The organism is Puia sp. (assembly GCF_035546395.1).
In the GTDB taxonomy this organism is placed as follows: Bacteria; Bacteroidota; Bacteroidia; order Chitinophagales; family Chitinophagaceae; genus Puia.
In genome coordinates, this window is the sequence record NZ_DASZXR010000002.1 from 115,343 (window position 1) to 230,685 (window position 115,343).

103 protein-coding genes, 1 tRNA gene and 1 riboswitch (2 of these 105 running past the window's edge) are annotated in these 115,343 nt (G+C 55.4%); of the genes, 66 read left to right on the forward strand and 38 right to left on the reverse strand.

Annotation, left to right across the window (positions count from 1 at the left end; all coding sequences use genetic code 11):
* Positions 1–357, forward strand: partial view of an alpha-ketoacid dehydrogenase subunit alpha/beta gene (locus VHE34_RS01540; protein ID WP_325583843.1) — the 3' end only. 2,037 nt of this gene lie to the left of the window's left edge; 357 of the gene's 2,394 nt are visible here — the last part of the coding sequence; its start codon lies off the left edge, out of view; the stop codon is at positions 355–357.
* A gap of 30 nt (positions 358–387) precedes the next feature.
* Here the strand turns inward: VHE34_RS01540 and VHE34_RS01545 are convergent, their stop codons facing one another.
* Both VHE34_RS01545 and VHE34_RS01550 read right to left on the reverse strand, forming a co-directional pair.
* The gene (locus VHE34_RS01545; RefSeq protein ID WP_325583845.1) at positions 388–1,110 is read right to left on the reverse strand and encodes a YebC/PmpR family DNA-binding transcriptional regulator; all 723 of its coding nucleotides are present in this window, start codon (positions 1,108–1,110) and stop codon (positions 388–390) included.
* 67 nt (positions 1,111–1,177) lie between these two features.
* A complete protein-coding gene (locus VHE34_RS01550; protein WP_325583847.1) occupies positions 1,178–2,671 on the reverse strand; it encodes an amino acid permease in 1,494 nt (497 codons plus the stop codon).
* Between the two features lie 177 nt (positions 2,672–2,848).
* Here VHE34_RS01550 and VHE34_RS01555 point away from each other — a divergent pair, with 177 nt between their 5' ends.
* From VHE34_RS01555 to VHE34_RS01575, 5 genes are read left to right on the forward strand one after another with little or no spacing between them, the layout of a single operon-like run.
* A complete protein-coding gene (locus VHE34_RS01555; protein WP_325583849.1) occupies positions 2,849–4,093 on the forward strand; it encodes a dicarboxylate/amino acid:cation symporter in 1,245 nt (414 codons plus the stop codon).
* A gap of 4 nt (positions 4,094–4,097) precedes the next feature.
* Positions 4,098–4,799, forward strand: coding sequence for a DedA family protein (locus tag VHE34_RS01560; RefSeq protein WP_325583851.1), 702 nt, complete (start codon positions 4,098–4,100; stop codon positions 4,797–4,799).
* A 6-nt stretch (positions 4,800–4,805) separates the two neighbouring features.
* Positions 4,806–6,038, forward strand: a complete 1,233-nt coding sequence (locus VHE34_RS01565) for an MFS transporter (RefSeq protein WP_325583853.1) — start codon at positions 4,806–4,808, stop codon at positions 6,036–6,038.
* A 13-nt stretch (positions 6,039–6,051) separates the two neighbouring features.
* Positions 6,052–7,056: a glycosyltransferase family 9 protein gene (locus VHE34_RS01570; RefSeq protein ID WP_325583855.1), complete on the forward strand. Its 1,005-nt coding sequence runs from the start codon at positions 6,052–6,054 to the stop codon at positions 7,054–7,056.
* Between the two features lie 12 nt (positions 7,057–7,068).
* The gene (locus VHE34_RS01575; protein WP_325583857.1) at positions 7,069–8,016 is read left to right on the forward strand and encodes a DUF3667 domain-containing protein; all 948 of its coding nucleotides are present in this window, start codon (positions 7,069–7,071) and stop codon (positions 8,014–8,016) included.
* A gap of 49 nt (positions 8,017–8,065) precedes the next feature.
* Here the strand turns inward: VHE34_RS01575 and mdh are convergent, their stop codons facing one another.
* Both mdh and VHE34_RS01585 read right to left on the reverse strand, forming a co-directional pair.
* Positions 8,066–8,995 carry a malate dehydrogenase gene (gene mdh, locus VHE34_RS01580; protein ID WP_325583859.1) on the reverse strand — a complete coding sequence of 310 codons (930 nt, stop codon included), beginning with the start codon at positions 8,993–8,995 and terminating at the stop codon, positions 8,066–8,068.
* A gap of 33 nt (positions 8,996–9,028) precedes the next feature.
* Positions 9,029–9,565 (reverse strand): TlpA family protein disulfide reductase, encoded by a 537-nt coding sequence (locus VHE34_RS01585; protein WP_325583861.1) that lies wholly within the window; start codon positions 9,563–9,565, stop codon positions 9,029–9,031.
* 89 nt (positions 9,566–9,654) lie between these two features.
* Here VHE34_RS01585 and VHE34_RS01590 point away from each other — a divergent pair, with 89 nt between their 5' ends.
* The 5 genes from VHE34_RS01590 (at position 9,655) to accC (ending at position 15,024) form a co-directional block, all read left to right on the forward strand.
* Positions 9,655–10,020, forward strand: a complete 366-nt coding sequence (locus tag VHE34_RS01590) for a BlaI/MecI/CopY family transcriptional regulator (RefSeq protein WP_325583863.1) — start codon at positions 9,655–9,657, stop codon at positions 10,018–10,020.
* Between the two features lie 23 nt (positions 10,021–10,043).
* On the forward strand, positions 10,044–12,299 hold the full coding sequence (locus VHE34_RS01595; protein WP_325583865.1) for a M56 family metallopeptidase: 2,256 nt from the start codon (positions 10,044–10,046) through the stop codon (positions 12,297–12,299).
* Positions 12,300–12,361: 62 nt separating this feature from the next.
* Positions 12,362–12,925, forward strand: coding sequence for an elongation factor P (efp, locus tag VHE34_RS01600; protein WP_325583867.1), 564 nt, complete (start codon positions 12,362–12,364; stop codon positions 12,923–12,925).
* Between the two features lie 224 nt (positions 12,926–13,149).
* Positions 13,150–13,638, forward strand: coding sequence for an acetyl-CoA carboxylase biotin carboxyl carrier protein (gene accB / locus VHE34_RS01605; protein ID WP_325583869.1), 489 nt, complete (start codon positions 13,150–13,152; stop codon positions 13,636–13,638).
* A 48-nt stretch (positions 13,639–13,686) separates the two neighbouring features.
* Positions 13,687–15,024, forward strand: a complete 1,338-nt coding sequence (gene accC, locus VHE34_RS01610) for an acetyl-CoA carboxylase biotin carboxylase subunit (protein WP_325583871.1) — start codon at positions 13,687–13,689, stop codon at positions 15,022–15,024.
* On the opposite strand, the gene VHE34_RS01615 is transcribed toward accC, so the two are convergent.
* Positions 15,011–16,237 (reverse strand): 4-hydroxy-3-methylbut-2-enyl diphosphate reductase, encoded by a 1,227-nt coding sequence (locus VHE34_RS01615; RefSeq protein WP_325583873.1) that lies wholly within the window; start codon positions 16,235–16,237, stop codon positions 15,011–15,013. The genes accC and VHE34_RS01615 overlap by 14 nt on opposite strands.
* Before the next feature lie 156 nt (positions 16,238–16,393).
* On the opposite strand from VHE34_RS01615, the gene VHE34_RS01620 reads away from it, so the two are divergent.
* Positions 16,394–17,677 (forward strand): alpha-amylase family glycosyl hydrolase, encoded by a 1,284-nt coding sequence (locus tag VHE34_RS01620; protein ID WP_325583875.1) that lies wholly within the window; start codon positions 16,394–16,396, stop codon positions 17,675–17,677.
* Here VHE34_RS01620 and VHE34_RS01625 read toward each other — a convergent pair.
* The 3 genes from VHE34_RS01625 to VHE34_RS01635 form a co-directional block, all read right to left on the reverse strand.
* Positions 17,667–18,437 (reverse strand): S1C family serine protease, encoded by a 771-nt coding sequence (locus VHE34_RS01625; RefSeq protein WP_325583877.1) that lies wholly within the window; start codon positions 18,435–18,437, stop codon positions 17,667–17,669. The genes VHE34_RS01620 and VHE34_RS01625 overlap by 11 nt on opposite strands.
* A 71-nt stretch (positions 18,438–18,508) precedes the next feature.
* Positions 18,509–20,041, reverse strand: coding sequence for a trypsin-like peptidase domain-containing protein (locus VHE34_RS01630; RefSeq protein ID WP_325583879.1), 1,533 nt, complete (start codon positions 20,039–20,041; stop codon positions 18,509–18,511).
* A 152-nt stretch (positions 20,042–20,193) separates the two neighbouring features.
* Positions 20,194–21,186, reverse strand: a complete 993-nt coding sequence (locus tag VHE34_RS01635; RefSeq protein ID WP_325583881.1) for an acyl-CoA reductase — start codon at positions 21,184–21,186, stop codon at positions 20,194–20,196.
* A gap of 111 nt (positions 21,187–21,297) precedes the next feature.
* Here VHE34_RS01635 and VHE34_RS01640 point away from each other — a divergent pair, with 111 nt between their 5' ends.
* The 4 genes from VHE34_RS01640 (at position 21,298) to VHE34_RS01655 (ending at position 24,146) form a co-directional block, all read left to right on the forward strand.
* On the forward strand, positions 21,298–21,645 hold the full coding sequence (locus VHE34_RS01640) for a 4Fe-4S dicluster domain-containing protein (RefSeq protein ID WP_325583883.1): 348 nt from the start codon (positions 21,298–21,300) through the stop codon (positions 21,643–21,645).
* A 277-nt stretch (positions 21,646–21,922) separates the two neighbouring features.
* Entirely contained in the window at positions 21,923–22,924 is a 1,002-nt protein-coding gene (locus VHE34_RS01645) for a D-alanine--D-alanine ligase (protein ID WP_325583885.1), read from the forward strand.
* Between the two features lie 84 nt (positions 22,925–23,008).
* A complete protein-coding gene (locus tag VHE34_RS01650; RefSeq protein WP_325583887.1) occupies positions 23,009–23,827 on the forward strand; it encodes a PASTA domain-containing protein in 819 nt (272 codons plus the stop codon).
* Positions 23,828–23,840: 13 nt separating this feature from the next.
* Positions 23,841–24,146: a rhodanese-like domain-containing protein gene (locus tag VHE34_RS01655; protein ID WP_325583889.1), complete on the forward strand. Its 306-nt coding sequence runs from the start codon at positions 23,841–23,843 to the stop codon at positions 24,144–24,146.
* A gap of 120 nt (positions 24,147–24,266) precedes the next feature.
* Here VHE34_RS01655 and VHE34_RS01660 read toward each other — a convergent pair whose 3' ends face one another.
* Positions 24,267–26,255 carry a S9 family peptidase gene (locus tag VHE34_RS01660; RefSeq protein ID WP_325583891.1) on the reverse strand — a complete coding sequence of 663 codons (1,989 nt, stop codon included), beginning with the start codon at positions 26,253–26,255 and terminating at the stop codon, positions 24,267–24,269.
* 8 nt (positions 26,256–26,263) lie between these two features.
* Entirely contained in the window at positions 26,264–28,522 is a 2,259-nt protein-coding gene (locus VHE34_RS01665; protein ID WP_325583893.1) for a TonB-dependent receptor, read from the reverse strand.
* Positions 28,523–28,577: 55 nt separating this feature from the next.
* Positions 28,578–28,681: riboswitch (TPP riboswitch) on the reverse strand.
* Between the two features lie 162 nt (positions 28,682–28,843).
* On the opposite strand from VHE34_RS01665, the gene VHE34_RS01670 reads away from it, so the two are divergent.
* From VHE34_RS01670 to VHE34_RS01695, 6 genes are all read left to right on the forward strand, one after another.
* Positions 28,844–29,563: a head GIN domain-containing protein gene (locus VHE34_RS01670; RefSeq protein ID WP_325583895.1), complete on the forward strand. Its 720-nt coding sequence runs from the start codon at positions 28,844–28,846 to the stop codon at positions 29,561–29,563.
* A gap of 38 nt (positions 29,564–29,601) precedes the next feature.
* Positions 29,602–30,318 carry a head GIN domain-containing protein gene (locus VHE34_RS01675; protein ID WP_325583897.1) on the forward strand — a complete coding sequence of 239 codons (717 nt, stop codon included), beginning with the start codon at positions 29,602–29,604 and terminating at the stop codon, positions 30,316–30,318.
* Positions 30,319–30,371: 53 nt separating this feature from the next.
* Positions 30,372–30,443: transfer RNA gene (locus tag VHE34_RS01680), tRNA-Met, on the forward strand.
* 182 nt (positions 30,444–30,625) lie between these two features.
* Positions 30,626–31,498 carry a GTPase Era gene (gene era, locus VHE34_RS01685; protein WP_325583898.1) on the forward strand — a complete coding sequence of 291 codons (873 nt, stop codon included), beginning with the start codon at positions 30,626–30,628 and terminating at the stop codon, positions 31,496–31,498.
* A gap of 91 nt (positions 31,499–31,589) precedes the next feature.
* A complete protein-coding gene (gene der / locus VHE34_RS01690) occupies positions 31,590–32,900 on the forward strand; it encodes a ribosome biogenesis GTPase Der (RefSeq protein ID WP_325583900.1) in 1,311 nt (436 codons plus the stop codon).
* 53 nt (positions 32,901–32,953) lie between these two features.
* On the forward strand, positions 32,954–33,133 hold the full coding sequence (locus VHE34_RS01695) for a hypothetical protein (protein ID WP_325583902.1): 180 nt from the start codon (positions 32,954–32,956) through the stop codon (positions 33,131–33,133).
* Positions 33,134–33,146: 13 nt separating this feature from the next.
* Here VHE34_RS01695 and VHE34_RS01700 read toward each other — a convergent pair whose 3' ends face one another.
* The 4 genes from VHE34_RS01700 to mgtE all read right to left on the reverse strand — a co-directional run bounded on the left by VHE34_RS01700 (position 33,147) and on the right by mgtE (position 39,742).
* On the reverse strand, positions 33,147–35,360 hold the full coding sequence (locus VHE34_RS01700; protein WP_325583904.1) for a DUF4954 family protein: 2,214 nt from the start codon (positions 35,358–35,360) through the stop codon (positions 33,147–33,149).
* Between the two features lie 17 nt (positions 35,361–35,377).
* A complete protein-coding gene (gene glmS, locus VHE34_RS01705; RefSeq protein ID WP_325583906.1) occupies positions 35,378–37,252 on the reverse strand; it encodes a glutamine--fructose-6-phosphate transaminase (isomerizing) in 1,875 nt (624 codons plus the stop codon).
* Between the two features lie 75 nt (positions 37,253–37,327).
* Entirely contained in the window at positions 37,328–38,236 is a 909-nt protein-coding gene (locus tag VHE34_RS01710; protein WP_325583908.1) for a hypothetical protein, read from the reverse strand.
* 117 nt (positions 38,237–38,353) lie between these two features.
* On the reverse strand, positions 38,354–39,742 hold the full coding sequence (gene mgtE, locus VHE34_RS01715) for a magnesium transporter (protein WP_325583910.1): 1,389 nt from the start codon (positions 39,740–39,742) through the stop codon (positions 38,354–38,356).
* A gap of 55 nt (positions 39,743–39,797) precedes the next feature.
* Here mgtE and VHE34_RS01720 point away from each other — a divergent pair, with 55 nt between their 5' ends.
* Positions 39,798–40,184: an SET domain-containing protein gene (locus VHE34_RS01720; RefSeq protein WP_325583912.1), complete on the forward strand. Its 387-nt coding sequence runs from the start codon at positions 39,798–39,800 to the stop codon at positions 40,182–40,184.
* Here VHE34_RS01720 and VHE34_RS01725 read toward each other — a convergent pair.
* The 4 genes from VHE34_RS01725 to VHE34_RS01740 all read right to left on the reverse strand — a co-directional run bounded on the left by VHE34_RS01725 (position 40,181) and on the right by VHE34_RS01740 (position 44,949).
* Positions 40,181–41,695 (reverse strand): hypothetical protein, encoded by a 1,515-nt coding sequence (locus tag VHE34_RS01725; protein ID WP_325583914.1) that lies wholly within the window; start codon positions 41,693–41,695, stop codon positions 40,181–40,183. The two genes, VHE34_RS01720 and VHE34_RS01725, sit on opposite strands and share 4 nt — an antisense overlap.
* Positions 41,676–42,269 (reverse strand): sigma-70 family RNA polymerase sigma factor, encoded by a 594-nt coding sequence (locus tag VHE34_RS01730; RefSeq protein ID WP_325583916.1) that lies wholly within the window; start codon positions 42,267–42,269, stop codon positions 41,676–41,678. Before VHE34_RS01730 ends, VHE34_RS01725 begins: the two co-directional genes overlap by 20 nt.
* Before the next feature lie 169 nt (positions 42,270–42,438).
* Positions 42,439–43,845: a DUF4403 family protein gene (locus VHE34_RS01735; protein WP_325583918.1), complete on the reverse strand. Its 1,407-nt coding sequence runs from the start codon at positions 43,843–43,845 to the stop codon at positions 42,439–42,441.
* Between the two features lie 9 nt (positions 43,846–43,854).
* A complete protein-coding gene (locus tag VHE34_RS01740; RefSeq protein ID WP_325583920.1) occupies positions 43,855–44,949 on the reverse strand; it encodes a glycoside hydrolase family 18 protein in 1,095 nt (364 codons plus the stop codon).
* A 54-nt stretch (positions 44,950–45,003) separates the two neighbouring features.
* On the opposite strand from VHE34_RS01740, the gene VHE34_RS01745 reads away from it, so the two are divergent.
* Positions 45,004–45,882, forward strand: coding sequence for a Nif3-like dinuclear metal center hexameric protein (locus VHE34_RS01745; protein WP_325583922.1), 879 nt, complete (start codon positions 45,004–45,006; stop codon positions 45,880–45,882).
* A 20-nt stretch (positions 45,883–45,902) separates the two neighbouring features.
* Here the strand turns inward: VHE34_RS01745 and VHE34_RS01750 are convergent, their stop codons facing one another.
* A complete protein-coding gene (locus tag VHE34_RS01750; protein WP_325583924.1) occupies positions 45,903–48,170 on the reverse strand; it encodes an aconitate hydratase in 2,268 nt (755 codons plus the stop codon).
* A 98-nt stretch (positions 48,171–48,268) separates the two neighbouring features.
* Between VHE34_RS01750 and VHE34_RS01755 the strand changes: the two genes are divergently transcribed.
* Positions 48,269–48,490, forward strand: a complete 222-nt coding sequence (locus VHE34_RS01755; RefSeq protein WP_325583926.1) for a PspC domain-containing protein — start codon at positions 48,269–48,271, stop codon at positions 48,488–48,490.
* A gap of 20 nt (positions 48,491–48,510) precedes the next feature.
* Positions 48,511–49,503 carry an AraC family transcriptional regulator gene (locus VHE34_RS01760; protein WP_325583928.1) on the forward strand — a complete coding sequence of 331 codons (993 nt, stop codon included), beginning with the start codon at positions 48,511–48,513 and terminating at the stop codon, positions 49,501–49,503.
* A gap of 100 nt (positions 49,504–49,603) precedes the next feature.
* On the opposite strand, the gene kdsA is transcribed toward VHE34_RS01760, so the two are convergent.
* Positions 49,604–50,428, reverse strand: a complete 825-nt coding sequence (gene kdsA / locus VHE34_RS01765) for a 3-deoxy-8-phosphooctulonate synthase (RefSeq protein WP_325583930.1) — start codon at positions 50,426–50,428, stop codon at positions 49,604–49,606.
* A gap of 76 nt (positions 50,429–50,504) precedes the next feature.
* Here kdsA and VHE34_RS01770 point away from each other — a divergent pair, with 76 nt between their 5' ends.
* A complete protein-coding gene (locus VHE34_RS01770) occupies positions 50,505–51,452 on the forward strand; it encodes an NAD-dependent epimerase/dehydratase family protein (protein ID WP_325583934.1) in 948 nt (315 codons plus the stop codon).
* 21 nt (positions 51,453–51,473) lie between these two features.
* Positions 51,474–52,730: a TlpA disulfide reductase family protein gene (locus VHE34_RS01775; protein WP_325583936.1), complete on the forward strand. Its 1,257-nt coding sequence runs from the start codon at positions 51,474–51,476 to the stop codon at positions 52,728–52,730.
* Here the strand turns inward: VHE34_RS01775 and lepB are convergent, their stop codons facing one another.
* Positions 52,731–53,360 carry a signal peptidase I gene (lepB, locus tag VHE34_RS01780; protein ID WP_325583938.1) on the reverse strand — a complete coding sequence of 210 codons (630 nt, stop codon included), beginning with the start codon at positions 53,358–53,360 and terminating at the stop codon, positions 52,731–52,733.
* 47 nt (positions 53,361–53,407) lie between these two features.
* On the opposite strand from lepB, the gene VHE34_RS01785 reads away from it, so the two are divergent.
* From VHE34_RS01785 to VHE34_RS01805, 5 genes are read left to right on the forward strand one after another with little or no spacing between them, the layout of a single operon-like run.
* A complete protein-coding gene (locus VHE34_RS01785) occupies positions 53,408–54,217 on the forward strand; it encodes a thymidylate synthase (RefSeq protein ID WP_325583940.1) in 810 nt (269 codons plus the stop codon).
* Positions 54,214–54,717: a dihydrofolate reductase gene (locus VHE34_RS01790; protein WP_325583942.1), complete on the forward strand. Its 504-nt coding sequence runs from the start codon at positions 54,214–54,216 to the stop codon at positions 54,715–54,717. Before VHE34_RS01785 ends, VHE34_RS01790 begins: the two co-directional genes overlap by 4 nt.
* Positions 54,718–54,721: 4 nt before the next feature.
* A complete protein-coding gene (locus VHE34_RS01795; protein ID WP_325583944.1) occupies positions 54,722–55,519 on the forward strand; it encodes a class I SAM-dependent methyltransferase in 798 nt (265 codons plus the stop codon).
* Between the two features lie 17 nt (positions 55,520–55,536).
* Positions 55,537–56,901, forward strand: coding sequence for a methyltransferase RsmF C-terminal domain-like protein (locus VHE34_RS01800; protein ID WP_325583946.1), 1,365 nt, complete (start codon positions 55,537–55,539; stop codon positions 56,899–56,901).
* 39 nt (positions 56,902–56,940) lie between these two features.
* Positions 56,941–57,954, forward strand: coding sequence for a LysM peptidoglycan-binding domain-containing protein (locus VHE34_RS01805; protein WP_325583948.1), 1,014 nt, complete (start codon positions 56,941–56,943; stop codon positions 57,952–57,954).
* On the opposite strand, the gene fmt is transcribed toward VHE34_RS01805, so the two are convergent.
* Positions 57,932–58,870, reverse strand: a complete 939-nt coding sequence (fmt, locus tag VHE34_RS01810) for a methionyl-tRNA formyltransferase (RefSeq protein ID WP_325583950.1) — start codon at positions 58,868–58,870, stop codon at positions 57,932–57,934. The genes VHE34_RS01805 and fmt overlap by 23 nt on opposite strands.
* Positions 58,871–58,936: 66 nt before the next feature.
* On the opposite strand from fmt, the gene VHE34_RS01815 reads away from it, so the two are divergent.
* Positions 58,937–59,392: a peptidylprolyl isomerase gene (locus VHE34_RS01815; protein WP_325583952.1), complete on the forward strand. Its 456-nt coding sequence runs from the start codon at positions 58,937–58,939 to the stop codon at positions 59,390–59,392.
* A 12-nt stretch (positions 59,393–59,404) separates the two neighbouring features.
* Here VHE34_RS01815 and VHE34_RS01820 read toward each other — a convergent pair whose 3' ends face one another.
* Positions 59,405–60,316 (reverse strand): CPBP family intramembrane glutamic endopeptidase, encoded by a 912-nt coding sequence (locus tag VHE34_RS01820; protein WP_325583954.1) that lies wholly within the window; start codon positions 60,314–60,316, stop codon positions 59,405–59,407.
* Positions 60,317–60,349: 33 nt separating this feature from the next.
* Between VHE34_RS01820 and pepT the strand changes: the two genes are divergently transcribed.
* Positions 60,350–61,597 carry a peptidase T gene (pepT, locus tag VHE34_RS01825; protein ID WP_325583956.1) on the forward strand — a complete coding sequence of 416 codons (1,248 nt, stop codon included), beginning with the start codon at positions 60,350–60,352 and terminating at the stop codon, positions 61,595–61,597.
* Positions 61,598–61,611: 14 nt separating this feature from the next.
* Here pepT and VHE34_RS01830 read toward each other — a convergent pair whose 3' ends face one another.
* Positions 61,612–62,580, reverse strand: a complete 969-nt coding sequence (locus VHE34_RS01830) for a YpdA family putative bacillithiol disulfide reductase (RefSeq protein WP_325583958.1) — start codon at positions 62,578–62,580, stop codon at positions 61,612–61,614.
* A gap of 39 nt (positions 62,581–62,619) precedes the next feature.
* Here VHE34_RS01830 and VHE34_RS01835 point away from each other — a divergent pair, with 39 nt between their 5' ends.
* The 3 genes from VHE34_RS01835 to VHE34_RS01845 all read left to right on the forward strand — a co-directional run bounded on the left by VHE34_RS01835 (position 62,620) and on the right by VHE34_RS01845 (position 64,793).
* Positions 62,620–63,561, forward strand: a complete 942-nt coding sequence (locus VHE34_RS01835; RefSeq protein ID WP_325583960.1) for an SPFH domain-containing protein — start codon at positions 62,620–62,622, stop codon at positions 63,559–63,561.
* Positions 63,562–63,650: 89 nt separating this feature from the next.
* On the forward strand, positions 63,651–64,355 hold the full coding sequence (locus VHE34_RS01840) for a MotA/TolQ/ExbB proton channel family protein (RefSeq protein WP_325583962.1): 705 nt from the start codon (positions 63,651–63,653) through the stop codon (positions 64,353–64,355).
* A gap of 27 nt (positions 64,356–64,382) precedes the next feature.
* On the forward strand, positions 64,383–64,793 hold the full coding sequence (locus VHE34_RS01845; RefSeq protein WP_325583964.1) for a biopolymer transporter ExbD: 411 nt from the start codon (positions 64,383–64,385) through the stop codon (positions 64,791–64,793).
* Positions 64,794–64,854: 61 nt separating this feature from the next.
* Here the strand turns inward: VHE34_RS01845 and VHE34_RS01850 are convergent, their stop codons facing one another.
* Together VHE34_RS01850 and prmC are read right to left on the reverse strand one after the other, a co-directional pair.
* On the reverse strand, positions 64,855–66,135 hold the full coding sequence (locus tag VHE34_RS01850; RefSeq protein WP_325583966.1) for a carbohydrate porin: 1,281 nt from the start codon (positions 66,133–66,135) through the stop codon (positions 64,855–64,857).
* A 138-nt stretch (positions 66,136–66,273) separates the two neighbouring features.
* Positions 66,274–67,113, reverse strand: coding sequence for a peptide chain release factor N(5)-glutamine methyltransferase (gene prmC / locus VHE34_RS01855; protein WP_325583968.1), 840 nt, complete (start codon positions 67,111–67,113; stop codon positions 66,274–66,276).
* A 61-nt stretch (positions 67,114–67,174) separates the two neighbouring features.
* Here prmC and ribD point away from each other — a divergent pair, with 61 nt between their 5' ends.
* From ribD to VHE34_RS01870, 3 genes are all read left to right on the forward strand, one after another.
* Complete coding sequence (gene ribD, locus VHE34_RS01860; RefSeq protein ID WP_325583971.1) at positions 67,175–68,248, forward strand: bifunctional diaminohydroxyphosphoribosylaminopyrimidine deaminase/5-amino-6-(5-phosphoribosylamino)uracil reductase RibD; 1,074 nt, start codon at positions 67,175–67,177, stop codon at positions 68,246–68,248.
* Entirely contained in the window at positions 68,241–68,852 is a 612-nt protein-coding gene (locus VHE34_RS01865) for a YigZ family protein (protein ID WP_325583973.1), read from the forward strand. Before ribD ends, VHE34_RS01865 begins: the two co-directional genes overlap by 8 nt.
* 73 nt (positions 68,853–68,925) lie before the next feature.
* On the forward strand, positions 68,926–70,323 hold the full coding sequence (locus tag VHE34_RS01870) for a carboxypeptidase-like regulatory domain-containing protein (protein WP_325583975.1): 1,398 nt from the start codon (positions 68,926–68,928) through the stop codon (positions 70,321–70,323).
* A 13-nt stretch (positions 70,324–70,336) separates the two neighbouring features.
* On the opposite strand, the gene VHE34_RS01875 is transcribed toward VHE34_RS01870, so the two are convergent.
* Together VHE34_RS01875 and VHE34_RS01880 are read right to left on the reverse strand one after the other, a co-directional pair.
* Entirely contained in the window at positions 70,337–71,224 is an 888-nt protein-coding gene (locus VHE34_RS01875; protein ID WP_325583977.1) for a 3-hydroxyacyl-CoA dehydrogenase family protein, read from the reverse strand.
* A gap of 9 nt (positions 71,225–71,233) precedes the next feature.
* Positions 71,234–71,863: a carboxypeptidase-like regulatory domain-containing protein gene (locus VHE34_RS01880; protein ID WP_325583979.1), complete on the reverse strand. Its 630-nt coding sequence runs from the start codon at positions 71,861–71,863 to the stop codon at positions 71,234–71,236.
* A 148-nt stretch (positions 71,864–72,011) separates the two neighbouring features.
* Here VHE34_RS01880 and VHE34_RS01885 point away from each other — a divergent pair, with 148 nt between their 5' ends.
* Entirely contained in the window at positions 72,012–73,136 is a 1,125-nt protein-coding gene (locus VHE34_RS01885; protein ID WP_325583982.1) for an Mrp/NBP35 family ATP-binding protein, read from the forward strand.
* Positions 73,137–73,218: 82 nt separating this feature from the next.
* Here VHE34_RS01885 and VHE34_RS01890 read toward each other — a convergent pair whose 3' ends face one another.
* On the reverse strand, positions 73,219–73,716 hold the full coding sequence (locus VHE34_RS01890; RefSeq protein WP_325583984.1) for a hypothetical protein: 498 nt from the start codon (positions 73,714–73,716) through the stop codon (positions 73,219–73,221).
* A 48-nt stretch (positions 73,717–73,764) separates the two neighbouring features.
* Here VHE34_RS01890 and VHE34_RS01895 point away from each other — a divergent pair, with 48 nt between their 5' ends.
* Positions 73,765–74,379: an FMN-binding negative transcriptional regulator gene (locus VHE34_RS01895; RefSeq protein ID WP_325583986.1), complete on the forward strand. Its 615-nt coding sequence runs from the start codon at positions 73,765–73,767 to the stop codon at positions 74,377–74,379.
* A gap of 12 nt (positions 74,380–74,391) precedes the next feature.
* Complete coding sequence (gene pyrF / locus VHE34_RS01900) at positions 74,392–75,213, forward strand: orotidine-5'-phosphate decarboxylase (RefSeq protein WP_325583988.1); 822 nt, start codon at positions 74,392–74,394, stop codon at positions 75,211–75,213.
* On the opposite strand, the gene VHE34_RS01905 is transcribed toward pyrF, so the two are convergent.
* Genes VHE34_RS01905 through VHE34_RS01925 form a run of 5 tightly spaced genes read right to left on the reverse strand, consistent with a single transcriptional unit; the run spans position 75,183 to position 80,021 of the window.
* On the reverse strand, positions 75,183–76,370 hold the full coding sequence (locus VHE34_RS01905) for a cation:dicarboxylate symporter family transporter (RefSeq protein ID WP_325583990.1): 1,188 nt from the start codon (positions 76,368–76,370) through the stop codon (positions 75,183–75,185). The two genes, pyrF and VHE34_RS01905, sit on opposite strands and share 31 nt — an antisense overlap.
* An 8-nt stretch (positions 76,371–76,378) precedes the next feature.
* Positions 76,379–77,653: a kynureninase gene (gene kynU / locus VHE34_RS01910; protein WP_325583992.1), complete on the reverse strand. Its 1,275-nt coding sequence runs from the start codon at positions 77,651–77,653 to the stop codon at positions 76,379–76,381.
* A 52-nt stretch (positions 77,654–77,705) separates the two neighbouring features.
* On the reverse strand, positions 77,706–78,782 hold the full coding sequence (locus VHE34_RS01915; protein ID WP_325583994.1) for a hypothetical protein: 1,077 nt from the start codon (positions 78,780–78,782) through the stop codon (positions 77,706–77,708).
* Complete coding sequence (locus VHE34_RS01920; protein WP_325583996.1) at positions 78,757–79,470, reverse strand: hypothetical protein; 714 nt, start codon at positions 79,468–79,470, stop codon at positions 78,757–78,759. Before VHE34_RS01920 ends, VHE34_RS01915 begins: the two co-directional genes overlap by 26 nt.
* Positions 79,467–80,021, reverse strand: coding sequence for an RNA polymerase sigma factor (locus VHE34_RS01925; protein WP_325583998.1), 555 nt, complete (start codon positions 80,019–80,021; stop codon positions 79,467–79,469). The genes VHE34_RS01920 and VHE34_RS01925 overlap by 4 nt, the downstream gene beginning before the upstream one ends.
* A gap of 206 nt (positions 80,022–80,227) precedes the next feature.
* On the opposite strand from VHE34_RS01925, the gene VHE34_RS01930 reads away from it, so the two are divergent.
* The 3 genes from VHE34_RS01930 to VHE34_RS01940 are packed head-to-tail and all read left to right on the forward strand — an operon-like array spanning position 80,228 to position 82,343.
* Entirely contained in the window at positions 80,228–81,418 is a 1,191-nt protein-coding gene (locus VHE34_RS01930) for an acyl-CoA dehydrogenase family protein (RefSeq protein ID WP_325584000.1), read from the forward strand.
* A complete protein-coding gene (locus VHE34_RS01935) occupies positions 81,415–81,951 on the forward strand; it encodes a shikimate kinase (protein WP_325584002.1) in 537 nt (178 codons plus the stop codon). Before VHE34_RS01930 ends, VHE34_RS01935 begins: the two co-directional genes overlap by 4 nt.
* Positions 81,948–82,343 (forward strand): DUF423 domain-containing protein, encoded by a 396-nt coding sequence (locus VHE34_RS01940; RefSeq protein ID WP_325584004.1) that lies wholly within the window; start codon positions 81,948–81,950, stop codon positions 82,341–82,343. The genes VHE34_RS01935 and VHE34_RS01940 overlap by 4 nt, the downstream gene beginning before the upstream one ends.
* Here VHE34_RS01940 and VHE34_RS01945 read toward each other — a convergent pair.
* Complete coding sequence (locus tag VHE34_RS01945) at positions 82,340–84,241, reverse strand: sensor histidine kinase (RefSeq protein WP_325584006.1); 1,902 nt, start codon at positions 84,239–84,241, stop codon at positions 82,340–82,342. The genes VHE34_RS01940 and VHE34_RS01945 overlap by 4 nt on opposite strands.
* A 50-nt stretch (positions 84,242–84,291) precedes the next feature.
* Here VHE34_RS01945 and VHE34_RS01950 point away from each other — a divergent pair, with 50 nt between their 5' ends.
* The gene (locus tag VHE34_RS01950; protein ID WP_325584008.1) at positions 84,292–86,862 is read left to right on the forward strand and encodes an FtsK/SpoIIIE family DNA translocase; all 2,571 of its coding nucleotides are present in this window, start codon (positions 84,292–84,294) and stop codon (positions 86,860–86,862) included.
* Between the two features lie 59 nt (positions 86,863–86,921).
* Entirely contained in the window at positions 86,922–87,593 is a 672-nt protein-coding gene (locus VHE34_RS01955) for an outer membrane lipoprotein carrier protein LolA (protein ID WP_325584010.1), read from the forward strand.
* Between the two features lie 5 nt (positions 87,594–87,598).
* Here VHE34_RS01955 and VHE34_RS01960 read toward each other — a convergent pair whose 3' ends face one another.
* A complete protein-coding gene (locus VHE34_RS01960) occupies positions 87,599–88,156 on the reverse strand; it encodes a UbiX family flavin prenyltransferase (protein WP_325584012.1) in 558 nt (185 codons plus the stop codon).
* A gap of 38 nt (positions 88,157–88,194) precedes the next feature.
* Between VHE34_RS01960 and VHE34_RS01965 the strand changes: the two genes are divergently transcribed.
* On the forward strand, positions 88,195–88,713 hold the full coding sequence (locus tag VHE34_RS01965) for a thioredoxin family protein (RefSeq protein ID WP_325584014.1): 519 nt from the start codon (positions 88,195–88,197) through the stop codon (positions 88,711–88,713).
* A 278-nt stretch (positions 88,714–88,991) separates the two neighbouring features.
* Here VHE34_RS01965 and VHE34_RS01970 read toward each other — a convergent pair whose 3' ends face one another.
* Positions 88,992–90,248 carry an aminotransferase class I/II-fold pyridoxal phosphate-dependent enzyme gene (locus VHE34_RS01970; protein ID WP_325584016.1) on the reverse strand — a complete coding sequence of 419 codons (1,257 nt, stop codon included), beginning with the start codon at positions 90,246–90,248 and terminating at the stop codon, positions 88,992–88,994.
* Positions 90,249–90,327: 79 nt separating this feature from the next.
* Between VHE34_RS01970 and pafA the strand changes: the two genes are divergently transcribed.
* From pafA to VHE34_RS02010, 8 genes are all read left to right on the forward strand, one after another.
* Positions 90,328–91,977: an alkaline phosphatase PafA gene (pafA, locus tag VHE34_RS01975; RefSeq protein WP_325584018.1), complete on the forward strand. Its 1,650-nt coding sequence runs from the start codon at positions 90,328–90,330 to the stop codon at positions 91,975–91,977.
* A gap of 201 nt (positions 91,978–92,178) precedes the next feature.
* A complete protein-coding gene (locus VHE34_RS01980) occupies positions 92,179–92,505 on the forward strand; it encodes an iron-sulfur cluster assembly accessory protein (protein ID WP_325584020.1) in 327 nt (108 codons plus the stop codon).
* 99 nt (positions 92,506–92,604) lie between these two features.
* Entirely contained in the window at positions 92,605–94,047 is a 1,443-nt protein-coding gene (gene sufB / locus VHE34_RS01985; protein ID WP_325584022.1) for a Fe-S cluster assembly protein SufB, read from the forward strand.
* Between the two features lie 15 nt (positions 94,048–94,062).
* Entirely contained in the window at positions 94,063–94,827 is a 765-nt protein-coding gene (gene sufC / locus VHE34_RS01990; RefSeq protein ID WP_325584024.1) for a Fe-S cluster assembly ATPase SufC, read from the forward strand.
* 6 nt (positions 94,828–94,833) lie between these two features.
* Complete coding sequence (sufD, locus tag VHE34_RS01995) at positions 94,834–96,147, forward strand: Fe-S cluster assembly protein SufD (protein ID WP_325584027.1); 1,314 nt, start codon at positions 94,834–94,836, stop codon at positions 96,145–96,147.
* A complete protein-coding gene (locus VHE34_RS02000; protein ID WP_325584029.1) occupies positions 96,137–97,390 on the forward strand; it encodes a SufS family cysteine desulfurase in 1,254 nt (417 codons plus the stop codon). The genes sufD and VHE34_RS02000 overlap by 11 nt, the downstream gene beginning before the upstream one ends.
* Positions 97,387–97,818 (forward strand): SufE family protein, encoded by a 432-nt coding sequence (locus VHE34_RS02005; RefSeq protein WP_325584031.1) that lies wholly within the window; start codon positions 97,387–97,389, stop codon positions 97,816–97,818. The genes VHE34_RS02000 and VHE34_RS02005 overlap by 4 nt, the downstream gene beginning before the upstream one ends.
* Complete coding sequence (locus VHE34_RS02010; RefSeq protein ID WP_325584033.1) at positions 97,815–98,129, forward strand: iron-sulfur cluster assembly protein; 315 nt, start codon at positions 97,815–97,817, stop codon at positions 98,127–98,129. Before VHE34_RS02005 ends, VHE34_RS02010 begins: the two co-directional genes overlap by 4 nt.
* A 1-nt stretch (position 98,130) precedes the next feature.
* On the opposite strand, the gene VHE34_RS02015 is transcribed toward VHE34_RS02010, so the two are convergent.
* The gene (locus VHE34_RS02015; RefSeq protein ID WP_325584035.1) at positions 98,131–98,535 is read right to left on the reverse strand and encodes a hypothetical protein; all 405 of its coding nucleotides are present in this window, start codon (positions 98,533–98,535) and stop codon (positions 98,131–98,133) included.
* Positions 98,536–98,874: 339 nt separating this feature from the next.
* Between VHE34_RS02015 and VHE34_RS02020 the strand changes: the two genes are divergently transcribed.
* From VHE34_RS02020 to fucP, 8 genes are all read left to right on the forward strand, one after another.
* Positions 98,875–102,165, forward strand: a complete 3,291-nt coding sequence (locus VHE34_RS02020; protein ID WP_325584037.1) for a TonB-dependent receptor — start codon at positions 98,875–98,877, stop codon at positions 102,163–102,165.
* An 18-nt stretch (positions 102,166–102,183) separates the two neighbouring features.
* Complete coding sequence (locus VHE34_RS02025; protein ID WP_325584040.1) at positions 102,184–103,728, forward strand: RagB/SusD family nutrient uptake outer membrane protein; 1,545 nt, start codon at positions 102,184–102,186, stop codon at positions 103,726–103,728.
* 85 nt (positions 103,729–103,813) lie between these two features.
* Complete coding sequence (locus tag VHE34_RS02030; RefSeq protein ID WP_325584042.1) at positions 103,814–104,998, forward strand: oligogalacturonate lyase family protein; 1,185 nt, start codon at positions 103,814–103,816, stop codon at positions 104,996–104,998.
* 12 nt (positions 104,999–105,010) lie between these two features.
* Positions 105,011–108,961: a glycosyl hydrolase gene (locus VHE34_RS02035; protein WP_325584044.1), complete on the forward strand. Its 3,951-nt coding sequence runs from the start codon at positions 105,011–105,013 to the stop codon at positions 108,959–108,961.
* A complete protein-coding gene (locus VHE34_RS02040; RefSeq protein ID WP_325584046.1) occupies positions 108,958–109,713 on the forward strand; it encodes a rhamnogalacturonan acetylesterase in 756 nt (251 codons plus the stop codon). Before VHE34_RS02035 ends, VHE34_RS02040 begins: the two co-directional genes overlap by 4 nt.
* Before the next feature lie 8 nt (positions 109,714–109,721).
* Positions 109,722–111,812 carry a hypothetical protein gene (locus VHE34_RS02045; protein WP_325584048.1) on the forward strand — a complete coding sequence of 697 codons (2,091 nt, stop codon included), beginning with the start codon at positions 109,722–109,724 and terminating at the stop codon, positions 111,810–111,812.
* Between the two features lie 11 nt (positions 111,813–111,823).
* A complete protein-coding gene (locus tag VHE34_RS02050) occupies positions 111,824–114,031 on the forward strand; it encodes a glycoside hydrolase family 88 protein (RefSeq protein ID WP_325584050.1) in 2,208 nt (735 codons plus the stop codon).
* Between the two features lie 321 nt (positions 114,032–114,352).
* Positions 114,353–115,343, forward strand: the 5' portion of a protein-coding gene (fucP, locus tag VHE34_RS02055; RefSeq protein WP_325584052.1) for an L-fucose:H+ symporter permease. Its footprint extends 284 nt past the window's final position; only the first 991 of its 1,275 coding nucleotides appear in the window; it begins with the start codon at positions 114,353–114,355; its stop codon lies beyond the right edge, outside the window.

Sequence of the window (115,343 nt, forward strand, 5' to 3'; positions counted from 1 at the left end):
GGCGCAACCTTGCGCATCGTGCAGCAGGCCGCCGGTGTCCTCGAAACTCTGGGAATCAGCTGTGAAATCATCGACATCCAAACCCTCCTTCCTTTCGATATTCATCATCGAATCCTCGAATCCCTGAAGAAGACCAGCCGCCTCCTCATCGTCGACGAAGACGTCCCGGGCGGCGCCGCAGGATTCATCTTCAATAAAGTAATGGAAGAACAGGGCGGCTACCGCTGGCTGGACACGGCCCCCCGCACCATCACCGGCCAGGCCCACCGGCCGGCCTATTCCAGCGACGGAGATTATTTCAGCAAACCCAATGCAGAAGATATCATCGACGCCATTCGCGCAATGGTCGCCGAATAACAAAAAAAAGAGGGCCTCGGCCCTCTTTTTCTATTTCAAATTGTGAAAGACCTTTTGTACATCCTCATCCTGCTCCAGCCGGTCCACCAGCTTCAGCACATCCTGTGCCTGCTCTTCCGATAACTCGACCGTACTGGTCGGGATCCACTCGATCTCCGAACTGATCGGCGTGATCCCCTTCTCTTCAAGCGCCTTTTGCATGTTGCCAAAATCCGGGAACATCACCCGCAGGACGATCACCGGCTCATCATGCTCCCCCGTACCTTCACCCATCTCCTCCAGCCCATGATCGATCAGCTCCAGCTCGAGATCATCCATGTTCAACCCCTCGGGTTTCAGCTTGAATACCCCCATCTTCTTGAACTGGAAGCTCACGCTGCCATTGTTGCCCAGCGTCCCATGCCCTTTCGTAAAATGGGATTTGACGTTGGCCACCGTACGCACATGATTGTCCGTCGCCGTCTCTACCAGCACGGCAACCCCATGCGGGGCATATCCCTCATAGAGGATCTCTTCATAATTCTCCATCTCCTTACCCTGCGCCCGCTTGATCGCAGCTTCCACCCGATCCTTGGGCATGTTCACGCTCTTCGCATTCTGAAAACAACGACGCAGCGCCGGGTTGGTCGCAGGGTCGGGCCCTCCGGCCTTCACGGCAATGGCGATCTCCTTTCCGATACGGGTGAACTGCTTCGCCATCCGGTCCCACCGGGCAAACATGGCGTGCTTTCTTACTTCAAAAATACGACCCATAAAAAACTATAACTTTTTGATTGTGCTGTCCTTATGAGCCGCGACGGCGGCTCTGGCGGCTGCAAAGTTACGCTTTTAGCTTACTATTATTTTTACTATATCCAAAATAGATCAACAATCCGATCAACATCCACACCAATGCGGTGAGCTGGGTGGCGGTATCCAGCCCGATGATCATCGCCGCACAAACCAGCACGCCAAGGATCGGTACGATAGGCACCAGTGGGGTCCTGAACGGCCGTTGACGGTTGGGATCCGCCTTTCGCAGGATAATTACCCCGATGCTCACGAGGATAAAGGCGAACAGGGTACCGATGCTGGTCAGGTTGCCGGCTACGCTTTCCGGGATGAAACCGGCGAACACGCCTACAAAGAGAAACAGGATCATATTCGACTTGTAAGGCGTGCGCCACTTGGGATGCAGCTCGCAAAACACCTTCGGTAACAGACCATCGGTCGCCATCGTATAAAAGACCCGGCTCTGACCCAGCAACATCACCAGGATCACGGACGAGAATCCGGCCAGGATCGCAACGGTGACCAGGGTCGACAACCAATGATAACCATGCATGTAGGTATCGATGGCATACGCAACCGAAGCTTCCTTTCCCGACTTGACGAAGTCCGTATATGGCGCTACGCCGGTGAGTACCCAGGAGAATAATACATAAAGGATCGTACAGATCGCCAGGGAACCGAGGATACCGCGGGGCATGTCCCGGGCGGGGTTCTTGGCTTCCTGTGCGGCCGTCGATACGGCGTCGAAACCGATAAAGGCAAAGAACACGATACCCGCTCCGGAAAGAATACCGCCCCAGCCATGCCGGAAGAAATTGCTATACGAATAAAGCGTGCCGTCTCGCATCTGGGCCGGAGGCGCATCGGCCGGAATGACATAGGGAGTATGGTTGGCCGGGTTGATATACTGCCAGCCGATGGCGATGAACACCAACACGATAGACACTTTTACAACAACGATGACCGAGTTGACGGTGGCCGATTCCTCCGTGCCCTTCATCAGCAACAACGACAGCAGCGCAAGAATGATCAGCGCGGGAATATTGATGATCCCGTGATGCATGACCCCGGCGGCGTCCAACGTTCTTTCAAAAGGGGAATGAGACCACTCAAAAGGGACTTTCGTCCCGAAAACGGCCAATAGCTTATTGAGGTATTCACTCCACGAAATGGAGACCGTAGCGGCTCCAAGCGCGTACTCCAGCACCAACGCCCAGCCGATGATCCAGGCCACCAGCTCACCCATCGTGGTATAAGCATAGGTATAGGCGCTACCCGCGATAGGGATCATCGAGGCGAACTCGGCATAGCAAAGACCAGCAAAACAGCAACCGAGCGCGGCTACAATAAATGAAATAGTTACGGCCGAGCCGGCGTGCTCCCCCGCGGCGGCGGCTGTCCGGACGAACAATCCCGCGCCGATAATGGCGCCGATACCCAGGGCGATCAGGCTCCAGGCCCCCAGCGTACGCTTGAGACCCTTCTCCGTATCCGCTGCCTGCGCCATCAGGGCATCCAGGGATTTCTTTCGGAATAAACTCATAATAAGCTTGTTTTGACGATAGTACTTTAATAAGATTACATGTGTGGACTAGGGCCGAAAATAAACAAATATTTAATACTCAAACACCAATTCTTTAGCCGAAAACTTTGTCAAATCAATAATTTTCGATTGTTTGCAGGGTCGTTCGCCGCCCCCCGGCCGGCGGACTATGCATTTATGCCCAAAATCAGCCTTACAGGATGGATCATGATCGCGATGGTGACGGGAACGTTGCTGGGGCTGGCTGTGCATTATAATAGCAGCCCGACGACGATCGAAAACTTCACTTCCATCCTCGGCGTCGTCACCGACGCCTTTCTGCGGCTGATCAAAATGATCATCGCCCCCCTGGTCTTCTCCACCCTCGTCGTCGGTATCGCAAAGCTGGGCGATATCAAGGCCGTGGGCCGCATCGGCGGCAAGACCCTGCTCTGGTTCCTCTGCGCTTCCTTCCTGTCCCTGCTGCTGGGCCTGATCATCATGAACAGCCTCGACCTCGGCACCGAACTGAACCTGCCCATGCCCGCGGCCGGCGCACCGACCGGCATCGACGCCAGCACCATCACCTTTAAAGGATTCGTCACCCATATCTTTCCCCGCAGCATCTTCGAATCCCTGGCCAACAACGAGATCCTGCAGATCGTCGTCTTCTCGGTCTTCTTCGGCATCGCTACCGCATCCATCGGCGAACAGGGCAAGATCGTCATCAAAGCCCTGGACGCCGTCGCACATATCATTCTCCGGGTCACAGGCTACGTGATGTACCTGGCGCCGATCGCCGCCATGGCGGCCATCGCTTCCATCATGGCTATAAAGGGACCTGAACTGCTCGTCACTTATGGCAAGTTCATCCTTAGCTTTTATTTAGCCATCCTCGGCCTCTGGCTCATCCTCCTGCTCATCGCCTCGTTTTTTATCGGCCGCCGCGTGATCGACCTGGCCCTGAATATAAAGGACATGATCCTGCTGGCCTTCAGCACGGCCTCCTCGGAAGCCGCCTTCCCCCGGCTCATCGTCGAGCTCGAGAACTTTGGCTGCTCTCCCCGTATCGTAAGCTTCGTACTGCCCCTGGGGTATTCCTTCAACCTCGACGGCAGCATGCTCTATATGACCTTCGCCTCCCTGTTCATCGCCCAGGCCTATGGCGTGCCTCTGACCCTCGGCCAGGAATTCTCCATGCTATTGGTGTTGATGTTGACGAGCAAGGGCATCGCGGGTGTTCCGCGGGCGGCCCTGGTCGTGATAGCCGGAACGCTTTCACTATATAATATACCGCAGCAGGGCCTGTTACTTTTGCTGGGCATCGACCAGATCCTCGACATGGCCCGCAGCGCCACCAATGTATTAGGGAACAGCATCGCCGCAGCACTGGTCAGCAAATGGGAAGGGGAATTGGAAGAAACCGCCGTCAATATAAAATAACACTATGATTCAGCTCCTGACCGTTACCTGGAAAGATCTTCTAAACCCCGACTTCTATATCAACAACGGCGGCCTATGGGTCCTCCTGTTCATCGTCTTTGCAGAGACCGGCCTCATGGTCGGCTTCTTCCTGCCCGGTGACAGCCTGCTCTTCGTCGCAGGCATCTATAGCCAGAAGCTGGTCGGCAGCATGATCGCCAATGGCACCGGCACCGATTTTTTCGACCTGCTCCTCCTCTGGATCCTCGTCTCCATCGCCGGCATCATCGGCAACTACCTCGGCTACTGGTTCGGCAATAAGAGCGGTCCCTTTCTCTATCATCGGAAGGACAGCCTGCTCTTTAAAAAGAAATACCTTTTCCAGGCCAAGGAATTCTATGATAAACACGGGGGCGAGGCCATCGTCTTTGCCCGCTTCCTGCCCATCGTCCGAACCTTCGCCCCCATCATCGCGGGCATCGTGGCCATGGACAGGAAGAAATTCGTCCTCTATAATATCATCGGATGCCTGGCCTGGGTTTTCGCCATGCTCTTCGCCGGTCACTACCTCGACAAACTCTTCATGACGAAATTCAACTTCGATCTTAAGAAACACCTCGAAGTGATCGTCATCGGTATCGTCGTGATCACAACGGCTCCCGTCCTGTATAAGCTCTTTTTCGGCAAAAAATCGGCTCCCGCCGAAGACCCGTATAAAAACTCTTAATTGCAAATGCAGAAAAAATCACCTTCTCTTTTTAACCTGGCGGTCATCGTCGGCGCACTGGGTTATTTTGTTGATGTATACGATCTTTTGTTGTTCAGCATCGTCCGTATTCCGTCTCTCAAATCGCTCGGCATCAGCCAGGAGGAGATCGACAAAACGGATATCCTCAATATCCAGATGATCGGCCTGCTCATCGGCGGGATCATCTGGGGCATCCTCGGTGACAAGAAAGGCCGTCTCCGCGTCCTCTTCGCCTCGATCATCCTCTATTCCTTGGGCAGTATCGCCAATGGTTTCGTGCACACCGTCGGCCAGTATGCGGTAGTCCGCTTTATCACCGGTCTCGGCCTGGCCGGGGAACTGGGGGCGGGGATTACCCTGGTCAGCGAGATCATGCCCAGGGAAAAACGGGGTCTGGCGACCTCCCTCGTCGCCGGTATCGGCCTTAGCGGCGCCGTATTCGCCTATTTTATCAACGTGGCCTTCCGCAGCAATCCCGAAGGCTGGCGCACCTGCTACTTCATCGGCGGTGGCCTCGGTTTCCTGCTGCTCCTGCTCCGTGTCGGTATCCTCGAGTCGGGAATGTATAAGAGCATCGAACAAAGCGCCGTCCGTAAGGGCGATTTCCACCTCCTCTTTACCAATGGCCGCCGGCTCAAAAAATACCTCACTGCGATCCTCATCGCTCTTCCCAACTGGTACGTCATCGGCATCCTCATCACCTTCTCGAATAAATTTGCCAGCATCATGAAGGTGCAGGACCCCGTCGACCCCGGAAAAGGGATCATGGTCGCCTATGCGGCGATCTCGATAGGGGATGTCCTGATCGGCTTTATCAGTCAGTGGGTCAAAAGCCGGAAAATATCCCTGTGGATCTTTCATATCATTGCCGTCATCGGTGTTATCTGGTTTTTCCTGCTGCAAGGCGCGACATCCACTACCGTCTATTGGGTCTGCGTCGTATTGGGATTCGGGACGGGATTCTGGGCCATGTTCGTGACCATGGCCGCCGAACAGTTCGGCACCAATATCCGGGCTACCGTTGCCACCACGGTCCCCAATATGGCCCGGGGGTCACTGGCGCTGGTTGCCCTGTTGTTCAAATCCCTGATCCCGTCACAAGGGTATTTCAAGGCCGGTTGGATCACCGGGATCATCGTCTTCGCCATCGCCTTCGTTTCCCTGGCGATCACCGAAGAGACCTATGGAAAAGAGTTGAACTATATCGAGCCACTGTAGTTATTAGAGATAGATGAAGTTTTTGATCATTCGTTTCAGCTCCATCGGCGACATCGTCCTCACGACGCCGGTGCCCCGCTGTTTGAAAAAACAAGTGGCGACGGCCGAGGTACACTATCTCACCAAGCAAGCTTTCCGCCCCATCCTCGCAGCAAACCCCTATATCGACAAGATCCACTGCCTGGATAAACATCTCGATGCCACCATCGAAGCCCTGAAGGCCGAAGACTATGACTATGTCATCGATCTCCACCATAACCTTCGAACCCTGAAAGTAAAGCGCGCCCTCAAAAAGCAGGCTTTCTCCTTCGACAAGCTCAACATCCAAAAATGGCTGCTCACGAATTTTAAGATGAACAAACTCCCTGCGGTCCATATCGTCGACCGCTACCTGGAGACGCTCAAATCTTTTGGGATCAACAACGACGGAGCAGGACTCGATTACTTTATTCCAAAAGAAGAAGAACTGAAACCCGGGGATATTCCTACTTCGCACCAGGCAGGATATATCGGCCTGGTCATCGGCGCCGCGCTCGCGACCAAACGGCTGCCCTTCCACAAGTTGGAAACCATTTGCAAGCAGACCCAACACCCGATCATCCTGCTCGGTGGACCGGAAGACGCAGAAACGGCCAAAAAGCTGGCCACCATCGACCCGGTAAAGATCTACAACGCCTGCGGACTTTTCAACCTGAACGAATCGGCCGCCCTCGTTCGCCAGGCCAAACTCATCATCACCCACGATACGGGGCTGATGCACATCGCCGCAGCCTTCAAACGCCCCATCATCTCCATCTGGGGCAACACCGTCCCGGAATTCGGGATGACCCCTTATTATGGCGAAAACTTCCTGTATCATTACCAGGGCGGTCTACTCGGTGAACAACCCGGCCTGACCCTCGAAGTAAAGGGCCTGTCCTGCCGGCCTTGCTCGAAGATCGGCTACAACAAATGCCCGAAAGGCCATTTTAAATGTATGGAAGAACAGGACATACAACGGATTTTTCAATATTTTTAAAGAAAATCCCAAGTGAGCCGCCACCAACTTCGACATGAGAAAAACTGCCTCAACTGCGGACACCTCGTCGAAGAGCGATATTGCACCCGCTGCGGCCAGGAAAACCTCGAGCCGACTGAAAGCTTCAGCCACATCGTCGGGCATTTTTTCGCCGACATCACCCACTTCGATTCCAAATTCTTCGTTACCGTAAAAGACCTGCTTCTCCGCCCCGGCTTCCTCACCCGCGAATACGTCGCCGGCCGCCGGATGACCTATCTGAACCCGATCCGGATGTATATCTTCATCTCGGCCCTTTTCTTCCTCGCTCTCTTCACCGGCCGCAAGGAATATACGCCGCCTCCCGCGGAGACCGCAAAACAATCGAAACATAAGGATGAATCCGTATTCCTCAGAATGGGCGACGGCGTCGTGATCATCGACATGACGGAGAACAAATACAACACCGTCCGCGAGTTCGATTCCCTTCAGGCCGCCCTTCCCGATAGTGCAAAGGAAAAAGGTATTATGCACTGGGTCCTGCGCCACAACGTCGGGGAAAAGGAAAAGCGTGGCACCTCAAAGATCCATATCGAGGTCGATATCAGCCACGACGTCCCCAAGCTGATGTTCCTTCTTCTGCCCCTGTTCGCTTTATATGTAGGCTGGTTTTACAGCCGCAAGAGATATTTCTATGTCAACCACGCGATCTTTTCCGTTCATTTCCATTCTTTCGTCTTCCTGCTGATGCTGTTCTTCATCCTGCTAAGCAAGCTCATCCCCGGTGACTGGATCGATATCTTTCTCGGCTTGACGGCGATAGTCCTGTCGTTCATCTACCTGGTGGCCGCCCTGCACGGGATGTATGGCCAATCCTTTTGGCAGGGTCTGTTCAAGGGTATCGGCATCAGCCTCCTCTATGTGCTCACCCTCGGGATCGCCTCCACGATACTGATGATCGGCGCCTATGTCTTCCTATAAACAAAAAGACCACCCGCAAGAGGTGGCCCGGTATTCTCAAAAAAAGATATTACAAAGTCTTCAGCACGTCGTTCATGCTGCGAACGGCTTCAGCACTCTTGTTGAACAGCGCCTGCTCATCCGCGTTCAGCCCAAAGTCGAGTATCTTCTCCCATCCGTTGCGGCCGATGACGACGGGTACGCCCAGGCAGATATCCTTCTGGCCATACTCCCCATTCAACGACACACAACAGGTGAACAGCTTCTTCTCATCCCGCAGGATCGATTTCACCAGCGCACAACCCGCTGCTCCCGGCGCGTACCAGGCGGAGGTACCGATCAGCTTGGTCAGCGTAGCGCCGCCAACCATCGTATCGGCAACGATCGCCTTCTGTTGCTCGGCGCTGAGGAATTTCGTGACGGGTACACTGTTCCAGGTCGCCAGGCGGATCAGGGGGATCATCGTCGTATCGCCATGACCGCCCACGACCACCGCATTCAGATCGGCCGGACTGCAACCCAGGTGCTGGGAAAGCTGGTATTTGAAGCGGGCGCTGTCGAGCGTGCCGCCCATCCCGATGATCCGGTTCTTCGGCAGACCCGTGGCCGTCAACGCCAGGTAGGTCATCGTATCCATCGGGTTGCTGATGATAATGATGATCGCATTGGGAGAATGTTTCAGGATATTCTCGGTGACGCCTTTCACGATCCCGGCATTGGTACCGATCAGCTCCTCACGCGTCATACCGGGCTTACGGGGGAGACCCGATGTGATCACGACCACATCGCTGCCCGCCGTTTTACCGTAATCATTCGTGCTCCCTGTGATCCGGGTGTCGAAACCCAACAAAGCCGCTGTCTGCATCATGTCCTGTGCCTTACCTTCGGCTAATCCTTCCTTAATGTCCAGCAGCACCAATTCTTCCGCCAATGCTGCACGGGCGATATTATCGGCACAGGTAGCGCCAACAGCGCCGGCGCCTACAACCGTAACTTTCATCTGTTAAAATATTTGAGTGATAAAATGTGATGACTAATTTTTTTGCTCAAAAGCCTCCATGATCGTCTCTACCTTTTGGGTTCCTTCAAAAGTAGTGATCAGTTTGCCTTTCTTGTCATAGAGGGCGAGGTAAGGCAGATTGCGAATTTTGTAAAAAGGCGGCAGGAAGAACTTCTCGTCCCTCCCGATCAGGATATTGGGATGTTGATAGATCTTATAGTGCTCGTTGAATTCCTTCATTTCAGAGAACGGTTGATATGTCGCCATCACGATCTCCATATCCTTGAATTTATCCCAGCTGCCCAGGAAATTCTCGATCTCGTGTTTGCAATGCTCGCAGTCGGGGCTGAAATACATCACGATCGTCTTGCGGTTCTTTTTCACATCGTCCTTTGTAAGATAAGTGGAACTGTCCAGCTTCAGCAAATGAAAAGGCGGGAGGGTAGGGAATCGCATAAAGGGGGCCTGGGCATTGGCAGAATCGGTCGCCGGTTGGTTCGGCTTGGTGGGCTGAGCATAAAGGATACGACAACAGGCGAAGGTCAGGACGACCAGAAAAGCTTTTTTCATGCTGTAAAAATACTTCATAAACGAAAAAGGGGATTTTTTATTTGTAATTTACGAAAAGTTCGTAGATTTACGAAAATTTCGTAATTAACATGGAGAAACTCAGCCGCCAGGAAGAACAGGCCATGCAGGCCGTCTGGAAGACAGGCGAAGGCAATATCAAGCTCTTCCTCGAGAACCTGCCCACAGGGGCTATGCCATACACCACTTTGGCCTCAACGATCAAGAACCTGGAGAAAAAAGGTTTTCTCTCCAGCCGCCTCCTCGGCAACGCCTATCTCTACAAACCCCTGATCACGGAGGACGAATACAAAAAGAAATTCATGAATGGTTTTGTAAAAGACTATTTCGCGGACTCCTATAAACAACTGGTCAGCTTCTTCATCGAAGAGAAAAAGCTCAGTGCAAAAGAGCTGAAGGACCTCATCGAGCTGATCGAAAGGCCGGGCTCAAAATAAACATCGCCGCAAAACGCCAAACAATGCCTAACCTGTTCGTCTACCTCCTCAAACTCACGATCAGCCTGTCTATCGCCTGGCTCTTCTATCGTTTCGTATTACGCGGCCTCACCTTCTATCGCCTCAACCGATGGTACCTGCTTGGCTATACGCTGCTTTCCTTTTTTATCCCCTTTATCGATATCGGCCCCATCGCCGCCGATGCGAATCAGTCGCACCAGCCGGTATATATCCAGCTGATCCCCGTCGTCGGCAATTATACTCCGGCGGCAGCAGGCATCCACCCCGCCAACGCCGGCCTTTCCCCCTGGGCTCTTGCCGGGTTCGTCATGGTCATTGGAATGGCCCTGCTGCTGATACAAATGGTCTTAAGGATGTATTCTCTCTCCCGGATCAAAAAGCAGGCCCGGCTGCTCACCAGCGACGGCGGCGTTCGCATCTACCGGGTCGACCGGCCCATCACTCCCTTTTCCTTCGGCAATGCCATCTTCATCAATCCACGCCTGCACACCGAAAAGGAATGGGAAGAGATCATCCTGCATGAGTATGTCCACATCCGTCAACGTCATACCCTCGACATCCTGCTGGCCGAGGCCGTCTGTATCCTCAACTGGTACAACCCCTTCGCCTGGGCTCTCCGGTTTTCCATCCGCCAGAATCTCGAATTCATCGCCGACCGGCAGGTACTCGACTGCGGAATGGACAAAAAAGAATACCAGTATCACCTGCTCACGGTCATGGGTCATCCCCGTTACCGGCTCGGCAATAATTTCAATTTCTCATCCCTGAAAAGACGCATCATCATGATGAACAAGATTCGGAGTGCACGGCTCCACCTCCTCCGTTTTCTCTTTGTATTGCCATTGCTGGCCGTTGTCTTCTTAGCCTTTAGGGGCCGCTACCCAAAACCCGGCCGCCAAAACGGCCCCGTCTTTATCAACGCCGCCGGCATCGTCATCGGCTTGCCTGAAGAAATGCCCCTGGAGGGCGTAACGGTCCGCGACAAAGGAACCGGCTTGGAAACAACCACCGACGGCAAGGGCTTTTTCAAGTTTCGTATCCCGGTAATTTCGGATTCAGCCCGCATCCATCTCGACTTTACCAGGCCTGGATTTGAAGCTGCTATGAGCGAGAACTTCTGGCCCAATATCAAAACCACGAGCGGTCTCATTACCGTGCAGGCCATGCCTGTATCGGCGCCGCATATGTCCAGCATGTTCATCATTTCTCCGGGTTTCAAAAAGTCGCCGGCGAACCCGGAATACAACGACGCGCTCGATGAACTGAACCGGATCCTTACAGAGAACAGCCAGCTAAAAAATTGGCGCGAACAGCGAACAGAGCATCCCGAAGTCGCCCTGTTCTATGCCACCGAAGACAAACAACGGCGCCTTGTGGTCCACACCGACGGCACGGTCGAGCGCTACGGCTATCCCGGCACGCCCCCGCCGGCCGCAATGGACCGGAAATATGGCGTCCTGCCGTGGATGGGACCCCAGGGCGCGAATACGAATCGCGGCTATCTCGATCGCTGGGCCGACATCTCCGCACAGGCCGAAAAGGAGTTTCATCCGGCCGGCGGAACTCCCAAGGCCATTATCTTCCCCGGCGATAGCCGCGTTATCGCAGTGGATGCTGCCGGCAAAGCAACCATCTATGACATGGACAACACGGCGGACCCCAGGGAACGCCTTGGATTCGAAAGGCTCTACGGCAAACTACCCCCCTGCGTACCCGAAAAAGGGGATGCGGCGCCCGTCGTCCCTCCCAATGCCCAAACACCCGCTTGGACACTCCGGGATACGGTCCCTGACAAACATGCCCATCTGGACAGCGTCCTCTGGATCGTCGACGGTGTTCAGAAAGAGCACTGGACAAGAGATTCCCTGATGCCCGTTGACCAGATCGCCAGCATCGATATCCTGAAGCCGGACGAAGCCTACAGGTTATTTGGCGACAAGGGCCGCAAAGGGGTCGTCTCGGTACTGACAAAAGCATATGACAACGGCAAAACGCCAGCCGCATCCGCCGATACCATACCAAAAGTATCCATGCGTCACGGCCACCGGCCCGCCTTCATACTAAATGCAAACCCGATCTACTTCATCGACGGAATCCGGATGCCCGACAGCACAAACACCTTGCAACACGTCAACCCCGACGCAATCGAATCCATCACCGTTCTGAAAAGCGAGGCCGCCACCGCCCAATACGGCCCCGAAGCCTCGTCCCGCGGCGTCCTGCTCATAACCCTCAAAAAACCGCAAAAACAGCCTTAGTTTGTCACAAAGGGGAATTTGCCGTAAATTTGCTCCCTAACGCAAAAAATACTACCGCTTTTATGGCAAATACGGCAGATATCAGTCGTGGCATGATTATCAAATTAGATGGCAGTTTGTACACCGTTGTTGAGTTCGGCGAGAACAAGACCGCCCGGGCCGCAGCAAAAGTTTGGGCCAAGCTGAAAGGCGTGGACAACTCCCGCTCCATCGAAAAGACCTGGAACAGCGGCGACACCATCTACCCCGTTCGTGTAGAAAGAAAAGCCTATCAATATCTATACAAGGATGACACCGGCTATAATTTCATGGACAACGAGTCCTTCGAACAGATAGCCCTTCAGGAACACCTGATCGATGCCCCTCAATTCCTCAAGGAAGGCCAGGAAGTCTCCGTACTGATCAATACCGAGACCGAACAGCCGATGAGCGTTGAATTACCCGACAAGATCGTTGTTGCCGTTACGTATTCCGAGCCCGGCCTGAAAGGAGATACGGCTACCCGTACCCTCAAGCCCGCCACGGTCGAAACCGGCGCTACCGTCAACGTCCCCCTATTCGTCAACGAAGGAGAGTTGATCCGCGTCAATACCAAGACCGGCGAATACGTCGAACGGGTAAAGTAAATGTTGAAGAAACGAATTTTGACACCTTCGGTCACCGGCTGAAGGTGTAATTTGTATACCAAAACGCCGGCGGCGTTTCGTCCGAAGGACATACTTTTAGCGCCTTGCTGAAAATGCGCTATCTTGCTTCAGGCACATTTTCAGCAATTTAAACCGCTGTTTTTGGGTATTTTTAGCTTTAATCCCTATTTTAGCCGCCCAATTAAACTGTAAATTCATCCAATATGGATTTTAAACAGATCCAAGAGTTGATCAAAATGATCAACAAATCGAACATCGGCGAAGTAAGCATCGAGGAGAAAGGATTTAAGTTGACGATCAAACAAAAAGAAGAACCGGTCCAACAGGTGATCGCGGCTCCCGTGCACACGCAACCGATAGCTGCCCTTCCCGCCGCACCGGTCGCCGCGCCCCAGGCCGCCGCTGCTCCACCCGCGGAAAAGCCCGCCAAAGCCGCAGAAGCGCCCGCCGGCAATACCATCACGATAAAAAGCCCGATGATCGGTACGTTCTACCGAAGCCCTTCACCGGACAAACCCTCCTTCGTCAACGTCGGCGACGAAGTCGCCCCCGGCAAAGTGGTTTGCATCATCGAAGCCATGAAGCTCTTCAACGAGATAGAAAGCGAAATATCCGGAAAAATTGTAAAAGTGCTGGTGGAAGATGCCTCCCCCGTCGAGTACGACCAGCCCCTGTTCCTGGTCGAGCCGTAACCGCACGAAGTCCGGTTGGGGCATTAGATTTTACCATAATATCAATAAATGTTTAAAAAGATCCTGATCGCCAATAGAGGAGAGATTGCCCTCCGCGTCATTCGTACCTGTCGCGAAATGGGTATCAAGACCGTAGCAGTCTACTCTACGGCGGACAAAGAAAGCCTGCACGTCAAGTTCGCGGATGAAGCCGTGTGTATCGGAAAACCGGCAAGCTTTGATTCTTACCTCAATATCCCTCATATCATGGCCGCCGCCGAGATCACCAACGCCGACGCCATCCACCCGGGATATGGATTCCTCGCAGAAAATGCCCGCTTCGCCGAGATCTGCGGCGAGCACGAAATAAAATTTATCGGACCTACCCCCGCCATGATCAACTCCATGGGAGACAAGATCACCGCAAAAGAGACCATGATCAAGGCCGGCGTCCCGGTAGTGCCCGGTGGCGAAGGCCTGCTGGAAAGCCTCGACGAGGCCAAAGGCATGGCCAAAGAGGTCGGCTATCCCATTATCCTCAAAGCAACAGCCGGCGGCGGGGGGAAAGGGATGCGCGTCGTTTGGGAAGAGGCCGACATGGAAAGGGCCTATAATACCGCAAAAGCCGAAGCCGGCGCCGCATTCAAGAATGACGGTATCTATATGGAGAAATTTGTCGAAGAGCCCCGTCATATCGAGATCCAGGTGGCCGGCGATCAGTATGGCAAGGTCTGCCATCTGAGCGAACGCGACTGCTCCATCCAACGCCGTCACCAAAAGCTGGTCGAGGAATCACCCTCCCCCTTCATGACACCCGAACTACGCCAGCGTATGGGCGAGGCCGCCATAAAAGCCGCTTCCGCCATCAACTACGAAAGCGTCGGAACCATCGAATTCCTTGTCGACAAACATCGCAACTTCTACTTCATGGAAATGAACACCCGCATCCAGGTAGAACATTGCGTCACCGAAGAAGTCGTCAACTTCGATCTGATCAAGGAACAGATCAAAATTGCGGCAGGCGACAGCATCAGCGGCATTAATTACGAACCGGTGGGGCATGCCATCGAATGCCGTATCAACGCCGAAGATCCCTACAACGATTTCCGACCATCACCCGGCCGGATAACGGTACTCCACCAACCCGGCGGCCACGGCATCCGAGTCGACTCGCACGCCTATGCCGGCTATACCATCCCTCCATACTACGACTCCATGATCGCCAAGATCATCGCCGTAGCCCGCACCCGGGAAGAGGCGATCAACACCATGCACAGGGCCCTCAGCGAATACGTCATCGAAGGGATCAAAACCACCATTCCCTTCCATCTTCAGCTCATGAAGGACGAACGCTTCCGCGCCGGCGATTTCAACACCAAGTTCCTGGAAACTTTTAAAATGCAGTAAACTCGCCCACCAGCGTCTCTACCGTAGCTGCCGCATCGAAATACCCGGCAATCTTCCGGATCACGGCCTCGACCAACGCGTCAGGACAGGAGGCCCCGCTGCTGATCAATACCCGCACCGGCCGCCGCTCAGGCAGCCAGCCGGCCTGCCGCCTCTCAGTCTTCGTGTGAACGTCGTAATGCAGGATCTCGTCAAAAGAAAAGATCTTCTCGTCCGATGAGATAAAATAAGTGGGCAGCTTATCCTCACACAATTCCACGAGGTGCGAGGTATTGGAAGAATTGTAACCCCCAACGACAATGGCCAGGTCGGCCTCCACTCCCAACAAACCCTTTACCGCCGTCTGGTTGTCCAGCGTCGCATAACAAAGCGTGTCCCGCGTGTCCGCAAAATGCTTTTCGATCTCCGCCTCGCCCCAGGTCTCCACCATGGTCTGCCGCAGATAATCGGCGATCGCTTGGGTGTCGCTGGCCAGCATCGTCGTCTGGTTGACCACCCCGATGCGCCCCAGATCACGCGCGACATCAAAGCCGTCACTGTACTGTCCCTTGAATCGTTCATAAAAGCTCTCCGCCTGCAACTCGCCCTTGATGTATTTCGCCAGCACAAACGTCTCGCTCATATCCTTTACCACCACGGTCGGCGTCTCCGCAGCCGCATGCGAAAAAGTGGCCCGGGTCTCTTCATGCCCCGGCTTGCCATGCACGACGATGGTATAATCCTTCTTCGCGATCTGGCTGCTCCGGTTCCAGACCTTCTCTACAAATGGACAAGTCGTATTGTATCTCTCCGTCCGGATACCGATGTCCCGCAACCGCTGCTCGATCTCGAGCGTCGTCCCAAAGGCCGGTATAATGACGATATCCTCGGCCGTCAGCTCCTCGAAAGGCATCAGCTGCCGCCCATGCGTATCCTGCAGGAACCGGACCCCCCTGGACTGAAGATCGGCGTTGACCTGCGGATTATGAATCATCTCGCTCAGCAGGAAGATACGCTTGCCGGGATTCTCTTCAATGGTCCGAAAGGAGATCTCGATGGCATTCTCAACGCCATAACAAAACCCGAAATGCCTCGCCAGGTATATCTGCAACCTGCCAAGGTCCAGCAGGGTAGGGGTGAAATCCTTCTTCATCTTGTCCTGCTGTTTGCGTTTGTTCTTGATGGCGGAGATCAGCGGACTGCGATAGATAATGGGTATCGTAAAGCTCTTCATGGCGAACAAAGGTACAAATATGTGCCGGGAATGCACTTTCATTGGAATTTGTGCATTCCCGGCAAAGCGCATATGTCTGTCCTTCGGACAAAACGCGGGACGCGTTTTTTGCCGTTTTAAGCATACCTTAGAACGCATAAACACCGTTAATCAGCTATGAGTGAGTCTTTTCGCCCTGTAGACTGGATCTATTCATCCAATATCTATGAAGTAAATCTCCGCCAATACACCCCCGAAGGCACCATCCGCGCCTTCGCCCGGGAACTTCCCCGTCTCCGCGATATGGGCATCGATGTCCTCTGGTTCATGCCCATCACCCCTATCGGCCACGAAAAGCGCATCGGCTCCCTCGGGAGTTACTATGCCTGCTCCGACTATACCAGCATCAATCCCGAATTCGGAACGCTGGAGGACTTCGTCGCCCTGGTAAATCAGGCACACGCCCTCGGGTTCCGGGTCCTCATCGATATCGTAGCCAATCATACCGCCTGGGACCATCACTGGACACGCAAACATCCCGAATATTACCGCCTTAACGAGCACGGCCAGTTCTTCGATCCCCACGGCTGGACAGACGTCATCGATCTCAACTACGATAACCCCGAACTCCGCAAAGCCATGATCGATATGATGCGCTGGTGGATCCAAACAGCCGATGTCGACGGCTTCCGCTGCGACATGGCCATGCTGGTGCCCCTCGATTTCTGGAAACAGGCCCGGGAGACGCTGGACCCATTAAAACCGCTGTTCTGGCTCGCGGAATGCGAAGAGATCGCCTATCATGAGGTGTTCGACGCTACCTATACCTGGAAATTCCTGCATAAGATGGAGTCGGTTTGGCGCGGGGATTCGCCCGTAGGCGGCCTCGATGAAGTGCTGGACTATTATGACACGATGTTCCCCTCCAATGGCCTCCGCGTGTACTGCACCACCAATCACGACGAGAACTCCCATAGCGGAAGCGAATACGAACGCATGGGCGATATGGCAAAAGCCTTCGCCGTGCTCTGCTGCACCTGGAACGGCCTCCCCCTGATCTACAGCGGTCAGGAACTGCCAAACAAAAAAAGATTGAAATTCTTTGACAAGGATCAGATCGATTGGACCGGCAGCTACGGGCTGCACGGGTTCTTCCGCACCTTGTTACTATTGCGCAAGCGAAATCCCGCATTGCGTTCGGGCGATCCTGCCATCACCATTCACCGGCTGAATAATGCCCTCGACGATCGTTGCTTCACCTTTGCGCGCCGCGCCGGTGACGACCAGGTGCTGGTCCTGCTGAACCTCACCGGAGAAGAATTGGTGCTTCCCGTTTCGGAATTACTGATCCAGGGAACCTGGCGCGAAGTCTTCATGGGCAACTGGACCGATTTTTCAAAAGCCACCCATTTCGTCCTTCCTGCCTGGGGCTATGCCGTCTACGAAAAGATCAATGGCTAAGGGTACCCCAGCCGGGGACAAACTTAACGGCTGACGAACGGCCCGCCCCGCCGAGTAATCTGTTACACACCCGCTTCACGATATGGGCCGGGATTGCAAAGGAATACCCGACATAAGCACCCGTAGAGGTAGTAAGGGCCGCATTGATCCCAACCAGCCTTCCTTCCCGGTCGACCAGCGGACCGCCGCTGCTCCCCAGGTTCACCGCCGCGTCCGTTTGGATAAAGGACGCTCCCTTGGCGCTTATGATCCCGGCGGTAACCGTCGATTGCAACCCCAATGGATAACCGATCGCCAGCACCCACTGCCCGGCCTTCACCGCGTCGGAATTCCCATAAGAAAAGTAGGGCAGGCCATGCCCGTCGATCTTCAGCACCGCAATATCCGCCGTAACATCGACCCCAATGACTTTCGCGCCTAACGACCGGTGATCGTTCAGCGTGACCGTAACCCCTTCGGTCCCCCTTATTACATGATAGTTGGTGACGATCGTGCCATCTTCACTGAGGATCGCTCCCGACCCCGCCGACACGCCCGGCTTCCCCCATTCATCCCGCAGCTTCGACGAAACCTGGACCGTCGCCTCCACCGCCGCTCGGGCGACCTCCGTAAAATCCGCCACACCGGCCCCCTTGGTCTCATCATAACGGGCAGGATAGACAAGCATTCGCGTAATCGGCACTTCCGCCATATTCTTTCGAGTCCCCGCCAGACCCAGCGCAACCGCCGCACTGATGACCATCACTAGTAAATATTTCATACGTAAAGTTTCGTAGATGAAAAGCAAAAAAAAGCTGGTCGGAACAAATAGCGTCCGACCAGCCCAAAAATTTAGTTCCCTGACGAAAGTCTCAGCGGATAGGTATATACGCCCTCATATCCGGGGAACACTCCTTCCAGTTTCACGGTCCCACTGCTCACCTTGCCGATGATGCGTTGGAAATCTTCGAGGTTCTTCACTTCCTCACCGTTGGCCTTCAGGATGATAAATCCCTCCTGGATCCGGCTCTTGTCCATGAGCCCGTTCTCGGTCACCGATTTGACCACGACGCCGCCCTTCACATCCAGGTTGGCCGCTTCCTTCTTGCCAAGGGTCTCCAGCTGCGCGCCTAATTTGTCCAGTGCGGAGGTTTTGATGATGGCCGTCGACGTACTTCCGGAATTATTGCTCAGCGTCACGGGGATGGTGTATTCCTTTCCATCGCGCTTATACGTTACCTTGATCTTGTCGCCGGGGCTGTAGGTGGCGATCTTACCGATCATCTCGGCGCCGGTCAAAACCTCTTCGCCATTCAGCTTCGTGATGATGTCTCCCTGTTTCAGCCCCGCATGTGCCGCAGGTCCGTCGGGCGTAACGGTCCATACATAGACGCCGTCCCCATCCTTGATGCCGTTCTCTTTCTTCTGATCATCGCTCATATCATCCCGGGGATAAGAGATACCCAGGTAGGCCCGCTGCGGAGTCCCGAACTTCATGATATCGTTGACCACCTTCTTCACGATATTCACCGGGATCGTGAACGAATACCCGGCATAAGAACCCGTCGGCGAAGCGATCGCAGAGTTGATCCCGATCAGTTGCCCTTGAGGATTGATCAGAGGACCGCCACTATTGCCGGGATTAACGGCCGCATCGGTTTGGATAAAGGACTCGACAGGCGACTGGCTCTGCCGGCGGTTAATATCCAGCGTCCGCCCCTTTGCGCTCACGATACCGGCCGTAACCGTGGTCTCCAGCGTCAGCGGATAGCCGACGGCAAGCACCCATTGGCCGATCTTTACGTCATCGGAATTGCCATATAACAGGAAGGGCAGGTTCTGCGCATCGACCTTCACTACCGCCAGGTCGCTGGCCGGATCGGTGCCGATCACCTTTGCCTTGAATGACTTACGGTTGCTGAGGGTAACGGTGACTTCATCGGCGCCATCCACTACGTGGTTGTTGGTAACGATATAACCGTCATTGCTGATGATCACCCCGGAACCCGAAGCCATCTCCGGCAGACTGCGCATTCCGCCGCCGCCATTGCCAAAGAAATCGTCGGGATCGATCCCGAACAGATCGGAGAAGGGATTATGCTTGGGCAGGTTGTTGCTTACCGTCCGGACCGTCTTCGTCTTTATATGAACGGTAGCAGGGATCGCCGCCGACGCCGCATCCGTGAAATCTCCCGGAGGGGCCGCATTGCCGCGCCCTTCAAAGAATTTCGCATAGTTGGCGGGAACCTTACCCGAATCCTTGCCCGATTCCCTGGTGGAATAATAGTACGTCTTACTGCCGTTAAAGTGATTATAGCCCCACATCGTAGCCAGTGCCGTCGAAGCACTGAGGAGGACAACCGCTACTACTTGTTTTGCTCTCATTTGTAAATTTTTATCTGATATCTTTAACAAATTAACACAACGGACCCATCAAACTCAATACCGATCTACCAGTTTAACAAATGTTTTACTAAGACTTTCGTACATGGCAGGATCTTGATGTAAATCTACGAATTAAACGGCAATTTTTTCAGTTACAACCCCTTCAAAAAGGTCATTGTGTCAACCCCGTCGGCATAGTCGGCCAGACCCGGCTGCTGCGCGCGGCCAAATGGAACAAACCCCCGGCCTACAATACATTGGATCTCGCCGGCCGATTCGGGCAACGGGGTATCCCCCGGCCTGTAGTAGACATAATGCAGCACGCTGATGGGGCTGAAAGGCGATGGGTCTTCCGTAAGCAGGATCGACCCATTGGTCATATAGTACTTCTTATTCAGAATCAATAGAGTCAGTTGATAATCGTAATTGTGCTTGTACCTGGTCAGGTCGGCCAGGAAATAGTACTTTTTGAAGGTCTCCAGTAAAGGAAGGAAATCGTACCCCTCCGGAACGGCAATCTGCGTGACATTGCGGCATCCGAGGCCAAAATACAGGTTGACATCGTCGGCCAGCGCCGCCAGCTCTTCCTGGGTCTCCTCGCCGGTCAGGATCGCCACCGAAGTCCGGTTGCGCCGGATCAGGCTCGGATACTTCCCAAAATAATAGTCGAAATAGCGCGCCGAGTTATTGCTTCCGGTGGCGATATAGGCATCACATCCATTCAGCCGGTCGGCAAACGCGATAAAGCTGCCGACCCTTTCATCTATTTCGATGAGTTGATCCACCAGGTGCCGGACCAACACCTCATCCCGGCTGGACGGCTTGATCAGTTGCCGGTGACCCGATACGAAAATGGTCAGCAGATCATGAAACCCGACCAACGGGATATTTCCCGCCATGATCAACCCTACCGTCTTTGGCGCCGCCAGTTCCTCCGGCAACCCATAGCTCCCCGCCCAGGCCTCCAATTTATCCCGATGTAGATATTGGGTGGCGACCTGCCGTACCGCCTCGTCGATGAATTCCGGGATGAACCAGCCGTTTTGCGCATGTGCCCGGCGTTTGGCGGCCTCCCAGGCCGGCGCCGCGGAAAGGCAGTATTCCCCCAGCCTTACCAATAAATCTATTCGTTGTTTGAAATACATAAATCCACATTATATTTGCCCCGTGGGCAAGGCAATACCCAATTGGCCCCGCCCGCGTCAAAAAGGTAAAAACTGCAAAGATAACTTTAATCATTCCCTAATTCTCAAAAAATGGCTATTAAGATAACGGAAGAATGTATCAACTGCGGAGCCTGCGAGCCCGAGTGCCCCAATAACGCCATCTACGAAGGCGGCGTGGAGTGGGCCATCGCCGACGGTAGCAGCGTTAAGGGATCCTTTACCCTGCTGGACGGCTCCTCCATCGACGCCAACCAGCGCAATGCGCCCATCAGCGTCGACACCTATTATATCGTTCCCAACAAGTGCACCGAATGCCAGGGCTTCCACGAAGAGCCTCAATGCGCTGCGGTTTGTCCCGTCGATTGCTGCGTTCCCGATGAGATGTATCGCGAAACGGTGGAAGAATTGTTAGCAAAAAAAGAGCGGCTGCATATTTAAAAAAAGTTGTTTAGATCCGCAGGAAACGCTAACTTAGGATTGAGTAATTCGTGTTTGTTAAAGTAGTCCTCGTACTACTTAAAAATAGGCGGGTGATATTTCCCGTCGTAAAAGGGTGAAGGAGACGGAACTGTCCTTCACCTTTCTTATTTTTTGCTCGGGGCTCCCTCCTGCAAAAAGTGCCACCCCTCGGTACTCCCCCTCCATAATCTTCTTCTGACGACACTGCAATTGCCCGCCGGAAAAACCGTTACTTTGCAAAAATTTATTGCAAAGCATGAAGCCCAACATCGCCTTCGTAACCGGTGGCTACTCCGGTGAAGCGGAAATTTCATATAAAAGCGCCATCACCATCCAGAACAACCTCGATTACGATCGCTATACCGTCCACCGGATCGACATCACCCCCGAAGGCTGGTTTCATCCAACCCCCGATGGCAAAAAGATCGACGTCGACAAGGACGACTTCTCCATCACCATCGCCGGAAAAAAGATCAACTTCGATGCGGTCCTCATCGGTATTCACGGTACACCCGGCGAAGACGGCAAACTACAAGGCTATTTCGATCTTCTCAACCTCCCTTACACCAGCTGTAACGCCGCCGTCTCCGCACTGACCTTCAACAAACGATTCACCGTCGCCGTCGCCGCCTTCAACGGCATCAATGTCGCCCGCTCGGTATTGCTGATCAAGGGCCGGATCGAAAGCCCCGATGAAGCCACCAGCCACCTGCAATTCCCCGTTTTCGTAAAACCCAACAACGGCGGAAGCAGCATCGGTATGTCCAAGGTCAATGATGCCTCCGAAGAACTGGGACCCGCCATCGAAAGAGCCTTCCGCGAAGATGACCAGGTGCTGATCGAGGAATTCATCCCCGGCCGCGAGTTCACCATCGGGGTATTCCGCTCCAAAGGCGAGATCATCACCCTGCCCTTCACCGAGGTCAAAAGCAAAAAAGAGTTCTTCGACTTCGAAGCAAAATATACCGCCGGCCTAAACGAAGAGACCACCCCGGCCCAGGTCGACGAAACCGTCGCCGCCAAGGTCCGGGCCGCCGCCAAAAAGATTTACCAGGTGTTCAACTGTTCGGGAATCATCCGGATCGACTTTATCTACAATGAAGCCAAAGGCGAACCTTATATGTTGGAGATCAATACCGTCCCCGGCCAAAGCGAGGCCAGCATCGTACCTCAGCAACTAAGGGCGTACGGCTGGACACTAAAGGATTTCTATTCCGCGTTGATTGAAGAAGCCTTAAACCGACCAAACCGGCGGTAGCCGGTTCAAATCATTAGTGCCGTCGGCTCCAAATCATTAGCGTCTGGCACGCAAATAGCTTAAAATAGCGTATTTTAGAAAACCATGTTCAAATTCATTACTTCGAAACCACTGTGGGTCAACGTATTAGTCGGCATCGGGCTACTTCTGCTTCTCTTGCTCGTCTTCCTTGGTTCCCTGGCCCTCCTGACCCAGCATGGCAAAACAATGAAGATCCCCTCCGTTACCGGCCTATCCTTCGAAGACGCCAAAAAGAACCTCCAGTCCCAGGGGTTCGACGTCCAGATCCAGGACTCCTCGACCTATTATGATACCATGCGGCCCCTGCAGGTCGTAAAACAATTCCCCGAAGCCGATAACCTGGTGAAGATCAACCGCACCATCTATCTGACGATCAACCGTTCCCAGGCCCCCTTCATCCAGATGCCCAACCTGGTGAGCATGAGCTTCCGGAATGCCGAAATGTACCTCCGCCAATATGGCCTCAAACTGGGCGACACCATCTTCAAACCCGACTTCGCCCGTAACTCCGTGCTCGAACAACAATATAAAGGAGAGGTCATCAAACCCGGCGCACAGATTCGCCAGGGTAGCCTGATCACCCTCGTGCTGGGAAGCGGCATCGGCGCCGGCCAGGGAGTCATTGTCCCTGATCTCTTCGGCCTCACTTACCTGCAGGCTAAATCCCGGCTCGACTCGATGGGACTCTCCTTCGGCGCAGTCGTCCGAAGCAAGGGTATCAGCGACTCCACCGAAGCGTTCATTTTCTGGCAGGATCCGCCCCAGACCGGCATCGATGGCATGCCCAATCGCATCCATCCCGGTCAAAGCATTGACATAAAATTACAGGCGCAGCGCCCGTCCCGGGATACCCTCCCCAACAGCGGCGGTCAACCATATTAACAAAGGAAATTACATGCAAACCATCTCTGTAGAAGAAGTAAAGGCCCGGCTCGACGCCGGCGAATCCCTCCACCTCGTAGACGTCCGCGAACCCGCCGAACACGCTGAATTCAACATCGGCGGTATCCTCCTCCCCCTCGGCCGCGTCCGCATGATGGACACCGACGACATCGATCAGTGGAAAGATCAGGAAGTAATTTGTTATTGCCGCAGCGGCAACCGCAGCGGGCAAGCCTGCATGATCCTCGAGACCGCAGGCTTTACCAATGTCAAGAATCTTACTGGCGGCATGCTGACCTGGATGGAAAGAGGCCTGTAAGAGGCCTATCCTCGGCCCTGCCAGATGGCCCACAGGGCCATCGGCCGAAGGCCTATCCTTGGCCCTGCTAGGTGCCGCAGGCACCGGTACCCAACAGCCAAACTACACCAGCAAACCCTGTTACAGCAGATACTTCTTATACCACGCCAGCCATCTCTCCAATCGATCCCGCTGATAGCTCGGCGCTGTGATCCCATGAAAGCTATTGGGATAAATTATCAGCTGCGTCGGCACCCCCAGCGTCCGCAACGCCTGGTACATCTGCTCGCTACCTGCCGTCGGCACATTGAAATCCTTTTCCCCACTCATAAACAGGGTAGGGGTCTTGATCCGGTCCGCCTTCAGCAAGGGATAGGAGATCTTCAGATACCGGTCGATCGCCTTCCAGGGCGCACCGATCTCATTCATGTACTGGTTCACATACTGATCCACGCCATACAGCGACAGCGTAAAACCCGTCCCCGCGCCGCTGCTCGCCGCCTTGAAGCGGTTGTCCGACGCGATCAGGTAATCCGTCAAAATTCCCCCATACGACCATCCGCCCACACCCAGATGAGCGGAATCCGCAATGCCCTGCTTCACTAGGTAATCTACTGCCCCGTGCAGGTCGATCACCTCCTTATTTCCCCAGTCCGCCGAGATGATCTTCGAATAGGCCACCCCGCGACCATTGCTGCCCCGGTAATTCACCGCCGCCACCGCAAATCCTCCTGCCGCAAGCATCTGCCGCGTCAGATCAAAATCAAAAGCATCCTGGCTCACAGGACCGCCGTGAATGTATAAGATCAATGGTAGCCTGGTCGTTACACCCACCGGCCGGTACAAGATCCCCGACACCATCGTCCCGTCCGAACTCTTCGACTGAAATCCCTCCACCGTCGCCAACGCCAGCGGAGCCAGGAACGAATCGGTATGATGCGTCAGTCGGCGCGGGGTACTCCCCTCAACCACATACACCTCCGAAGGCGTCTGCGGCTCGCTCATCATCGCCAGCCAATCGTCCCCCGCCCGATCCAAAAAAGTAAACGCCCGATGCCCGCCCACTACCTTGCTGACCTTCCCATCCGCCACCGAAAACGAAGCCACATACTGCTCCCGATCATCCGCCACCAGGGCATAGATCGCCGCCCCATCCTTCGTCCATCGAGGACTCATCACCGGACGGTCCAACTCCCGGCTCAGCAAGCGCGGTGCCCCGCCAGCCGCCGCAACAACGCAAAGCACCGGCTCATCATACATATGATAATTCTCATCGGAAACCGACCGGGTATACGCGATCCACTTCCCATCCGGACTCCAGCGCGGCCCGTTATCGCTACCCTTCCAGTCGGTCAGCCGCCGCATCGTTGCGCCCGGATGCGATTCGATAATATAGATATCGCTGTTCTCGTTCTGATCCGGATCAGCCGTCCGGTTGGACACAAAGGCGATCGCCGACCCATCCGGACTCCACACCGCTGATCCCTCATCATAGTTGCCCCGGGTAAGCGTGTCCAGCTTCCTGGACCCGACATCGAACAGGTACAAATGCGTGTGCGCCTTCTTATAACGGTATCCCTCCACATCTTCCTTGTATTGATACCGGTCGATCACATATGGTTTCGTCGTCTTGATCTTGCTGCTGTCGTCCGCGTCAGGATCAGTCAGCGTCAAGAGCAACTTCTTCGAATCCGGACTCCAGGCATAGTCGGCAACTCCGCCTTTGATCTCCGTCAACCGCTTGCCCTCTCCGCCCCGCCGGTCCATCAGCCACACCTGCGACCCCTTTACCTCGGCCCCGCCGCCCACCCGCGAAGACAAAAAGGAAAGCCATTTCCCGTCCGGACTCCATCGCGCCCTCGACTCGCCTTCAGGGCCACTGGTCAGCTGGATATCCTGGCCGCCGTCCCAGCTCACCATCCAGACATCCGCATTGCGGCTATCCTTCAATGAATCGATCGTCGACACCGTATACGAAACCCATTTTCCGTCAGGCGAAACCTGGGGATCACTGACCGAAGGAAGACGATAAATATCAGCAGGCCGGATCGGCCGTTTGACAGGGGATTGGGCGCACAACGTCATCCCGACGCTCAGTACACCCGTGGCGAACAGCAGGGATCTTAGCATCCTTGAATTTACAATTTAATATTCACCGCAAACATAAAATTCGTCCCCGCCATCGGGAAAACGAAGTTCTCGGTGATCAACTGACCACCATAGACATAGCTATAGGAATAACCATTAGGCGTATACCGTTTGTCAAATAGATTATTCAATTGGAAGATGAAGTCGGTCTGCCGGCCGATCTTGCCCATCAGCGAATATACCGCGCGCAAATTCTGCACATAGTAGCCTGGCAGCCTGCGGTTTCCCTGCTGGGCGTTGTCCAGGTAAACCTCGCTGACATATTTTGCCGGCAAGCTGAAGGTCAGATGTGACAGTGGCAAGAAACTGACGGTCGCGGCGCCCACCACCGACGGTGAGAACGCGAGGTTCGTCGTCTTGTAGGCATGACTCACCTGCCCGCCGTTATCATAGTCGTCGTCATATTCGACATAGTCGAGGGCCTTGTTTCGGCTGAGCGCCAGGTTGGCATCTGCCGAGAACCAGTTCACCGGCTTCACGCTCCCCTGCAGCTCTATTCCCAGCCGGTAACTCCGCGCAATATTGCTCCGGGTGTAGTCCCCGACATCGTTGATCTTACCCGTTAGCACCAGCTGGTTGTGATAGAGCATATAGTACCCCGTAATACCCCAGGAATAGTTGAGTCCCTTCTGCTGCAGCCCCAACTCGAAATCATGCAGCCGCTCCGCCCTGGGCTGGTCGTTGAGGCCGGCTTCGAAATCATCCCGGTTGGGTTCATGTCCGGACATGGCATACGAGAAATAGGCCTGCCAGTTGTAGTGCGTATAGGTGAAACCTGCCTTCGGGTTGACAAAATTGTACGTCGGGTGGACCAGGATCGAAGGGTTGTCGTCAAACCCATCCAGCTCGTAGTCGAGATGACGGTATTGAAGGTCCAGGAACCCCGTCCACCGTTGACCCAGCTGCTGCTGCCATTTGGCATAAACATTATAATCGATCTTGATAGCCGGCTCCCGGTAGTACTGGTAATTTTCCGGGAATCCGCCGTCGGCGGCCCACACGACGTTTCCGTAATGCTTCCCGTCGTAGCGATCCCAGCCGCCGCCAAGAAAAAGCTGTGTGGTATTGCTCTTGTATTGCAGCGATGCCACCATCCCATAAAAATAATTGTCCAGCCACCGCTGCCGTACCAGGCTCGTGCTTTGCAGCGTATCGCTGCCCAGGACAACGGGCGGCAGACCATAGGCCGCATAGCTGGCGTTCGAAAGATCCCCCTGGTCATGATACTCCTGGTAATACCCATACCCGCGGGTCAGAAAGAGGGCATTGTTGAACGATAGCCGGTTGCTGAACTGGTGGTTGAAGAATAATTGATAATGGTTCTGCCAATAGTTGTCCGACTGATCCCGGTAGGTGAAATAGTTGTAGGTTCGGTTACTGCTGCGGAACAGGTTGACGGAATCCTGCGGCGTAAAATACAGCGAGCCGATATTGTTCTCGTAATGCTTTTGCAGCGCCGGGAGATCGCCGTCCCACTTGGCCTGCGGAATGCCGTTCCAGGCCTGGTAGGTCTTTTCTTTTCCCTGCAGGATGTTGAATCGGATCGAAGAGTTCTTGTCATACCAGGCCGCGGAGAAATAAAGGGACCGGAGATCGCTCGTGGCCCGGTCGATATAACCACTGCTGGCGATCCGCGAAAGCCGCATATCGATCGTGAAATGTCCGTCGATGAGCCCCGAGCCGGCCTTCAGGGTGTTCTTCCAGGTATTGTAGCTCCCGTAACTGTTATTCAACTCCGCATAAGGCTTCTCGTTGAACTCGTTGGTCGAGAAATTGATCGTCGCCCCAAAAGCCCCGGCGCCGTTCGAAGAAGTTCCCACCCCCCGTTGTATCTGGATACTGTTGGTGGAAGACGCAAAATCAGGCAGGTCGACAAAGAAGAGGGCCTGCTCTTCCGCATCGTTATAAGGGATTCCGTTCAGCGTCATATTGATCCGCGAATCGTCCGTTCCCCGGATATAGATGCCCGTATAGCCGACCCCGTTGCCGGCATCGGAATTGATCACCACGGAAGGGGTCTGGTTGAGCAGGAAGGGCAGGTCCTGCCCGACATTCGTCGTTTCGATCTCTCTTTTGCTGATATCCGTCTTTGTGAAGGGAGCTTTTTCACCGGCCCGAAGGGCATGTACTTCAACGGGTTGTAAGAATAGCTTCAGGGAGTCCCTCTTTCCGCCCGGTTGGGCAGGATTCTGGGCATAGGCGGTCGCGGCGGCAGCCAAAAGGCTGGACAGAGCAAAAATCTTCTTCATAATGCATTAAGTTTAATGCCAAAGCAACGCCGCGAAAGAAAGGAGGGAAATAGCAAATAGAGGAGATCACCTTCCCTGCGCAGGCATTACCCTGATCAGGTTCTGCGGGTATTTTCTCAGCCATCGCCGGTTAGGCGGATAGCACCCCGAGGAACTGACCACAAAGGTAGGTAAAAAAAAGCCGCAAATGTAACTTTCCGGCCCCTCTACCCGTCCTACCAAAGCGAACCACGGGTTCGCTGGCCGAAGGCCCATCATAAACCGTGCGCCGGGATGGGTTATTTTTCGGGTAACCCGAAAACCGGCGCACAAATGCAGATTATGAAAAATACCATACTACTCGCTCTTTTCACCGGGTCCACCCTCTTCTCCGTTGCCCAGAATCCAAAGATGATCGATGACAGAAATGCCCAGAAACGCAACGTCCAGGGCTTCCACGCCATCGAAATATCCTCGGGCATCGATCTCTACCTGAGCCAGGGCGGCGAAGAGGCGGTCGCCGTAAGCGCTTCCGATATCGACACCCGTGATCGCATCATCACCGAAGTTACCGGTGGCACGTTGCGTATCTACGTGGAAAACCATGGCTTCAATTGGAGCTGGCATAATAGACACATGAAGGCCTATGTCTCCTGCCGGCAACTGGATCAGCTGACGGCTTCCGGGGGCAGCGACGTCTATATCCAGGACGCGATCCAGGCCGAGAGCCTCAAAATGCATCTCTCCGGCGGCAGCGACTTCCGCGGAAAGCTGAACATCGGCGAGCTGAACGTCAGCCAATCGGGCGGCTCCGACTCGTATGTCAGCGGCTCGGCCCGTATCCTCCACGTTCATACCAGCGGTGGCAGCGATTACCATGGTTATGACCTGGCCGCCGACAATTGCGAGGTCGAAGCCAGCGGGGGCAGCGACGCCTATGTCACCGTCAACAAAGAAATGACCGCCCACGCCAGCGGGGGCAGCGATATCCATTACAAAGGCGCCGGCGTTCTCCGGGACTCGCGCGCCAGCGGCTCGGGCAGCATCTCCCGCCGCGATTAAAATTGACTTATATTCGTACCCAAACTGTTATAACCCCCATGTGCAGAAGGCTTTTCATATTGTTGACAGGGAGTCTATTGATGTTGGCGGCCCATGCGCAGAAGACCATCATCAACGATCCGAATGCCGAACTACGGCCCGTAAAAGGTTTTCATGGCATCGAAGTCTCCAGCGCCATCAACCTTTACCTGAGCCAGGGTGAACAGGAAACGGTGGTCGTCAGCGCCAACGATCTGCGGTGGCGGGAATACATCCGAACCGAAGTGGACAACGGCATCCTCAAGATCTGGCTCGATACCCGCAAATGGTCCCGCGGAAATGTGAAGATAAAGGCCTATGTCAGCTTTACCACACTCGACAGGCTCAGCGCATCCGGCGCCAGCGACGTCTTCGTCGACGGCGTTATCACCGGCGAGAACCTATTTGTCGACCTCAACGGGGCCAGCGATTTCAAAGGCGCCATCAATGTAAAGAATCTCCGGTTGGAACAAAGCGGCGCCTCGGATGCCCACGTCACCGGGGTAGTTTCGGGCGTGGCGGAGATCCATTCTTCGGGCGCCAGCGACGTAAAAGGCTATGACCTGACCATCCAGAACTGTAATGTCCACGCCTCCGGCGCCTCCGATATCCGGGTCACCGTCCGCAACGAGCTTACCGCCGATCTCTCCGGGGCCAGCACCGTCTTCTACAAGGGCGAAGCCGTCGTCAGGGACGTAAAGTCAAGCGGGGCCAGCGCGGTCAAAAAAAGCTCCTAAAACCATATTTATTTTTCTGGGAATCAAAAAGCTCGTACCTTTGCCCTCCACATCGCGAAGTAGAGCAGCGGTAGCTCGTCGGGCTCATAACCCGAAGGTCGGTGGTTCGATCCCACCCTTCGCAACACGGCGGGGACCTCGGCATGAGGTCCCCGCTCTTATTAGCGAGCTGCCGCCGAGGTCCCCCGTGTTGCGGGCCCCCGAAGGGGGCAATCATCGGCCCCGCCAGGCGCCTCGGCGCCGGTACCTCTCAGCTACCCTGAGATCGCTCAGCCACCCAAAAACAATATCTTTGCACCACTAAAAAATGAAATCCGGCTTCGTCTCCATCTTCGGCAAACCCAACGCAGGCAAAAGCACCCTGCTCAACGCCCTCATGCGCGAGAAACTCGCCATTGTCTCCCCCAAAGTGCAGACGACCCGCCACCGCATCAAAGGCATTCTGACAGAAAAAGACTATCAGATAATAATAAGCGACACCCCCGGCATCATCGAACCCCGCTACAAACTCCATGAGAAGATGATGCAGGCCGTCCGCAGCTCCCTCGAAGACGCCGATCTCGCCCTCCTGCTCGTGGATATCCGCGATAACTGGGAAGAGAACGACACGCTTTTTACCACCCTAAAGCTCAAGGCCCCAAGCCTGGTGATCCTCAATAAGACAGACGACGTCACAAAAGAAAAGCTCGCCGAAGCAAAGGAATACTTCAGCAACAAACCCTATTGCAAAGGCATCATCGCCATCTCTGCGCTGAAAAAAACGAACCTCGACGAGCTGCTCAAAGCCATCCTCGAAAGACTCCCCGAAGGCCAGCCCTTCTTCGAAGGCGACGACCTCACCGACCTGCCGACCAAATTCTTCGTCGGTGAACTCATCCGTGAAAAGATATTCGGCCTGTACGGCGACGAGATTCCCTATCAAACGACCGTACTGGTCCAGGAGTTCTCGGAGAAATCCACCCTGACCAAGATCCGGGCGGATATCATCGTCCAACGCGAATCCCAGAAAGGCATCATCCTCGGCGAAGGCGGCAAATCCATCCGCCAACTCGGGTCCGAAGCCCGCAAAGATATCGAAGCCTTCATCGACCGGAAGGTCTTCCTCGAACTGTTCGTAAAAGTGCGGCCCAAATGGCGTGACACCGAAAATTTCTTAAAAGAGTACGGATACAACGGATGAATTCGAACGCTTCCCATATAAAAATGTCGCGCCCGAAGGAGGGCCCTTCGGGACAACCCCAAAAGGAACAACAATAAATTAGATTCAGAAAATGAGCGGATTTACAGTGGCAATCGTGGGCCGGCCCAATGTCGGAAAAAGTACCTTCTTCAATCGTCTCCTCGAACAGCGAAAAGCAATCGTCGACGACGTCAGCGGCGTCACACGCGACCGCCAATACGGCGTTGCCGAATGGACCGGCAAAAGCTTTAACCTCATCGACACCGGTGGTTTCGTCCCCGAAAGCGAGGACGTGTTCGAACGCGAGATCAAAAAGCAGGTCCTCATCGCCCTCGAAGAAGCCAACGCCCTGATCTTCATGGTCGACGCCGCCACCGGCATTACCGACCTCGACGAGTCGATGGCCGATGTGCTCAGGCGCACCACCAAGCCCGTTTTCCTCGCAGTCAACAAGGTCGACAACAGCGACCGCCTCCTCGAAGCCGCCGAATTCTATAGCCTCGGGTTCGAAGAAATTTATTTCCTCTCTTCCATGACCGGTAGCGGTACGGGCGAACTCCTCGATGCGGTCACAAAACTGATCCAGGACGAACAAACGGAGCCGGAAGACGCCAACATCCCAAAATTCGCCATCATCGGCCAGCCCAATGTCGGCAAGTCCTCTCTTCTCAACGCCCTCATCGGCCAGGAACGCACCATCGTCAGCGATATCGCCGGCACCACCCGCGACACCATCCACACCCGCTATAACTTATTCAAAAAGGATTTTGTCCTCATCGACACCGCCGGTATCCGCCGCAAGACCAAGGTCCATGAAGACCTGGAATTCTATTCGGTCATCCGCGCCATCAAGGCGATGGACGAGGCCGACGTCTGCCTGCTAATGATCGACGCACCCAAAGGCATCACCGCACAGGATCTGAATATCTTTAGCCTCGCCGTAAAAAAAGGCAAAGGCATCGTCCTGCTGGTCAATAAATGGGACCTCGTCGAGAAAGAGACCAATACCGCAAAGGATTATGAGAAGGAATTGAAGCAGCGGCTCGCACCCTTCACCGATGTCCCCGTACTCTTCATCTCCGTCATCGACAAGACCCGCATCTTCCGCGCCGTCGAAACGGCCCTCGAGGTGTATGACAACCGCCAGCGCCGTATCCCGACAAATGAGCTCAACGAGGTGATGCTAAAAGCCATCGAGGCCTACCACCCACCTGTCGTCAGGGGCAATCCGCTGAAGATAAAATACATCACCCAGCTGCCCACCCACGTCCCCTCCTTCGCCTTCTTCTGTAACTTCCCGGACGACGTCAAGCAACCTTATAAGAACTATCTCGAGAACCAGCTCCGGGATCATTTTAATTTCAAAGGAGTGCCCGTCCGGCTTTTCTTTAGGAAAAAATAGTAGTTTCGCGCCCGCGCGGCCGAAAGCCGCGTATAAACCTTTAAATAAAAAACATGAAACAACTGTTGGCCGTCCTCGTCGTAGCTGCTGCTATGACCACTTCCTGCAACAACAGTGGCGTTGAAGCCGCTGCAGCTCCTAAAGCTGACTCGACCGTTAAAACCGCCGATTCCGCTGCCAAGATGGCCCCGGACACGCTGAAGGCCGCTCCCGCTGATTCGACAAAGAAGTAAAAAATTCCCGCCGTCAGGCGGGAATCTTTTTCAACACCTCTTCCACTTCCCTGCGATATTTCTTCAGCGCCTCCTTCTCCTGCCGGATAAACCCATTGTCCTGCAACCGCCCTACCACCGCATTCATCTCCTCCACAGATTCATACACCATCTTCCGAAAGGGATTGGTATAATCCTTCGCCCGCGACGTATATATCTCTCCCGTAAGCTTCTCTTTTATCCCAACACTCTCTTTCAGTAACCTATGCAGCCCCCCCGGGCCGCCACGCCGCAGCGAAAAGCCCGTCACCGCCTTCAACGCCGCCAGCGCATGCACCAGCTTGTCAAAAAGATATTGCTCGCCCTGCCGCAGATACCAGAGATGCACCTGCTCCCAACTCTTGATCTTACCGTTATGGATCTGCGTATTCAGCTGCCCCAACTGTGACTCGCGGATCAACTGCCCGCCCACATTGACCCAACCCTGCAAAGGCAGGCTCGACGGGATCAGTTGGACGAGGTCCTCAAAGCTGTCCACACTTTCTTCCCGGATGAGTCGCAAAAGCTGGTTGGCGGCGTGATACGCGATCAGCCCCCGATACATCGCCCAGGCGGGCGCAACCTTTACCAGGCGGACCTTCCGGTCGCTGTTCTCCCAGCCCTCGGCAAGGATCTCCAGCGAATCCACTTTCGAGGGCTCATCCCGCAAAAGGGCCGCACCGATCGCCACCAGGTCCTCTTCAGAATGTTTGCCCCTTCGCCCCTCTGCCTTCACCAAAGCAAGCCCGGTATATCGCTCCAACAGGGTCAGCGCCGTCACCATCTCGCCGATCGTGTCAGGCGCCAGGTAATCATATTCCAGCAGCTGCGTCCGGTCTATCCGCTTGTCGCGGTCGACATATTTCCAGGAATTGCGCGCAATGGCGTACATATTGTGAAGAAACCAGTAGGCCGGCATTACGACCAGCTCGTCGGTGCTGACATCGTTACTGATCAGCGCAAAAGGAACCGGGATATCCAGTTCGGCCGGGTAATCTCCCTTGGCAAGTATGGCATAGGAGGCAAATCGGCTATTGTGTTTGAGACTGACGCAAAGCCCCGGCCAGAAACCCCGGCCGGCCACGATCTCCCCATCGGGGCTACGGGAATTGTGATTGCTGCCGATCGTGGCGCCCGCCGCCATATTGCTCTGCCCCATCACCAGCGCCGCACAAAGGAAGGAGTTGTTATGGTGTTGCTCATGCGCAGGAAAGATCAACGAGTTCAACACCTCGCAACAGGAGATCGTCGCATTATTGCCCAAATAGGAGTTGATCAGCCGCGCTCCGTATTTCAATTGGGAGTGCGAGGCCATTACAAACCGGACGGCCTTTACCCCATAGAAGATGCGGCAGCCAAAACCGACGATCCCGTTCACCAGCTCGCAACCCTCACCCACCTGGGACATCGCTTCTGCCGAAGAGTTGATCGTGAGATTCTTCAATTTATTGGCGCCCTTCAGGTAGGCGTCGCTGCCGATCCAGACATCCTTGATGATCTTACAGTTCTTGATCACGGTCCGATCCCCCACCTTTCCATAATAGCCCCGCCGGTTGTCGAAAGCTGTTTCGGTAAAGGTCTTGAACTTCTCCTGCAAAACCTTGTCGTCCCGGTGCCGGGTCCAAAGCCAGGCATCCCCCGGCAGCATTCCGTTAAAGGGGATAATGCTTCGACCGCCGTTCTCATTGCACACCTCCAGCCAGATGCGGATGGACTCCTCTTCCCCCTCCTTCAAAACCCCATTGCCGAATTTAGCGTGATCCGTGGTGGCCATTTCATTCGTATTGACGATCATCACGTCATTACCGATGATATAATGGGAGAGATAGTTGGTATTGTCGATACAGACATTGTCCCCCAGGTCGCAGCTGATGATCGTGCTGTTATACAACCCCACCGGCCGGCGGAGGTTATGGAACTCGAGATAGTAGGGTTCCAGCTTGCCGATCCGTACCAGTCCGAAGAACTTACAGTTCTGCACCAGTTCGGCCGTGAACGCATCAGAAACAAGAATATCGTTCCAGTTCGCCGAAGTATTCCGGTTCCGCACCAGCACCTCGATCTCATACGCCGTCAGCTGCCTATAGCTGATGCCGCTGCGGTTCTGCACATTCCGAAGATAATATTCGTCCTTTCCTTTTGGAAGATAGCGGCTATCGATGAACTGGTAGCCAAGCGAGTTGATCGGGCTTTTCTTGATGTCATTCATATATTGGATGCTAAACGTTATTCAACCGTTACACTCTTGGCCAGGTTCCTGGGCTTGTCCACATCATATCCCTTCGCGACCCCGATATAGTAAGCAAGCAATTGCAACGGGATCACACTCAGGATCGGGGCGATCAACTCATCGGCCTCCGGAATGCGCATCACATCCTCCGCCATATTTTCAATGATCGCGTCGCCCTGGCTGATCACCGCAATCACCCTGCCTTTCCGGGCCTTGATCTCCTGGATATTGCTGACGATCTTCTCATGATAGGAATCCCGCGTCGCAACAAACACCACCGGTAGCTGCTCGTCGACCAACGCGATCGGACCGTGTTTCATCTCCGCGGCAGGATAACCTTCGGCGTGGATATAAGAGATCTCCTTCAGCTTCAAAGCGCCTTCCAACGCCACCGCGAAATTATAACCCCGGCCCAGGTACAGCGCATCCTTCGCATCCTTGTATTTCCCTGCCAACCGGCGGATATCATCATTCAGCTGCAGCACCTCCCGCACCTTTTCAGGAACGGAATGCAGCTCGCTCAGCAACTGCATATAACGCGTCGCATCGATCGTTCCCATTTCCCGGGCGATCTTCAGCGCGATCATCGTCAGCACCGTCAGCTGGGCAGTAAATGCCTTGGTCGAGGCGACGCCGATCTCCGGACCCGCGTGGGTATAGGCGCCGGCGTGGGAAATGCGGGCTATGGAACTGCCAACGACATTCACAACCCCAAGGATGATCGCCCCGCTCTCCTTCGCCTTCTCGATCGCCACGATCGTGTCTGCCGTTTCCCCGCTTTGCGAGATCGCAATGATCACATCCCCCTGATGGATCACGGGATTCCGATATCTAAACTCCGACGCATACTCTACCTCCACCGGGATACGGCACAACTCTTCAAAGACATATTCCGCCACCAACCCCGCATGCCAGCTCGTTCCACAGGCGATCATGATGATCCGTTTCGCCTCAGTTAATCTATTAATGTTCTGTTGGATCCCGGCCATCGTGATCGTTCCTTTCACCGCATCGAGCCGCCCCCTTAAACAGTCGAAGATGGTATCGGGCTGCTCGAAAATTTCCTTTAACATGAAATGATCGTATCCCCCCTTTTCGATGGCCGCCATCTCCAGGTCCAGCTTCTGAATGAAAGGAGTGATCTTCTCGTTCCCGAGATTCTTCAGGACCAGCTCGTCAGCCTTCAATATCGCCAGCTCGTAGTCGTTGACATAAACGACCTCCTTCGTGTATTCGATGATCGGCGATGCATCCGAGGCCAGGAAATGCTCTCCCTTGCCAATGCCGATCACCAGCGGACTGCCCTTTCGCGCCGCGATGACCGTATCGGGGTTATCCCTATCCAGCAGCACGATCACATAGGCGCCGACCACCCGTTTAAGGGCGATCCGGACCGCCTCTTCCAGCCCGCACTGGTTGTTCTCCTGGATGTCTTCGATAAAATTCAACAGCACTTCAGTGTCGGTATCGCTGTGGAAATGATACCCTTTCCGCACCAGTTCCTGCTTCAGCTGGGTAAAATTCTCGATGATGCCGTTGTGGATCATCGCCAGCCGCCCGCTGGCCGACAGATGAGGATGCGCATTCCGGTCACTAGGCTCGCCGTGCGTTGCCCAGCGCGTATGACCAATCCCCGCATGTGCATGCAGATCCTTGCCGACCAGGCTGTCTTCCAGCTCGGCAACTTTGCCTTTCTTCTTATACACCCGTAAACTTTCCGAAAGGGCCAGGGGCCCTTTGGCCGAAGGCCCGTTATTATTCAACAGAGCAACACCGCTACTGTCATAGCCCCGGTATTCAAGGCGTTTTAAACCTTTCAGAATGATTGGATAAGCCTCTCGTGGACCGATATAAGCAACAATGCCGCACATAGTTTGCAAAATTTTAGCAATACTACTTAAAAAAAGAACCCCGTCCAAAGGACGGGGTTCCTGACCCAGGGAGAATCATTTTTGTTTCCAATATCCCTCGATCCAAACCCAATTATCATTCACATACTTCCAGTGCGCCTTTACCCAAACCTTTTCACCCGGGGCCGAAGCCGTCGAACTATTCTCATACGAAGAAGGGTGATTATTGGTGCCCGGCCGATTCTGCAAGGAATCGGGATGGGGATAATTGTATTGGTTGTCGTTGTAATTGTCGCTGTTCTTCTCCGGCTCCTGCTGCCGTTGGGGCGTCCCCAGGTCCGATCCGTCGCCATAAGGATCCTCGGGCGCATCATCCGGATCATAATAATATCCGGGCGGCGCATAGCTCGGTGAATAGAAATAAGGATTGTAAGGATAACCGTAGTAGCCATAGGGATAACCGTAACCGTAATAAGGCCAGCCCCATCCAAGTCCGATGCCAAGGCCAAGACCCCAGCCCCAGCCACCACCCCAGCCATAATAACCCCGGTATCCGCCATAATAGCCGCGATAACCGCCATAGTGTCCGCGACCACCGTAATACCCATGTCCTCCGTAATAACCCCGGCCGCCATAATTACCGCCGCGATAGCCAACGCTTCCACGATAGCCGGCGCCGCCATAGCCGCCCCGGACCCCGCCATATCCACGGACACCCGCCGCACCGACACCCGGCCGTGAAAAGCCACTTACACCCCGGGCGCCAACACCCGAAAAACTCCTCGCGCCACCGCCGGAAAAGCCCCGCGAAAATCCACCGGAGAAGCTTCGGCCACCACCACCGGAAAAGCTTCGGCCACCACCGCCGGAAAAGCTTCGGCCACCGCCGCCGGAGAAGCTGCGGCCTCCCCCGCCAAAGCCCCGGCCGCCCCCACGCTGCGAATAACCGGGCAACCCGGCCACGAGGAGGAGCGCTGCAAGAATGAGTATTTTTACCTGTTTCATAAACTACGTTTGATCCTGCTTTAGACGCCAAAGCAGATGCATAGTTTAATTTACGACAAAAAAACAGGCAGAAAAAATCCGTTAAGCAATGCGCGCATATCATTAACAAACAAGCGCTTACAAAAGTATCCCCCGCATGATCACAAAAGCGACCGAAAAGTAGATCACCAGCCCCGTCACATCCACCAGCGTAGCCACGAACGGCGCCGAAGACGTCGCCGGGTCAGCCCCGAATTTCTTCAGGACTATCGGCAGCATACTACCCGCAATCGTTCCCCATAACACCACCCCGACAAGGGAAAATCCAACCGTACTGGCGATCAGGAAGGAGTGTTCGCCGTAGGTATGGAATATCTGGTTCCAAAGCATGACCCGGGTGAATCCGATGACGCCCAACACGGCGCCCAGCATCATCCCCGACAACAACTCCCGCCTGATCACCCGCCACCAATCGGTGATCGATATCTCTCCCAACGCCATCGCCTGGATGATCAGGGTCGAGGCCTGGCTTCCACTATTGCCCCCACTGGAAATAATCAGCGGCACGAATAGCGCCAGCACCACCGCTTTCGCGATCTCGTCCTCGAAATAACCCATCGCTGTGGCGGTAAGCATCTCGCTCAAAAAAAGCACCACCAACCAGACGACCCGCTTCTTGAAAAGCTTTACCAGCGGGATCTCCAGGTAGGGCTCATCCAACGCTTCGGTACCCCCGATCTTGGTAATATCCTCGGCGGATTCCTCCTGCGTGATCCACAGCACATCGTCGATGGTCACGATCCCCAGCAGGAGATGGTTATTGTCCAGCACGGGCAGCGCCACCCGGTTGTTCATCTTGAAGGCCTCGCTTGCTGTCTCCTGCGGATCGTTGACATTCAAGGCGATATAACGATTGTCAATAACGTCTCTGATCTCTTTCTCGGGGTTGGCCAGGATGATCTCCCGGATCCGGATATCGTCGATGAATACCCCCTTGTCATCCACCACGTAGATGACGTCGATGGTCTCACTATCCTTGCCCACTTCCCGGATATGATCGATCACCTCCCGCACCGTCCAATCCTCCTGCACCGCGATATAATCCGGAGTCATCAACCGGCCCACGCTGCCCTCCGGGTAACCCAGCAGCGATAGGGTGATCCTGCGTTCCTCCGGATCGAGGGTCTTGATCAGTTCCTTCACCACCCCGCTCGGCAGCTCTTCCAGGAAAGAGGTTCGGTCATCCGCCGAAAGATCGTTCAACAGTTCGGCGGTTTTAAAGGCCGGCAGATCCTGGATGATCCGCTTCTGCGTCGGCACATCCAGGATCTTGAAAACACTGGAAGCCCGGTGAATGCTCAAATGACCGATGATCTGGCTCTCATAATCGGGAAACTCATAGATCAGATCGGCCACCTCGCTGATGTTCTGATTGTTCAGGAAATCCTTTATACGAAGCACGTCCTCCGAGTGGATCACCTCCGTGAATTGGTCCTTTAGATCAATATTTTCCGCTTCCGTCGACATGGCTCCAAACCTACGTCAAAAATGTTAAATTGCCCGCCAAAATCAGGTTGCCCCGATGATCTTACCATCGCTGTTCATTGCTCCGACATCGGAAATGGGAAGAGGGGTCTTTACGTCCATAGATATCGCAAAGGACACTGTGCTCGAAGTGTCCCCCGTTATCGTTATGACCGGGGAAGAACGCCGGCTCCTGGACCAGACCCTTTTGCATGACTATATCTTCGAATGGGGCAATCGCCGCGAAGGCTGCTGCATGGCGCTCGGCTATGTGCCCCTCTACAATCACTCCTACAAGTCCAACTGTGAATACGAAATGGATTTTGATCAGCAGTTGATCACCATAAAGGCGGTCCGCTTCATCAAGGCAGGCGAAGAGATCTTTATCAACTACAACGGCGATTGGAATAATAAGACGCCCGTTTGGTTTGACAGGAACGCCTAGCGCCGCCTGCGGCCCGTGATCGGCGCCCATTTCAAAGTGAAGTCGATCCCGACACTGTTCATATCCACCTGCCCAAGCCCCAGTTTCTTCGTCGGCAGCTTCATATAAGGCGCGACCAGCAACGAAAAACTATTGCTGAGCCCCGTCTCGACACCCGCGGAAAGATTCACCGTCGAGAATAGGTTGGTGCCATGGGTCGGCAGATGGTCCAGCGAGCTGCATACATCCCGCGAAAGATGACGCCAGTACATATTCGCATTCTCCGTCGTCATCAGGTAGGACGAAGAACCGGCGCTGATAAAGAATAAAGTATTACCTGCGACACTGAAATCGTACCGGAGGTTGAGCGGGATCTCCATCATATAGAAAGATCCCTTGACGATCGTCACGCTGCTGCTGTAGATATTGTATTGTTGGTAAAAACCCTGCGGCGCATGATAGTCCTGGTTGCGCGCTGCATAATTCCTCCTCGTAGCCAGGATGCCGGTGTTCAGATACCAGTGCGGCGCAAACATATAATCCACGGTCAGCCCGATGCTGCTGCCCGCCTTGTCACCGGCCAGTGAATTGACCGAAGCAAAGTCCGGCGCCAACGTCAACCCGAATTGCCATTTGCGATTGATCTCGTAAATTCCTTTTCTCTTGATCAGGGTCGGAGCGCCCGATTTCGCATTGAACGCCCTCAGCGCCGAATCACCGATCACCGGCCGCTTCGCCAGGCTTCGCGGCCGCTGCACATAAGCCAGGCTCAGCTCCGTCTCCGCCCTCGTCGGAGTCGTCGTACCCGAATTCACCGTAGAAGCCGCGCCGGCAGACACCCCATTCGCACCGGTTGCATCGGAACCGCTCAAATCCTTCGGATCTGCCGCTCTCAAACCCTTCCCATCCGAACCCTTCCCATCCCGCCGGCCCATTCCTCGCCCTCCGCTGCCCACAACCGCGCTTGATGCCCCGGTGGGCGCAACCCCACCGGCTGCTGCCCTGTTCCCCCGTGCCCGATCAACCGGCGCCCCGCCGGGGGCAACCGAAGCCGCGCTCGCCCCGCCAGGGACGGCCGTAGCTGCATTCGCCCCGCCAGGGGCGGCAGAAGTCGCAGGCGCAGTCCCACCCCCCTGAGGTGCGGACGATGAAGAAGAAGTAGCAGGTGTAGAAGTAGCCTTATCGGTATTCGCAGATTTTTGAGCTTGAACAGACGTTGTCGTTTCAGATGTCGTCGCTTTGGCAGGTACAGTACGGCCAGCCGCCGACGTCGCACCCGGACTGCTACCGGAAGAAACCCCCGGCCGCATCAGGTAATACCCGACGCCAAGCAACAACAGCAGGGCAGGGGCATAGTAGAAGGGAAAGCGACGGATATGACGGATCGGATTCCAGCCCGGACGGCCGAACTCCTGCGTCATCCGCACTTCCAGCCTCTCCCAGGAACGCGGACCCAGCACATCGCCGGGCTCATATTCCTGGGCTGCCTCCTGGCTGAAGCGGTCCAGCTCCTTATCGGATAGGTTCAACATAAGCTTTATGGTCAGTTTTTTTTGTTAGGATCTTTCGTAGGTTCTCTCTTGCTTTCGATAGATTGGATTTGGACGAGCCAACGGATATATCGAGATGCTGCGCGATCTCCTCATGCGTCAAACCCTCGATAACAAATAGATTGAAAACGGTGCGATAGGCGGGCGACAGCTGCCGGATCGCTTCAATGATCTCCTTATAGGATAAAATATCGATCCCCGTCTCCTGCTTGTCGGCAATATTCTCCGCATCCTCCGACAGCATCTGCCCATTGATATAAGATGCATTCTTGCGGTAATGATCGATACACGTATTGACAAGGATCCGCTTGAACCAACCCTTCAGCGATGCCAACACATCCGCATGACGGGACTCCTCGAATTGATGAATGTTTTTGAAAAGCTTTATAAATCCTTCATTCATGATCTCTTCCACTTGTTCAAGGCTATTTTGATAACGATAACAGATTTTAACAGCATAATCCTTGAGCAGACAGTAAAGTTCTTTCTGGCTTGCACGGTCGTTCGAACGGCAACCGGCAATTAAAGCGTGTATTTGCGTGTTTCCTGCAATCAATTCGGATGTGCGGTATTTAAAGTGGTAGATAAATTAAGAACGCACAACTTAGTTTTCCTAATTGGCATTATACGTAAAAGAAATGTTAATGGTTGCTTTTTTGCGGCCAAATCCACAAATTGGCCGGTGAACCCTTACCCGCCACAGTAGACCTTTGATAAACAATATTTTATCTTGGCAGCCCAGTACAAGTTACCGCAAGATCCGCCTGCAGATACAGCTGCGCCTGGATATTTTTTTCGCCCGCCAGCAACCCGATCAGCTTCAGCTGTCGCAGCTCTCCCGTAGTATAAAGATTGGGCATGACCATACGGTTCAGCTGCATATTCAGCGACGGCATATTCGTCTTCAGCAGCGCCGCCAGGTCCAGTACGCTGTTGCCCTGCAGGTTCCGCCGGATCTTACCCCGTAGCAACGTCCTGGCCATCTTCACAAGGAGATCGTGGGTCTCCAGCGAATAGGAGATGTCCGGTACGCTCAACGTCTGACGCGCAGTATCCAGCACGGGCGTTCCCCGCAAAAAGATACGCCCCGTATAGCTCCCGCCAAAGTCGATCCGCAGCTCGATCTTATGCCGCTCGATCCCCTTCACCGCCACCTCCTTGACAACCACCGTCCGCCCCTTGTACTCAAAGGTCTTGTCATGCAGCGAGTCATTCAGCAGCTTGCTGATAAAGGAATACTCATAGTTGGCCGGGAGATAGAGCGCAACCCCGCTTCGATTGGCGCCGGGATGCAGCGAGGGTAGGGGCGGAGGCGCCATGCTCCTGGGATCGGAGCTCAGTTCCGGCCGGCAGGAGATGCCAAGGCTCACGGCAAACGTATCGCGGACATAATTCAACGTTCCGACCCGCACGGCGACCGGGTTGATGATAAGATATCCATAAGGGCCGATCGGTGTTTTCTGCCAGGCCCTGGCCGCCGTCTGCCGGAGAAATTTCGCCACATCCGTCTGCCCCGCCGTTACGTCAAAGCCCCGGGTGAAGTAGAGAACGCTGCTTCGGATGCTGTCCATGATCTCCTGGGTCATATCCACCGAAAAGATCGACATATTGCAGGGATCCAGGGCCTTTACCTGGTCGACTACCGAAGCGGTGCGAATATGGTAGTCGGGTTGAAAGCCCAGCTGAGAACTGAACGCAATATCCACGCGCCGCATCGGCTCGCGGTCAAAACCACAATATCCCATCACCCAGGGACTCACGGGTTTGCCCAGCGCGCAAAGACATTTGCCGCCCGCCACCTGGTAATTGCCTTGCATGGCGATACTGATGCGGTTGTTGATACAACGCAGGATGAACCCGCTCCGCACAAATCGATATTTATAGCGGAGATCACAGGAAGGCTGTAAATAGTCGGGCCAGCCGGGCGAAACGAATTCCCTGGGGAACATCGAATCGGCTGCCAACAGCAACGGCCGACCGGCGATCTTGATCGGCAGATCGATCTCCGAGGAAGGCAACGCCGGCAGACTGTCGCTCACTAGCACCGTTTCCGCCGGCGCAGTCAGCTTTTTTGAAGGCCCACAACCGGTAACTCCCACTATCGCTATAAGGAATACAAAAAAATGGCGCATCGCCCTAAATTACTTTTTTCTCGCGTTCTTCGTCTTGTCAATTACGTCCACAAGCCCGCCCGAAAAGAAATTGTCCTCCGTCAGCTGCCAGAACATTACCCCGCCCAGCTTCTTGCGCATCGCATATTCGGTCTTCAGCCGGATCGACGTCGTATCGTCAAAGCTCGCAAACAACTGCTCCTTCGCATTGTACTTATAAGGCGCCTGTGCCACCGGGTCCCAATGGTAGACCCAGCCGCTGTCCGCGGAAAGCCGCGTGGCCTGGTCCCGCCAGGGCATCCCCCGATAGAAATGACAAGGCCGGTAAAGCCCGTTGTTGACGCTGTCAACTCCCTGGAAGATCCGCGCATAAAAGGCCATTCCGATCACCACCTTCCTCAGCGGCACGCCCGCTGAATCCAGCCAGCGGACCGCATGATCCACCGACTCGACCTGCTGCGGCGTGGAATAAAGCCCCGTATGATGCCCCGTCATCGTACTGTAGCCGTTTACCAGGTCATAGGACATCACGTTGATATAATCGACCAGCGGCGCGACCGACTTCCAATCGATCGAAGTCTGCAGATAGCTGGTAAAGCCGCCCGCCGCAAAGCTGATCTCCGCCTTCCGTCCCAACGTCTTGCGCAGCAACCGCACCACCGCCGTAAAATTGTCCTTGTCTTCCGGCTTGTATGGATAATCCGGAACATTCGTCAGCGCCGGGTATTCCCAGTCCAGGTCGATGCCGTCGGTGTGGAAATAATCGCTCATCTCCCTGGCGCTTTTGGCAAACTCCCGCCGCCCGCTGTCCGTGGAAAAGACATCCGTACAGGTCTTGCAACCACCCCAGCCTCCAAGCGACAGAATAACCCTCAGCCGGGGATGCTTTTCCTTCAGCGCAACCAGCTTTTGGATCGTCGTAGTATCCCGGGCATTGTTGGCGTCAAGCCGGTTGCCCCTCAAATGACAGAAGCTAAAGATGATGTGCGTCAGTTTTTCAGTCGGAAAGCTGTCGATGCCCGTGGGCCGCCCCGCATAATAGCCGATCACGGCCGGCCGTTGCGCTTCGACGGTAATGCCCGCGATCACCAATAAAAAAGCAAGTAACAGGAGTCTTGGGGTCATAGTCATATTTTGCGAGCCGAATGTAATATATTTAACGGGCTAAACAACTACTAAATGGACCGCCGTCAATTTCTCTCCACAAGCGCAGCAGCGCTCGCCGCAACGTCTCTCCCGTTCACCCCTGCCGCCTCCATGTCCCTGCCCGCTATGACAGCCCAACAGATCATCAATGCACTCGTCGCCGATATCCCTGGCGCCCCATTTCCCAACACGGTGGATACCATAAAAGCCGGCGATCCCAACACGCCGGTAAAAGGCATCGTCACCACCATGTTCGCCACCAATGAGGTCATCGGCAAGACGATCAGCCTCGGCGCCAACTTCATCATTGCTCACGAACCTACCTTCTATAACCATGCCGATGAAACCGCCTGGTTGGGCGACGACCCCGCACTAAACAACAAGCAGGCTTTGCTAAGACAACATGGGATTGTCGTGTGGCGATTTCATGACGGCATCCACGCCCACAAACCCGACGGCATCCGCATGGGCGTTCTACAGGCCCTCAGCTGGGACAAATACTATAACCCCGACCAGCCATCCATCACCAACTTACCCAAACCGATACCCCTTTCCGATCTCATCGTGCACTGCAAAAAAAGCCTGAAGATTGGTAAACTCAAATTCATCGGCGATCTTACCCAATCCTGCAAAAAGATCGCTCTCGCGCCCGGCGCAAGCGGTGGGCGAAAGCAGATCGGCCTGATCCAGCAATATCAGCCCGATGTTTTGATCTGCGGGGAGCTCAATGAATGGGAAACCAGCGAATACGTTCGCGACCTCAACTACAGTAAAAAGATATCCCTCATCGTCCTCGGCCACTCCGTCAGCGAAGAACCCGGCATGGAATGGCTCGTTCCCGTCCTGAAACAAAAAGCCCCCGGAATTCCAGTTACTCACCTTCCTTCCGGGGACCCCCACAGTTTCATGTGACTCCTACTATCTAAGAATTACTATTTCTTCGCGGCTTCGGCTCGGATCACATTCAACGCGCCACCCGCCTTGAACCAGCCGATCTGCTGTTCATTATAGGTGTGGTTCAGCGTGACCTCATCCTTGCTGCCATTCTTATGGTTCAGCACCATCGTCAGCGCCTTGCCGGGAGCAAAGCTCGTCAGCCCGGCGATATCGATGCTGTCGTCCTCCTGCACCTTATCATAGTCTTCCTTATTCGCAAAGGTCAGCGCCAGCATCCCCTGCTTTTTCAGGTTCGTCTCGTGGATCCGGGCAAAGCTCCGGACAACGATAGCGCGAACGCCCAGGTGGCGGGGCTCCATCGCCGCATGCTCGCGGGACGACCCTTCACCATAGTTCTCGTCACCGACGACAACGCTGCCAATGCCGGCGGCCTTATATGCGCGGGCCGTAGCAGGCACCGCCCCATATTCGCCGGTCAGCTCGTTCTTCACAGAATCCGTCTTGTCGTTGTAGAAGTTCACCGCACCGATCAGCATATTATTGGAGATGTTGTCGAGGTGACCACGGAATTTCAGCCAGGGACCGGCCATCGAAATATGGTCCGTCGTACACTTGCCCTTGGCCTTGATCAGCAGCTTCAGACCCTTCAGATCGGTGCCTTCCCAGGCAGCGAACGGTTCCAGCAATTGCAAACGCTGGCTGTCGGGCTTCACGACGACCTGTACGCTCTTCCCGTCCTCGGCAGGCGCCTGGTAACCGGCATCTTCCACCGAAAACCCCTTGGGAGGTAATTCCACACCCTTGGGCTCGTCCAGCATCACTTCTTCACCCTTCTCATTTTTCAGTTTATCCTTCAGCGGGTTGAAGGAGAGATCACCGGCGATCGCAAAGGCCGTTACGATCTCGGGGCTGGCGACAAACGCATGCGTGCTGGCCAGACCGTCGTTACGCTTGGCAAAATTACGGTTGAAGGAGGTGATGATCGAGTTCTTCCGGTTCGGATCATCGATATGCCGGGCCCACTGACCGATACAGGGACCGCAGGCGTTGGCCAGCACCACACCGCCGATGCTGTCAAAGGTCTTCAGGAAACCATCCTTCTCGATCGTATAGCGCACTTGTTCAGAACCCGGCGTAATCGTAAATTCTGCTTTGGTCTTCAGCTTCTTGTCGATCGCCTGTTGCGCCAGCGACGCGCTTCGGCTGATGTCTTCGTAAGAAGAGTTGGTACAGCTTCCGATCAGGGCTACCTCCAGTTTCTCGGGCCAGTTGTTGTCCTTAACCGCCTTGGCGAATTCGCTGATCGGCCATGCGAGATCGGGCGTGAACGGGCCGTTCACATAAGGCTCCAGCGTATTCAGATCGATCTCGATCACCTGGTCGTAATATTTTTTCGGATCAGCATAGATTTCCTTGTCCGGCCGGAGCGTATCGCGAATTCCGTCGGCCAGCGCAGCCACTTCTTCCCGGCCGGTAGCCTTCAGGTAAGCAGCCATCTTTTCGTCGTAGGCAAACAGCGAACACGTTGCCCCGATCTCCGCACCCATATTACAGATCGTACCCTTGCCGGTGGCGCTCAGGCTATCGGCTCCTTCGCCGAAATATTCCACGATCGCACCCGTACCGCCTTTTACCGTCAGGATACCCGCCACTTTAAGGATAATGTCCTTGGCGCTGGTCCAGCCGCTCATCTTCCCGGTAAGCTTCACGCCGATCAGTTTGGGCATCTTCAATTCCCAGGGAAGACCCGCCATCACGTCTACGGCATCCGCACCGCCGACGCCGATGGCCACCATCCCAAGTCCACCCGCATTCGGGGTATGGGAATCCGTTCCAATCATCATCCCGCCGGGGAAAGCGTAATTCTCCAACACAACCTGGTGGATGATCCCCGCACCGGGTTTCCAAAAACCGATGCCGTACTTATTGGAAATGGAGGCGAGAAAATCATAGACCTCCTTATTGACGTCTTTCGCCGTGGCCAGGTCGGCAGCCGCGCCGGTCTTGGCCTGGATCAGGTGGTCGCAATGCACCGTAGAGGGAACAGCAACCTTTTCGCGGCCGCAGGTCATGAATTGCAACAGGGCCATCTGCGCCGTGGCATCCTGCATCGCAACGCGGTCCGGCGCAAAGTCTACATAATCCTTGCCCCGTTCGTAGGCACGTTTCGGGGTTTCAAAAAGGTGGGAATAAAGGATTTTTTCAGCCAGGGTCAGCGGTTTGCCTACCAGCTTCCGCGCAGCGTCCACTTTAGCAGGCATCGCGCCGTACAGCTTCTTAATTAAGTCTAAATCAAAGACCATGATAAATGTTTTTAATATGACGGACCCACGGGGCCGCCGCCCGCAAATTTAACCCAAAAATGCTTCTCAACCCGGTCGATTTTTTATAAATTAGCCTTATGAACAGACTGAAACACTTCATCGAGTGGCAAGTGTTCGGGGTGTGCACAGCAATTGGTGAAAGAATGGGTATCGCCACTTCCCGTATCCGGACCTGGTTCATCTATATTTCCTTCCTCACCATGGGCTCACCTCTCATTGTCTATTTCATCCTTGCCTTCTGGATGAATATCAAGCGGTATATCCTTTCGGCCAGACGGAATCCACTCAAATATCTGTGATCAGCCGCTAAAATGTTTCTTTGTTCCAATTCGATTTCTCATATACAGACTATGAGCAATTGATGAACGACCTGGCGCAACGGCTGAACGTGCCGGTAGTCAATCACCAACTCATCTTCCCTGAGTCAGTCGCCTCCGGCAGCCTTACGTTTGTCCGCCTGCCCAACGGCATCCACGTCAACATCGTCAATTGTAAATTCAACCAGGACTGGCTGCTCTGCCGCCGCAAGATGCGCGAACAGTTCTATACCCTTCGCTTTCATGAGCTGACCATCCCCAACACCCTCGAGATCCGCATCGGCGACGAACGGCTGAGGGAATCCAATACCACCCGCGCCATCGCCTATCTCACCAACACCCTCTCCGACTGGGCCTACCTGGGCGCAAAAGGAACCGTATATAAGGGCATCGACGTGCTGTTCAGCCCGAAATGGCTGGCCGACTACCTGGGATTGAATGAGATAGATGACGTCCTCACGGCCTACCTGTCCCTGCAGGTCGAGAATGTCCACCGCGAACCCCTCGACAGCGAATACCGCCGCCTCATGCAGGAGATCGTCGAGGTCGAGGAGAACAACCCGATGCGGCTGGCGATCATCCAGAACAGGATCATGCTGCTGATCGAACGGTTTTTCCTTCGCATCTACCAGCGCCGCAAGAACCCCTTCTTTGACCTCCCCCTGTCAAAAGCCGATATCGACCGCGTCATGCAGGTCGAAGCAACCCTCACAAAGGACATTTTCGAACCCGCGCCGACCATCAGCCAGCTGGCGCGGATGGTCTCGATCAGCGAATCCAAACTAAAAAAAGACTTCAAGCTGCTTTACGGCGTTCCCGTCTACGAATACTTTCAAAAGGTTAGAATGCAGGCAGCCAAGGATAAGCTGCTCGCCGGGGGCCACACAGTGAAGGAAGTGGCGATGGAATTGGGCTATTCCAACCTTAGTAACTTTACCATCGCCTTTAAAAAAGAATTTGGGCTCCTGCCCAGTAAATTGTTAACCCCATATTAAATCCGCGCAAAATGCGCGAAAAATACCCACTTATCGGTATCTTTATGGCATCCCGTTTTTAATTCCTCTTATACCGGAAAGACCAGGCCGATCCACCACTCTATAATTGGGAAACTACTCTGCGTATTTGTACCAGCTGTTCCAGTAATCCCTGTAAAAGATCCAGTCGCAGCATGTTGGCTCCATCGCTCTTGGCGATGGAAGGATTCGGATGTGTTTCTATGAATAGGCCCTCGGCGCCGGTGGCAATTGCAGCCTTCGCGATCGTACTGATCAGTTGCGGGTTGCCACCGGTGACCCCGCTGGTCTGATTGGGCTGTTGCAGCGAATGTGTACAATCCATCACCACCGGAGCCCCATGCTCCTGCATCCACGGAATATTCCGATAGTCCACGACCAGATCCTGGTATCCAAAAGTGGTTCCCCGCTCGGTCAGCACGATCTTCTCATTCCCCGCCTTCCGGATCTTCTCCACCGCGAACTTCATCGCCGGCCCGCTCAGGAACTGCCCCTTCTTCACATTGACCACCTTCCCCGTTTCCGCTGCCGCTAACAGCAGATCCGTCTGCCGGCACAGAAACGCCGGGATCTGCAGGATGTCCACATACCGGGCCGCCGGCGCCGCCTCGTCATGCGCATGGATATCCGAAGTCGTCGGCACCCTGTATTTCTCACCCACCTTTTTGATCAGTGAAAGCCCGTTGTCATCCCCGATCCCGGTAAAGCTCCCCGCGCTGGTCCGGTTAGCCTTCCGGTAAGACGCCTTGAAAACATAGGGGATCCCCAGGTTCCGGCAAATTCCCGATACCTTGTCGGCCACCTCCATCACCAGCTCTTCACTCTCGACTACGCAGGGCCCCGCGATCAAAAAGAAATTCTTCTTATCGTAAGATTGATCCTGGAACAGATCATATAGAAATTGCATGGTGCAAACCTAATACAAAAATCCAACTTTGGCCTCTTTGGCAAAATCCTTACGTTTGCACCCCAAAACCCCCGACATGGTTAAAGAAAAAGTCCTCGTCATAGGAGCCAGCGGTCAGATCGGCGTCGAACTTACCCTCGCCCTCCGGCGCATCTACGGCAACGCCAACGTCGTTGCCTCCGATCTTCGGGAAGAGAACGAGCTGCTCAAAGGCTCCGGCCCCTATGTCTCCCTCGACGTCATGAACAAGGAAATGCTCCATGTCCAGGTCATCCGGCAGAACATCACCCAGATCTACCTCCTCGCGGCCATCCTCTCGGCCACCGGCGAAAAGAACCCCAATCTCGCCTGGCATCTCAACATGCAGGGGCTCCTCAACGTCCTCGACATCGCCCGCGAAGAAAAGCTTCATAAGGTCTATTGGCCCAGCAGCATCGCCGTGTTCGGCCCCACCTCGCCCCGTCAGGAATGCCCCCAGCGGACGATCATCGAACCCAGCACCGTCTACGGCATCAGCAAATACGCCGGGGAATTCTGGTGCAATTATTTCTTCGAACGCTATGGCGTAGACGTGCGCAGCATCCGCTACCCCGGCCTTATCAGCTACAAATCCGCACCCGGCGGCGGTACCACCGATTACGCCGTTGAGATATTCCACGAAGCGCTCGATGAAAACAACTACACCTGCTTCCTGAAAGAGGATACCTACCTTCCCATGATGTACATGCCGGACGCCATCCGCGCCACCATCCAGCTGATGGAAGCACCCGCGAAGAACCTCACCGTCCGCACCTCTTATAATGTATCGGCCCTGAGCTTCTCCCCCAAAGAGATCGCCGCAGAGATCAAAAAGCATATCCCGGAATTTACTATCCGCTACCAGCCCGACTATCGCCAGCATATCGCCGACAGCTGGCCGCAAAGCATCGACGACTCCGTCGCCCGGGAAGACTGGGGCTGGAAACCGGAATACGATCTGTCCCGGATGACCGCTGATATGCTGCAAAACCTACCTAAACAATAGACTTTTTCATTAAATTGCAGGATGAACCGCTTTAGACTCATCCTGCCTCTGCTTTTCGCCGCCCAAACCGTTGCCGCGGCGCCAATTACAGCCCCTGCCCCGACCTTTCGCAATGGCCAGTGGCGTGCCGTTCTTCTCAGAAAGGATGGCAACAATATCCCCTTCAACTTCGAAGTAAAAGACAGCGCGGGCAAACAGGTGCTCTATCTTCGCAACGCCGGCGAACATATCCTCGTTGACGATATCACCCGGGACGGCGACTCCCTGTTTATAAAATTCCCCTTTTATGAATCGCAGCTTCGTGCCCGCGTAACACCCGAAGGCAACCTCGAAGGGGTCTGGCTTCGCCATCTCGCAGACAGCTGGCTGGCAGTGCCATTTACGGCATCCTATGGAGAGCCCTTCCGCTTCCGCCCTGACCTCCATCTCGATTACCTTTCCGCCGCCGGTCGTTGGGCCGCCGTCTTTCGCTCGACCACGAACCCTACCGACACCACCTTCCGCGTCGGCGAATTCAAACAGACCGGCGACAAGATCACCGGCACCTTCCTCGACGCCGGAGGTGACCTCCGTTACCTCGAAGGCGCAGTCATCGGCGACTCGCTAAAACTCTCCACCTTCGACGGGACCCACGCCTACTATTTCAGCGCAAAGATCGGCAATGACGAACTCACCGGCGGCTACTACTACGCAGGCCCCACCGCCGTCTCCACCTGGACCGCCCATAAAGACGCCAACGCCCACCTCGAAGACCAGTTCGCGATGACGAAATGGAACCCGAACGTCCCCTTCACCTTCACCTTTAAAGATCTCGCCGGGAACAACGTCTCTCTCTCAGACCCAAGATACAAGAACAAGGTCGTGATCATCCAGATCATGGGCTCCTGGTGCCCGAACTGTATGGATGAGACCCGCTTTCTCAGCGGATTCTATAAGGAATATCACAACAAAGGAGTGGAGGTCATCGCCCTCGCCTACGAACGCAGCACCGACTTCGCCCGTAGCCAGGCCAGCGTCCGCACCTTCCAGCAACGCTTCGATGTCACTTACCCGATGTTGATCACCGGCGCAGCCGTCGGCGATCCCGACCGCGCGAAAAAGACCCTCCCGCAGATCGAGGCGATCGTCAATTTCCCGACCACCATCTTCGTCGGCAAGAGCGGGAAGATCGAGAAGATCCATACCGGCTTCAGCGGCCCCGGCACGGGTCAGCATTATGAAGATCAAAAACAGGAATTCTATACCCTCGTCAACGATCTCCTCGCGGCTAAACCGTAGCTATTTCCATAAGATCGTACCCATTATTTTATCTTCATCGATCAACCCGAGCGTGCGTGAGTCCAGCGCCTTCCCGCGGTTATCCCCCAACACAAAGAATTTGCCGGTGGGCACCCGCAACGGACCGAAATTGTCCTGGTTCCAGCTCTTCTGATAGACCCGGTAGACATCTTCGTCCCGAAGTCCCGCCGGCAGGACATATCTCGTACTCGGTACCCGTTCTTTCTTCACGACCCGGTCTTCCAGCGGGATATACAGCGTGTCGGTATAGGGCGGGATCGTATAAGCCTCGTCCTCCTGGTACACGAAGGAACCGGCATACTGCTGATCGATCTTATAAATATGCTTTAGCCGCAATCCCCCATCGGCTTCATTGCCGTTGACGAACAACGTCCCCGCTCTCAGCTCGACGATGTCCCCGCCGACGCCGCAAATGCGATTGATCAGCAACCGTTGTCCCTGCGCCGGCACCACCGCCCGGTAGGCGATCAACCGGAAACGCTTCGGCGACTTCAACCTGGTGATGAAATATACACCGCCACCTATTTTCAATACCCGGAAAAACTGGGTCGCCCGGCCTGTAAGCCATAGGCAAAAAAGGAGGCCGCAGAAAAGCGCGGTCAGGATCATGGGGTTCAAAGGGGTTTATTCACCCCTAAAATACGTAAATTGCACCCATGCAGCAATACCTTGATCTTCTTCAACATATCCTCGACACCGGGGCCGTGAAGACCGACCGTACCGGCACCGGGACGATCAGTTGCTTTGGCTACCAGCTGCGCTTCGATCTCTCCAAAGGCTTTCCGCTGGTGACAACCAAGAAATTACATCTGAAAAGTATCATATATGAGCTGCTTTGGTTTCTCCGCGGCGATACCAACATTAAATACCTGAAAGATCATGGCGTCAGCATCTGGGACGAATGGGCGGATGCCGATGGTGAGCTCGGTCCTGTGTACGGCAAACAATGGCGCAGCTGGGAAGGCGCCGGCGGCAAGACGGTCGATCAGATCTCCCAGCTGATCGAACAGATCAAAAAGAATCCCGACAGCCGCCGCCTGATCGTAAGCGCCTGGAATGTCGCCGATCTCCCCGATATGGCCCTCATGCCCTGTCACGCGTTGTTCCAGTTCTATGTCGCCGCTGACAAAAACGGCGTCCAACGCCTCAGCTGTCAACTATACCAGCGCAGCGCCGATGTATTCCTCGGCGTTCCATTCAATATCGCGTCGTACGCGCTGCTCACCCTCATGGTAGCGCAGGTCTGCGGATTCGAACCCGGTGAATTCATTCATACCTTCGGGGATGTGCACCTCTACAGCAACCATCTCGGGCAGGCAAAGCTTCAGCTGACCCGTTCACCTTATGCCCTGCCGGTAATGAAACTCAACCCGGCCGTGAAAGATATCTTCGGATTCCAATTCGAAGACTTCACCCTCGAGAACTATCAATCCCATCCTGCCATCAAAGCCCCGGTAGCAGTATGATCATCTCCCTCATCGTCGCCGCATCCGAAAACAACGCGATCGGCAAGGATAACCAATTGCTCTGGCATCTGCCCAACGATATGAAATTCTTCAAGAACACCACCTGGGGAATGCCGGTGATCATGGGGCGTAAAACATACGACGCGCTGGCCGGCGAGCCCTTACCCGGCCGCTTCAATTTCGTCATCACCCGCCAAAAGGACTGGCAGCCCCGCAATAAAAAGGTGACGGTGACTCCCAGCCTGGGGCTGGCGCTAAAAGGCGCCGAAACGACGGACTGCAAAGAGACTTTCGTCATCGGCGGCGGCGAGATCTACAGGGAGGCAATGCCGATCGCCGACCGCATCTATATGACAAGGGTCCATACTAAACTGGATGGGGACACGTATTTCCCGCCTATCGATGAAAGTCAGTGGCAGCTCACCGGCAATCTTGATTTTCCCGCCGACGAAAAGCACGCCTACGCCTATAGCTTTCAGGTGTGGGATCGGAAAAAATAAACCCATGTATTCGCCGTTCCGGCTTGCCCAGAAATATCTCCGGTATTATCTCACCGCCGCTAATGGCCGCGGACATGGCACTCATTCGCCCTTTGTCTTCGAGTTCATCACAAAGGTGCTCAACGACCGGCAGCCCTGTCCGGCTTACGACACCGTCGAACAGCTTCGCCGTCAGCTGCTCGCCGACTCCACCCTCCTTGAAATAAAGGACATGGGCGCCGGCTCGGCCTATACCACAGACACCCATACCCGAACCATCGCAGACATCGCCAAAAAGGCGGCGAAACCTCCCCGCCTCGGCAAACTGCTCCACCGTTTCGCCCGTCATTACCAACCCTCCACCATCCTCGAGCTGGGCACTTCCATGGGTCTTTCTACCGCGTACCTCGCCACCGGTGCCCCCAACGCAGCTGTATATACCATCGAAGGCGCCCCACAAGTCGCTGCCGCCGCAGAACACAATCTCCGATCGCTTCACCTCACCCCAACAGTGCTCACCGGCTCCTTCGACGAGCAACTACCCGCATTGCTCCCCCGCATCCCGCCGGTCGACCTTGCTTTCATCGACGGCAACCACCGCCTCGAGCCCACCCTCCGCTATTTCAATAGGCTCCTCCCACACCTGTCTCCGACATCAGCCCTGATCTTCGACGACATCCATTGGAGCGCCGAAATGGAAGCCGCCTGGACGGCCATAAAGGCCGACTCCCGGGCGATGCTTACGATTGATATTTTCTTTCTCGGTTTCGTTATCTTCAGGGAAGAATTCAAGGTAAAACAGGACTTTGTCATTCGCTTTTGATTAATTTTACAGCGATCGTGCCGCCCCTCTTACCAAATCAACTCCTGTTCTCCCTCGAAGGACTCCCCGGTTTCGACGCCGCGGCCTTCGCCGCCGTCCACGCCTCAGGCGCCGCCCCGACCTCCATTCGAATCAACCCCGCGAAGCCACCGGCAACCCCGCCCGGCAAAATAACCCCCATACCCTGGTCCACGTTCGGCTACTATCTCGACCAACGCCCCAGCTTTACCCTCGACCCGCACTTTCACGCCGGAACGTATTACGTGCAGGAGGCCTCGAGCATGTTCCTCGAACAGGCGCTTCGCCAAACGATCGATTTGTCAAAGCCCCAAAAGGTCCTCGACTGCTGTGCAGCCCCGGGCGGTAAATCCACACTGATCCAGTCTCTTCTCTCCCCCGACAGCCTGCTCGTCAGCAATGAAGTGATAAAAAGCCGCGTATCGATCCTGCAGGAGAATATGATCAAATGGGGCGCGGCCAACACCGTCGTCACCAACAACGATCCGCGCGACTTTCAACGGCTGGAAAATTATTTTGACATCATCGTCGTGGACGCCCCCTGCAGCGGCAGCGGTCTCTTCCGCCGGGAACCCGATGCCATCGATGAATGGAGCGCCGCCAACGTCGGACTCTGCTGGCAACGCCAGCAACGCATCCTGGCCGATTGCTGGCCCGCCCTCCGGCAAGACGGCATCCTGATCTATTCCACCTGCTCCTACTCTCGCGAAGAAGACGAAGACATATTGGATTGGCTGATGACGGAATTCGATGCCGCCTCCTGCCGGCTGGATCTGCAACCCGGGTGGAATATCGTCGAAACAACGGGGAAAAAAGGCGGCGATGGGTACCGGTTCTATCCGCACCGGTTAGAAGGAGAAGGCTTTTTTATCGCGGCTGTTCGTAAGCAGGATGGCGCCACATTCTCTACACCACGCCGGCTTAACCAGCCCGAAAAACCGGGAAAAAAAGAACAGGAGATGATCCGCAGCTGGATAAGCCCCGCAAATCCATCCGGTTTCTTTGTCCATCAGGAGCAGATCCACGCCCTCCCCGAGTCCCGGCTGACCGATTTGGCCATCCTGCAATCCACGCTTTATCTGAAAGAAGCGGGCATAACCCTGGGTCAGGCTGCGGCAAAGGACTTTATTCCGCATCATCACCTGGCCATGAGCCCGATGGTGGATACTGGCGTCCCGTCCTTGTCCGTCGATCGTGAACAGGCCCTGCAATACCTTAGAAAAGAAGAGTTGCACCCGGAAACCATCCATCGGGGCTGGGTCCTGGTACAATATGAAGGCCGTAATCTCGGCTGGATAAAGACCCTGCCCCAGCGCGCAAACAATTACTACCCGAAAGAATGGAGGATACTCAAAAGAGAATAAAAAAGCGCATCTTTGCCTCAACCTTATAAATTAAATGCTATGCGATCACCGGTGACCGTACTTTTCCTGATCAGCTTTTTATTTATACAGTTTGCCCATGCCCAAACCCCATCCAATCAACTGACCGTCTTTGGACAAACAGGAAAACTATACCTCGAGCATACGGTCGTTGCCAAAGAGAATTGGTACAGCGTCGGCCGCCTCTACAATGTCAGCCCAAAAGAACTGGCGCCCTTTAACCACCTGGCGCTGACCCAACCGCTGGCGATCGGCCAGGTCCTGCAGATCCCCCTCACCCACGTCAACTTCGCACAGGATGGGAAAAAGACCCCCGCCGAAACCCTGATCCCCGTCTATCATACGACCCAGGAAAAGGAATGGATGTATCGCATCAGCGTCAATCATAACAGAGTTCCCATCGCCACCCTGGAAAAATGGAACAACGTGAACAAGGACGCGGTACGCCCCGGCATGCACCTGATAGTAGGATATCTCAGGGTGAAGACAGCACTCTCCGCTCTGGCCACCGATCCCGCAGCAACGCCCGCGACCGCAGAAACCAAAACAGTCGAAACAAAACCCGCCGAAGCCAGACAGGCCTCCCCCGCGTCCACCACCGCCGATATCGCAAAACCCATCTCCACCAAAACACCGGATAGCCCCATCGCAAAACCCATATCAACCCACACTTCTCCCGAAACGACGAGGACGGTGACGCAGTCGCCGTCTGCACCCCCATCGCCTCATTTCGATGGTGGCATATTCAAGTCGGAGTTCCTTGATAATGGTAAAAATAGTACCGGCGTCGCCGGCATTTTCAAAAGCACCAGCGGCTGGCAGGACGGTAAATATTATGCCCTGATGAATAATGTCGCCATCGGCACCATCGTAAAGGTCACCGAAACCGCCGGCGGTAAAAGCGTCTTTGTAAAAGTTTTGGGCCAGCTTCCCGACATGAAAGAAAGCGTAGGTCTCACCATTCGCATCAGCAATGCCGCCGCCGCGGAAATGAGCCAGACCGCCGAGCGGTTCAATGTTCAGGTAAGTTATTGAACCGGTACCCCCGAAGGAAATCCGCCACCGGCATTCGCTTCTTTCCCTCGAGCTGTAGTTCTGTCACCCGGATATAGCCGTCCTTTGTCGCAAACCGGAGATAGCTCTTCCCATCCGTATCATAGACACCCGGCGCCGCATCCGGCGCCAACGTATGGATAACCTTTTCTGCCCGGTATATCTTAAGCGTTTTCCCATCCAGCTCCGTATAAGCCGTCGGAAACGGCGACAATCCGCGGATCAGATTGTAGATGTCTTCCGTCGGTTTATTCCAGTCGATCTTTCCAGTCTCCGTAAATAGTTTAGGCGCATGTTTCAGCCCCGGCGGGTTCTCCTGCGGCTGCGAGTGAAGCGTGCCCGCTGCCAATCCCTCGATCGTGCGCACCAGCAACCGGGCGCCGATGACCATCATCCGGTCATGCACGTCTCCGGCCGTATCGGTCTCCCCTATGGGAAATCTGTCCTGCAGCAAGATGCTCCCCGTATCGATGTCATGCTGCAGCTGAAAAGTCGTAACCCCCGTCTCTTTCTCACCGTTGATCACCGCCCAATTGATCGGCGCAGCACCTCTGTACTGGGGAAGCAAAGACCCATGCAGGTTCACGGTGCCCATCGGCGGCATGTTCCAAACCATCTCCGGCAACATCCGGAACGCCACGACAACTTGCAGATCGGCCCGCAATGCGCGCAGGGACTCCAGGAAGGAAGGGTCCCGCAGCTTCTCCGGCTGTAAAATATACAACCCCTTTTCCCGGGCATACTTTTTTACCGCACTCTCGGTCAATTTCATTCCCCGACCCGCCGGCTTATCGGGCGCCGTAACGACTCCTACCACCGGGTATCCCGCCTCGACAATGGCAGCCAGGCTGGCGACGGCAAATTCCGGCGTTCCCATAAATACAATTCGTGTCGGCATACAACAGGCGCTTTTAGCCGCAATTTAACTATTTAGTCCTACCTTGCATGGAAACAAAATAATGACATGGCACAAGAAGTAAAAGCAGGAGATACCGTAAAAGTTCACTACCATGGCAAGCTCACCGACGGAACGACATTCGATTCCTCCGAAGGCCGTGCACCCCTGGAATTTGAGGTAGGCAGCGGTATGGTGATAAAAGGATTCGATGATGGTGTGCTCGGTATGACCGTCGGAGAGAAAAAGACCATCGAGATTCCCGTGGAAGATGCCTATGGACCGCGCGACCCCCAGGCGATCATCGAATTCCCCATCGATCGCTTTCCTCCCAATATCACGCCGGAAGTGGGAATGCAACTGGCTATGAACAACGGCGAAGGTCAGCAGATGCCCGTCGTCATCGTAGACGTAAAGCCCGATTCCGTCGTGCTGGATGCCAACCACCAATTGGCCGGTCAGGACCTGGTCTTCGATCTCGAACTGGTGGAGATCAACAGCCCTTCCCGCATTATTATGCCATAGGCCGGAAATGCGCTATTTTCCCACAAGCGCATTCTCCGGCAAATATTTTTTCTCAAAGTACAGCGCCAATACCAGCAGCGCGATAACCGATACGGCCGTATTCAGGATCGAACCCTCGAGTCCGAAATCTCCGCCGGTAATTGACAGATCACCCTTGGGTTCCGCCACCAGCAGCGACGGAAGGCTGAGCCCGCTTACCCGGAACCCTAGGAGCGGTCCCTGGAAGAAGTTCCAGCTGAGATGGAAAAAAAAGGAGAACCAGAGATTCCGGGTGTAGATATAGTTGATCCCCAGCAGCAGCCCCGCCAGGAAGAGGTTGACAAAGGCCAGCGTATGGATCCCCGGGTTGGTGAAATGAAAGGCAGCGAACAGCATACCGGAGATCAGCAGCGCCACCCATTTGTTGGCAAAGGAATCCAGCAGGTTACCCAAAATATACCCCCGGAACACCATCTCCTCGCTAAAAGCTATCAGCGCCATCAGCCCAAACGAGACGAACAGCGACGAGGGATCAAAGCTGATATCCACCCATTGCAGATGACCGCTTGCCATCATCAGCAACGCGGCAATGCCGAGCAGAGATGGGCCCATGAACAACCCCGTCGTCGCTTCCCCCGGAAAAGCCTCGAACCCCCAACCCAGGCTCCCCAGACTGCGCCGGTCGATAAACAGCCGGAAAACGACCACCGAGACTACGGCGATCACAAATTCCAGCAGGACCATCAGCCAGAGATAGCTGCCCGTCAACAGCCCCGACAGGACGGAGATCGGCTGGACCTTGAGGTCATCGACGGCAACTCCCGCAACGGCGATCACCGCCGGGACGGCGATCAGCAGCGTCAGCACGCAAAAGCTGACACAAAAGACCAACACCCGCAACCAGCCGGGCTTCAATACCGGATTTTTTTTAGCCTGATCGGTCATACATCCTATATTCGCCAGTAATTTACAAAAAAGATGTTCGAAAACTACACCTTTACCGTGGAGGAAAGATTTCTCCGCTATGTCCGGCTCGATACGCAAAGCGACCCGCAATCAAAAACCTACCCATCCACGGAAAAGCAAAAAGACCTTGGCCGCCTGCTGGTCGAAGAGCTCAAAGCCATCGGCCTTGCCGATGCCGCTCTGGACAATTTTGGCTATGTCTATGCCACCCTCCCGGCCAACACAAGCAAGCCCGTACCCGTCATTTGCTTTTGTGCCCACATGGATACCGCACCCGACTGCACCGGCGCGAACGTCAAACCCCTCGTCCACCGGAACTATGACGGCGGCGACATCGTGCTGCCCGACGACCCCGCCCAGGTGATCAGCCCACGGGAACATCCCTACCTGGCCACAAAAAAAGGTGACGATATCATCACCGCCTCCGGCGCCACCCTGCTGGGCGCCGATGACAAGGCCGGCATCGCCGTCATCATGGATACGGTCAGCTATCTCATGCAACACCCTGACGTTAAGCACGGAACCCTGCGCATCCTTTTCACCCCCGACGAAGAGATCGGCAGGGGAGTGGACAAACTGGACATGAACCGCCTCGGCGCCGATTTCGGCTATACCCTGGACGCCGGCGAACTGGGCTCCTTCGAGGACGAGACCTTCTCCGCAGATGCGATGAGCATCACCTTCCACGGCATCAGCGCCCATCCCGGCTATGGAAAGGACAAACTCGTCAACGCGGTAAAAGTGGCCGCTCATTTCGTAGATTCCCTGCCGAAAGACGAATGGTCCCCCGAGACCACCGACGGCCGGTATGGCTTCGTTCATCCTGTGCGCATCAGCGGCAGCGCCGAAAAAGTGACGGTGGATTTCATTATCCGCGACTTCATCACGGCAAAGCTCAAGGCCTATGAAGCTCATTTGCAGGATAAAATGGAAGACGCGCTACAGGCCTTCCCCGGCGCCACCGCCGAGGTGACCATCACCGAACAATATCGCAATATGAAGGACGTGCTCGATCTCCATCCCCAGGTCACGGAATACGCCCTGGAGGCGATCGAAAAGGCCGGCGTAACGGTTCACCGCAGCAGCGCCCGCGGCGGCACCGACGGCTCCCGGCTTTCTTTTATGGGGCTGCCCTGCCCCAATATCTTTACGGGTGAAATGGCCTTCCACGGAAAACACGAATTCGTCAGCGTCCAGGACATGCAGGCCGCAGTCCGCACCATCGTCCACCTGGCACAGGTATGGGAAGAACGGTCCTAAAAGGAAGAACGGTCTTAAAGTTTGCTGATAATATCCCCGATGATCATCCCCGCATGCACCCGCGAATTCTCGATGAACCACACATGGGTGTTCATCCCGCCGCAAACCACACCGGCAAGGTATAGTCCCGGGATATTGGTTTCCATCGTTTCGGGATTATAGAACGGCTGTAACCGGGCGTCATCCGAAAGCTGGATACCCGTGCGGCGCAGAAAGTCGAAGTCGGGCTGATAGCCGGTCAGCGCAATGACATAGTCATTGGCGATCGTCCGGACCCCATCGGGCGTAAGGATATCCACTTCGTCCTCGCGGATCGCCGCGATCATGCTCCGGGCATGGACCGCAATGCTCCCTTCCCTGATCCGGTTCTCGATATCGGGCTTCACCCAATACTTTACCCGCGGACCGATGCCTTCCCCGCGGATCACCATCGTCACCTCCGCCCCCTTCCGCCAGGTCTCCAGCGCCGCATCCACCGCGCTATTGCTCGCACCCACCACGATCACCTTCTGCATCGCATAGAAATGCGGTTCTTTGTAGTAATGGGTCACCTTGGGCAACTCCTCACCGGGCACATTCAGCAGCACCGGGATATCGTAGAACCCCGTCGCCAGCACCACATGCGCGGCATGATAGACGCCTCGTTCACTTACCACCTCAAAGCCATCGCCCACCGGCCGTATCCCGGTGACCCCTTCCTGCAGCCGGATGTTCAGCGTGTTCGATACCGCCACCCGGCGATAGTATTCCAGCGCCTCCGGACGGTTAGGTTTCACATTGTTGCTCACGAATGGCACCCCCCCGATCTCGATCCGCTCCGACGTCGAGAAAAAGGTCATATTCGCCGGATATCGGTACAGGGAGTTGACGAGGCAGCCTCTTTCGAGAATGAGATAGTTCAGTCCGGCCTTCTTCGCCTCGAGGGCGCAGGCAATGCCGATGGGACCGCCGCCGACAATGATCAGGTTGTAATTCGTGCGCATCCACAAATTTATGTACATTCACCCATAAATATTTTAGATATGGAGACGACCAATGTCCTCACAATTATCGTGGTCCTCATCGCCCTTGCCGTCGTTTTCAGCTGCATCGTGACGGTCACCCAGGGATATGTCTATGTGATCACCCTGTTCGGTAAATACCAGCGCATCTTCCGGCCGGGGTTGAATTTCAAGCTGCCCTTCCTCGAGGCCGTGTATAAAAAGATCTCCATCCAGAACCGGTCCGTCGAGCTGGAATTCCAGGCCGTCACCGCCGACCAGGCCAATGTCTATTTCAAGAGTATGCTTCTCTATGCCGTGCAAAACGCGGATGAAGAAACTATAAAAAGGGTCGCTTTCAAGTTCATTGCCGACCGCGATCTCATGCAAGCCCTCACCCGGACCATCGAAGGCAGCATCCGCTCCTTCGTCGCGACCAAACGCCAGGCCGAGATCCTCGGACTACGCAAGGAAATAGTGGAATTCGTAAAGGACCAGATCGATCATTCCCTCGAAGAATGGGGCTATCACCTCATGGACCTCCAGATCAACGACATCACCTTCGACAAGGCCATCATCGAATCGATGAGCAGGGTAGTGGCCAGCAACAACCTCAAGGCCGCCGCCGAGAACGAAGGACAGGCCCTCCTCATCACCAAGACCAAGGCCGCGGAAGCGGAAGGCAACGCCATCAAGATCTCCGCCGAAGCCGAAAAAGAAGCGGCCCGGCTCCGCGGTCAGGGTGTCGCCCTCTTCCGCCAGGAAGTGGCCCATGGGATGAGCGAAGCGGCCGAAGAGATGAAACGGGCCAACCTCGACACCAATGTCATCCTCTTCAGCATGTGGACCGAAGCGATCAAGAACTTTGCCGAAGTGGGGAAGGGGAACATCATTTTCCTCGACGGCAGCGCCGACGGCATGGAGAACACGATGCGCCAGATCCAGGCCCTGATGCTGAAACCCTTGGAACAAAGCAAGCGGTAGTCGCCGGGGATTTTGGCTTAATTTTAGCAATAGCAGAGAAAATAGGATGGCCCACAGGCCGTTATATTCGCAAATCTTTACATTTACACATGAATTTATTCTTCCTGCAGGTAATCATCGACTCCGCAAAGATCAAAGACAGCCTGGCCAGAGTGGCCCAGTTGGCGACCCAGCAAAAAGAAAGTCTATGGGACATCCTTATGAAAGGGGGCCCGCTGATGATCCCGCTGGCCATCCTGCTGGTCATCGCCTTCTTCGTCTTCTTCGAGCGATACATCGCCATCAAAAAGGCCTCGAAACTGGACGATAACTTCATGAGCATTATCCGCGATCATATCATCAACGGCAATATTCAGGCCGCCCGCAGCCTGACAAAGAACACCTATACAGCCGTTGGCCGCATGATCGATAAAGGCATCCAGCGCGTCGGCAAACCCATCGAAGCCATCGAAAGAAGCATGGAGAACGTCGGCAAACTGGAACTGTATAAAATGGAAAAGAACCTGAGCATCCTTTCCGTCATCGGCTATATCGGCCCGCTCTTCGGCTTCCTCGGCACCATCGTCGGGATGTTCCAGCTGTTCTACACCCTGGCCGCCACAAACGACTATACCCTGTCGACCATCGCCGGCGGTATCTACGTAAAAATGATCTCCTCCGCCTCAGGCCTGATCATCGGGATCATCGCCTACCTGGGCTACCGGTTCCTGAACTCCCAGGTGGACAAGGCCACCAACCGGATGGAAGCAGCCAGCGCAGACTTCATCGATATTCTGCAGGAACCAACAAGGTAACCGTCAAAAAGTCGCAAGGCTAAAAAAATGAATCTAAGAAACCGACATAGAGAAGAAGCCGAAGTACACACAGGACCATTGAACGACATCCTGTTCATCCTGTTGCTGTTCTTCCTCATCGTCTCCTCACTCGCCAACCCCAACGTGATAAAGCTTTCCCAGCCCAAGTCGAAAAGCGACACCAAGGCCAAACAGACCGTCGTCGTCTCCATCGACGCCAATAAACACTTTTACGTAGGCACCGCCCCGGTCACCATGGAAGAGCTAAAGGCCAAATTGCAACCCTTCCTCGCTAAAGAAGGCGACCAGCCCTCCGTCGTCATCAATGCGGATAAGAACGTGCCCATCGACGATGTCGTCCAGGTGATGCGCGTCGCCCGCGAGCTCGGAGCGCGTACGGTATTGGCCGTCGACAAGAACGGATTGGACGGCCGGTAGGCCGTTCGGCCGACGGCCCCATTAGCGCTTCACAAAGGGCGCCAAAGGTGCCAGGAAAAGCCTAAAACTCCACATGCCCCCTCACCGCAAATACATTCACCGGCCCCCTGTCTTTATTGTATCCGGGGTTGCTGACAAACTGGTAATCGAACGTAGTCCAGAAATTGGGGAGTAACCTGACGTTATAATAAGCTTCCAAAATGGCTTCGTGACCATAATTCAAAGCCCCGTCACCAATGATAAAACCATAGCCGCCCGCCCTCAGAAAAGCACGATGGTCCGCTGAGATGCCATTGACAACACCGGCTATCCCTACGACGTCGTCCGCCCGCTTCCACTTCGTTCCCTTCAGCGACAATCCCGCATGGATCGTTTGATCGATCTCCGTAAAGGCCCAGGAAACATGCTTCCCATCGTTCCAACCGGCACGGGCGAATAGGCCCAGGTCATCCGTGATCTCCTGCTCCAGGTTCAGGTAAAGCCCCGATTTGTTTCCACCAAATCCGGGCGCTTCCCCATTTCCGTCAATAACCGCAAGCAAAGCGCTATCCCCTGTCTTCACCGCCTGAATTCCCTCCGTATAAGACGGCGCCCTGGAAACAGTGTAGCTGTACAACAACCGGATCAGCCCGGCTCGCCGATTGATCCGGATCTTTTTTTCAAACTCGATGGTCTCGGAACTCGCCTTTCCAGGAACATATTCCATATTGCTGTGATTGGCCACTTTTGAGACGGCCACGCTCGAAAAGCGGAGGGCCCAGCCGGGGTTGATCCATTCGATAACCCCGCCAAAAGTATATCCCCGGGTATTGGCCGGGTAATCCCAGGCGCCGTTACTCATCAGGCTCCAATTTATGAATTGCGAACGGGGATCATGGCTATATCTGTTCCTGTCGAAGAAATCCGCGATAGAGAATTTTCCCAGGCTGATGACCATCCTGTGGGCAGGGACCCTGTCAGCTACCTGGTTCGCCACATCGGCCAGTTCTTCGTAAGCGGTGTCTCCCCCCAGTGGGATCACCTGCTGGATATAGGTCCTCGCAACCGACACGACGGGTTGCGGGTCGCCGATCCGGTACGTTTCTCCATTCAAGGCTCCCGCCACCCCCAGGGCGCCACTAAGCCCCTTGCCACCGGACATTTCAGGATTGAAATACAAAACGGCGCCTTTCCAGAGTCGCCGGCCTAAGAACAAGGTCGATGTAACACTGGTAGCCCCCGTCTCAACGCTGTCTCCAAGACTATTCATCCCGCTGTAGAGAGAGCGGAAACCGGCATGGCTCTGATTGATCACCGTCAGCTGGAAATGGGTGCTCCAGTTTCCGCCGTTGCTGGTATCCAAAAGCCCCTGGGAAAATAAGTCGATTGAAAAAAACAGCCCAAGGCAAAACCCAGTCAAATTCTTAATAAACCGCATCAAATACAAATCTTTGGGCCGCAAAAATAGCCCGGCCCGGCAAAGCAGTAAAATATATTACTGTTACCATGTTGCTTTTATCATTCGGTCCTTGCCCTGCAGGTCCTTTCTCAACTCTACCTTCCGGGCGCCCAACCCGCTCAGCAGGTCGCACACCACCGGTCCCCGGTCCTCATGGATCTCGACAAAAAGCCCGCCCCCCGGCTCGGCCCGGTCGCGAACAAATTCCGCCAAAGCCCCATAAAAAACAAGGGCGTCGCCGTCAGGGACGAAAAGGGCGGTACTCGGCTCATAGTCAATCACATGTGGCGCCATTGCCCCGCCTTCGCCGGCCGGGATATACGGCGGGTTGCTCACCACCCAACGCACGCCCGGCAGCCGCTCCCACTGGCCCCGATCGAGGAAATCCACGGAAAAGAATTCCACAGCCGTTCCCAGCGACGCACTATTCCGCTCCGCCACCGCCAACGCCCCCTCACTCACATCACAGGCCATGACCCGCAAGTCCCCCCGCTTCCGGGCCAGGCTCACCGCAATACACCCACTCCCTGTCCCCACGTCCAGCACCGATCCATCCACGGTAGCCGCGGCCCACTCCACCAACTCCTCTGTCTCCGGCCTCGGGATCAACACCCGCTCATCGACAAAGAACCGCATCCCCGCAAACCAACTCTCCCCCAACACATACTGCACGGGCCTGCAGGCCAGCAACTCCCGCCGATAACGCTCATAAACATCCAAAACTTCCGGTGAAAGGCCGACCCCGCGCAATGCAAGCCGGTCCAGTTTCTTCTTCCCGCTCAACGTTTCCATCACCCAGTCGGCAATGACCGCCGCCTCCCGATCCCCATACAAGGGAACAAGGCTCGACCCCAATTCTTTTTGTGCAATCAACCAATCCATCCGGTAAAAATACCCCCAATTGAAGCACGGTTAACGCTTCATTCTGATTAAATTTGCGCCCTTGGCCGATCCTGAAACATACATGCACCGCTGTCTCGAGCTGGCCGCCTTCGGCGCCGGCCACGTCGCACCCAATCCAATGGTCGGCTCCGTGCTGGTATACGAGGACCGCATCATCGGCGAAGGCTATCACGAGATCCACGGAAAAGCCCACGCGGAGGTGAATTGCATCCATTCCGTCGCCGAAGCGGACCGTCACCTCATCGAAAGATCCACCATCTATGTCTCCCTCGAACCCTGCGCCCATCACGGTAAGACGCCCCCTTGCGCGGATCTCATCATCGAAAATCGAATCCCCCGCGCAGTCGTCGGCTGCCGCGACCCCTTCCCGCTGGTGAATGGCAAAGGCATCGAAAAACTGGAAGCAGCCGGCATCGAAGTGACATTGGGCGTCCTGGAAAAGGAATGCCGGCAGATCAACCGCCGCTTCTTCACCTTCCATACCCACCATCGGCCCTACATCATCCTGAAATGGGCCCAAAGCGCCAACGGCTTCATCGCGCGTGCCGCGTCCGACAGGCTTACGCCGGCCGGACCGATGACTGCCGAACGTACCGCCATCTCCAATGACTATACGAATCGCCTGGTCCACAAATGGCGCTCCGAAGAAGCCTCGATCCTCGTAGGTCCCCGCACCGCACTGATCGACAACCCGGCCCTTACGACCCGGCTCTGGACCGGCCTCGACCCGATCCGCCTCGTCATCGACAAAAAACTCGAACTGCCTCCTGACCTCCGGTTGCTCGACGGAAAAGCAAAGACCATCGTCTTCAACACGATCCGGCATAATCCGGGAGCCAATCCCGGCTACTACCAGATCGCCGAAGACAGCAGCCTCATCCACCAACTACTCATCGCCCTCCACGAACTGAAGATCCAAAGCGTAATGGTGGAAGGCGGCGCGCGCCTCCTGCAGTCCTTCATCGACGAAGATGCCTGGGACGAGGCCCGTATCATCATCAACAACGATCTCGATCTGCCCGCCGGCCTGCCGGCCCCCCGGTTAACGCATGCACATCTCCAATCCCATGAAAGCCTATTGTCGGATACCATTCGTTATTACCACCATGACTGATCCCGATTTCTACACCACCGTCGCCAAAAGCGGCACGGCCGAGTTCAAAGACAGGGGAAGCAAATTTATCGGCTACGTCTTCCCGGTAGCCTCCGCCGAAGAGTTCAGGGAACGGCTCAACGATGTTAAAAAAGAACATCCCAAAGCCTCCCATCACTGTTTCGCCTACCGCCTCGGTCTCGACGGCAACACCTGGCGCGTCAGCGACGACGGCGAACCCTCGGGCACCGCCGGCCGCCCCATCCTCGGACAGATCGACTCTAAAGCTCTCGTCAACACGCTCGTCATCGTCGTCCGCTATTTCGGTGGCACCCTGCTGGGCGTGCCGGGCCTCATCAATGCCTATAAGACCGCCGCCACCCTCGCCCTTCAAACGACCCTGCTGGTTCAAAAGCCCGTGGAAAAGGAATTCCTGGTCCAGTTCGACTATACCCAGGTGGGCGAGATCATGAACCTCGTCAAACAGTACAACTGTCGCATCGTCCGGCAGGAAATGCAGCTTTTTTGTAATATGACCATCGCCGTCCCCCGGAACCGCATCCTCGAAGTCACCTATAAGTTGCAGGAGATCAGGGATGTAGAACTTTCGCCGGTCGCGGGATAATTTTGGGTGTTGCCGGGACGTTATTGAAGGCGCAACAACAGGCTCCGGCCTCCTGATAACCCACTCAACCCTCATGAAAAAACCGATCACAGCCCTTACCCTGGCCCTCTTGACCCTTTCCGCCGGCTTCTTCGCCTGCCAGAAATATGGTTCATCCTCCAATTCTTCGACAACCGACAATACCTTTCCGCCCGAGGTCATGGTAACGGCCAACGTCCAGGGGCGCGTCGTCGACCAGGACGGGATACCGGTGTCCGGGGCCACCGTCACCAGTGGATCCGCCAGCACCTCCTCGGATATAAATGGGCTTTTCACCTTTAAAAATATCAGCCTTTCCAGTCGTTTCGGCTTGGTCCAGGTATCGAAATCCGGGTATTTCACGGGTAGCCGCAGTATCGTCACGGCCGGCGCTCAATCCAGCTTCGTCACCATCCAACTGATCACCCGGACAGAAACCGGCAATTTCGCAGCCCCGACGGGCGGAAAGATCCCGGTCTTCGCGGGCGATACCGTCGCCTTCGGCCCGGGCGCGATCGTAACGGCTTCGACCAACGCCGCCTACTCCGGTACCGTACACGTCTTCGCAACCTATCTGAACCCTACCAACCGTAATCTCACCAAATACATGCCCGGCGATCTGCGCGGCATTTCTACCGATGGCAAGGAAGTAGCCCTCAAAACCTATGGAATGATCAACGTCGAACTGCGCGATGACGCCGGCAACAAACTCCAGCTGGCTTCCGGCCAACAGGCGACCATGACCGTTACCATCCCCGATTCCTTGCAGGCTTCGGCCCCCGCCACGATCCCACTCTGGTATTTCAACGACTCCACGGGCCGCTGGATCCAGCAGGGTAACGCCACCCGCCAGGGAAATACCTTTGTCGGAACAGTCGGCCATTTTACCTGGTGGAATTTTGATCTCATCTATGTCGCACAGCCCTTTGCAGGCTATGTCAGGGATCAGTACGGCAATCCGGTGCCCCACCTCTATGGCGTCTTATACGACAACAACGACGGTGAGGTCCTGGCCGCATCCTTTACGGATTCCTCCGGGCTTATCCAGGGCTGGGTGCCGAACGGCCGGGCCTGCACGCTCAAGTTCGTTACCGAATGTGGCAATATCCTCGCCGGGGCTAACGTCGGTCCCGCCTACTACCTTGTCACGCTGGGCACCCTCAGCGTCACAATCCCCCAGACATCCCTGACCCTCACGGGTACGGTCCTCGACTGCTCCAATAACCCCGTCGCGACCGGATTTGTAAACGTATACATCGACGGATTGACATACCGGGCCGGCGTTGCCAATGGCAAGTTTACCCTGAACATCACCCGCTGCTACGCCGGTAGCGCCTCGGCTCAGCTGACAGCAGGCGACCTCACTACCAATCAACAGGGCAGCACTACCACCATCAGTATCACGCAAACGGGAACGGTCGACGCCGGAACACTCTCTGCCTGCGGCCGTTGAAATGCAATCCCAATTAAGCGAACCGCTGGCTCACCACCAGCTCCTTGCTGCCCGCCACATAGGTATAAAATCCCTCGCCGCTCTTCACGCCCAGGAACCCCGCCGTCACCATGTTCACCAGCAGCGGACAAGGCGCATACTTGGGCTGGCCAAACCCATCGTGCAGCACGCGAAGGATCGATAGGCAGACATCCAGCCCGATAAAATCCGCCAGCTGCAGCGGGCCCATCGGATGCGCCATCCCCAGTTTCATGATCGTATCGATCTCACCCACCCCCGCCACGCCTTCATAAAGGCTGTAGATGGCCTCGTTGATCATCGGCATCAGGATGCGGTTGGCGATGAATCCCGGGTAGTCGTTGACCACACAAGGGGTCTTGCCCAACTGCTCGGCCAAGTCCACCATCTGACGCGTCACAGCCTCATCCGTAGCATACCCATTGATGATCTCGATCAGCTTCATCACCGGTACAGGATTCATAAAATGCAGCCCGATCACCGCCGCCGGCCGCTTCGTCACGGCCGCAATTTTCGAAATGGAAATGGAAGAAGTATTGGAAGCCAGGATACAGCCCGCAGGCGCAGCGGCATCCAGTTGACGAAAGATATTCAATTTGATCTCCGTATTTTCAGTAGCGGCCTCCACTACCAGCTCAGCCCCCGCCACCCCCTCCGCAATAGCCCCAAAGGGTGAGATCCGTTGCAGTACCCCTTTCTTGTCCTCTTCGGTCAGCAACCCCTTGGCGATCTGCCGGTCCAAATTCGTGCCGATCGTCTTCAGCGCCTTCTCAAGCTGCGCGGCAGAAGTATCGATTAAGTTGACGGTAAAACCTCTCTGCGCAAAAACATGCGCGATGCCATTGCCCATGGTACCCGCGCCGATTACAGCGATATTTTTCATAATGGGAAATCAATTATTTCGGAAATCGCCCCGCTTCCACGCCTGGATAAAGTCAGCCCAGGCAAGGGGATTGAAGATGTTCTGGGGCGGAGCCTGCCCCTGGTAATAATATTTCTGGGCGCTTTGCCGCAGATACGTGCTCGCCGCCTCGCCCGAGCTGGCCGGCAGACTTCGCGATAGGATCCTCCGCTTGGCCGCATCATTGTTCTGCCGCGCGATCTCGATCCCGTCATCCGGGACCTTTGTATTGACAAAATCTCGCTCAAACTGCTCCCGCGTCGGTCGCGCCGCGATCACCGTCGCCGGCAGATACTGCGCATCCACCACCATCAGCTGGATCAAACTGATCTGGTTGCCGCTATCCTGCTTGACCGTGTACAGTACCGGCTTATAACCTACACTCGTAAACTCCAGCTGGTCCCCCTTCAACACGACGATCGAGAACACCCCCTGGTCGTTGGAAAAAGTCCCCTGGTTCCGCCCCTTCACCACGATACTCACCGCCGGTATCGCCTTCAGGCTGTCTGCCGTCATAATTACACCATACACCTGTACCACTGAATCTTTAAGCCTGTCAAATTGGGCACGTACAGCAAAAGGGGCGGACAAAAGCAGAAAGTATAGTACAAGTTTTTTCATTCAACTCAAAATTAATCTTTTAATACATTAATTCAAAGAGCCACCACAGGTGGCTCGTCCGTAAGGACAATTATTAGATTCCTGACCAAAGTACGGCCCCGAGTGGTTAATTTTGTCTCAAAATAGCCTTTTTAACAAAATCTTCGAAATGACTCTTGAAAAAGTAATAGAGGCTCTTGGTAATGTGCAGGAACCTGATTTAGGAAAAGACATCGTAACGCTCAACATGGTGAAGGACGTGCAGATCGATGGCAACTACGTCGCCTTTACGGTAGTCCTCACGACTCCGGCCTGCCCGATGAAGGATCACATCAAGAACGCCTGTATCAACGCGATAAAGCTGCTGGTCAATAAAGAAGCAACGGTGAACGTCCGCTTCACCGCCAATACCACCACTCAGCGCAAAGATGCGCGCGAGGTGCTGCCGAAAGTAAAGAACATCATCGCCGTCGTCAGCGGCAAAGGCGGCGTTGGGAAGAGCACGGTCGCCGCCAATTTTGCGCTCGCACTCGCCCGCGGCGGCGCCAGCGTCGGCCTCATGGACGCCGACATCTATGGACCCAGCGTACCGATCATGTTCGGCGTCAGAGGCCAGCGCCCGATGATGACCGATGGCGGACAAAACGGTAAAGGCCTGATCGTTCCACTGGAAAAATATGGAATCAAGCTGATGAGCATCGGCCTGCTCGTCGATGAAAAGAATGCGGTTGTCTGGCGTGGCCCGATGGCCAGCAGCGCGATCCGCCAGTTCGTGACGGATGTCTTATGGGACCAACTCGATTACCTCGTCATCGACATGCCTCCCGGCACCGGCGATATCCATCTCACCCTCCTGCAAACGGTGCCGGTCACCGGCGTCATCGTCGTCACCACCCCACAGGACGTCGCCCTCGCAGACGCAAAGAAGGGCATCGCCATGTTCGGCCAGGCACAACTCAAAGTGCCCATCGTCGGAATGGTGGAGAACATGAGCTGGTTCACCCCCGCCGAACTCCCCGACAACAAATATTACATCTTTGGTAAGGAAGGCGGCAAACGTCTCGCCGAAGAATACGATATCCCCTTCCTCGGCCAGCTCCCGCTGGTGCAAAGCATCCGCGAAGGCGGCGACAAAGGCGTCCCCATTATGGCCACCGACGACGCCATCACAAAAAAGGCGTTCCTCGATTTTGCCGGCAACGCCGCCCGCAGCATCGCCATGCTGAATGCGCAGGCCGCCGGCGGCGACCCGTCCGCAAGGACAGACTTTAAACCGTTGGCGGAGATGCGCTAAATTTCCCAGGCGCATCTCGAGCCAACAATGACCAAAGAGAAGGTGGCGGAAACAGTCGCTTAAACCGGCTGGGCCTCAAAAATTAAAAGGATAGTTTGGCCCTGCAATAATCCAGGAAGGCCCGGATCAGCTGGAACAGCACGAGCCCAAGCACCATCCCGCCTACCAGCCCGCAAAAGCCGCCAATGCCCAGCACGGCGACCCCGCTCAAATGGAGATGATAGATACGGTTGATCAGAAAGAAGGCGATCTCCCCGATCAGGATACCACTCAGACAACCCGTGACGGCCACGACTGTTTTAAAGCCGGCGCCGATGCTCTTCCGGTAAAGCCCTACCAGCACACCCGCGGAGAGGACACCCGCAGCCACCAGTCCCAAAAGCACTAGCAACGCCATACTAACCAGCATCGATCCGACAAGCGTAGCCCCGACGACGATACAGATAAAAGCGATGGCAATAGCCAACAAAAAAACATTGAATTCCTCATCCGGCTTCAAACCAGGATCCGTTTGAGCGTATAGCCCATCCGCACATAGCAATAACACAGCGATCAGAAAGAAGGTTAGCGCTCGTTTCATGGTAAGTTAGGTGTACCATAAAAATAGGCTTTTTCCGTAACTTACGGCATGTACATCCCCCGCCGCTACGAAGAAAAGGACACCGAAAAGATCCACGCATTCATTCGCGGGAACTCCTTTGCCATCTTGATCTCGATCCAGGAAGGCCGACCCATCGGCACCCATATTCCCCTGCAGCTCGAGATCGGCGCCGATGGAAAAGCCTGCCTGATGGGCCATATCTCCCGCGGAAACGAGCAAAAGCACACTCTCATCCCAGGTGCAAAGGTCCTCGCCATTTTCGCCGGACCTCACGCCTATGTCTCCCCACGCTGGTACACCGAAATGAAGGTCCCCACCTGGAACTACATCTCCGTCCACATCTACGGAACCATCAGCATCGTCGAAGGCGAAGAACTTCGCGCCGCCCTTTCCCGCCTCATCGACACCTACGAACAACACCAGCCCCAACCCGTGCACATCGGCGAGATCCCGGAAAACCAACTCCAGTCCGATCTCCGCGGCATCCTCGGCTTCCGCATCTCTATCGATGAGATTCAGGCTGCATACAAGCTCAGCCAAAACCGCGACCCGGTGAGCCACCAGCACGTGATCGACCACCTCTCGCAAGGCGACGAAACGGCCCGCGCCGTCGCCGCGGAAATGGCAAAAAGGAAATTATAGTACCTTTACCCCATGACGCGCCAGCAGCTCTCCTCCTTCATCCGTAGCACCGGCTCCTATCTCTGCGTCGGCCTCGACTCCGACCCGGCAAAGATCCCCCCGCATCTGCGCAGCAGTAAAAACCCCGTTTTTGAATTCAACCGGCAGATCATCGACGCCACCAAAGACCATTGCGTCGCCTATAAGATCAATACGGCCTTCTATGAGGCCGATGGGGTCAAAGGCTGGGAGACCATGGAGCGAACAGTCAACTATATCCCAAAATCGCACTTTACCATCGCCGACGCCAAACGCGGCGATATCGGCAATACCTCCGCGCAATATGCCCGGGCTTTCTTCGAGACCCTTCCGTTCGATGCCGTCACCGTCGCCCCCTATATGGGCGAAGACAGCGTCCGCCCCTTCCTCGAGCACAAGGATAAATGGACCATCCTGCTGGGCCTCACCTCCAATGCCGGCGCCCGCGACTTCGAACTGCAGCCCGCCGGCGACGGCTTATTATACGAGAAAGTCCTGACATCCGCCGCCCGCTGGGGAACACCCGACAATCTCATGTACGTCGTCGGCGCAACCCAGGCCGAAGCATTCACCCGCATCCGCAGCCTCACCCCCGATCACTTTTATCTCGTCCCTGGCGTCGGGGCGCAGGGTGGCAGCCTCGAAGCGATCTCAAAAAAGGCCATGAACAAGGATATCGGCCTGCTGGTCAACGCCAGCCGCGCCGTCATCTTTGCCTCCACAGGCGAAGACTTCGCAGCCGCCGCCAAAAAGGCCGCCGCAGACTATCAGGAGGAAATGCGGCGCTATGTCAGCACGGCCGCCGCTGCCGGTTGATATTCTCTCTCGCTTTTCGCGATCACCAGCGTCGCCACCCCATTCCCAATGATATTGGTGATGGCACGGGCCTCGCTCATGAATTTGTCGACGGCCAGCAGAAAGGCCAGCCCCTCAACGGGGATCTTGTTAATGGCCGTCAGCGTCGACGCAAGCACGATAAACCCGCTTCCTGTTACCCCGGCCGCCCCCTTTGAAGTAACCATGAGGATACCGAGGATCGTCAGCAGCTCACCCGGGCTCAACGACACATTGTACAGCTGCGCAAGGAAGATCACCGACATCGAAAGATAGATGGAAGTGCCGTCGAGATTGAAGGAATAACCCGTCGGCACCACCAATCCGACCACCGGCTGGCTGCAACCCATCGTCTCCAGCTTGGCCATCAGCGATGGCAGGGCCGCCTCCGACGAGGACGTACCCAGCACGATGAGGATTTCCTCCCTGACCTGCTTCAGATAGGTCCAGACATTCAGTTTAAAATATCGCAGGATCAGCCCCAGCACCACGAACACAAAAAGGATCATCGTTCCATAGACGGTCAGCATCAGCTTCCCGAGTGGGATCAGCGTCCTGATCCCGTATTTCCCGATCGTAAAGGCCATTCCCCCGAACGCCCCCACCGGCGCCAGCAGCATCACATATCTCAACACCCCAAAAACATACTTCGACACCTTTTTCAACCACGCCAGGACCATCTCCCGTTGTTTCATCAGGTTGAATACGATCCCTGCAATGATCGCCCCCACAAGCACCATCAAAACCACATTCGTTTCAAAGAATTTAACCCAATCGATCCCCTTGACCCCCTGGTTGATATACTTAGTGGCGTCCTGTATCGGCAAGCCCGTCTTATCGATCAATCCCGGTTTGACCAGGTAGGCCATCCCGATCCCGATGGCCAGAGACAGTGTCGTCACTGCCTCAAAATACACCAGCGCCTTCACGCCGATCCTGCCTACCTTCCGCAGATCGCTCATTCCGCAAATACCCGAACTGATCGTCAGGAAAATAATAAATGGAATAAAAAACTTCACCAGGTTCACAAACCAAACCCCCAGGGGTTCCATCTTCACCGCCACACCCGGCGCAAAATAACCCAGTATCACCGCGGCTACCAGCGCCACTACCACCGCAATAGTCAAATATCGGCTCATAATAGAAATTATTGGACTCCGTCTAATAGTTGACTGAAGATATGGTAAAACCTGTAGACGTCTTCAAACGAATTATACAACGGCGCCGGCGCCACGCGGATCACTCCCGGCTCCCGGTAATCAGTCACAACACCCTCTTCCTGTAACTGCCGCTGCATCGTTCGGCCCCGCTCGGCATCGCCGAACAACAGGGACAACTGGGCGCCCCGCCGCTCGGTCTCAACCGGCGTGATCACCCGAAACACCGGACCTTCCAGCGGCTCCAGCAATGACGCCAGGTAGGCCGTCAGCTCCCGGCTCTTGGCCTGCAGCCGCTCGATCCCCGCCTCCTCGAACAACGCCAGGCTGGCCTTCAGACACGCCATATTGAACACCTGCGCCGTACTCATACTCCAGCCCTCTGCCGTAGGCTTGGGGATAAAACCCTTCTCCATCTTAAAACGAGAAGATTCATCATTCCCCCACCAGCCACCCAGCCGCGGCAGCGAAGAATCCTGGGCATGCCGCCGATGGACAAACGCCCCGCCGGCCGCCCCCGGTCCGCCATTCAGATACTTATAGGAACACCATACCGCAAAATCCACCCCCCAGTCATGCAACCGCAACGGGACATTCCCCACCGCATGCGCCAGGTCATACCCCGCCATCGCCCCCACCGCATGCGCGGCCGCGGTGATCCGCTCAAGATCGAAAAACTGCCCCGTATAATAGTTCAATCCGCCAAACAGCACCAACGCCACCGAACCGGCAGATTGGTCGATCGTCGCGAGAATATCTTGTTCCCGGATCAGTTTTTCCCCCTCCCGGGGCGCCACTTCAATAATGGCCTCCAGCGGATCGTACCCATGCCACCGCACCTGCGTCTCCACCGCATACATATCCGAAGGAAAGGCTCCCGCCTCCATGACGATCTTGAATTGGGACCCCTCAGGCCGGTAGAAGCTCAGCAATAACAGGTGCAGATTCACCGTCAGCGCGTTCATCACCGTGACCTCCTCCTCGCCACAACCCACGATCCGCGCCAGCGCCCCCCGAAGACTCGCGGGATAGCCCATCCACGGATTCCGGGCCTGCCAATACCCCCCAATCGCCAGCTCCCGCCAGTCGGTCAGCTCCTGCCGAAGGGAATCCTCCGCGCCCACCGGCTGCAAACCCAGCGAATTACCGCAGAAATACATCGGTTTACCCACGGGAAAATAAAACCGGGAGCGAAAGCCTTTCAGCTCATCCTCCCGGTCCTTTTGTTGCGCGTAAGCCAGCGCCTGCGCTATGTCATTTGGCATGCTCACTTGTTTTAGCGCAAGTTAAACAATGCCACCGTAAATTAAGTCGCTTCTATCGCGCTTCGTCGTCGGTTTCCCGGTCCTTATCCTTGTCCTTATGCTTGTTCTTATTCTTGTGCTTATCGTTCCCGTTGTCCTCGTCATCGCCTTCATCCTGGTTATTGTTGTCCCCGGACCCGGTATAAGAAAGCCGTACCGATCCAAAGCTGCTCTTGATCCGGATCTTCGCCCGGCCGTCACCCGCCTTTCCACTATAATCCTTGTCGAACTTCGGGCCCCAATCCTCCGTGTCCCCCCTCGCCTCGGCGATAGCAAAATCACTCTCGTTGTGAAACTTCCCAAAGCTGGTATGCACATCGATCTGCGCAGACAGGTCCTTGTTCACCACTAACCGTACCCCCGAGTAGGACTCGACCACGTTCAGCTCATTGATCTCATCAGCCACATTGAACTGTACGTTCTGGGAGAACTCGCTGTTGATCTTTACATTCCCATTCACCTTCCCGATCCGCGATTCCTTGTTGAACTTGAAGATCACCTTGCCATTGTTCACCGACGTGATATAGGCCTTGCCGAACTCCACGTCGATCTGATCCACATTGTCCAGCTTACCCGCGTTCAGGCTGCCGAACTTGCTGGTCAGCGTGACCAGCCCCTTGAAGGCAGGCACCTCGGTCTTCCCAAAGCTGTTGGCGATATCCAGCCGGTTGGACTCCGGCATATGGATCACGTAGTCGATATAAAATCCGCGTTCATTGTCATTATGCCGGTTCCCGTTATCGCGGTTGTTATTGATCTCTCCGACCTTGGTCTTGAACCAGATGTTCTTCCCATCCCGGCCGTCCTTGACATCGATCTTGTTCATGATATTCTGCGCCCGCTCTTCCGAAGAAGCCCTGACGCTGATCTCGATATCCACCGTGATCTCGTTCTTGTCCCAGGTAGAGACCACCACATTGCCGAACTGGTTATCGATCTCTAATTTGTCATCGGCCGTTACGTCATAATGCTTATTGATCAGTTTCTGCTTCCTTACGTCTTCATCGCCATTGGCGGCTAGTGTCATCACCGGAGCAGATAAGACCAGGAGCACAGTTGCCAGACTAAGTAGTCTTATATGCTTTTTCATATTCTGTCTTTTTTGAATGGTTGATTTGTTTAATAATGTCGAGCTGATGGTTCAGCAGCTGCATCTGCAGTTGCAGGTTCTGTAACATCGCCTCGAGCAGTTGTTCACGATTGGGGTTCTTAGGCAATTGACTCTGCAGGTTGTGATAAACACTGTCCAGCTTATTGACATCGGAGGCGAACTGCCGGTACAGCAGCGGTTCGTCTTTCTCGATGGCTTTCAACTGGTTATGTTTGATCTCTACGAGTCGCGCGTAATGGTACATTTCTTCGTTCACCGAATTGTCCTCATCAGGTTTCTTCTCGGTCTCTTTCGGGCGGATACTCGCCAGCGTAGGCTCTTCCTTGGAGGTCTGGCTGCTGTCCTTCGCGGGGCTTGGAGTTTGGGCTACCTGGTTGGGCGTGGCGGGGGTACTGTCCTCGTGCCGACCGGAAACGCTATTCGACTGCGCCACATCCGGGTTCACCCTCCCCGTACTGCTCCTAAAGAGCCAGGCTCCACCCGCGATCAGGACGACGGCGGCGGCCACGGCGCTCCATCTCCTCCAGTCCATCCTAACCAGGGGGGGCTGTTTTTTTTTCCCGGGGTCCACGTCCTGCAGGATCTTCTCCCATACCTTCGGGTCAGGCCCTTCGGCGTCGAATTCTTCCCGGTGATCCGTCACAAATTGTTCTAACCGGCTGTTCATGATGCTGCTTGTTTTAAATACTGTAACAATTTTTGTTTGGCCCGCATATACTGCGTTCTCACCGTTGCATGCGTGACCTGCAGGATCTCTGCAATTTCTTCCTGGTCGTATCCTTCAAAAAGATAGAGGGTCAATACCGTTCTGTACCCGTTCGGCAATAATCCTACCGCCTTTTTGATATCCTCGACCTTCAACGCTATTTCATTTTCATCGGCGCCGTCCTCGTCCGGCAAATGCCCGATATTGGTCTTTTCGATGTCGATCAGGTCCATCTTCCGTTTGCGCAATTGGTTGATGGATTTATTGATCACGATCCGTTTTAGCCATGCGCCGAATGTGGATTTATAATGGAAGTCTCCAAGGCTGCGGAAGGCGTCCGTAAAGGCCTCCTGTAAAACATCCTCCGCATCCCCGGTGTGGTTGACGATGCGCAGGCTGGTGTTGTACATCGCCTTGGAATATTTCTGATAAAGCTCGCCATACGCCCGGGAATCCCCGCGCTTGCAGCGCTCCACCAGTTCGTCGTGTAGTATTGGTTCCGTTAATTCCAATTCAGCTATTTTAGCGTTAGCGTTCATGGTGTTCGTCGGCTGCGGGCTTTATCCGGAAGGTAGCCCTTCGCCGACGAAACGTCTCACGATTGGCCTTCGGCCGGGTCACCCGCGGTGCCTCATGAATAAGTACACAGGCATCTCTCGGATGTTGCATGAAACTTCAAAAAACGGGCAATTTGCTTAAATTCGCCAAAATTGCTTCCATGCCCGTTAACTCAAAAATAGATGTTTTCCAAAGCCCTGACTACTACCTTCTTGACGAATTATTGACGGATGAGCACAAAATGGTGCGCGACGCCGTCCGGAACTATGTCAAAAAGGATATCTCCCCCATCATCGAAGACTGTGCCCAAAACGCCGAATTCCCGCAGCAGATCGTCTCGCAACTGGGTCAGCTCGGATGCTTTGGTCCCACCGTCCCCGAACAATACGGCGGCGGCGGCCTGGATTACATCAGCTACGGCCTGATGATGCAGGAACTGGAACGCGGCGACAGCGGGGTCCGCTCCACCGCCTCCGTCCAGGGCTCCCTGGTCATGTTCCCCATCTATGAGTACGGCAGCGAAGCCCAACGTAAAAAATATCTCCCAAAACTGGCCTCCGGGGAATGGCTCGGCTGCTTCGGCCTCACCGAACCCAACCATGGCAGCGATCCGGGTGGCATGTTGACAAATATCAAAGATGCGGGCGATCATTATGTGCTGAACGGCAGCAAGATGTGGATCAGCAACGCCCCCTTCTCCCAGGTCGCCGTGGTTTGGGCCAGGGACGAAGCCGGCGTCATCCGCGGCCTTATCGTCGAACGCGGCATGGAAGGCTTCTCAACCCCCACTACCCATGGCAAATGGAGCCTCCGGGCCTCCGCCACGGGCGAGCTGGTCTTCGACAATGTAAAAGTGCCCAAAGAAAATCTTTTGCCCAATATCCAGGGCCTCAAAGGACCCCTCGGCTGCCTCACCAAGGCCCGCTACGGCATCGCCTGGGGCGTGGTTGGCGCCGCCATGGACTGCTATGATACCGCCCGCCGCTACAGCCTCGAACGCGTCCAGTTCGGCCGGCCCATCGGCGGCTTCCAGCTCCAACAGAAAAAGCTGGCAGAAATGTTGACGGAAATTACCAAGGCCCAACTGCTCAACTGGCGCCTGGGCTCCCTGATGAACGCCGGCAAAGCCACCCCCGCCCAGGTCTCGATGGCCAAACGCAACGGCTGCGAAATAGCCGCCGACATCGCCCGCAACGCCCGCCAGATGCTGGGCGGCATGGGCATCACCGGCGAATACCCGATCATGCGCCATATGATGAATATCGAAAGCGTCATCACCTACGAAGGGACCCATGACGTGCATTTACTCATCACCGGGATGGATATTACCGGGCTAAACGCATTCAAATGAAAATATTTCTCGTCGGTTTCATGGGGTCCGGTAAAACGCACTGGGGCCAGCGCCTGGCGGCAAAGCTCGGCATGCCCTTTTACGATCTGGACAGCCTGATCGTCGAAAAAGAAAATCGCACTGTCGCGGAGATATTCGCCGAAAAAGGCGAGGAGTTCTTCCGCTTCCTGGAAAAAGAAACGCTCGAAGCCATCACCGACAACCAGGAAAGCTTTATCCTCTCCTGCGGCGGCGGCACCCCCTGCTTCTTTAATAATATCGAGTTCATGAAGAAGAACGGCAAGGTGATCTGGCTCAACACCGCCGTGGACGTCCTCCGCCAGCGCCTCCAGCGCGAGCGGTTGAGCCGCCCCCTCATCGCCGAAGTCTCCGAAGACGAACTCCAGCGGTACATCATCCGGAAATTGAGCGAACGCCGCATGTATTACCAACAGGCCGATGTGACCGTCAGCGAAGAGAACACCAACCTCGACGAGCTGATCCGCCTCCTCCTGCAAAACGAACAACCCGACCGCCTAAAAGAAGAACTATGAACCGTAACTTTCTGTCCGTCGCCGCTATTCTCGGCGCCCTTTCCGTGGCCCTCGGCGCCTTTGCCGCCCACAAGCTCAAAACCATGGTCGGCCCCGATACCGTCGCCATCTTCGAAACCGGCGTACGCTATCAGTTCTACCATGTCTTCGCCCTCCTCTTCGTGGCCTTCCTCTCGGAAAAGATCCATAACCGCTGGATGATCTGGGCCGGTAACTGCTTTATCATGGGGATCATCTTCTTCTGCGGCTCCCTCTACATCCTCACCGCCCTCACCATCGCCGAGAACACCCACCGCACCCTCGCCGGCATCGCCACCCCCATCGGCGGCGTATTCTTCATCGCCGGTTGGATTTTCCTTTATATGGGAGTCAAGGCCAAAAGCAAGGACTAAAGCTGCAGATAGAATGTCGTCCTCGTCCCCTCCTTATTCTGGATATCAAAGCCTCCCTCGATGGAGGCCATCCGCTTTTTCATATTGTTCAGCCCATTCCCGAACTTCCGTAGCTTCTCCATATTGATCCCCACGCCGTCATCCTGGATCTCGATGATCAGCCGGTCCCCGACCGCCACATTGATCTTCACCACCGAGCTCTGCGAATGCTTCGCCACATTGTTCAATGCCTCCTTCACCGACAAAAAGATGTTCCGCCGCTTCTCCCCGCTGATCTCCCGCGGCGGGATCGACGCCGGCATCGTGAACGTACAGTCGATCATCGTGTTCTCGAAGAATTCCACGGCATAGCTCCGGATATAGGCCACCAGGTTCTCCACCGTATCATTGCTGCTGGTCATCGTCCAGATGATCGTATTCATCTTATTGATCAGCTCGTTTGCGCTGTTCGATATCTTCTCGATCTCCGGCAGGGTCTGGTCCTTCATCTTGCTCTTCACGATCTCGCTCATCAGTCGTATCGCCGTCACACCCGAACCTAACTCGTCATGCATATCGACCGAGATCCGGTTTCGCTCGTCCTGCTTGGCCGCCAGCACCGCCACCTGCTTCTCCATCTCCTTCCGTTCGGTCTCCAGCTTTAGCTTCTCCTCCTTCTGGATGCTGGCGATGATCTCCATCTTGTTCTTGTACGTCAGCGCAAACAGGAAGAAAAGCAGCTCGATCGTGATCCCCAGCTCGTAATAGAACAGCGCCAGGTTGAGTACCGAGACACCCGGCACGACCTTGATGCTCATCATGATCATCGCCTGGGAAACGATGCTCAGCAGGCAGAGCGAGATATTCCCCATGACGATATAGTTCATCAGCCGGTTGTGGTAGGTCAAGCCCTTGATGATAAAAATGATGGAGGTGGTCAGCAACAACAGCTTCGTAGCTGTCTCGAAATAGTCCGCGAAACGAAAATCCGCGACAAAGAAATAGGAGAGGATATAAAGAACGGTCAGCACCGCGATCCCCCAGGAGCCCCAAAGCAGGTAACGGTCCAGCGACCGGTAATTCCTGCTCGTCTCCAGGAACTTCCGGTGGAAAATGATATAGCAGATATACCCCACGGAAAAGATGATATTGTCCAAAAAACTCTCGAAGAAGAAATCGAAGGCCGTGGTGACATGGTTCAGAGTGGCCTTCAGGAACAACAGCACGCTGATACAGACCGAATAGCCGACATAGTACAGGAATTCAGGCTTCCTGCTCTGCATGTATTCGCTGATAGCATAGAAGATCATCATCAGCATGACCCCGGCAAAAAGATCGGTGATGGCATCGATGCTGGTCTTGTTCTTATGCGTTAGCACGATGCCTTCCCGGATCAGCGTATCCCGGGTCAGCGACGGGTTGACCGAGTTGGTCGGAGCCTTGATATAGGTGAGGGCCGCAAAGAAAAGCGCACTGTCCCTGGCTGCCAGCGTTATCTTCCGGTAGCCGAGACTGTCAGCATCATCCGGCAGCTCGTTCGGCAGGGCCTCGACCCTCGACCCAACCAGCCGGTATAGCTGGATCGTATCGGCCAGCCATCCGGGACAAAAGAAAACGCTCTGGGAACTATCACTGCGGTTGGCAAGCAGGAACCGCAAAAAGAGCTTTTTATTCACCAGCTCCGGCGCCACGAAATGCAGGTATTTCCGGGTATTTTGCCGGTAGGGGAGTCCAGGCAGCCGCTGGATCGGAGGATTCCGGTCGTCTGAAAAGTAATAGCCCGTATTGTAAGAGATATCATTGAGCAACCCCGTCCTGGCCAGATCAGCCGCCACGGGCGGTAAAGTATCCTGCGCCCGGCTGTCCAGCTGCAACAGGATCAGGATCAGGCCAAACCAGCATGCTTTTGATAGGTTCAAGACGCCATTTTTTTAAAGGTAAAGGAAATAATTATAATATTGCGGTATCCATGGCAAACCGACTTAAGTCCAAAAAGAACCAGAAACCTTCGGACAAGCTAAAGGCCGATAAAGAGTCCCCGGTAAAGGTGAAACAGCTTGTCAAAGACGAACGTACCCACAAGATCACCGGGGCCGTTTGCCTGCTGGTTTCCCTCTTCCTGTTCATCGCCTTTACCTCCTATCTCTTCACCTGGAAAGAAGACCAGGACAAGGTATTCCAGCATGGCGCCTCCATCCTCTTGCCCTCCGCCCACGTGAAGGTCAGCAATCTCCTCGGCAACCTCGGCGCCCTGGTCTCCCACGAATTCTTCTTCAAAGGATTCGGTCTCGCCTCCTATTTCTTCTGCTCCATCTTCTTCATCATCGGCGTCAACCTGCTCTTCGCCCGGAAGATATTTTCCATCAGCCGCAACCTCCGGTATGTCATCGCAGGACTCATCTTCTTCTCCGTGGCGGCAGCCTTCGTCACCCCTAACGCTGGCTTCCCCTGGGGCGGGGCCGTCGGCGATATGATCAGCGAATGGCTCACCGGCTTCCTCGGCTGGATCGGCACCGCAGCCCTGCTGCTGGTGGCCGGCCTGGCCTATATCATCTGGCGCTTTAACCCGGTATTCAAGGTGCCCACCCTGCCAAAGAAGGAAAAGCTCGAGACCCCCACACCCGAATTGGTAACACCGGCAGAAGAACCGCCTCCGAAGGAGCCGAAAGGCAAAAAAGGCGCAAAACTATTCGTCGACGAATCCTTCGCCAACAAAGGCAATGTACTCAAAGACGAAGGTGGCGTCGTAGCCATAGCCCCCCCTCCCGTAGAAGCAGAACCCGAAGTGGAGTTTACCATCACCGAACGCGACGAACCCGAAGAAGTTCCCTTCTCGCTGGTCTCACCGGCTACGGAAGAGGAGGAAGAAGAGGACGACTTCGACGAGGTACCCGCCGAAGAACCCGCGCCGCCGCTGACCATCCCTCCCATTCCGCCGGTCACCAAAACCCAGCCCGGAAGTCTCGAACTCGAGATCAAATCCGCCCCGCCCATCGATGAGTCCCTCGCCGGCGAGGATTCCCTTCTACCGGCAGACATGCCGGACTACGAGCCGACGCTCGACCTCCGCGATTATAAATATCCCAGCCTCGATCTCCTCGAAGCCCACGGCAGCGAAAAGATCGTGCAGGATGCTTCGGAGCTCGAAGCCAACAAGAACCAGATCATCAATACCCTCAAGAACTACGATATCTCGATCTCCAAGATCAGCGCCACCGTCGGACCTACCGTCACACTGTACGAGATCGTGCCTGCCGCAGGCGTCCGCATCTCCCGGATCAAGAACCTCGAAGACGATATCGCCCTCAGCCTGGCCGCCCTCGGCATCCGGATCATCGCACCCATCCCCGGCAAAGGCACCATCGGCATCGAAGTGCCCAATGTGAAAAAGACGGTCGTCAGCATGCGCACCCTGCTGTCCTCCGATAAGTTCCAGCACAGCAATTTCAACCTGCCCATCGCCATCGGCAAAAAGATCGATAACGAGAATTTCATCGTCGATCTGTCGGCCATGCCGCACCTCCTAATGGCCGGCGCCACCGGTCAGGGGAAATCCGTCGGCCTCAACGCCATCCTCGTCTCCCTGCTCTTTAAGAAGCACCCCTCTCAGCTCAAGCTGGTCCTGGTCGATCCAAAGAAAGTGGAGCTCAGCATCTATCGCACCATCGAAAAACATTTCCTCGCCAAACTTCCGGGCGAAGAAGAAGCGATCATCACCGATACCAAAAAGGTCATCCACACCCTCAACGCCCTTTGTATCGAGATGGACAACCGATACGATCTCCTCAAAGAGGCCAATGCGAGGAATATCAAAGAATACAACGAGAAGTTCATCAAAAGAAGGCTCAATCCGCAAAAAGGCCACCAATACCTTCCCTTTATCGTGCTGGTCGTCGATGAGTTCGCCGACCTGATAATGACCGCCGGCAAAGAGGTCGAAATGCCCATCGCCCGCCTCGCCCAGCTGGCCCGCGCCGTCGGTATCCACCTCATCATCGCCACCCAACGCCCCAGCGTCAATATCATCACCGGTACGATCAAGGCCAACTTCCCCGCCCGTATCGGCTTCAAGGTCTCGTCAAAGATCGACTCACGCACCATCCTCGATGCCGGCGGCGCCGATCAACTCATCGGGAAAGGTGATATGCTCATCTCCTACAATGGCGAGATCACCCGCCTCCAATGCGCCTTCGTCGACACCCCTGAGGTCGAGTCGATCACCCAGTTCATCGGCAAACAACGCGGCTATCCGGAGGCATACAAATTGCCCGAATATGTCGACGAGAAGGACATGGAAGCAAAGGATTTCGACCTGGGTGACCGCGATCCGCTGTTCGAAGAGGCCGCAAGACTCATCGTCGTCAACCAGCTGGGATCCACCTCCCTGATCCAACGCAAGATGAAGCTCGGCTACAACCGCGCCGGCCGCCTTATGGACCAGCTCGAAGCCGCCGGCGTCGTAGGACCCGGCCAGGGGAGCAAACCCCGCGACGTGCTGATAAAGACCGAGATGGAGCTGGACCAATACCTGAATCCTTAATCGGGTTTTAATCCCATTTAGGCTATCTTTGCGCGGCAACCACACCAAAATAAAGTAACGTGAACAAAAAACTTGTCTTTCTTTTCTTGCTCATCAGCGTGACCACCGGCACAATCGCTCAGAACAACAGCCTCGGCAAGAATGACCCGGACGCAAAAAAAGTGCTCGACGGACTCAGCGCCAGGCTGAAATCCTTCAAGGCCGTTCAATGCGGCTTTACACTCACGGTCACCGATTCGAAAGACAAGGTACAGGGCTCCAAGAGCGGCACGATCTACCTCAAGGGTAATAAATATCATGTCAACGTGGTAGGCGGACAGGACATCTTCTGTGACGGCAAGGACGTGTGGACCTATGACAAATCCTCCAACGAAGTGACCATCACAAAATCGGATCCCAATACCCAAACCCTCTCCCCCGAAAAGATCTTCACCAACTTCTACGATAAGGATTTTCTGTACAAGCTCAACGGCGAATCGAAGGTCGGGACCCGCACCCTACAGGAAGTCGAACTGACTCCCACTGACAAGACAAAGTCCTTCTTCAAGGCCCTGCTCTACGTCGACAAGACCAGGCACACGCTGGCCACTATCAAATGGTTCGATAAATCCGGGAACAATTACACGCTCACCACAAAGAATCTCAACGGCAACGCCCCCATCACCGATGCCCAACTGGCCTATAATAAGGCTAAATTCCCGGGTGCAGAAGAGGTCGATCTTAGGAATTGACCCCATTAACTACCCCATCTAAAGGTGCTAATATCCAATCCCGCAAGGTCCAGCACCCGGTCCACCACCGTGGCCGCCACCTCCTCGATCGTCTTCGGCAGGCTGTAGAAGGAAGGTGTAGCCGGGCAAATAATTCCCCCGGCCAGGGTGACCGATTCCATATTTCGGATATGCATCAGGTTGTACGGGGTATCCCGTATTACACAGATCAGCTTCCGCCGCTCCTTCAGGATCACGTCGGCCGCCCGCGTGATCAGGTCGGACGAGACACCCGTCGCGATCCGCCCCAGCGTACCCATGCTGCAAGGCACGATGATCATCGTATCATATTTCCCGGAACCCGATGCAAAGGGCGCCATAAAATCCCGCGGCGGAAAAAAAGGGAACCCATGACTCGACCAGGCCGTATTCCCAAGCTCCGTCTGCCATACTTCCTTTGCATTTTCCGACATCACCACGCCCACCGCCTCCCACTGCTCCTTCAATACGGCCAGCTTTTCCAGCAAAAGCCGGGCATAGATCGACCCGCTGGCTCCCGTGATCGCAACGACAATTTTGCGCATCGAAAATTCGTTTAATTTTACAAAGTAACACCGAAAGCTTGAAACTCACTTACTTAATCTGCATTTCACTCGTGGCGCTTCTCCTGAAGAAGCCAACTGCGCCGCAGGCGCCCATCTCATGGCTAAGCGTCAGCGAAGCCTCTGCAAAGCTGGAAAAAGAGAAAAAACCCGTCCTGATCGACCTCTACACCACCTGGTGCGGCTGGTGCAGACAAATGGATAAAAAGACCTATTCGAACAAATCGGTCTCCGCCTACCTCAACGACAAATTCTACACCGTAAAATTCGACGCCGAAAGTCGGTCGCCGATCACCTGGCAAGGCAAAACGTACAACTATAACCCGCAATACCGCGTCAACGAATTCGCCCTCTATCTCGCCCACGGCCAGCTCGAATTCCCCACGACGATCATTATCGTCCCCGGCGAAGCCCCCCAGGCCATCCCCGGCTACCTCGAACCCCGCGACATCGAACCCCTCGTTAAATATTTTGGAGAAGGAGACTACCGCACCCGCGGTTTCGACGACTACCATCGCAATTTTCACCCCAGTTGGTAGATCATTTACTATAACGTTTTAGCCTCAAGGGGTCCACGCCATACCGCTAAAGGATTATCCGTAGGAAAAATCATTGACGAAAATCAATTAAATCGCCAGTATGTCAAAAAAACACTACCCTACATATTCAAATTCAGTCAGACACACTATCTTTGTTTTTTCATAGGATAAGGTTTAATGGTTAATGGTATTTGATTAGTGCAGCCCCGCGTAAGCGGGGCTTTTTCATAAAAAGAAAACCCTGCCGAAGGCAGGGTTTTCTTTTATCTCATTGCTCTTTACGCCTCAGCCATGTCCGGAATCGCCGCAACTTTATACTCTCCCGCATCCAGCTTCTTCTTCGTCGCCCGGAAAGCCTCCAGGGTCCGCTGGATATCCTCATCCGTATGCACCGCCGTCGGCACCAGCCGGTAAATGATATGTCCCTTCGGAATGACGGGGTATACGACGATCGAACAGAAGATATTGTAGTTCTCCCGCAGATCCATCACCATAGCCGTCGCCTCGGGAACATCCCCCTTCATATACACCGGCGTCACGGGCGAATTGGTCTTACCGATATCGAACCCGCTGTCCCGCAAGCCCTTCTGCAGCTTGTTGACCACGTTCCAAAGTTTTTTACGCAGCTCCGGTTGCGTCCGCAGCATCTCCAGCCGCTTCAGGTTTCCGATCGTGATCGGCATCGGTAAACTCTTGGCGAAAATCTGGCTCCTGGTATTATACCTGATATAATCGATGATCGCCCGGTCCCCGGCCATAAAGGCCCCAATGGACGCCATCGACTTCGCAAATGTCGAAAAATACAGATCGATCTTATCCTGAACACCCTGCTCCTCACCCGCACCGGCCCCGGTTTTGCCAAGAGTGCCGAATCCATGCGCGTCATCTACAAGCAGGCGGAATTCATACTGATCCTTCAGCGCGGCGATCTCCTTCAGCTTGCCCTGGTCACCCGCCATCCCAAAGACGCCCTCGGTGATGACAAGGATCCCGCCGGTACCCTGTTTTTCTATCAGCGCGGTAGCCCGCTGAAGTTGTTTTTCGCAATCTTCAACGTCGTTATGCTTGAAAACATAGCGATGTCCCGGGTGAAGCCGCAGCCCGTCGATGATACAGGCATGGCTCTCGGCATCGTATACGATCACGTCATGACGCCCGCAGATGGCGTCGATGGCACTCATAATACCTTGATAGCCATAGTTGAAAAGGGTAGCGTCCTCCTTGCCCTCGAATTCGGCAAGCTCTCTTTCCAACTGCTCGTGGTAGTTGCTGTTCCCACTCATCATCCGGGCGCCCATCGGGGCCGCCATTCCGAATTTCGCCGCCGCTTCCGCATCTACCTTCCGGATATCGGGGTGATTAGCCAGGCCAAGATAATTGTTAAGACTCCAAACGATCTTTTCTTTTCCCCTAAAGTTCATCCGGCTGCCGATCTCCCCCTCCAATTTCGGAAACGCAAAATAACCATGTGCTCTCTCCCGATGCTGACCGATTGGACCGTTGTGCTTCGTTAATTTTTCAAAGATATCTGCCATATTATTATGAAATTATTAAGCTTGCTACTCCCGCAAAAATAACGCATTTGAGGATGCAGTTTTGCCGAAATTTTCGCCCATGAACCGGAAACCCCTCCTGACCATTGTTTTAGGCTTACTCATTCTCACCTCCTGCCAGTCAAAAAAGTCGCCGGCGGTCAGACGCCCAAAGCTGGTCGTAGGTATAGTCGTGGACCAGATGCGCTGGGATTATCTTTACAGGTACGCGAGTCATTACGGCGAAGGTGGCTTTAGGCGCCTCCTGGAACAGGGGTTCAGCTGCGATAATACGATGATCCCCTATCTGCCGGCATTCACCGCCGTCGGTCATAGCTGTATCTTCACCGGATCGGTCCCAGCCTTCAGCGGCATCGCCGGCAACGACTGGATCGAGCAAAGCACGGGCCAGCGGATGTACTGTACGGATGACAGCACCGTGCAGGGGGTGGGCGCGGAAACCCCCGGATCCAGAGAAGGAAAGATGTCCCCCCGCAATATGCTCGTGTCCACCGTCACCGACGAGCTGATGATGAGCGATAATTTCAAGTCGAAAGTGGTGGGCGTTTCACTGAAGGATCGCGCCGCCATCCTTCCCGCCGGCCATAGCGCCACCGCGGCCTACTGGATGGAAGATTCCACCGGCCATTTCATCACGAGCAATTACTATATGACCCGCCTCCCGGCCTGGGTCGACAGCTTCAATCACAAAGAACAGGTAAAGGCCTACATGAAGAAACCCTGGACCACCCTCCATCCCAAATCTTCCTACGGAGAATCCGACACCGACGACCAGGCCTACGAAGGAAAGTTCAAAGGCGACAGCACCACCGCCTTCCCGCATAACCTCGACTCATCCTACAAAGTCTCCAAGTCCACCTTCCGGTCAACCCCCTTCGGTAATACACTGACCCTCGACTTCGCCAAAGCCGCAGTGGAGGGCTACCAACTCGGCGCCGGCGAAGTCACCGATTTCCTGACGATCAACTGCGCCTCCACCGACTATGTGGGACATCAGTTCGGCATCAATTCCATCGAAGAAGAGGATACCTACATCCGGCTCGACCAGGATCTGGCCGCCTTCCTCTCCTTCCTCGACGACCGCCTCGGCAAGGAGAACTATACGGTCTTCCTCACGGCAGACCATGGAGCCGCCCATGCCGTCTGGTATTCCCAGAATCACGATATCCCCGCCGGCTACTTCCTGACGGCCCCGCTTACCGACAGCCTCAACGCCCTCCTCGGCAAGGCCTTCCAGACACCCCATCTCGTGGATACCGTCTCTAACTACCAGGTGACGTTCAGTATGACAACCATCCGCGATAAAAAGTTGGAATTCAACGCAATCAAAAAAACAGCCCTCGAATGGCTCCGCCGGCAGCCCGGAATCACCTATGCCATCGATATGGCCAACGTCGGCGAGTCCCCCGTCGCCGAACCGGTCCGCAGCATGGTCATGAACGGCTATTATTACAAACGGAGCGGGGCTATTCAATTGATCCCCAATGCCGGATGGTTCGACGGCCGCGGCAAGACCGGCACCTCTCACGGCACCTGGAATCCCTACGATACACATATCCCATTGATTTTCATGGGTTGGGGCATCCACGCCGGGCATAGCGACGAACCTGTCTATATGACCGATATCGCCCCCACCGTGGCAGCCCTGCTCCACATCCAGATGCCAAACGGCTGTGTCGGCAAGCCGATCACTTCGATTTTGAGAAAATAGACTGGAGATTTATAGCCAAAAATTCTGACTATAGATCCATAGTCATGACAATTAAACCTAAACCCCGAGGCCGACCCTCAGGATTTCCCGCTTTCGATAGGAATTACGGCGTAATTATCGGATTTTTGCAGTCGGAAGGCTTAACTCTTCCGTTTGATAATTGTTATATCCTATGTAAACCATCAATAAAACAGAAAGAACATGATCACAGTGTCACCCGCCGCAAAAGAATACATAACCAACCTGATGGCCGACCAACAGGCAGGCCCCTCCACCTTTGTGCGGGTAGGGGTTAAAAGCGGCGGCTGCTCAGGCTTAGAATACAAACTGGACTTCGACACAGTTGAAAAAGAGGGCGACCAGGTGTTCGAAGATAAAGGCGTCAAAGTCGTCGTGGACATGAAAAGCCTTCTCTATCTCTACGGGACAGAATTGGATTATTCTGGCGGATTAAACGGTAAAGGATTGACATTCAACAATCCCAATGCCTCCAGAACCTGTAGTTGCGGAGAGAGTTTTGCCGTCTAAGCGGGCTGGAAGCCCGCTGCCCGAAGGGCAAACCTTTATGCTTCACCAATGAGGCGCCGCAGGCGCCAAAAAAAAATACGAAGTAGCACAACAAAGACTATGGCCAACGACAACGAAATATTAGACAACATAGCGAACAAGGAATACGAATTCGGCTTCGTCACCGACATCGAAATGGATATTCTCCCGGCTGGACTGAACGAACAGACGATCCGCTATATTTCGGAGAAAAAGAAAGAGCCGGAATGGCTGCTGGAATGGCGCCTCAAAGGCTTCCAGGCCTTCCGGAAACAAAAGCTCCCCGAATGGCAGAACTTTACCCTGCCTCCCATCGATTTTCAAAAGATCTCCTATTACGCGGCTCCCCGCAATAAGAAGAAATACAACAGCCTCGACGAGGTCGACCCGGAACTCCTGGCCACCTTCGAAAAGCTGGGTATCCCCCTGTCCGAGCAAAAAGCCCTGGCCGGCGTCGCCGTAGACGCAGTCTTCGACAGCATCTCGGTCGCCACCACCTATAAGGAAAAGCTCAAGGAACTCGGGATCATCTTCTGCAGCTTCGGCGAAGCCGTACAGGAACATCCGGACCTCGTAAAGAAATACGTCGGTTCCGTCGTTCCTCACTCGGACAACATCTTCGCCGCCCTCAACGCCGCCGTATTCTCCGACGGGTCCTTCGTCTACATCCCCAAAGGGGTCCGCTGCCCCATGGAGCTGTCCACCTATTTCCGGATCAACACCGAGAACACCGGCCAGTTCGAACGCACGCTCATCATCGCCGACGAAGGCAGCTACGTCAGCTACCTCGAAGGCTGTACGGCCCCCATGCGCGACGAGAACCAGCTGCATGCCGCCGTCGTAGAACTCATCGCCCTCGATAACGCCGAGATAAAATACTCCACCGTCCAGAACTGGTACCCCGGCGACAAGGACGGCAAAGGCGGCATCTACAACTTCGTGACCAAACGCGGCATCTGTAAGACCAACGCCAAGATATCCTGGACCCAGGTAGAGACCGGCTCCGCCATCACCTGGAAATACCCTAGCGTCATCCTGCAGGGCGATAACTCCACCGGCGAGTTCTACTCCGTTGCGGTTACCCGCAATAAGCAGATCGCCGACACCGGTACCAAGATGCACCATATCGGCCGCAACACCCGCAGCCGCATCATCTCCAAGGGCATCTCCGCCGGTCATGGCCAGAACAGCTACCGCGGCCTGGTACAGATCGGCTCCAAAGCCGACGAAGCACGGAACTTCACCCAGTGTGACTCCCTGCTCATCGGCGATCAGTGCGGCGCCCATACCTTCCCCTATATCGAATCGAAGAACAATACCGCAACGGTCGAGCACGAGGCCACTACCTCTAAGATCGGCGAAGACCAGATCTTCTACCTCAACCAACGCGGGATCGATTCGGAGAAGGCAGTCGCTCTCATCATCAACGGCTATGCCCGGGAAGTCCTCAACCAGCTGCCCATGGAATTTGCCGTAGAAGCACAAAAATTATTGTCCATCACGCTTGAAGGAAGCGTAGGTTAAATAGAATAAGATACAATGCTCATCATTAGAAATTTACACGCGGAAGTAGAAGATAAGAAGATTCTCAAAGGTATCGATCTCACGGTCAACGCCGGTGAAGTACACGCGATCATGGGGCCCAACGGCTCCGGTAAAAGTTCCCTGGCCTCCGTACTCGCAGGCCGCGAGAACTACCAGGTGACGGAAGGAGAAGTTCTTTTTGAAGGCAAGAACCTGCTGGATATGGCGCCCGAAGATCGCGCCCGCGAAGGCCTGTTCCTCGCTTTTCAATATCCCATCGAAATACCCGGTGTCTCCAACATCAACTTCCTCAAGACTGCCCTCGGTGAGATCCGCGCCTATAAAGGCCAGCCGCCACTGGACGCAAAAGAGTTCCTGAAGCTCTCGCGCGAAAAGCAGAAGCTCGTCGAATTCGACGCCAATCTCGTCAACCGCAGCCTCAACGAAGGTTTCTCCGGCGGGGAAAAGAAACGCAACGAGATCTTCCAGCTTGCCATGCTGGAACCTTCTCTCTCCATCCTCGACGAAACGGACTCCGGCCTCGACATCGATGCCCTCCGCATCGTCTCCCAGGGAGTCAACAAATTGCGTTCAGAGAAGAATGCTTTTATCATCATCACCCACTATCAGCGATTGCTCGACTACATCGTTCCCGACTTCGTCCACGTTCTCTACAACGGCCGTATCGTAAAATCCGGGACAAAGGAACTGGCGCTGGAACTGGAAGAAAAAGGATACGACTGGCTCAAGGAAGAGTCTCGTGAAAAAGCAACTATCTAGAACATCATGAACGCGCTACAAGAACATACGCTCCCTCTCTACGGGAAGATCGTCGATAAATATCATGAATTGTCCGCAAAGGACGCTCCCCCGTTGGCGCGCCAGTCGGCTTTTCATAAATTTCAGCTGCTCGGCTTCCCGACAATAAAGAACGAAGACTGGAAATACACCAATATCACCCGTTTTCTAAAAGATGAATACGCGCTCGAAGCGCCGGCCGTCAATGCCCCCGCGCCGCTGGTAGCAAAGGCGACGATACCCGGCCTCGAATGCTATCGCCTCGTCCTCGTCAACGGGACATGGAATGGTGAAGCGGTTGGCGGCACGCTGCCCAAAGGCATCGATATCCGCCGCACCAGCGAGGCAGCAAAGGCGCCGGAATACGCAGGCTTCTTCTCTAATGAATTCGCCGGCACCCAACACTTCGCCGCACTCAACGCCGCACTCTACACCGACGGCCTCTTCATCCACGCTGCCCCCAACGCCGCACTGGACAAACCCCTGCATATCATTCACGTCTACACGGGCGATCGCAACTTCTGGGTGCAGCCACGCCACGTCTGGGCCGCGGGCCGCAATGCCGAACTCTCCATCATCGAGTCCACGGTCAGCATATCCGGCGAACCCTTTATCTGGGTCAACAGCTTCACCGGCATCTTCGCCCACCCCGACGCAAAGCTGGACCATGTCAACCTGCAGATCGCCGCGGAGAATGTCCGCCTTATCAGCCACACCAGCGTCCACCAGAAAAAGCAGAGTCTCTATAACAACTATACCTTCACCCTGCCCGGCGCCGGCCTGGTACGGAACGATCTCCAGGCCCGCCTCGAAGAGGACCATACCGAGACCCATCTCTATGGGCTCTACCTCACCGCGGGTGACCAGTTGGTCGATAACCATACCCTGGTCGACCACCAAAAACCGCATTGCTTCAGTAACGAGCTCTACAAGGGCGTCCTGCTCGAGCAGTCCACCGGTGTCTTTAACGGCAAGGTATACGTGCATCGAGACGCGCAAAAGACCAACGCCTTCCAGCAGAACAACAACCTCGTCATCAGCAAAAAAGCGACCATTGATTCCAAGCCGGAACTGGAGATCTTCGCCGATGACGTGAAGTGCAGCCACGGTTCCACCGTCGGCCAGTTCAGCGAGGACGCCCTGTTCTACCTCCGCGCCCGCGGCATCGGCGAAGCCTCCGCAAGAGCCCTGCTCATCAATGCCTTTGCCTTCGACATCACCGATAAAATAAAGCACGCTCCCGTAGCGGACTATATCAATCAGCTCATCAGTCACCATATCCCTGTCAATCATGCAGGATAGTCAAACCATATTGGCCCCTTCGACACTCGACATTGAAGTGATCCGGAAGGATTTCCCGATCCTCGAAAGAGAGGTCTACGGTCACCCGCTCGTCTACCTCGACAACGCAGCCACCACCCAAAAGCCCGAACAGGTGCTGGCGGCAATGGACGAGTATTACCATACGATCAACGCGAACGTCCACCGCGGCGTCCATTACCTCAGCCAGCGCGCCACCGACGCTTACGAAGCCGCGCGGCACACCGTTGCCGAATTCATCAACGCCCGGCATACCCACGAGATCATCTTCACCCGCGGTACCTCCGAGGCGATCAACCTCGTCGCCGCCGTCTTCGGAAAGAAATTCCTGAAACCCGGCGACCAGGTACTCGTATCCGCCGTCGAACATCACAGCAATATCGTTCCCTGGCAGCTCATCGCCGAAGAGAAGGGCGCTGCCCTCAAGGTCATTCCCGTCGACGAGAACGGCGACCTGGTCATCGACGAGCTCGATCACCTCCTGAAAGGAGTAGCCATCGTCGCCGTCAACTACGTCTCCAATTCGCTCGGCGGCATTAACCCCGTCCGCGAGATCATCGCCGCCGCACATCGCCACGGTGTACCCGTACTCGTTGACGCGGCCCAGGCAGTACAGCACCTCACCGTCGACGTGCAGGAGCTGGACGCCGACTTCCTCGCCTTCTCGAGCCACAAGCTCTATGGACCCACCGGCTTCGGTATCCTCTACGGAAAGGAAGAATGGCTGAACCAGCTTCCGCCTTACCAGGGTGGGGGAGAGATGATCAGGACGGTCAGCTTCGAAAAAACGACCTACAACGATCTTCCTTATAAATTCGAGGCCGGTACCCCCGACATTGCCGGGGCTATCGGCCTGGCCGCCGCCATCAACTATGTCCAAAACCTCGGCCTCGATAATATCCAGCAGGCCGAACATAGCCTGATGAGCCACGCCATCGATACCCTTACGCAGATCGAAGACTTCCGGCTCATCGGAAAATTCGACGCAGCGCACCGTGCCGGCGTCATCTCCTTCCTCGTAGGAAACATCCACCCCTTCGACCTCGGCGAGATCCTCGACAAACAAGGCATCGCCGTTCGCACGGGGCACCACTGCGCCCAACCGGTGATGGATCGCTATTGCATCCCCGGCACCGTCCGCGCCTCGCTGGCCATCTACAACAACCGCACGGATATCGACCGCCTCGCCGCCGGCATCAAAAAAGCGGCGAAGTTGCTGGCATGACGATACAGGAAGAACAGGACGAAATAATCGCCGACTTCGAATTCCTCGGCAACAACTGGGACGATAAATACGAATACATCATCCAGCTCGGCAAAGAACTGCCGCTGATCGATCCCCAATACAAAAAGGAGGAAAACCTGATAAAAGGTTGCCAGTCCCGCGTCTGGTTACACACCGACTTCAAAGACGGCAAACTCCTTTTCACCGCCGACAGCGACGCCGTCATCACAAAGGGCCTGATCGCCCTGCTCATAAAGGTCCTGTCCGGCCATACCCCAAAAGAAATTATCGACGCCAACATTACCTTCATCGACGCCATCGGGCTCACCAGCCATCTCTCCCCAACCCGCTCCAACGGCCTGCTCTCGATGCTCAAACAAATCAAATTGTACGCAGTGGCGTTGCAATCAAAATCCCTCCACTCATGAGCGAAACCACCACCCTCCGCGATCAAATCGAAGCCCGGCTTCGCACCGTCTTCGATCCCGAGATCCCCGTCAACATCTTCGACCTCGGCCTGGTTTATGAAATAAAGATCGGCGACAACGGCAATGTCAAGATCACCATGACCCTCACCGCACCCGCCTGCCCCGTAGCCGGCGACATCGTCCGCGACGTGCAGGAAAAGGTCGAAACCCTCCCCGAGGTGATGGACTGCCATGTCCAGCTCACCTTCGATCCGCCCTGGAACAAGGAGATGATGAGCGAAGAAGCAAAACTGGAACTGGGATTTCTCTGAATTATTCGATATTTTTTATTCGCGAATCGGAAATGCTCCCTCCCGGCCGGACAAAGACATAAACCTCGAACGCCCCGCCATTGTCCCCTTTTACAGTATCATTGACATCGAAGCTGAGCGGTCCCGCCACCGTCGCCCGGAAGGTCAATCCCGAAAGGTATTGATCCGCCGGCAATCCTTTTGGCGAAATGCTGAGCCCAAAATGATCCGCAACACAATAATCCCGCATATCCAACTTTCCACACACCGCCGTCCCATCTCCCTGCAGCGCCGTCAGACAACCCAGCGAACCTTGTTTATACTTGGTATATAAGCCGGAAGTGAGGTGGCCATGCAGCAATCCCTTCCCATCCGCGTCACCCATATACGTGCCGATATGCACGGTTCCCGCAGTGAAGACCATCACTTCGTCACCCGCATTGACCGTTATACCCGAAGGTTGTGCATCTTCAGCGGTGGCCGAAACATTCAGCCTATAGGTTCGAACGGCACAGATATTCTTTCCCGCCGTTGCGTTGACGTCCGCCGGATAATCCGGTTCACCCCATCAACCAGCATGTAAGTAAAAACTCTTACTCTGCAAAATCGATGAAATGCGTCGAAAATGAGCCGCATGAACAATAACCGTCAATTCTACACTTCCGATAACGTTTGCGTAGATTCTCACTCAAAAGCAGGATGCAACAGGATAGTTCCGCCCTGCAGGTTGTCTACTTTTAAGATATCAACTAACAAACTTGCCATTATGAACTTCCACCAAGCAAAGAACTGCTTATTGTATCCTCTTGCCTGGACTTTTCTCCTACTGCTATTTACCGGCACACTCTCTGCCCAACAACAGCAACAAACCGCACATCCCGTCAAAGGTAAGATCACCGACGACAGCGGCCAGCCGGTCCCCGGCGCCAGCATCATGATCAAAGGTTCCCGCACCGCCGTCACCGCGGATGCCAATGGCGAATTCTCCATCCAGGCCCGTAACAAAGACGTGCTCGTCGTCTCCTATGTCGGGTTCCAGGACAAAGAAGTTTCCATCGGCGCCGGCACAACTTTGAACATCACCGTCGTTAAGAATGATAGATCGATGGATGATGTCGTCGTCATCGGTTATGGAACGCAAAGACGCCATGACGTCACCGCAGCCGTTGCTACCATGGACACCAAGACCATTCAGGAACGCCCGATCACCCGCATCGACCAGGCCATGATCGGCCAGATGCCCGGCGTACAGGTTCGTCAGCAGACCGGCATGCCCGGTTCCGGCTTCACTATCCTCGTCCGCGGCGCCGGTTCGATCAGCGCCGGCACCGAGCCGCTTTATGTCATCGACGGATTTCCCCTCGACATCAACGGCCAGAACGCCAATGGCGGATTCTCCGTCACGGGTGTTTCCTCCAATAACAATCCCCTCAACAACCTCAATCCTGATGATATCGAAAGCATCCAGGTACTGAAGGATGCGGCCGCAGGCGCGATCTATGGCTCCCGCGCCGCCAACGGCGTCGTTCTCATCACCACCAAACGCGGCCAGATCGGCAAAACCCGGCTAGCCATTAACGGCAACGCCGGCATCAGCCAGGCAGCCAAGCGGCTGGATGTGCTCTCCCCGCAGGAATGGATCAACATGGCCACCGAACGGGAGAACTATAATTGGGTCCACAGCGCCGCCTCCGGCCGCACCGCCGACCAGACCCTCGATCAACGCCGCACCATCCTCGGCGGCGCACCGAACTCCTTCAACCCTGCCTATATGTGGGATCCCCGCTGGTATCAGCCCGGCCATCCCGGCATCGAATACGTCAATTGGCAGGATTCGGCCTTCCGCACCGCCCCCTTCCAGAACTATGAGGTTTCCGCCGGCGGTGGCACCGAGAGCGTCCGCTACTTCGTCTCGGGGAACTATCTCAACCAACAGGGCGTCCTGCTCAACACGGGCTACACCAACTACAGCGTCCGCGCCAATCTCGAAACTACCATCGCCAAAAAACTCAAGCTCGGTTTCAATATCGCGCCCTCGTATTCCGTCACCCAGGCGCCAAGCGCGGAAGGAAAGGACAACCAGTTAATGCACCTCTACAATATGGTACCCGTCGTCGAAGACAGCGCCCGCATGAACACCGGCGCCGGCAAGAACAACGTATACACCTGGGGCAGCAGCAGCGTAAGCCCCATAGCCTATCTGGCACACGTCATCGCACCGGTGAAGACTACCCGCAACCTCTATACGTTGTATGGCGAATACCAGATCCTCAACGGCCTCGTCGCCCGCAGTACCTTCAACTACGACCAGATGAGCCAGAACGCGAAGAGCTATATCTCCGATTTCGTGGCCGGTACCATCGCCGATCGCCTCAACGCCCCCGGTAAGGATGCCTCCGGTTCCTATAGCGGCTTCACCAAACAGAACTACGTCAATGAGAATACCCTCAACTTCATAAAAACCATCCACGAAGACCATACCATCGATGCCATCGCCGGGGTCTCCTACAACTATGTCCATCTCGAAGCCTTCCAGATAAAAACAGCCGGCGGCTTTGCCAACGATCTCGTCAATACCCTCAACAACGCCATCGCCAACAGCGGCGGCGTCACCTGGACGGGCACCAGCACCGAAAGCAACAACGCCCTCTTTTCCTATTATGGCCGCCTCCAATACAGCTACCAGGGAAAATACCTGCTCTCCGGCTCCTTCCGCCGCGACGGCTCCTCCCGCTTCGGCTCGGCCAACAAGTACGGTACCTTCCCATCCGTTTCGGCCGGTTGGGTCGTATCCCAGGAGAAATTTATGCAACCGATCGATTTTATCAACAACCTGAAGTTGCGCTTCAGCTGGGGCAAATCGGGGAATAACAACATCGGCGACTACGGCGCCATTCCCACCCTCACCAGCGGCACCATCAGCAATGTAGTGTATGGCAACTACAGCTTCGGCGGTAACACTCCCGCCGCCGCTACCGGCCAGGTACCAAACGGCCTGCCAAACCCCAACCTGCAATGGGAAACCTCCAACACCTATGACGCCGGCCTCGACGCCACGATCTGGAAGAACAGGATCAATATCATCTTCGACGTCTATCAAAAAAAGAATACCAATCTCCTGCTCCAGGTTCCCACGGTAGCCGCATCGGGGGCGACGTCCATGCTCCAGAACATCGGCTCCGTCCAGAACCGCGGTCTCGAAATGGGCGTCGGCGCCACGATCTACCGCTCGCGCGAATTCACGTGGTCGGCCAACGGCAACATCGCCTTCAACCAGAATAAAGTGCTTGACCTCGGCGGGGAAACCAACCTCATCAACGTTCCCAATGCCTTCGGCGCCGGCAACCCGCCCTTCATCCTGCAGGTAGGCCAACCGATGTACGAGTTCTTTGCCATAAAGAATATCGGCATCCTGACCCCGGCGGATATGAGCGATCCCAAAGTGGCGAAACTGCCGAAACAAGTCGCCGGCGACGAAAAATACCTCGACGCCCATCCAGACGGCATCATCGACGCCAACGACCGGGTCCATGCGGGCCAGCCCACACCGAAATATACCTGGGGCCTCACCAACACCTTCCGCTATAAGACATTCGATCTGAGTGTCCAGATGTACGGCCAGCACGGCGGGTCGATCATCTCCTATATCGCCCGCGCCATCGACAACCCCGCCAACGGCCTTAACACCACCCTCGGCGTCTGGCGCAACCGCTTCGTCGACTCCCGGCAGAACTACAACGCGCCCCGTGGCAGGATCGGCTACGCCTACACCATCCCTTACACCACCACGGATTGGATCTACTCCACCGACTTCTGGCGCATTCAGAATATCACCCTGGGGTACAATCTCAAGAGTATGATCAAGTCCGGCGCCTTCAGCAGCGCCCGCGTATACGCCTCCCTCTTCAACTGGTTCGGCCGGGACAAGTACAAAGGCGGCGTCAACCCCGAAGCGCAAAATACCAACCTGACAAACGCCACTTATCCGTTGCCAGGGGACTACGGCGCCATGCCGCTCAACAAATCGGCCGTCCTTGGAATCAATTTTGTTTTTTAACCTCTTATGCAAAATCTAATGAAAACAAACATATATACCATAGCAGGAAGCCTGGCGCTGAGCCTCGCCGTCTTCGGCCTGGCCTGTACCAAACAGCTTAACCAGCAACCCCCCTCCAGCGTCACTACCGCACAATTTTATAGCAACACCAACGACTTCACGCAAGCCGTCACCGGCGCCTATAACCAGCTCCGCGCCTATCCCGACCAGGTACTTTGGATGGGCGAGATGCGCTCGGATAATATCTACGCGACATCCGACGGCAACCGCGATTGGCAGGGCATCCGCAATTTCTCCCCAAACCTGACGAACGTCGGTTTTATCACTTCCGCCTGGGACAACAACTTCAACGGCATCTACAATACCAACAGCGTCCTCGACAACCTGAAGACAAAAGGCCAGAACGTGACCGACCCCAACCTCCGTAGCCGTTTTGCGGCCGAATGCCATTTTCTCCGCGCCTTTTATTATTTCCAGTTGGTGCGGCTCTATGGCGAGGTGCCCATCATCGATCATACCATCACGGCTGCCCAGGCGGCAAAGATCAAACGCAGCGCCGTCAAGGACGTTTATGACTTCATTATTTCCGATCTCACCACGGCCATCGATAGCCTGCCCGCCGGCTATACCGGCGCCAACATCGGCCGGGCCACAAAATGGGCCGCTAAAGGATTGCTGGGCCTCGTCTATCTGACCCGGTCGGGCCCCGCCTACACCGGCGTCGACGGGCCCACCCTGGGCACCAACGAATGGAGCCAGGCCATGGCCCAGTTCAACGACATCATCGGTAGCAACCAGTTCACGTTCGGGCCCAGCTATCCGAACATCTTCTCCTATACGAACGAGAACAACCCCGAAGTGATCTTCGACGTGCAGTTCGCGTCAAGCACCAACGGCGCCGACTACCCCAGTCAACTGACAAACCTCAGCTTTTGGAACGGCACCGGCCTCGCCGGAACATTCGGCAACGGCTACGGCACCGTCTCCTACGACGTCTCCAAAAACCTTCGGGCCTCCTACGCTAACAGCATGGGCGCGGCCACCGACGTCCGCGACACCTTCAACATTTTTTGGAAGTATCCCATCGATACCAAAAGCCCGCCCACGATGGACACGGCAAATCCCTTTATCAAAAAATATATCAACGTCGCCAAACACGGCGTCGATCTCCGGGACTGGCCCATCAATTTCATCGTAATGCGCTACACGGACGTGCTGATGATGAAGGCGGAGTGTATCCTCCATGGCGCCCCCGGCGCCCAGTCCACCGTGGATAGCATCGTCAACCTGGTAAGGAAACGCGCCGGTATCGCCACGGTCTCCAACGTCGACCTGCCCACTCTCATGGAAGAAAGACGCCGCGAATTTCTCGGCGAGGGTATTCGCTGGAACGACCTCGTGCGCGAAGGCATGGCCGTAACCACGATGAACAACTGGATCACCGCCGATGCGCAGTCTAACTCCATCAGCAACGTCATCCCCGCCTTCGTGATCTATCCGGTTCCCCAGGCGGAGATCCTGGCCGCCCCCGGCTTGTATACACAAAACCCCGGATACCAATGATGGACCACAGGTCCTTCGGCCGAAGGCCAATTATTAATGCTTCACAAACGGATGCGCTTGCGCATCGTAGAAAACAGGTCCTAATATGAAATTATGTTCCATCATCCTCGCACTATTCCTCCTCCACCTGGCTGCGCTTGCGCAGCCCCTGGAAGAAACCGGCCCAAAAAAACCGATGCCCGATGAATGGATCGACAAAGACACCCATCACAAAGTCGTCCGTCTGTCAAGAAAAGAAGGCAACAACCTCAGCTTCTATTTTCACAACAACCCCTTCCTCGGCGACAAGATGATCTTCACCTCCACCGACAGCTCGGGGAAGCATCTTTACACCGTCGATCTGAAGACCCTCGCCCTCCACCGCGTCAGCGAGAACGGCAGCAGCGCGGAGATCGTCGGCCGCCATACCAAAAGCGTCTACTGGCAACGCCACGACAGCGTCTACAACACCGGCATCGAAGACGGAAGGACCCGCCTGGTCTTCGTTTTTCCCTCCGGCTTCAAAGGCAGCATCACCACCCTCAACGCCGACGAGACCCTGCTGGCCGGCGGCTGGGCCAGCGACGAACAAAAGGAAATCTCCCGCAAATACCCCGAGAAACACGATTTCTTCAATCGCATCTTCGACGCCCATCTGCCCAATAAGCTCTTTACCATCGATTTGAAGACCGGCCGGCTAAAGGTCATCCACGGCGAGAATACCTGGCTCGGCCATATCCAGTTCAGCCCGACCGATCCCGATCTGCTGATGTTCTGTCACGAAGGGCCCTGGCAAAAGGTGGACCGCATCTGGACCATCCGGATGAAGTCCGGCGAGGTCCGGCTGATGCACAAACGCACCGTGGAGAACGAGATCGCCGGTCACGAATTCTTCAGCCCCGACGGCAAGACGATCTACTTCGACTGGCAGATCCCCAAGGGACACGCCTTCTACCTCGGCGCGGTCGACGTCGCCACCGGCACGGAGAAAAAATACGCCATGACCCGTGATGAATGGTCGATCCATTTCAACGTCGACTCCGACCAGAAGCTCTTCTGCGGCGACGGCGGGGACCCCGGCCAGGTCGCCCATGCGACGGACGGCCGCTGGATCTACCTCTTCCGCCCCGACGGCGATCGTCTCGTTGCCGAACGCCTGGTCAACATGAAAGATCAATATTATAAGCTCGAACCAAACGTGCATTTTTCCCCGGATAATAAATGGGTCATTTTCCGGGCTAACTTTGAAGGGAAGGAAGAGGTCTATGCAGTGGAATGCAAAAAATCATAAACCATTCGTCCCATGCAGCGCTCAGTCCGCCTTATTTTCATCTTGATCCTGCCCCTTACCCTCCGCGCCCAGCTTCAGTGGCCCGCTATTACCGAACAGACAAAACCCTGGACCCGGTGGTGGTGGATGGGCAGCGCCGTCAACCCGCCGGACCTTACCGCCAATCTGCAAGAATACCATGACGCCGGGCTTGGCGGGCTCGAGCTCACGCCCATCTATGGCGTAAAAGGCTACGAGCGCCAGTTCGTCGACTACCTTTCGCCAAAATGGATGGACCTGTTTTCGTTCACCCTGCAGGAAACCAAACGCCTCGGCCTCGGACTCGATATGTCCACCGGGACGGGCTGGCCCTTCGGCGGCGGTCCGCTGATCGACTCGGCCTACGCCTGCCGCGAACTGTTCGTAACCACCTGGACCCTTCCCGGCGGCGGCGCCCTCCCCGACAGCATGACCATCGGCTACCGCCAGGAAGCCTATGTCCATACGGACGGCCGGGCCACCACCATCGATCAGTTGAAAGAACCCGTCTTCACCAACGACGACCTCCAGGCGCTCGCCCTCTTCCAGGTGCGCTTCCCCGACCCCGCACCCCTGCAGACCCTGATGGCCTATTCCTCCACCGGCACAATCCTCGACATCACCGATAAGGTCGATGCCACCGGCCATCTCCGCTGGACGGCCCCCGCCGGCGGTACCTGGACCCTCTATGGCCTCTTCCTGGGCTGGCACGGCAAGATGGTCGAACGCGCGGCGCCCGGCGCCGAAGGCAACGTCATCGATCATTTTTCGGCAAAGGCCCTCCGCAAATACCTTAGCCGTTTCGACACGGCCTTCACCGGTCACAACCTGTCCCCTCTGCGCAGCTTCTTCAACGATAGCTACGAAGTGGATGACTCCCGCGGCCAATCCAACTGGACGGCAGGTTTCCTCGCGGCCTTCCGACGCCTCCGCGGCTACGATCTCCGCCAACACCTGCCCGCCCTCTTCGGCCGCGACACAAAAGAGAACAACAGCCGGGTTCTCTGCGACTACCGCGAGACCATCTCCGATCTCCTCCTCGAACAGTTCACTCAACCCTGGCACGACTGGGCCCATTCCAAAGGCGCCCTCATCCGCAACCAGGCCCATGGATCGCCCGCCAATATCCTCGATCTCTATGCCGCCAGCGATATCCCCGAAACCGAAGGCCAGGATATCCTGCGCTATAAATTCGCCACCTCCGCCGCCCACGTCACCGGCAAACGCCTCGCCTCCGCCGAGACGGTTACCTGGCTCGACGAACATTTCCTCAGCACCTACAGCGACGTAAAAAAAGCCCTCGACGGATTCTTCCTCGGCGGGGTCAACCATGTCTTCTACCACGGTACCGCCTACACGCCGGTGAATGACCCCTTTCCCGGCTGGCTCTTCTATGCCTCCGTCCACTTTACGCCAAACGACCCCTCCTGGCCCGACTTCCCGACCCTGAATCGCTACGTCAGCCGCGTGCAGTCCTTCCTCCAACAAGGGTCCCCCGACAACGATGTTCTTCTCTACTTCCCCATCTACGACAGCTGGTCCGAACCCGGCAATGCGCTGTTGAAGCACTATGATCGGATGGACCCGGAGTTCACCAACACAGGTTTCAAAGAATGTGCGGAATACCTCCAGTCCCACGGGTATGGGTTCGACTACATATCCGACAAACAATTGCAACAAACCCTCCCCCCACAATACAAAACAATTCTCATCCCTGCCTGCCAATACATGCCGGCGCCAACTATCCAAAAACTTATTTCGCTTCAAAAGCAAGGCATCAACATCTTAGTTTACAAACATTCCCCCACCAGCGCCCCCGGCCTCAATCCCCCTACCTACCCACATTTCTCCTTTCCCGTCAGCGCCGATCTCTCTTCCCTGTTAAAGAACACGGCCCGCGAAACCCTTGTCGATGACAGCCTCGCCTGCATCCGCCGCAATTACGGCAACGGCAAGGTCTATTTTATCGTCAACAAAAGCTTGAAACCCTTTTCCGGCTTTGTCCCCCTAAATACGAATTTCACCGCCGCCGGCATCTTCGATCCGATGACCGGCGAAAAGGGCCTGGCAAAAACAAACGATCACTCCGTCTATCTGCAACTTCGTCCCGGCGAGACCTGTCTCGTCGAAACCAACGTCGCTCCCCGGGGCCCGCTCTTCGCGTACTACAGTCCTTCAGGTTCATCCATCTCCATAGCCGTTCCCCACCACGAACCGTTCGTAGACTCCATGAAGTATACCCTCGCCTTCGATCGCCCCACCGCTGACGCCGCTGCCTGGCTGCTCGATCTGGGCAAAGTCGTCCGCAACGCCGAGGTCAGCCTCAACGGTCAACCCCTGGCAACACTGATCGGCCCCGAATACCGCATCACGATCCCCGCGGAGCGCCTCAAGGCCCGGAATACCCTCGCAATCACCGTCAGAGGCGGCATGGTCAACCACATCATAGAAATGGATCGCCGACACATTCCCTGGAAGAAATTTTATAACACCAACTTCCCCGCTCATGACCGGGCCAACCGCGGCGCCGACGGTCTCTTCGATGCCTCCAAATGGACACCCATCGAAGAAGGCCTGTTGGGGCCAATCACCCTTACACCCCTAAAAAATAGCGACCTCGATTGGATCACCAAAGTCGGCGCGCGCAGCGCGCCGCCGATCACCACGATCACCGAAGTAAAGGGCGCCGACAACACAGGACAAACCCTGTCCACCCAATCCATCCAATCCACCATCGACCGGGTAGCCGCCAACGGCGGCGGCACCGTTACCTTCGCCCCCGGCAAATACCTCACCGGATCGATATTCATAAAAGCCGGCGTCACCCTGAACATCGCAAAGGATGTCGAGCTGATCGGCAGCGAGAATTTCGCCGACTATCCCGAGATCGACACCCGCATCGCCGGAATAGAAATGCGCTGGCCCGCAGCCCTCATCAACATCATCGGCGTAAAAAAAGCCGCCCTCACCGGCGAAGGCGTCGTCAACGCCCGCGGCAAATTCTGTTGGGATAAATACTGGAACATGCGCAAGACCTATGACCCTAAAGGTCTCCGCTGGATCGTCGACTACGACGCCAAACGCGTCCGGACCCTGCTGGTCCAGAACTCGGAGGACATCACCATAAAAGGACTCAAATTCATCGACGCCGGATTCTGGACCGTCCAGCTACTCTACTCGAAATATGTGACCGTCGATGGCATCGTCGTCCGCAACAACGAGAACGGCCACGGCCCCAGCACCGATGGCGTAGACATCGACTCGTCCACCTGGGTGTTGGTGCAAAATTGTGACATCGACTGCAACGACGACGACTTTTGTCTAAAGGCCGGCCGCGACTGGGACGGACTTCGTGTCAATCGCCCCACGGAATACGTGGTCATCCGCCATTGCACGGCCCGAAAGGGTGGGGGCCTCCTCACCATCGGCAGCGAGACCTCCGGCGGCATCCGCCACGTCCTCGCCACCGACCTCACGGCAAAAGGCACAGGCAACGGCTTTCATATCAAGTCGGCAACCACTCGTGGGGGAACAGTGGAAGATATTCACGTCCGCAACATCCACATGGACAGCGTCGGCAACGCGATCCTCTTCACGATGAACTGGAACCCGGCCTATAGCTATTCCACCCTTCCGCCCGGCTACAACCCCGACTCCATCCCCACCCATTGGAAAACGATGCTGCACAAGGTCGAACCCGCGGAGAAGGGCACGCCCCATTTCAGGGACATCGAAATATCGAACATCGTGGTCGGCAGCGCAAAAAAGGCCATCTCCGCTACCGGTCTGGAACAGTCCCTCATCACCGGCGTCCATATCGACACCGGCTCGATCAATGCGGTCACAGCCGGCGAGATCAGCTTCGCAAAAGACTGGAAGATCGAAAAGCTCGACATCCACACAAAGGATGGCTCAACCCTCCAAATAAAAAATACCGAACTATGACCAGGCTGGCCTTTCTTCTCCTATTTGCGATCTTTGCACAGCAAAGTCGCCCAACGCTCTACATCATCGGCGACTCCACCGTAAAGAACGGCAAAGGCAAGGGCGACGGCAGCCTTTGGGGCTGGGGCAGCTTCCTCGACGAATCCTTCGACACGACAAAGATCGCCGTTCGCAACTACGCCCTCGGCGGCCGCAGCAGCCGCACCTTTGTCACCGAAGGACACTGGGACATCGTCCTGGAACAACTCAAACCGGGCGACTACGTCATCATGCAATTCGGTCATAACGATGGCGGCCCCCTCGACGATACCGCCCGGGCCCGCGGCACGATCAAAGGCATCGGCGAAGATAGCAGCAACATCTACAACCCGATAAGGAAAGTCAACGAAACCGTTCATACCTATGGCTGGTATATGCGCAAATACGTCGCCGACATAAAGGCAAAAGGCGCCATCCCGATCATCTGCAGCCCTATCCCCCGCAATATGTTCAAGGATAACAAGGTCCTCCGCGCCGGCGCCGACTACGGCGGCTGGGCCCGGCAAACCGCGCAATCCACCGGCGCGTACTTCATCGATCTCAACGCCATCATCGCCGATCAATACGACCAGCTCGGACCCGGCAAAGTGAAGGATTTCTTCCCCGGCGATCATACCCATACCAATGAAGCCGGCGCAAAATTAAACGCCAACGCCGTCGTCACCGGCCTGCTCCAACAAAAAGGACTCCCGCTGGCAAAATATCTCCGTTGATGCACATAATGCCGCTCATATTATTTCTGATCCTCTCCTCCATCGACACCCCGATCGATCGTCACGCACTCGTCTCCCGCCACAACCCCATCAACACAAAAGCCGACTCTCTCGGCGCCCTTTCCGTCGGCAACGGCCACTTCGCCTTCACCGTCGACATCACCGGCCTGCAATCCTTTCCCGAAGAGTATGACAAAGGCATCCCCGTCGGCACCGAGTCCGAATGGGGCTGGCACAGCTTTCCCAATACCGGCAACTATGAATTCAGCCAAACCCTCCAATCCTACAACGTTCATGGTAAAGAAGTCACCTATAGCGTCCAGGGAAAAAACAAAGCCATCGACTATTTCCGCGAGAACCCCCACCGCCTCCAGCTCGGTAATATCGGCCTGGAATTAAAAAAACAAGACAGCACCCCCGCCAAACTCACAGACATCAAAGACATCCACCAGGAACTCATCCTATACACCGGTGAGATAAAAAGTCATTTCACGCTGGAAGGCATACCCGTCGACGTCTCCACCGTCGCCGACCCAAACACCGATGCTATCGCCGTAAACATCATCTCGCCCCTCCTCCAACAACACCGCATCCAGATTCGCCTCCGCTTTCCCTGTCCAACCAACGACTTCACCGACAACGGTGACAACTGGACGCATCCCGAAGCCCACATCAGCACCGTTATAAACTCATCAGGCACTCGAACTCTTATCAAACACCAACTGGACACAACACGCTATTACGTTCAGACAACCTATAGCAACGCAACCTGTACCCAAACCCAACCACATTATTTCCTGTTCGACCCTGCTCCAAAAGACAGTTTCTCCTTCGTCGCCCTCTTTACCCCATCCGCCCCATACCAGCCGCAAGGCTGGTCACAGGTGGAAGCCGCCTCCGCCCGCTTCTGGCAACACTATTGGCAAACCGCCGCCGCCGTCGACTTCTCCGGCAGCACCGACGCCCGCGCCCCCGAATTCGAACGCCGCATCGTCCTATCGCAATACCTGCTCCGCATCCAGGACGCGGCAAACACTCCCCCGCAGGAAACGGGCCTCACCTACAACAGCTGGTACGGCCGCCCCCATCTCGAAATGCACTGGTGGCATGAAGCCCAGTTTGCTCTCTGGAACCAACCCGAACTCCTCGAACACTCTCTCGACTGGTATTTCAAAGCCGCCGATAGCGCAAAAGCGCTCGCCAATCGCCAGGGATACAAAGGCTATCGCTGGCAAAAGATGACCGACCCGGGAGGACACGAAGGCCCAAGCTCCGTCGGCGCCTTCCTCATCTGGCAACAACCGCATTTCATCCATCTCGCTGAACTCGCCTGGCGCGCGGCAAGCGACAAAGCAGCGGTAACAAGAAAATACGCCCCCCTCGTCGACGCAACAGCGGAATTCATGGCCTCTTACACCTGGTACGACAGTACAACACATCACTACACCCTCGGCCCCGAACTCATCCCCGCCCAGGAACGCTTTAAAGCGGACAGCACCATCAACCCCATCTTCGAACTCGCCTACTGGCGCTGGGCGCTGCAAACCGCGCAGCAATGGCGCATCCGTCGAAATCAAAAGCCCGATCCCCACTGGCAGATCGTAATCGATAACCTCGCCACCCTCCCACAGCACGACAGCCTCTACTACCCCACGGAAACCGCCACCGACGCCTACACCAACCCCCGCTACCGCGGCGACCACCCCGTCGTCCTCGCCACTTATGGCTTTCTCCCCAAAACAGAAGGCCTCGATACCCTGAGAATGCACAAAACCTTCGACTGGGTCCTGCACAACTGGGACTGGACATCCACCTGGGGCTGGGACTATCCCCTCGTCGCCATGACCGCCACCCGCCTCGGCCTGCCCGAACAAGCCATCGACGCATTACTCATGCCGGTCCAAAAGAATACGTACCTTCCAAATGGTCATAACTACCAGGACGACCGCCTCCGGCTCTATCTGCCCGGTAACGGCGGCCTCCTCACAGCTGTCGCGCTGATGTGCGCAGGCTACGATGGGTGCACAACCCCGAACCCCGGCATCCCGAAAAATGGAAAATGGAAAGTAAAATGGGAGGGCCTGCGACCCCTTCCCTAAAATAAAACACGATGCAACAAAGATCATTTCTCCTCCTCTTCCTGATCACCGCGGCAGCGTCAGCTGCCGCGCAATCCGCGAAACTTATGGAACCGGCGCAACAAGACGTCTTGAAAGCCATGCGCCTCGCCAACACCTACTTCATGCAAAAATGGCCCGACCCGGGCACCCCAATCGTCACGAACATAGCAAGACCGAGCCATATCTGGACCCGCGCCGTCTACTACGAAGGCCTCATGGCCCTCCATTCCATCGATCCCAAAAAAGAATACCTCGACTACGCCATCGACTGGGGGAACAAACACCACTGGACCCCCCGCAACGGGATAAAAGACCGCGACGCCGACGACCAGTGCGCCGGCCAGACCTGGATCGATCTGTACAATTTGGATCCGCAACCCCAACGCATCGACTCCATAAAGGCCACCATGGACAACCTCGTCCACAGCGACAAGGCCGATGACTGGCACTGGATCGACGCGATCCAGATGGCCATGCCCGTCTTCACCCGCCTCGGAGTCCTCTATCATGACACTTCCTATTTCCGGAAGATGTACGATCTCTATCATTATACAAAGACGGTCCACGGCGCCAACGGCCTCTATAACGCACAGGAACATCTCTGGTGGCGCGACAAGGATTTCGTTCCCCCCTACAAGGAACCCAACGGCCGGAATTGCTACTGGAGCCGCGGCAACGGCTGGGTCCTCGCCGCCCTGGTCCGCGTATTAAGCATCCTTCCGCTCAACGATCCCCACCGCGCCGAATACCTGCAGGACTATAAAGACATGATCGGCGCCATCGTTCCGCTTCAACGCGCCGACGGGTATTGGAACTGCAGCCTCCACGACAGCACCCACTTCGGCGGCAGGGAACTCACCGGCACCGCCCTCTTCACATACGGCCTGGCCTGGGGAATAAGACAAGGTTATCTCGACAAGAAGCAATACTATCCCGTCGTCGCCAAAGCCTGGCTCGCCATGGTCGGGAATTCCCTCCATCCCAACGGCATGCTCGGCTGGGTCCAGGGCACCGGCAAGGAGCCGAAAGATGGACAACCCGTCACCTATGACAAGATCCCCGACTTCGAAGACTATGGCCTCGGCTGCTTCCTCCTCGCCGGCAGCGAAGTGTATCAGATATGCAACCCGCCGGCCGCAAATATGGACCCGTCGAAAGTACCACCCTACGAAGAGCCGAAAGTAAACCTGACCACCGTCAAAGACTGGGAATCAAACCAACGCCCGGCGCTCCTGCAGGAATTCGCCAAAAACGTCTACGGCCGCATGCCCGAAAAAAAGTATTCGCTCACCACAAAAGAGGATCGCCCGGGCGAGATCACCCTTCGCTACCAACCCGGCGACACCGCCGGCATCCACATGCTCCTCTTCCTCCCCAAAAACGCCAAAGGCCCCGTCCCCGTCTTCGTCGGTTACAGCTTCACGCCCAACGCCCAAACCGAAACCTCGTCCCAATGGCCAATACAAGAGATCCTCAAACGTGGCTTCGCCGTAGCCGTCGCCTGGTACTGGGACGTAGAACCCGACCGCGCCGACGGCTGGCAAACAGGCATCCGCACCCGCCTGGCAACACCCCTCGATATCCAACCCTGGGAATGGAGCGCCATGGGCGCATGGGCCTGGGGCCTCAGCCGCATGGTCGACTACCTGCAAACAGTCAAAGGAATAAACCCCAAACAACTCATCGTCATTGGCCACTCCCGCCTCGGCAAAGCCGCCCTCTGGGCCGCCGCAAATGACAGACGATTCGCCATGGCGATCTCCAATGAATCCGGCGAAGGCGGCGCCGCCCTCGGCAAACGCGACTACGGCGAGACCATCGCCATCATCAACGACAAATTCCCCTGGTGGTTCGGCGCAAACTACAAACAGTTCGGCAGCGACCCCGCCGCCATGCCAACCGATCAATTCCAACTCCTGTCGCTGATCGCCCCCCGCCCCCTCTATGTCGCCAGCGCCATCGGCGACCAATGGTCGGACCCCCAGGGCGAATTCCTCAGCGCACAACTCGCCGATCCCGTATACCATCTCTACAAAAAGAAAGGTCTCGAAACCGCCGAAATGCCCGCACTGGAGCATCCCGTCGGGGAGACCATTCGCTATCATATCCGCAACGGTAAGCACGACCTCACGCTATACGACTGGCAGGAGTACATGAACTTCGCCGATAAGCAATTGGTGCATCATTCGTCACAATAAAAGAGAAACCCGGCCTTTATCGCAAGGATCTGATTCTCCTTCGAGACCCCATAGGTCAAAAACCGCCAAAGATTCCGGCTGTTGTCCAGGTTCCTGGTATTGGCCGCGGTAGCCGCGATCATGATTCCCCGATGCGGATAAAGATAACTTTGTATAGGGGTTTTATTCCTCGTTTTACCCTAAATTGCCTGGAAACAGGTTAAAATAACTTAATATTCGGATAACATAAGTGGTTGATTCTCCACCGAAAATAGTTTTCTTTGGGAGTCTGAGCCGCTGGAGGCGGATCGACCGGAGGTCAGAAATTAAACAAACGATAGCATGTCAAAAAACAAGTACTTACTTCCATTCATCCTCATTTGCACCCTTTTTTTCATGTGGGCATTTCTCCATAACATCAATGGAATATTGATCCCCCAACTGAAAAAGGTCTGCCACCTGACCGACACCCAGTCCTCCCTTCCGGACCTGGCACTCTATCTGGCCTATTTCACCGCAGCTATCCCCGCCGGACTCTTCGCCCATCGCTTCGGCTATAAAAAAGGCATCATCTTCGGCCTCTTCCTCTTCGCCGCCGGCGCCCTGCTCTTTCTGCCCGCCGCCGATAGCCGCGACCTCCCCCTCTTCCTCCTGGCCATCTTCATCGCCGCCAGCGGAGCGGCCTTCCTCGAGACCATGGCCAACCCCTACGCAACGATCCTCGGCAAACCCGAAACTTCCGAACAACGTCTCAACCTGGCTCAATCCTTTAATGGCCTCGGCGCCGTCGTCGCCCCCTTCATCGGCACACATTTCATCCTGTCAGGTATCGAACATACCCAGGCCGAACTCGATGCCCTGAAAGCAAAAGGCCAGCTGGAAGCCTATCTTCAATTCGAAGCCGGTTCCTTCAAACCTGTTTACCTGATCATCGCCGTCCTCCTCGTCCTCCTCGCGATCCTTTTCATTCGCTCAAAACTTCCGGAAGTGACGGAAACCACCGAAGACGCGCATAGCACCTCGAAATTCTCCCTCAGTATCCTACGGTTCTCGCACGTCCGCTGGGCCGCCATCGGCGAATTCTTCTACGTCGGCGCACAGGCCGGCATCCTTGGCTTCTTCATCCGTTTCGCAAAACAAGCGGCCGATATCCCCGAAAAAGAGGCGGGCAACCTGCAGACGATCGCTATGGTCGGCTTCATGGCCGGGCGATTCCTCGGCACCTACTTCATGCGTTTTGTAAAACCCGCCCGTCTGCTTACCATCTACGCAGTGATCAACATTTGCCTGGTCGCCATCGCGCTGATGACCCACGGCCGCATTGCCGTCTATA

Excerpts from the sequence above, each read along its gene's own strand:
- VHE34_RS01770 (WP_325583934.1), top strand. The coding sequence starts at position 50,505 with ATGGTTAAAGAAAAAGTCCTCGTCATAGGAGCCAGCGGTCAGATCGGC.
- accB (WP_325583869.1), top strand. The coding sequence starts at position 13,150 with ATGGATTTTAAACAGATCCAAGAGTTGATCAAAATGATCAACAAATCG.
- VHE34_RS01950 (WP_325584008.1), top strand. The coding sequence starts at position 84,292 with ATGGCAAACCGACTTAAGTCCAAAAAGAACCAGAAACCTTCGGACAAG.
- VHE34_RS01660 (WP_325583891.1), bottom strand. The coding sequence starts at position 26,255 with ATGCTAAGATCCCTGCTGTTCGCCACGGGTGTACTGAGCGTCGGGATG.
- VHE34_RS02010 (WP_325584033.1), top strand. The coding sequence starts at position 97,815 with ATGAGCGAAACCACCACCCTCCGCGATCAAATCGAAGCCCGGCTTCGC.
- VHE34_RS01870 (WP_325583975.1), top strand. The coding sequence starts at position 68,926 with ATGAAAAAACCGATCACAGCCCTTACCCTGGCCCTCTTGACCCTTTCC.
- VHE34_RS01830 (WP_325583958.1), bottom strand. The coding sequence starts at position 62,580 with ATGCGCACGAATTACAACCTGATCATTGTCGGCGGCGGTCCCATCGGC.
- VHE34_RS01725 (WP_325583914.1), bottom strand. The coding sequence starts at position 41,695 with ATGTTGAACCTATCCGATAAGGAGCTGGACCGCTTCAGCCAGGAGGCA.
- VHE34_RS01835 (WP_325583960.1), top strand. The coding sequence starts at position 62,620 with ATGGAGACGACCAATGTCCTCACAATTATCGTGGTCCTCATCGCCCTT.
- VHE34_RS01750 (WP_325583924.1), bottom strand. The coding sequence starts at position 48,170 with ATGGTCTTTGATTTAGACTTAATTAAGAAGCTGTACGGCGCGATGCCT.
- lepB (WP_325583938.1), bottom strand. The coding sequence starts at position 53,360 with ATGATCCTGACCGCGCTTTTCTGCGGCCTCCTTTTTTGCCTATGGCTT.
- VHE34_RS01885 (WP_325583982.1), top strand. The coding sequence starts at position 72,012 with ATGACTCTTGAAAAAGTAATAGAGGCTCTTGGTAATGTGCAGGAACCT.
- VHE34_RS01790 (WP_325583942.1), top strand. The coding sequence starts at position 54,214 with ATGATCATCTCCCTCATCGTCGCCGCATCCGAAAACAACGCGATCGGC.
- VHE34_RS02040 (WP_325584046.1), top strand. The coding sequence starts at position 108,958 with ATGACCAGGCTGGCCTTTCTTCTCCTATTTGCGATCTTTGCACAGCAA.
- VHE34_RS01865 (WP_325583973.1), top strand. The coding sequence starts at position 68,241 with ATGACTGATCCCGATTTCTACACCACCGTCGCCAAAAGCGGCACGGCC.
- VHE34_RS01700 (WP_325583904.1), bottom strand. The coding sequence starts at position 35,360 with ATGAATGACATCAAGAAAAGCCCGATCAACTCGCTTGGCTACCAGTTC.
- kdsA (WP_325583930.1), bottom strand. The coding sequence starts at position 50,428 with ATGCAATTTCTATATGATCTGTTCCAGGATCAATCTTACGATAAGAAG.
- VHE34_RS01655 (WP_325583889.1), top strand. The coding sequence starts at position 23,841 with ATGCAAACCATCTCTGTAGAAGAAGTAAAGGCCCGGCTCGACGCCGGC.
- VHE34_RS01880 (WP_325583979.1), bottom strand. The coding sequence starts at position 71,863 with ATGAAAAAACTTGTACTATACTTTCTGCTTTTGTCCGCCCCTTTTGCT.
- fmt (WP_325583950.1), bottom strand. The coding sequence starts at position 58,870 with ATGCCGACACGAATTGTATTTATGGGAACGCCGGAATTTGCCGTCGCC.
- VHE34_RS01915 (WP_325583994.1), bottom strand. The coding sequence starts at position 78,782 with ATGAAAAAGCATATAAGACTACTTAGTCTGGCAACTGTGCTCCTGGTC.
- VHE34_RS01615 (WP_325583873.1), bottom strand. The coding sequence starts at position 16,237 with ATGAAGAGCTTTACGATACCCATTATCTATCGCAGTCCGCTGATCTCC.
- VHE34_RS01650 (WP_325583887.1), top strand. The coding sequence starts at position 23,009 with ATGTTCAAATTCATTACTTCGAAACCACTGTGGGTCAACGTATTAGTC.
- VHE34_RS01695 (WP_325583902.1), top strand. The coding sequence starts at position 32,954 with ATGAAACAACTGTTGGCCGTCCTCGTCGTAGCTGCTGCTATGACCACT.
- VHE34_RS01710 (WP_325583908.1), bottom strand. The coding sequence starts at position 38,236 with ATGAAACAGGTAAAAATACTCATTCTTGCAGCGCTCCTCCTCGTGGCC.
- VHE34_RS01840 (WP_325583962.1), top strand. The coding sequence starts at position 63,651 with ATGAATTTATTCTTCCTGCAGGTAATCATCGACTCCGCAAAGATCAAA.
- VHE34_RS01720 (WP_325583912.1), top strand. The coding sequence starts at position 39,798 with ATGATCTTACCATCGCTGTTCATTGCTCCGACATCGGAAATGGGAAGA.
- VHE34_RS01905 (WP_325583990.1), bottom strand. The coding sequence starts at position 76,370 with ATGAGCCGATATTTGACTATTGCGGTGGTAGTGGCGCTGGTAGCCGCG.
- pyrF (WP_325583988.1), top strand. The coding sequence starts at position 74,392 with ATGACGCGCCAGCAGCTCTCCTCCTTCATCCGTAGCACCGGCTCCTAT.
- VHE34_RS01630 (WP_325583879.1), bottom strand. The coding sequence starts at position 20,041 with ATGAGAGCAAAACAAGTAGTAGCGGTTGTCCTCCTCAGTGCTTCGACG.
- VHE34_RS01890 (WP_325583984.1), bottom strand. The coding sequence starts at position 73,716 with ATGAAACGAGCGCTAACCTTCTTTCTGATCGCTGTGTTATTGCTATGT.
- VHE34_RS01590 (WP_325583863.1), top strand. The coding sequence starts at position 9,655 with ATGGAGAAACTCAGCCGCCAGGAAGAACAGGCCATGCAGGCCGTCTGG.
- VHE34_RS01665 (WP_325583893.1), bottom strand. The coding sequence starts at position 28,522 with ATGAAGAAGATTTTTGCTCTGTCCAGCCTTTTGGCTGCCGCCGCGACC.
- VHE34_RS01980 (WP_325584020.1), top strand. The coding sequence starts at position 92,179 with ATGATCACAGTGTCACCCGCCGCAAAAGAATACATAACCAACCTGATG.
- VHE34_RS02005 (WP_325584031.1), top strand. The coding sequence starts at position 97,387 with ATGACGATACAGGAAGAACAGGACGAAATAATCGCCGACTTCGAATTC.
- VHE34_RS01640 (WP_325583883.1), top strand. The coding sequence starts at position 21,298 with ATGGCTATTAAGATAACGGAAGAATGTATCAACTGCGGAGCCTGCGAG.
- VHE34_RS01775 (WP_325583936.1), top strand. The coding sequence starts at position 51,474 with ATGAACCGCTTTAGACTCATCCTGCCTCTGCTTTTCGCCGCCCAAACC.
- VHE34_RS02025 (WP_325584040.1), top strand. The coding sequence starts at position 102,184 with ATGAAAACAAACATATATACCATAGCAGGAAGCCTGGCGCTGAGCCTC.
- VHE34_RS01735 (WP_325583918.1), bottom strand. The coding sequence starts at position 43,845 with ATGCGCCATTTTTTTGTATTCCTTATAGCGATAGTGGGAGTTACCGGT.
- VHE34_RS02030 (WP_325584042.1), top strand. The coding sequence starts at position 103,814 with ATGAAATTATGTTCCATCATCCTCGCACTATTCCTCCTCCACCTGGCT.
- VHE34_RS02035 (WP_325584044.1), top strand. The coding sequence starts at position 105,011 with ATGCAGCGCTCAGTCCGCCTTATTTTCATCTTGATCCTGCCCCTTACC.
- VHE34_RS01565 (WP_325583853.1), top strand. The coding sequence starts at position 4,806 with ATGCAGAAAAAATCACCTTCTCTTTTTAACCTGGCGGTCATCGTCGGC.
- VHE34_RS01545 (WP_325583845.1), bottom strand. The coding sequence starts at position 1,110 with ATGGGTCGTATTTTTGAAGTAAGAAAGCACGCCATGTTTGCCCGGTGG.
- VHE34_RS01560 (WP_325583851.1), top strand. The coding sequence starts at position 4,098 with ATGATTCAGCTCCTGACCGTTACCTGGAAAGATCTTCTAAACCCCGAC.
- VHE34_RS01805 (WP_325583948.1), top strand. The coding sequence starts at position 56,941 with ATGCGATCACCGGTGACCGTACTTTTCCTGATCAGCTTTTTATTTATA.
- VHE34_RS01940 (WP_325584004.1), top strand. The coding sequence starts at position 81,948 with ATGAACCGTAACTTTCTGTCCGTCGCCGCTATTCTCGGCGCCCTTTCC.
- VHE34_RS01795 (WP_325583944.1), top strand. The coding sequence starts at position 54,722 with ATGTATTCGCCGTTCCGGCTTGCCCAGAAATATCTCCGGTATTATCTC.
- VHE34_RS01570 (WP_325583855.1), top strand. The coding sequence starts at position 6,052 with ATGAAGTTTTTGATCATTCGTTTCAGCTCCATCGGCGACATCGTCCTC.
- VHE34_RS01930 (WP_325584000.1), top strand. The coding sequence starts at position 80,228 with ATGCCCGTTAACTCAAAAATAGATGTTTTCCAAAGCCCTGACTACTAC.
- VHE34_RS01635 (WP_325583881.1), bottom strand. The coding sequence starts at position 21,186 with ATGTATTTCAAACAACGAATAGATTTATTGGTAAGGCTGGGGGAATAC.
- der (WP_325583900.1), top strand. The coding sequence starts at position 31,590 with ATGAGCGGATTTACAGTGGCAATCGTGGGCCGGCCCAATGTCGGAAAA.
- efp (WP_325583867.1), top strand. The coding sequence starts at position 12,362 with ATGGCAAATACGGCAGATATCAGTCGTGGCATGATTATCAAATTAGAT.
- VHE34_RS01550 (WP_325583847.1), bottom strand. The coding sequence starts at position 2,671 with ATGAGTTTATTCCGAAAGAAATCCCTGGATGCCCTGATGGCGCAGGCA.
- VHE34_RS02050 (WP_325584050.1), top strand. The coding sequence starts at position 111,824 with ATGCAACAAAGATCATTTCTCCTCCTCTTCCTGATCACCGCGGCAGCG.
- VHE34_RS01935 (WP_325584002.1), top strand. The coding sequence starts at position 81,415 with ATGAAAATATTTCTCGTCGGTTTCATGGGGTCCGGTAAAACGCACTGG.
- VHE34_RS01625 (WP_325583877.1), bottom strand. The coding sequence starts at position 18,437 with ATGAAATATTTACTAGTGATGGTCATCAGTGCGGCGGTTGCGCTGGGT.
- VHE34_RS01595 (WP_325583865.1), top strand. The coding sequence starts at position 10,044 with ATGCCTAACCTGTTCGTCTACCTCCTCAAACTCACGATCAGCCTGTCT.
- pafA (WP_325584018.1), top strand. The coding sequence starts at position 90,328 with ATGAACCGGAAACCCCTCCTGACCATTGTTTTAGGCTTACTCATTCTC.
- VHE34_RS02020 (WP_325584037.1), top strand. The coding sequence starts at position 98,875 with ATGAACTTCCACCAAGCAAAGAACTGCTTATTGTATCCTCTTGCCTGG.
- VHE34_RS02000 (WP_325584029.1), top strand. The coding sequence starts at position 96,137 with ATGCAGGATAGTCAAACCATATTGGCCCCTTCGACACTCGACATTGAA.
- VHE34_RS01740 (WP_325583920.1), bottom strand. The coding sequence starts at position 44,949 with ATGACCCCAAGACTCCTGTTACTTGCTTTTTTATTGGTGATCGCGGGC.
- accC (WP_325583871.1), top strand. The coding sequence starts at position 13,687 with ATGTTTAAAAAGATCCTGATCGCCAATAGAGGAGAGATTGCCCTCCGC.
- sufD (WP_325584027.1), top strand. The coding sequence starts at position 94,834 with ATGAACGCGCTACAAGAACATACGCTCCCTCTCTACGGGAAGATCGTC.
- mgtE (WP_325583910.1), bottom strand. The coding sequence starts at position 39,742 with ATGTCGACGGAAGCGGAAAATATTGATCTAAAGGACCAATTCACGGAG.
- VHE34_RS01920 (WP_325583996.1), bottom strand. The coding sequence starts at position 79,470 with ATGAACAGCCGGTTAGAACAATTTGTGACGGATCACCGGGAAGAATTC.
- VHE34_RS01785 (WP_325583940.1), top strand. The coding sequence starts at position 53,408 with ATGCAGCAATACCTTGATCTTCTTCAACATATCCTCGACACCGGGGCC.
- VHE34_RS01555 (WP_325583849.1), top strand. The coding sequence starts at position 2,849 with ATGCCCAAAATCAGCCTTACAGGATGGATCATGATCGCGATGGTGACG.
- kynU (WP_325583992.1), bottom strand. The coding sequence starts at position 77,653 with ATGCCAAATGACATAGCGCAGGCGCTGGCTTACGCGCAACAAAAGGAC.
- VHE34_RS01675 (WP_325583897.1), top strand. The coding sequence starts at position 29,602 with ATGTGCAGAAGGCTTTTCATATTGTTGACAGGGAGTCTATTGATGTTG.
- VHE34_RS01895 (WP_325583986.1), top strand. The coding sequence starts at position 73,765 with ATGTACATCCCCCGCCGCTACGAAGAAAAGGACACCGAAAAGATCCAC.
- VHE34_RS01970 (WP_325584016.1), bottom strand. The coding sequence starts at position 90,248 with ATGGCAGATATCTTTGAAAAATTAACGAAGCACAACGGTCCAATCGGT.
- VHE34_RS01960 (WP_325584012.1), bottom strand. The coding sequence starts at position 88,156 with ATGCGCAAAATTGTCGTTGCGATCACGGGAGCCAGCGGGTCGATCTAT.
- sufB (WP_325584022.1), top strand. The coding sequence starts at position 92,605 with ATGGCCAACGACAACGAAATATTAGACAACATAGCGAACAAGGAATAC.
- VHE34_RS01845 (WP_325583964.1), top strand. The coding sequence starts at position 64,383 with ATGAATCTAAGAAACCGACATAGAGAAGAAGCCGAAGTACACACAGGA.
- sufC (WP_325584024.1), top strand. The coding sequence starts at position 94,063 with ATGCTCATCATTAGAAATTTACACGCGGAAGTAGAAGATAAGAAGATT.
- VHE34_RS02045 (WP_325584048.1), top strand. The coding sequence starts at position 109,722 with ATGCCGCTCATATTATTTCTGATCCTCTCCTCCATCGACACCCCGATC.
- VHE34_RS01645 (WP_325583885.1), top strand. The coding sequence starts at position 21,923 with ATGAAGCCCAACATCGCCTTCGTAACCGGTGGCTACTCCGGTGAAGCG.
- VHE34_RS01875 (WP_325583977.1), bottom strand. The coding sequence starts at position 71,224 with ATGAAAAATATCGCTGTAATCGGCGCGGGTACCATGGGCAATGGCATC.
- VHE34_RS01815 (WP_325583952.1), top strand. The coding sequence starts at position 58,937 with ATGGCACAAGAAGTAAAAGCAGGAGATACCGTAAAAGTTCACTACCAT.
- era (WP_325583898.1), top strand. The coding sequence starts at position 30,626 with ATGAAATCCGGCTTCGTCTCCATCTTCGGCAAACCCAACGCAGGCAAA.
- pepT (WP_325583956.1), top strand. The coding sequence starts at position 60,350 with ATGTTCGAAAACTACACCTTTACCGTGGAGGAAAGATTTCTCCGCTAT.
- VHE34_RS01745 (WP_325583922.1), top strand. The coding sequence starts at position 45,004 with ATGGACCGCCGTCAATTTCTCTCCACAAGCGCAGCAGCGCTCGCCGCA.
- VHE34_RS01620 (WP_325583875.1), top strand. The coding sequence starts at position 16,394 with ATGAGTGAGTCTTTTCGCCCTGTAGACTGGATCTATTCATCCAATATC.
- VHE34_RS01755 (WP_325583926.1), top strand. The coding sequence starts at position 48,269 with ATGAACAGACTGAAACACTTCATCGAGTGGCAAGTGTTCGGGGTGTGC.
- VHE34_RS01585 (WP_325583861.1), bottom strand. The coding sequence starts at position 9,565 with ATGAAAAAAGCTTTTCTGGTCGTCCTGACCTTCGCCTGTTGTCGTATC.
- mdh (WP_325583859.1), bottom strand. The coding sequence starts at position 8,995 with ATGAAAGTTACGGTTGTAGGCGCCGGCGCTGTTGGCGCTACCTGTGCC.
- glmS (WP_325583906.1), bottom strand. The coding sequence starts at position 37,252 with ATGTGCGGCATTGTTGCTTATATCGGTCCACGAGAGGCTTATCCAATC.
- VHE34_RS01670 (WP_325583895.1), top strand. The coding sequence starts at position 28,844 with ATGAAAAATACCATACTACTCGCTCTTTTCACCGGGTCCACCCTCTTC.
- VHE34_RS01820 (WP_325583954.1), bottom strand. The coding sequence starts at position 60,316 with ATGACCGATCAGGCTAAAAAAAATCCGGTATTGAAGCCCGGCTGGTTG.
- prmC (WP_325583968.1), bottom strand. The coding sequence starts at position 67,113 with ATGGATTGGTTGATTGCACAAAAAGAATTGGGGTCGAGCCTTGTTCCC.